This is a genomic window from Rhodococcus sp. 05-2254-5 (assembly GCF_002258575.1).
Lineage (GTDB): Bacteria > Actinomycetota > Actinomycetes > Mycobacteriales > Mycobacteriaceae > Rhodococcoides > Rhodococcoides fascians.
Map to the genome: position 1 here is coordinate 1 of NZ_NOZG01000029.1, position 113,984 is coordinate 113,984.

112 protein-coding genes and 1 pseudogene (1 of these 113 running past the window's edge) are annotated in these 113,984 nt (G+C 64.6%); 44 read left to right on the top strand and 69 right to left on the bottom strand.

Annotation, left to right across the window (positions count from 1 at the left end; all coding sequences use genetic code 11):
* The 5 genes from CH278_RS19375 to CH278_RS19395 all read right to left on the bottom strand — a co-directional run.
* Positions 1-492, bottom strand: a 492-nt coding sequence (locus tag CH278_RS19375) for a DUF222 domain-containing protein (protein WP_143536279.1), incomplete at its 3' end; no start/stop codon positions are given.
* A gap of 117 nt (positions 493-609) precedes the next feature.
* The gene (locus CH278_RS19380) at positions 610-978 is read right to left on the bottom strand and encodes a nuclear transport factor 2 family protein (RefSeq protein ID WP_230591920.1); all 369 of its coding nucleotides are present in this window, start codon (positions 976-978) and stop codon (positions 610-612) included.
* 28 nt (positions 979-1,006) lie between these two features.
* On the bottom strand, positions 1,007-1,462 hold the full coding sequence (locus tag CH278_RS19385) for a 6,7-dimethyl-8-ribityllumazine synthase (protein ID WP_094622649.1): 456 nt from the start codon (positions 1,460-1,462) through the stop codon (positions 1,007-1,009).
* 10 nt (positions 1,463-1,472) lie between these two features.
* A complete protein-coding gene (locus CH278_RS19390) occupies positions 1,473-1,904 on the bottom strand; it encodes a DUF1810 domain-containing protein (RefSeq protein WP_032369640.1) in 432 nt (143 codons plus the stop codon).
* Positions 1,905-1,981: 77 nt separating this feature from the next.
* Positions 1,982-2,566, bottom strand: coding sequence for a TetR/AcrR family transcriptional regulator (locus CH278_RS19395; protein WP_094622650.1), 585 nt, complete (start codon positions 2,564-2,566; stop codon positions 1,982-1,984).
* A gap of 16 nt (positions 2,567-2,582) precedes the next feature.
* On the opposite strand from CH278_RS19395, the gene CH278_RS19400 reads away from it, so the two are divergent.
* Complete coding sequence (locus tag CH278_RS19400) at positions 2,583-3,389, top strand: SDR family NAD(P)-dependent oxidoreductase (protein WP_094622651.1); 807 nt, start codon at positions 2,583-2,585, stop codon at positions 3,387-3,389.
* A 3-nt stretch (positions 3,390-3,392) separates the two neighbouring features.
* Here the strand turns inward: CH278_RS19400 and CH278_RS19405 are convergent, their stop codons facing one another.
* The 5 genes from CH278_RS19405 to CH278_RS19430 form a co-directional block, all read right to left on the bottom strand.
* A complete protein-coding gene (locus CH278_RS19405; RefSeq protein WP_094622652.1) occupies positions 3,393-3,878 on the bottom strand; it encodes a CoA-binding protein in 486 nt (161 codons plus the stop codon).
* Positions 3,875-5,173 carry an O-acetylhomoserine aminocarboxypropyltransferase/cysteine synthase family protein gene (locus CH278_RS19410; protein WP_027498073.1) on the bottom strand — a complete coding sequence of 433 codons (1,299 nt, stop codon included), beginning with the start codon at positions 5,171-5,173 and terminating at the stop codon, positions 3,875-3,877. The genes CH278_RS19405 and CH278_RS19410 overlap by 4 nt, the downstream gene beginning before the upstream one ends.
* Before the next feature lie 4 nt (positions 5,174-5,177).
* On the bottom strand, positions 5,178-5,690 hold the full coding sequence (locus CH278_RS19415; protein WP_032365366.1) for an OsmC family protein: 513 nt from the start codon (positions 5,688-5,690) through the stop codon (positions 5,178-5,180).
* Between the two features lie 190 nt (positions 5,691-5,880).
* On the bottom strand, positions 5,881-6,540 hold the full coding sequence (locus CH278_RS19425; protein WP_032365364.1) for an SDR family NAD(P)-dependent oxidoreductase: 660 nt from the start codon (positions 6,538-6,540) through the stop codon (positions 5,881-5,883).
* Between the two features lie 47 nt (positions 6,541-6,587).
* Positions 6,588-7,988 carry an acyl-CoA synthetase gene (locus CH278_RS19430; protein WP_179274087.1) on the bottom strand — a complete coding sequence of 467 codons (1,401 nt, stop codon included), beginning with the start codon at positions 7,986-7,988 and terminating at the stop codon, positions 6,588-6,590.
* Positions 7,989-8,005: 17 nt separating this feature from the next.
* Between CH278_RS19430 and CH278_RS19435 the strand changes: the two genes are divergently transcribed.
* A complete protein-coding gene (locus tag CH278_RS19435) occupies positions 8,006-8,428 on the top strand; it encodes a hypothetical protein (RefSeq protein WP_032375457.1) in 423 nt (140 codons plus the stop codon).
* A 13-nt stretch (positions 8,429-8,441) separates the two neighbouring features.
* Here the strand turns inward: CH278_RS19435 and CH278_RS19440 are convergent, their stop codons facing one another.
* The 5 genes from CH278_RS19440 to CH278_RS19460 all read right to left on the bottom strand — a co-directional run bounded on the left by CH278_RS19440 (position 8,442) and on the right by CH278_RS19460 (position 14,207).
* Positions 8,442-9,059 (bottom strand): LysE family translocator, encoded by a 618-nt coding sequence (locus CH278_RS19440; RefSeq protein WP_032390332.1) that lies wholly within the window; start codon positions 9,057-9,059, stop codon positions 8,442-8,444.
* A gap of 269 nt (positions 9,060-9,328) precedes the next feature.
* The gene (dapC, locus tag CH278_RS19445; RefSeq protein WP_094622654.1) at positions 9,329-10,432 is read right to left on the bottom strand and encodes a succinyldiaminopimelate transaminase; all 1,104 of its coding nucleotides are present in this window, start codon (positions 10,430-10,432) and stop codon (positions 9,329-9,331) included.
* 4 nt (positions 10,433-10,436) lie between these two features.
* On the bottom strand, positions 10,437-10,760 hold the full coding sequence (gene fdxA, locus CH278_RS19450; protein ID WP_027498080.1) for a ferredoxin: 324 nt from the start codon (positions 10,758-10,760) through the stop codon (positions 10,437-10,439).
* Between the two features lie 114 nt (positions 10,761-10,874).
* A complete protein-coding gene (locus CH278_RS19455) occupies positions 10,875-11,630 on the bottom strand; it encodes a hypothetical protein (RefSeq protein WP_094622655.1) in 756 nt (251 codons plus the stop codon).
* Between the two features lie 36 nt (positions 11,631-11,666).
* Complete coding sequence (locus tag CH278_RS19460; RefSeq protein ID WP_256991900.1) at positions 11,667-14,207, bottom strand: bifunctional FO biosynthesis protein CofGH; 2,541 nt, start codon at positions 14,205-14,207, stop codon at positions 11,667-11,669.
* 134 nt (positions 14,208-14,341) lie between these two features.
* Here CH278_RS19460 and CH278_RS19465 point away from each other — a divergent pair, with 134 nt between their 5' ends.
* From CH278_RS19465 to CH278_RS19475, 3 genes are read left to right on the top strand one after another with little or no spacing between them, the layout of a single operon-like run.
* A complete protein-coding gene (locus tag CH278_RS19465) occupies positions 14,342-14,821 on the top strand; it encodes a PH domain-containing protein (protein WP_045840735.1) in 480 nt (159 codons plus the stop codon).
* Entirely contained in the window at positions 14,818-16,335 is a 1,518-nt protein-coding gene (locus tag CH278_RS19470; RefSeq protein ID WP_094622657.1) for a PH domain-containing protein, read from the top strand. The genes CH278_RS19465 and CH278_RS19470 overlap by 4 nt, the downstream gene beginning before the upstream one ends.
* A gap of 56 nt (positions 16,336-16,391) precedes the next feature.
* Entirely contained in the window at positions 16,392-17,093 is a 702-nt protein-coding gene (locus CH278_RS19475) for a uracil-DNA glycosylase (protein WP_094622658.1), read from the top strand.
* Here CH278_RS19475 and CH278_RS19480 read toward each other — a convergent pair.
* The 7 genes from CH278_RS19480 to CH278_RS19510 all read right to left on the bottom strand — a co-directional run bounded on the left by CH278_RS19480 (position 17,020) and on the right by CH278_RS19510 (position 23,989).
* Positions 17,020-17,472 carry a hypothetical protein gene (locus CH278_RS19480; RefSeq protein WP_094622659.1) on the bottom strand — a complete coding sequence of 151 codons (453 nt, stop codon included), beginning with the start codon at positions 17,470-17,472 and terminating at the stop codon, positions 17,020-17,022. The two genes, CH278_RS19475 and CH278_RS19480, sit on opposite strands and share 74 nt — an antisense overlap.
* Before the next feature lie 86 nt (positions 17,473-17,558).
* Complete coding sequence (locus CH278_RS27665) at positions 17,559-17,717, bottom strand: hypothetical protein (RefSeq protein WP_008714214.1); 159 nt, start codon at positions 17,715-17,717, stop codon at positions 17,559-17,561.
* Between the two features lie 27 nt (positions 17,718-17,744).
* Positions 17,745-18,638: an N-acetyl-1-D-myo-inositol-2-amino-2-deoxy-alpha-D-glucopyranoside deacetylase gene (mshB, locus tag CH278_RS19485; protein ID WP_032386704.1), complete on the bottom strand. Its 894-nt coding sequence runs from the start codon at positions 18,636-18,638 to the stop codon at positions 17,745-17,747.
* 105 nt (positions 18,639-18,743) lie between these two features.
* The gene (locus CH278_RS19490) at positions 18,744-19,427 is read right to left on the bottom strand and encodes a haloacid dehalogenase type II (protein WP_256991899.1); all 684 of its coding nucleotides are present in this window, start codon (positions 19,425-19,427) and stop codon (positions 18,744-18,746) included.
* The gene (locus CH278_RS19495) at positions 19,424-21,205 is read right to left on the bottom strand and encodes an ABC transporter family substrate-binding protein (RefSeq protein ID WP_094622660.1); all 1,782 of its coding nucleotides are present in this window, start codon (positions 21,203-21,205) and stop codon (positions 19,424-19,426) included. The genes CH278_RS19490 and CH278_RS19495 overlap by 4 nt, the downstream gene beginning before the upstream one ends.
* A 103-nt stretch (positions 21,206-21,308) precedes the next feature.
* Entirely contained in the window at positions 21,309-23,246 is a 1,938-nt protein-coding gene (gene typA / locus CH278_RS19500; protein WP_032365354.1) for a translational GTPase TypA, read from the bottom strand.
* A 317-nt stretch (positions 23,247-23,563) separates the two neighbouring features.
* Positions 23,564-23,989, bottom strand: coding sequence for a (deoxy)nucleoside triphosphate pyrophosphohydrolase (locus tag CH278_RS19510; RefSeq protein ID WP_094622661.1), 426 nt, complete (start codon positions 23,987-23,989; stop codon positions 23,564-23,566).
* A gap of 14 nt (positions 23,990-24,003) precedes the next feature.
* On the opposite strand from CH278_RS19510, the gene CH278_RS19515 reads away from it, so the two are divergent.
* Entirely contained in the window at positions 24,004-24,288 is a 285-nt protein-coding gene (locus CH278_RS19515; RefSeq protein ID WP_094622662.1) for a 4a-hydroxytetrahydrobiopterin dehydratase, read from the top strand.
* Here CH278_RS19515 and CH278_RS19520 read toward each other — a convergent pair.
* Complete coding sequence (locus CH278_RS19520) at positions 24,230-25,450, bottom strand: mannosyltransferase (protein WP_032400259.1); 1,221 nt, start codon at positions 25,448-25,450, stop codon at positions 24,230-24,232. The two genes, CH278_RS19515 and CH278_RS19520, sit on opposite strands and share 59 nt — an antisense overlap.
* Before the next feature lie 301 nt (positions 25,451-25,751).
* On the opposite strand from CH278_RS19520, the gene CH278_RS19525 reads away from it, so the two are divergent.
* On the top strand, positions 25,752-26,612 hold the full coding sequence (locus CH278_RS19525; RefSeq protein ID WP_045840775.1) for an Rv1157c family protein: 861 nt from the start codon (positions 25,752-25,754) through the stop codon (positions 26,610-26,612).
* 105 nt (positions 26,613-26,717) lie between these two features.
* Here CH278_RS19525 and CH278_RS19530 read toward each other — a convergent pair whose 3' ends face one another.
* A complete protein-coding gene (locus tag CH278_RS19530) occupies positions 26,718-27,467 on the bottom strand; it encodes a DUF1906 domain-containing protein (protein ID WP_094622663.1) in 750 nt (249 codons plus the stop codon).
* Positions 27,468-27,692: 225 nt separating this feature from the next.
* Here CH278_RS19530 and CH278_RS19535 point away from each other — a divergent pair, with 225 nt between their 5' ends.
* Positions 27,693-28,271: a TerD family protein gene (locus CH278_RS19535; RefSeq protein WP_032390340.1), complete on the top strand. Its 579-nt coding sequence runs from the start codon at positions 27,693-27,695 to the stop codon at positions 28,269-28,271.
* Positions 28,272-28,394: 123 nt separating this feature from the next.
* Positions 28,395-29,216 (top strand): hypothetical protein, encoded by an 822-nt coding sequence (locus tag CH278_RS19540; protein WP_032390527.1) that lies wholly within the window; start codon positions 28,395-28,397, stop codon positions 29,214-29,216.
* Between the two features lie 62 nt (positions 29,217-29,278).
* On the opposite strand, the gene CH278_RS19545 is transcribed toward CH278_RS19540, so the two are convergent.
* Positions 29,279-30,652 (bottom strand): sialidase family protein, encoded by a 1,374-nt coding sequence (locus tag CH278_RS19545; RefSeq protein ID WP_052067154.1) that lies wholly within the window; start codon positions 30,650-30,652, stop codon positions 29,279-29,281.
* A gap of 193 nt (positions 30,653-30,845) precedes the next feature.
* Between CH278_RS19545 and CH278_RS19550 the strand changes: the two genes are divergently transcribed.
* Complete coding sequence (locus CH278_RS19550; RefSeq protein ID WP_094622664.1) at positions 30,846-32,225, top strand: WS/DGAT domain-containing protein; 1,380 nt, start codon at positions 30,846-30,848, stop codon at positions 32,223-32,225.
* 73 nt (positions 32,226-32,298) lie between these two features.
* Entirely contained in the window at positions 32,299-33,171 is an 873-nt protein-coding gene (locus tag CH278_RS19555; RefSeq protein ID WP_094622665.1) for a PE-PPE domain-containing protein, read from the top strand.
* Positions 33,172-33,177: 6 nt separating this feature from the next.
* Here CH278_RS19555 and CH278_RS19560 read toward each other — a convergent pair whose 3' ends face one another.
* From CH278_RS19560 to CH278_RS19570, 3 genes are all read right to left on the bottom strand, one after another.
* Positions 33,178-33,537 (bottom strand): VOC family protein, encoded by a 360-nt coding sequence (locus CH278_RS19560; protein WP_032375443.1) that lies wholly within the window; start codon positions 33,535-33,537, stop codon positions 33,178-33,180.
* Between the two features lie 54 nt (positions 33,538-33,591).
* Positions 33,592-34,545 carry an alpha/beta hydrolase gene (locus tag CH278_RS19565; RefSeq protein ID WP_032369664.1) on the bottom strand — a complete coding sequence of 318 codons (954 nt, stop codon included), beginning with the start codon at positions 34,543-34,545 and terminating at the stop codon, positions 33,592-33,594.
* A 75-nt stretch (positions 34,546-34,620) separates the two neighbouring features.
* Positions 34,621-36,534 carry an alpha-amylase family protein gene (locus CH278_RS19570; protein ID WP_057472825.1) on the bottom strand — a complete coding sequence of 638 codons (1,914 nt, stop codon included), beginning with the start codon at positions 36,532-36,534 and terminating at the stop codon, positions 34,621-34,623.
* Positions 36,535-36,605: 71 nt separating this feature from the next.
* Between CH278_RS19570 and CH278_RS19575 the strand changes: the two genes are divergently transcribed.
* The gene (locus CH278_RS19575) at positions 36,606-37,565 is read left to right on the top strand and encodes an SDR family NAD(P)-dependent oxidoreductase (protein ID WP_094622666.1); all 960 of its coding nucleotides are present in this window, start codon (positions 36,606-36,608) and stop codon (positions 37,563-37,565) included.
* A 6-nt stretch (positions 37,566-37,571) separates the two neighbouring features.
* Here the strand turns inward: CH278_RS19575 and CH278_RS19580 are convergent, their stop codons facing one another.
* Both CH278_RS19580 and CH278_RS19585 read right to left on the bottom strand, forming a co-directional pair.
* Positions 37,572-38,111: a hypothetical protein gene (locus CH278_RS19580; RefSeq protein ID WP_057472823.1), complete on the bottom strand. Its 540-nt coding sequence runs from the start codon at positions 38,109-38,111 to the stop codon at positions 37,572-37,574.
* A 59-nt stretch (positions 38,112-38,170) separates the two neighbouring features.
* Positions 38,171-39,910, bottom strand: a complete 1,740-nt coding sequence (locus tag CH278_RS19585; RefSeq protein WP_094622903.1) for a helix-turn-helix domain-containing protein — start codon at positions 39,908-39,910, stop codon at positions 38,171-38,173.
* A 71-nt stretch (positions 39,911-39,981) separates the two neighbouring features.
* On the opposite strand from CH278_RS19585, the gene CH278_RS19590 reads away from it, so the two are divergent.
* Together CH278_RS19590 and CH278_RS19595 are read left to right on the top strand one after the other, a co-directional pair.
* Positions 39,982-41,355: an FAD-binding oxidoreductase gene (locus CH278_RS19590; RefSeq protein ID WP_094622667.1), complete on the top strand. Its 1,374-nt coding sequence runs from the start codon at positions 39,982-39,984 to the stop codon at positions 41,353-41,355.
* Between the two features lie 35 nt (positions 41,356-41,390).
* Positions 41,391-41,951, top strand: a complete 561-nt coding sequence (locus CH278_RS19595; protein ID WP_094622668.1) for a DUF2716 domain-containing protein — start codon at positions 41,391-41,393, stop codon at positions 41,949-41,951.
* Between the two features lie 50 nt (positions 41,952-42,001).
* Here the strand turns inward: CH278_RS19595 and CH278_RS19600 are convergent, their stop codons facing one another.
* Positions 42,002-43,348, bottom strand: a complete 1,347-nt coding sequence (locus tag CH278_RS19600) for an MFS transporter (protein WP_027498110.1) — start codon at positions 43,346-43,348, stop codon at positions 42,002-42,004.
* Between the two features lie 170 nt (positions 43,349-43,518).
* Here CH278_RS19600 and CH278_RS19605 point away from each other — a divergent pair, with 170 nt between their 5' ends.
* The 4 genes from CH278_RS19605 (at position 43,519) to CH278_RS19620 (ending at position 47,504) form a co-directional block, all read left to right on the top strand.
* Positions 43,519-44,286 carry a metallophosphoesterase family protein gene (locus tag CH278_RS19605; protein WP_094622669.1) on the top strand — a complete coding sequence of 256 codons (768 nt, stop codon included), beginning with the start codon at positions 43,519-43,521 and terminating at the stop codon, positions 44,284-44,286.
* A gap of 4 nt (positions 44,287-44,290) precedes the next feature.
* Positions 44,291-45,460, top strand: a complete 1,170-nt coding sequence (locus CH278_RS19610) for a winged helix DNA-binding domain-containing protein (RefSeq protein WP_094622670.1) — start codon at positions 44,291-44,293, stop codon at positions 45,458-45,460.
* 137 nt (positions 45,461-45,597) lie between these two features.
* The gene (locus CH278_RS19615; protein WP_094622671.1) at positions 45,598-46,500 is read left to right on the top strand and encodes a glycosyltransferase family 2 protein; all 903 of its coding nucleotides are present in this window, start codon (positions 45,598-45,600) and stop codon (positions 46,498-46,500) included.
* A complete protein-coding gene (locus CH278_RS19620; RefSeq protein WP_094622672.1) occupies positions 46,497-47,504 on the top strand; it encodes a polysaccharide pyruvyl transferase family protein in 1,008 nt (335 codons plus the stop codon). The genes CH278_RS19615 and CH278_RS19620 overlap by 4 nt, the downstream gene beginning before the upstream one ends.
* A gap of 151 nt (positions 47,505-47,655) precedes the next feature.
* On the opposite strand, the gene CH278_RS19625 is transcribed toward CH278_RS19620, so the two are convergent.
* On the bottom strand, positions 47,656-48,147 hold the full coding sequence (locus CH278_RS19625; protein WP_256991898.1) for an O-methyltransferase: 492 nt from the start codon (positions 48,145-48,147) through the stop codon (positions 47,656-47,658).
* Positions 48,148-48,301: 154 nt separating this feature from the next.
* Here CH278_RS19625 and CH278_RS19630 point away from each other — a divergent pair, with 154 nt between their 5' ends.
* Together CH278_RS19630 and CH278_RS19635 are read left to right on the top strand one after the other, a co-directional pair.
* Positions 48,302-48,481 (top strand): hypothetical protein, encoded by a 180-nt coding sequence (locus CH278_RS19630; RefSeq protein WP_094622673.1) that lies wholly within the window; start codon positions 48,302-48,304, stop codon positions 48,479-48,481.
* Entirely contained in the window at positions 48,466-48,930 is a 465-nt protein-coding gene (locus CH278_RS19635; protein ID WP_143536280.1) for a hypothetical protein, read from the top strand. Before CH278_RS19630 ends, CH278_RS19635 begins: the two co-directional genes overlap by 16 nt.
* 60 nt (positions 48,931-48,990) lie before the next feature.
* Here CH278_RS19635 and CH278_RS19640 read toward each other — a convergent pair whose 3' ends face one another.
* The 6 genes and pseudogenes from CH278_RS19640 to CH278_RS19665 all read right to left on the bottom strand — a co-directional run bounded on the left by CH278_RS19640 (position 48,991) and on the right by CH278_RS19665 (position 54,150).
* Positions 48,991-49,998: a hypothetical protein gene (locus tag CH278_RS19640; protein WP_256991897.1), complete on the bottom strand. Its 1,008-nt coding sequence runs from the start codon at positions 49,996-49,998 to the stop codon at positions 48,991-48,993.
* Between the two features lie 355 nt (positions 49,999-50,353).
* Positions 50,354-50,770 (bottom strand): annotated as a pseudogene (locus CH278_RS28255) (tyrosine-type recombinase/integrase); the annotation flags it as partial.
* Between the two features lie 545 nt (positions 50,771-51,315).
* Positions 51,316-51,627, bottom strand: coding sequence for a hypothetical protein (locus CH278_RS27670; protein WP_094622676.1), 312 nt, complete (start codon positions 51,625-51,627; stop codon positions 51,316-51,318).
* Between the two features lie 12 nt (positions 51,628-51,639).
* Positions 51,640-52,053, bottom strand: coding sequence for a hypothetical protein (locus tag CH278_RS19655; protein ID WP_143536281.1), 414 nt, complete (start codon positions 52,051-52,053; stop codon positions 51,640-51,642).
* The gene (locus CH278_RS19660) at positions 52,050-52,679 is read right to left on the bottom strand and encodes a hypothetical protein (protein WP_094622678.1); all 630 of its coding nucleotides are present in this window, start codon (positions 52,677-52,679) and stop codon (positions 52,050-52,052) included. The genes CH278_RS19655 and CH278_RS19660 overlap by 4 nt, the downstream gene beginning before the upstream one ends.
* A gap of 625 nt (positions 52,680-53,304) precedes the next feature.
* Positions 53,305-54,150, bottom strand: coding sequence for a tyrosine-type recombinase/integrase (locus CH278_RS19665; protein WP_094622679.1), 846 nt, complete (start codon positions 54,148-54,150; stop codon positions 53,305-53,307).
* Positions 54,151-54,405: 255 nt separating this feature from the next.
* Between CH278_RS19665 and CH278_RS19670 the strand changes: the two genes are divergently transcribed.
* On the top strand, positions 54,406-54,612 hold the full coding sequence (locus CH278_RS19670) for a hypothetical protein (protein ID WP_094622680.1): 207 nt from the start codon (positions 54,406-54,408) through the stop codon (positions 54,610-54,612).
* A 266-nt stretch (positions 54,613-54,878) separates the two neighbouring features.
* Positions 54,879-55,274 (top strand): tyrosine-type recombinase/integrase, encoded by a 396-nt coding sequence (locus tag CH278_RS28260; protein WP_373557344.1) that lies wholly within the window; start codon positions 54,879-54,881, stop codon positions 55,272-55,274.
* Between the two features lie 9 nt (positions 55,275-55,283).
* On the opposite strand, the gene ychF is transcribed toward CH278_RS28260, so the two are convergent.
* From ychF to CH278_RS19690, 3 genes are read right to left on the bottom strand one after another with little or no spacing between them, the layout of a single operon-like run.
* Positions 55,284-56,363: a redox-regulated ATPase YchF gene (gene ychF / locus CH278_RS19680; protein WP_027498119.1), complete on the bottom strand. Its 1,080-nt coding sequence runs from the start codon at positions 56,361-56,363 to the stop codon at positions 55,284-55,286.
* A 12-nt stretch (positions 56,364-56,375) separates the two neighbouring features.
* Positions 56,376-57,170: a TIGR03620 family F420-dependent LLM class oxidoreductase gene (locus CH278_RS19685; RefSeq protein ID WP_094622681.1), complete on the bottom strand. Its 795-nt coding sequence runs from the start codon at positions 57,168-57,170 to the stop codon at positions 56,376-56,378.
* Between the two features lie 34 nt (positions 57,171-57,204).
* A complete protein-coding gene (locus CH278_RS19690) occupies positions 57,205-58,041 on the bottom strand; it encodes a helix-turn-helix transcriptional regulator (RefSeq protein WP_094622905.1) in 837 nt (278 codons plus the stop codon).
* 102 nt (positions 58,042-58,143) lie between these two features.
* Between CH278_RS19690 and CH278_RS19695 the strand changes: the two genes are divergently transcribed.
* Positions 58,144-58,914, top strand: a complete 771-nt coding sequence (locus tag CH278_RS19695; protein ID WP_094622682.1) for an SDR family NAD(P)-dependent oxidoreductase — start codon at positions 58,144-58,146, stop codon at positions 58,912-58,914.
* 22 nt (positions 58,915-58,936) lie between these two features.
* On the opposite strand, the gene CH278_RS19700 is transcribed toward CH278_RS19695, so the two are convergent.
* Positions 58,937-59,239, bottom strand: a complete 303-nt coding sequence (locus CH278_RS19700) for a CD225/dispanin family protein (RefSeq protein ID WP_158514267.1) — start codon at positions 59,237-59,239, stop codon at positions 58,937-58,939.
* Positions 59,240-59,433: 194 nt separating this feature from the next.
* Here CH278_RS19700 and CH278_RS19705 point away from each other — a divergent pair, with 194 nt between their 5' ends.
* The 5 genes from CH278_RS19705 to CH278_RS19725 all read left to right on the top strand — a co-directional run bounded on the left by CH278_RS19705 (position 59,434) and on the right by CH278_RS19725 (position 65,248).
* Positions 59,434-61,707 (top strand): carbon starvation CstA family protein, encoded by a 2,274-nt coding sequence (locus CH278_RS19705; RefSeq protein WP_094622906.1) that lies wholly within the window; start codon positions 59,434-59,436, stop codon positions 61,705-61,707.
* Entirely contained in the window at positions 61,708-61,878 is a 171-nt protein-coding gene (locus CH278_RS19710; protein WP_072692145.1) for a YbdD/YjiX family protein, read from the top strand. It abuts the gene before it with no gap.
* Positions 61,879-61,990: 112 nt separating this feature from the next.
* The gene (locus CH278_RS19715) at positions 61,991-63,457 is read left to right on the top strand and encodes an AlkA N-terminal domain-containing protein (RefSeq protein ID WP_057472813.1); all 1,467 of its coding nucleotides are present in this window, start codon (positions 61,991-61,993) and stop codon (positions 63,455-63,457) included.
* A complete protein-coding gene (locus CH278_RS19720; protein ID WP_176457053.1) occupies positions 63,457-63,951 on the top strand; it encodes a methylated-DNA--[protein]-cysteine S-methyltransferase in 495 nt (164 codons plus the stop codon). The genes CH278_RS19715 and CH278_RS19720 overlap by 1 nt, the downstream gene beginning before the upstream one ends.
* A gap of 70 nt (positions 63,952-64,021) precedes the next feature.
* Positions 64,022-65,248: an AI-2E family transporter gene (locus CH278_RS19725; RefSeq protein ID WP_032386274.1), complete on the top strand. Its 1,227-nt coding sequence runs from the start codon at positions 64,022-64,024 to the stop codon at positions 65,246-65,248.
* 6 nt (positions 65,249-65,254) lie between these two features.
* Here CH278_RS19725 and CH278_RS19730 read toward each other — a convergent pair whose 3' ends face one another.
* Positions 65,255-68,275: an AAA family ATPase gene (locus tag CH278_RS19730; RefSeq protein WP_094622684.1), complete on the bottom strand. Its 3,021-nt coding sequence runs from the start codon at positions 68,273-68,275 to the stop codon at positions 65,255-65,257.
* Entirely contained in the window at positions 68,272-69,462 is a 1,191-nt protein-coding gene (locus CH278_RS19735; RefSeq protein ID WP_094622907.1) for an exonuclease SbcCD subunit D, read from the bottom strand. Before CH278_RS19735 ends, CH278_RS19730 begins: the two co-directional genes overlap by 4 nt.
* Positions 69,463-69,585: 123 nt before the next feature.
* On the opposite strand from CH278_RS19735, the gene CH278_RS19740 reads away from it, so the two are divergent.
* Both CH278_RS19740 and CH278_RS19745 read left to right on the top strand, forming a co-directional pair.
* Entirely contained in the window at positions 69,586-70,752 is a 1,167-nt protein-coding gene (locus CH278_RS19740) for a DNA recombination protein RmuC (RefSeq protein WP_094622908.1), read from the top strand.
* A 20-nt stretch (positions 70,753-70,772) separates the two neighbouring features.
* Positions 70,773-71,879 carry a DUF6542 domain-containing protein gene (locus CH278_RS19745; protein WP_027498129.1) on the top strand — a complete coding sequence of 369 codons (1,107 nt, stop codon included), beginning with the start codon at positions 70,773-70,775 and terminating at the stop codon, positions 71,877-71,879.
* 30 nt (positions 71,880-71,909) lie between these two features.
* On the opposite strand, the gene CH278_RS19750 is transcribed toward CH278_RS19745, so the two are convergent.
* Positions 71,910-72,917 (bottom strand): 4-hydroxy-3-methylbut-2-enyl diphosphate reductase, encoded by a 1,008-nt coding sequence (locus CH278_RS19750; protein ID WP_027498130.1) that lies wholly within the window; start codon positions 72,915-72,917, stop codon positions 71,910-71,912.
* Positions 72,918-73,013: 96 nt separating this feature from the next.
* On the opposite strand from CH278_RS19750, the gene CH278_RS19755 reads away from it, so the two are divergent.
* Genes CH278_RS19755 through CH278_RS19765 form a run of 3 tightly spaced genes read left to right on the top strand, consistent with a single transcriptional unit; the run spans position 73,014 to position 75,126 of the window.
* Complete coding sequence (locus CH278_RS19755; RefSeq protein WP_032369677.1) at positions 73,014-73,628, top strand: lipid droplet-associated protein; 615 nt, start codon at positions 73,014-73,016, stop codon at positions 73,626-73,628.
* Positions 73,625-74,887, top strand: a complete 1,263-nt coding sequence (gene xseA / locus CH278_RS19760; protein ID WP_027498132.1) for an exodeoxyribonuclease VII large subunit — start codon at positions 73,625-73,627, stop codon at positions 74,885-74,887. The genes CH278_RS19755 and xseA overlap by 4 nt, the downstream gene beginning before the upstream one ends.
* Positions 74,888-74,901: 14 nt before the next feature.
* Complete coding sequence (locus CH278_RS19765; protein ID WP_094622909.1) at positions 74,902-75,126, top strand: exodeoxyribonuclease VII small subunit; 225 nt, start codon at positions 74,902-74,904, stop codon at positions 75,124-75,126.
* On the opposite strand, the gene CH278_RS19770 is transcribed toward CH278_RS19765, so the two are convergent.
* Entirely contained in the window at positions 75,123-75,692 is a 570-nt protein-coding gene (locus tag CH278_RS19770) for a DUF4245 domain-containing protein (protein ID WP_027498134.1), read from the bottom strand. The two genes, CH278_RS19765 and CH278_RS19770, sit on opposite strands and share 4 nt — an antisense overlap.
* A gap of 135 nt (positions 75,693-75,827) precedes the next feature.
* Between CH278_RS19770 and glpX the strand changes: the two genes are divergently transcribed.
* Positions 75,828-76,868: a class II fructose-bisphosphatase gene (glpX, locus tag CH278_RS19775; protein WP_027498135.1), complete on the top strand. Its 1,041-nt coding sequence runs from the start codon at positions 75,828-75,830 to the stop codon at positions 76,866-76,868.
* Positions 76,869-76,900: 32 nt separating this feature from the next.
* Entirely contained in the window at positions 76,901-78,304 is a 1,404-nt protein-coding gene (locus CH278_RS19780) for a class II fumarate hydratase (RefSeq protein WP_027498136.1), read from the top strand.
* Between the two features lie 153 nt (positions 78,305-78,457).
* Here the strand turns inward: CH278_RS19780 and CH278_RS19785 are convergent, their stop codons facing one another.
* On the bottom strand, positions 78,458-79,315 hold the full coding sequence (locus tag CH278_RS19785) for an acyl-ACP desaturase (RefSeq protein WP_032365327.1): 858 nt from the start codon (positions 79,313-79,315) through the stop codon (positions 78,458-78,460).
* Between the two features lie 165 nt (positions 79,316-79,480).
* Between CH278_RS19785 and CH278_RS19790 the strand changes: the two genes are divergently transcribed.
* Both CH278_RS19790 and CH278_RS19795 read left to right on the top strand, forming a co-directional pair.
* On the top strand, positions 79,481-81,037 hold the full coding sequence (locus tag CH278_RS19790; protein WP_094622685.1) for a serine hydrolase: 1,557 nt from the start codon (positions 79,481-79,483) through the stop codon (positions 81,035-81,037).
* Positions 81,034-81,441: a limonene-1,2-epoxide hydrolase family protein gene (locus CH278_RS19795; RefSeq protein WP_032407307.1), complete on the top strand. Its 408-nt coding sequence runs from the start codon at positions 81,034-81,036 to the stop codon at positions 81,439-81,441. The genes CH278_RS19790 and CH278_RS19795 overlap by 4 nt, the downstream gene beginning before the upstream one ends.
* 53 nt (positions 81,442-81,494) lie before the next feature.
* Here the strand turns inward: CH278_RS19795 and CH278_RS19800 are convergent, their stop codons facing one another.
* The 3 genes from CH278_RS19800 to CH278_RS19810 form a co-directional block, all read right to left on the bottom strand.
* Positions 81,495-82,820 (bottom strand): PhoH family protein, encoded by a 1,326-nt coding sequence (locus tag CH278_RS19800; protein ID WP_027498140.1) that lies wholly within the window; start codon positions 82,818-82,820, stop codon positions 81,495-81,497.
* Between the two features lie 429 nt (positions 82,821-83,249).
* Positions 83,250-84,533 (bottom strand): serine hydroxymethyltransferase, encoded by a 1,284-nt coding sequence (gene glyA / locus CH278_RS19805; protein WP_027498141.1) that lies wholly within the window; start codon positions 84,531-84,533, stop codon positions 83,250-83,252.
* Positions 84,534-84,596: 63 nt separating this feature from the next.
* On the bottom strand, positions 84,597-85,793 hold the full coding sequence (locus CH278_RS19810; RefSeq protein WP_032365323.1) for a hypothetical protein: 1,197 nt from the start codon (positions 85,791-85,793) through the stop codon (positions 84,597-84,599).
* Between the two features lie 126 nt (positions 85,794-85,919).
* Here CH278_RS19810 and coaA point away from each other — a divergent pair, with 126 nt between their 5' ends.
* A complete protein-coding gene (coaA, locus tag CH278_RS19815; protein WP_027498143.1) occupies positions 85,920-86,852 on the top strand; it encodes a type I pantothenate kinase in 933 nt (310 codons plus the stop codon).
* Positions 86,853-86,935: 83 nt separating this feature from the next.
* On the opposite strand, the gene CH278_RS19820 is transcribed toward coaA, so the two are convergent.
* Positions 86,936-87,718 (bottom strand): isoprenyl transferase, encoded by a 783-nt coding sequence (locus CH278_RS19820; protein WP_027498144.1) that lies wholly within the window; start codon positions 87,716-87,718, stop codon positions 86,936-86,938.
* A gap of 133 nt (positions 87,719-87,851) precedes the next feature.
* On the opposite strand from CH278_RS19820, the gene trhA reads away from it, so the two are divergent.
* On the top strand, positions 87,852-88,517 hold the full coding sequence (gene trhA / locus CH278_RS19825) for a PAQR family membrane homeostasis protein TrhA (protein ID WP_032369683.1): 666 nt from the start codon (positions 87,852-87,854) through the stop codon (positions 88,515-88,517).
* Between the two features lie 36 nt (positions 88,518-88,553).
* Here the strand turns inward: trhA and CH278_RS19830 are convergent, their stop codons facing one another.
* From CH278_RS19830 to mca, 3 genes are read right to left on the bottom strand one after another with little or no spacing between them, the layout of a single operon-like run.
* Positions 88,554-90,563 carry a thioredoxin domain-containing protein gene (locus CH278_RS19830; protein WP_094622686.1) on the bottom strand — a complete coding sequence of 670 codons (2,010 nt, stop codon included), beginning with the start codon at positions 90,561-90,563 and terminating at the stop codon, positions 88,554-88,556.
* Complete coding sequence (locus CH278_RS19835) at positions 90,563-90,835, bottom strand: hypothetical protein (protein ID WP_032381331.1); 273 nt, start codon at positions 90,833-90,835, stop codon at positions 90,563-90,565. Before CH278_RS19835 ends, CH278_RS19830 begins: the two co-directional genes overlap by 1 nt.
* A complete protein-coding gene (gene mca / locus CH278_RS19840; protein ID WP_027498148.1) occupies positions 90,832-91,707 on the bottom strand; it encodes a mycothiol conjugate amidase Mca in 876 nt (291 codons plus the stop codon). Before mca ends, CH278_RS19835 begins: the two co-directional genes overlap by 4 nt.
* Before the next feature lie 103 nt (positions 91,708-91,810).
* Between mca and CH278_RS19845 the strand changes: the two genes are divergently transcribed.
* Both CH278_RS19845 and greA read left to right on the top strand, forming a co-directional pair.
* Positions 91,811-92,251 carry a DUF4307 domain-containing protein gene (locus tag CH278_RS19845; RefSeq protein WP_027498149.1) on the top strand — a complete coding sequence of 147 codons (441 nt, stop codon included), beginning with the start codon at positions 91,811-91,813 and terminating at the stop codon, positions 92,249-92,251.
* 223 nt (positions 92,252-92,474) lie between these two features.
* A complete protein-coding gene (gene greA, locus CH278_RS19850) occupies positions 92,475-92,969 on the top strand; it encodes a transcription elongation factor GreA (RefSeq protein WP_027498150.1) in 495 nt (164 codons plus the stop codon).
* Positions 92,970-93,037: 68 nt separating this feature from the next.
* Here greA and CH278_RS19855 read toward each other — a convergent pair whose 3' ends face one another.
* The 4 genes from CH278_RS19855 to ilvA form a co-directional block, all read right to left on the bottom strand.
* Positions 93,038-93,832: an ABC transporter permease gene (locus CH278_RS19855; RefSeq protein ID WP_027498151.1), complete on the bottom strand. Its 795-nt coding sequence runs from the start codon at positions 93,830-93,832 to the stop codon at positions 93,038-93,040.
* Positions 93,829-94,797, bottom strand: a complete 969-nt coding sequence (locus CH278_RS19860; RefSeq protein WP_027498152.1) for a daunorubicin resistance protein DrrA family ABC transporter ATP-binding protein — start codon at positions 94,795-94,797, stop codon at positions 93,829-93,831. Before CH278_RS19860 ends, CH278_RS19855 begins: the two co-directional genes overlap by 4 nt.
* 55 nt (positions 94,798-94,852) lie before the next feature.
* A complete protein-coding gene (locus CH278_RS19865; protein WP_094622687.1) occupies positions 94,853-97,984 on the bottom strand; it encodes an arabinosyltransferase domain-containing protein in 3,132 nt (1,043 codons plus the stop codon).
* 74 nt (positions 97,985-98,058) lie between these two features.
* On the bottom strand, positions 98,059-99,222 hold the full coding sequence (ilvA, locus tag CH278_RS19870) for a threonine ammonia-lyase (RefSeq protein WP_218828725.1): 1,164 nt from the start codon (positions 99,220-99,222) through the stop codon (positions 98,059-98,061).
* A 136-nt stretch (positions 99,223-99,358) separates the two neighbouring features.
* On the opposite strand from ilvA, the gene CH278_RS19875 reads away from it, so the two are divergent.
* From CH278_RS19875 to CH278_RS19885, 3 genes are read left to right on the top strand one after another with little or no spacing between them, the layout of a single operon-like run.
* Positions 99,359-100,291, top strand: a complete 933-nt coding sequence (locus tag CH278_RS19875; protein ID WP_179274515.1) for a DUF6286 domain-containing Asp23/Gls24 family envelope stress response protein — start codon at positions 99,359-99,361, stop codon at positions 100,289-100,291.
* Positions 100,291-100,842 (top strand): hypothetical protein, encoded by a 552-nt coding sequence (locus CH278_RS19880; RefSeq protein WP_094622689.1) that lies wholly within the window; start codon positions 100,291-100,293, stop codon positions 100,840-100,842. Before CH278_RS19875 ends, CH278_RS19880 begins: the two co-directional genes overlap by 1 nt.
* Positions 100,843-100,862: 20 nt before the next feature.
* Positions 100,863-101,252: a hypothetical protein gene (locus tag CH278_RS19885; protein ID WP_094622690.1), complete on the top strand. Its 390-nt coding sequence runs from the start codon at positions 100,863-100,865 to the stop codon at positions 101,250-101,252.
* Between the two features lie 70 nt (positions 101,253-101,322).
* Here CH278_RS19885 and CH278_RS19890 read toward each other — a convergent pair whose 3' ends face one another.
* The 11 genes from CH278_RS19890 to CH278_RS19940 form a co-directional block, all read right to left on the bottom strand.
* Positions 101,323-103,848 (bottom strand): polynucleotide kinase-phosphatase, encoded by a 2,526-nt coding sequence (locus CH278_RS19890; protein ID WP_094622691.1) that lies wholly within the window; start codon positions 103,846-103,848, stop codon positions 101,323-101,325.
* The gene (locus CH278_RS19895; RefSeq protein WP_256991896.1) at positions 103,845-105,155 is read right to left on the bottom strand and encodes a 3' terminal RNA ribose 2'-O-methyltransferase Hen1; all 1,311 of its coding nucleotides are present in this window, start codon (positions 105,153-105,155) and stop codon (positions 103,845-103,847) included. Before CH278_RS19895 ends, CH278_RS19890 begins: the two co-directional genes overlap by 4 nt.
* A 262-nt stretch (positions 105,156-105,417) precedes the next feature.
* Positions 105,418-106,608 carry an elongation factor Tu gene (tuf, locus tag CH278_RS19900; protein WP_032365471.1) on the bottom strand — a complete coding sequence of 397 codons (1,191 nt, stop codon included), beginning with the start codon at positions 106,606-106,608 and terminating at the stop codon, positions 105,418-105,420.
* 102 nt (positions 106,609-106,710) lie between these two features.
* Entirely contained in the window at positions 106,711-108,813 is a 2,103-nt protein-coding gene (gene fusA / locus CH278_RS19905; RefSeq protein WP_027498159.1) for an elongation factor G, read from the bottom strand.
* 95 nt (positions 108,814-108,908) lie between these two features.
* The gene (rpsG, locus tag CH278_RS19910) at positions 108,909-109,379 is read right to left on the bottom strand and encodes a 30S ribosomal protein S7 (protein ID WP_003941856.1); all 471 of its coding nucleotides are present in this window, start codon (positions 109,377-109,379) and stop codon (positions 108,909-108,911) included.
* 1 nt (position 109,380) lies between these two features.
* Entirely contained in the window at positions 109,381-109,755 is a 375-nt protein-coding gene (gene rpsL / locus CH278_RS19915; protein WP_027498160.1) for a 30S ribosomal protein S12, read from the bottom strand.
* 276 nt (positions 109,756-110,031) lie between these two features.
* On the bottom strand, positions 110,032-110,574 hold the full coding sequence (locus tag CH278_RS19920; RefSeq protein ID WP_032390554.1) for a DUF3558 domain-containing protein: 543 nt from the start codon (positions 110,572-110,574) through the stop codon (positions 110,032-110,034).
* On the bottom strand, positions 110,571-111,089 hold the full coding sequence (locus CH278_RS19925) for a DUF3558 domain-containing protein (RefSeq protein ID WP_032390555.1): 519 nt from the start codon (positions 111,087-111,089) through the stop codon (positions 110,571-110,573). The genes CH278_RS19920 and CH278_RS19925 overlap by 4 nt, the downstream gene beginning before the upstream one ends.
* Positions 111,090-111,161: 72 nt before the next feature.
* Positions 111,162-112,577 carry a guanine deaminase gene (locus tag CH278_RS19930; protein ID WP_094622693.1) on the bottom strand — a complete coding sequence of 472 codons (1,416 nt, stop codon included), beginning with the start codon at positions 112,575-112,577 and terminating at the stop codon, positions 111,162-111,164.
* A 46-nt stretch (positions 112,578-112,623) separates the two neighbouring features.
* Positions 112,624-113,247, bottom strand: coding sequence for a TetR/AcrR family transcriptional regulator (locus CH278_RS19935; RefSeq protein WP_032390459.1), 624 nt, complete (start codon positions 113,245-113,247; stop codon positions 112,624-112,626).
* Positions 113,248-113,272: 25 nt separating this feature from the next.
* Positions 113,273-113,984 carry the 3' portion of an enoyl-CoA hydratase family protein gene (locus CH278_RS19940; RefSeq protein WP_027498165.1) on the bottom strand. The gene runs 41 nt beyond the window's last position, so 712 of the gene's 753 nt are visible here — the last part of the coding sequence; its start codon lies off the right edge, out of view; the stop codon is at positions 113,273-113,275.

Here is a 113,984-nt window from a genome sequence, read left to right on the forward strand (position 1 = left end):
GAACAGTTCGTTGCGGTCGGTGTCCTCAGGGGGCGGCTTGTCGCTGCCGTAGGTGTCTTCGAGTTTGGTGATCGCTTCACGGATCTTGTCGGTGCGTGCCCCAGGCCCGGTGGCGGCGGTGATCATCGCGGTGCGGGCGATATCGCGACCCTCTTGGGGGAGGTTCTTCGGTGGTGCTTCGGCGAAGGTGAGAATCAGGGCGGCGTGGTCGACGGTCATGCTGCCGGTGTTCACTGCGTCGGCGATGTCGGGGAAGTTCTTCAACCCGCGAGCGAGGGCCACGATCTTGTTGGCTTTGCTCGGGGTGAGGAGGGTGGTGGAGGTCAGCCACCCTGCGGGTCCGGGGAAGCCGAGCTTCTCCCTGCTCACGCGGGTGTCGATGTCGGCGACGAGGGCGATGCGGCGTGCTTCGAGCAGTTGGATCTTGTGGGAGACCGCAGCGGCGTCGGCGAGAAGTTCACTCTCGCTCAGTTGCCAGATCTCCGTGGTCATAGGAAGAAGTGTATCGAACGTGCGTTCGATAGGCAATGATGGTGCAATCGAAAACTATTGCTGTGCATAAGGATTCGCGAACCGGAACCTGTCGGTAGCCCATGGTAAGAGAAATGCCTAGAGCACGACGGTCCCCTGGTGATACAGAATCGTCCACTCCCCTGCCCGTCGCTGCCAGAGTGTCGCTCGCCGGGTGCGTCTGTCCATCTGCAGCAGCGAGTACGTCAACAGATACGTGTCCGAGGCGATCTCACGGACCTCGAATTCACTGGCTTCCCAGTCGATATCGCGGTCGCCGAACGGGTCCTCCCGATAGCGCTTTTCGAGAACGGCCCACACCTCGTCACGGTCGTATCGGGTACCGGACGCACCGACCTCCCAGAAATCGACATCGGTCAGACGATCGAAATCTTCACGCGTGATGCCGTACTCACGGCGGTGGAAAATGGGTTCACGCCGTTCGAGCTCCGCGAGCACGGATCGCACGTCGACCACCGGTCTGCCTGCGGCAGCGTCAGCCGATGGTTCCGAGCGAAGCCAGTGTCTTGACCACGGCGCGCGCGGCCTCGGCACCCTTGGTTTCGAGGTGCGCGGTGAAGAAGGCGTTGTGATCGGCGTGTTCGTGGAAGTGATGAGGAGTCAGAACCACCGAGAACACGGGGACGTCGGTGTCGAGCTGCACCCGCATCAGCCCGTCGATCACCGCCGTTTCGACGAAGTCGTGTCGGTAGATTCCGCCGTCCACGACGAGCGCTGCGGCGACGATCGCCGCATACTTTCCGGTTCTGGCGAGCCGCTGCGCGTGCAGCGGGATCTCGAATGCTCCGGGCACCTCGAAGACGTCGACCGCGGTGTCGGCATGGCCCAACTGCTCGAGTTCGGCGGAGAAACCCACCCGCGCACGATCGACGATGTCCAGGTGCCAGGCGGCATGGACGAAGGCAATGGATCCGGCCAGTGGAGTGGTCATGGATGCGATGCTAGCGGTATCGCTCGTCGAGCAAGTCGAGTGTTGCGCCATCGAATTCGCCGGAGAAATACTTCTGCAACACTTCGACGAAAACGGACTGTCCCTTGGTAGCTTCGGCGAAAAGCGTCATGGACGAGTGCAGCTTCAGATTGTCCGGGTAACCGAAGATCTCGTCGACCGTGCTGCCCTCGACCGCAAGAGTGAGCTGCGCGGCTTTCTTCAGGCGTGGCCCGAGAACTTCGTGGGACAGGTACAGCTCGGCCTCGGTCAGGTCTGCGATGCCGAAGTGCTGAGCGGTGGCACTGCGGCCCAGGCCGGCCAACTGCGGAAACACGAACCACATCCAGTGAGTCTGTTTCCGGCCTGCCTTCAACTCCTTGACCACGACGTTCCAGACGGGATCCTGGGCGTCGACGAAGCGTTGCAGGTCGTATTCGGTCATACCGACAACTTAGCGACACAGGAGTGGAGCCTGCGGAACGACCCGATGGCAAGAGTGGAGCCTGCGGAACGACCCGGTCAGGTGAATCCGCGGAGCAGGGTGTCGACCGTGGCGTCGAGCAGGTCATCGGCAGGCATGCCGTCGAGGAGGTCGCCGGCGGCGAGCACGGCGAGTCCGTGGACGCTCGCGAACGCGACGCGGGCGAGGACGGCAGGCGATGCTTCGGTGATGACTCCCGCGTCCATCGCAGCGTGCAGCAAGGATTCCGTCGCCGCCATGCTTTCGTGCGCAACGTCTTTGAGTTGTTCGCTGGCCTCGGGGTGATGCTTGGTGCTGTACATGACGTCCAAGAGCTGCGGGTGTTCGACTGCAAAACCCAGGTAGGCGCGGGCGACACCACGAAACTTGGCCAGCAGCTCTCCCGGCCCGGTGGCCGCGTCGACCATTCGGCGATTCATTTCCTGAAAGCCGTGCAGCGCCAACGCATCCAGCAGTGCTTGCTTGTCGCGGAAGTGGCGCGCGGGGGCTGCGTGACTGACACCCACGTCTCGGGCCAACTGCCGCAGCGACAGCGCATCTACGCCGTCGCTGGCGATGCTCCGCTCGGCCTCCTCCAGGAGCACCGCGCGCAGATCACCGTGGTGGTAGCGCTCCGTTGCCATGGACTCACCCTAGGCGATGTTGGCGTTGACAACAATGATGACAGTGCCTACATTTGCTCGCGTGACATCCACAGCACTCATCACCGGGGCGAGCTCCGGCCTCGGCGAGGAATTCGCCCATCGCTTTGCCGCACGCGGCGAAAACGTCGTCCTCGTGGCACGACGGGCGGACCGACTCGAGACACTTGCCCGCCGCATCGAAGCAGACCACGGCGTCACTGCGACCGCCGTCGCCATGGACCTGGGCGTACCGGGCATCGGCGAGTCACTACGAAAGAACTTGGCCGACAAAGGGATAACACCCACGACGCTGATCAACAATGCAGGATTCGGGACCCACGGGCGCTTTCGCGACGAGGATCCGGCGCGGGTGGCGTCGGAAATCGCATTGAACGTCAGCGCGCTGGTGGATCTGACACATGCGTTTCTGCCGAATCTGACCGGAGCGTTGATCAACATCGCGAGTACCGCTGCGTACCAGCCCACTCCGAACATGGCGGTATACGGGGCGACGAAGGCGTTCGTACTGAACTTCACCGAGGCGCTCGCCTACGAGTACCGCACGTCACCACTGAAGATCCTCGCTCTCTCCCCCGGCCCGACGCGCACCGAGTTCTTCGACGTCGTCGGATCCGAGGATGCCGCAGTGGGCAACTTCCAGACCTCCGAGCAGGTGGTCTCGACGGCCATGCGCGCCTTGGACTCTCGCCGTACCCCTGCCAGCGTCGTGTCCGGTCTGTCCAACAAGATCAGCGCCGGCAGTGTGCGTCTCGCGCCACGATCGTTGGCCGCGATAATCAGCGGTCGCCTACTGAAGGCCTGACCCCTAACCCCGCGGTCGACGCGAATCGATCACTCCCGTGTCGAATCCGGCCAAGTGCAGTCCGCCGTGGAAGCGGGCGTGTTCGATCTTGAGGCACCGGTCCATGACGACGTTCAGTCCCGCCGCCTCGGCGTCGTGGGCCACCTGCTCGTGCCACAACCCGAGCTGCAACCAGATCGTCTTCGCCTGCGCAGCAATGGTTTCGCTCAACACCTCCGGGAGATCGTCGTACTTGCGAAAGACGTCGACCAGGTCCGGACTCTTCGGTAGATCCGAGAGAGTCGGATAGACGGTCGTTCCTTCGATGTCCGAGACCGTCGGATTGACGAGAAATATTTCGTAGTTGCTTGTCGAGGACAGATACCGATTGACGAAATAGCTTGCTCGCGACGGGTTCTTGGACGCACCGACGATCGCGACGGTTTTCGTCTCACGCAAGATCCGCTGACGGTCCTGAGCGGAGGGTCCCTGCCAGGTTCGTTCGCTCATGACCGCGCCTTCCCGGTTGCCAGCGTCAAGGCCTGATCGAGATCCCACAGCAGGTCCTCACCGTCTTCGAGGCCGACACTGATCCGAATGAGTTCGGGCCCCACCCCCGCGCCGGCCAGTTGATCATCGCTGAGCTGTCGGTGGGTGGTGCTGGCCGGGTGGATGACCAGGGTGCGTACGTCGCCGATGTTCGCGACGTGACTGGCCACCTGGACGCTCTCGACGAACGTTCGGCCGGCGTCGCGACCACCTTCGATGCCGAATGCGAACACCGCGCCCGGACCCGAGGGCAGATATTTCGCGGCGCGGTCGTGGTGCGAATGACTCTGCAATCCAGCCCATCTCACGTACTCGATGCGTGGGTCCGACTCGAGCCACTCGGCGACGACGCGCGCATTGGCCACGTGCGCGTCCATGCGCTGCGGCAACGTCTCGACGCCCTGGATCAGCGTGAAGGCAGAGTGCGGAGCCAGTGCTGCACCGATGTCGCGCAGTTGCTCACTGCGCAATTTGGTGAGAAATCCGTACTCCCCGAAGTTGCCCCACCACGACAGGCCCCCGTACGAGGCCACCGGCTCGGTCATCTGCGGGAACTTGCCTCGGCCCCAATCGAATCGACCGGACTCCACCACGACGCCGCCGAGCGTGGAGCCGTGACCGCCGAGAAACTTCGTTGCCGAGTGAATGACGATGTCGGCTCCGAACTCGATCGGCCGGCTCAACCACGGTGTCGCCATCGTCGCGTCGACCACCAGCGGGATCCCATGATCGTGCGCGACCGCGGCGAGACCCTCGAGATCGGCGATCTCACCGGAGGGGTTACCGATGACCTCCGCGTAAATCAACTTGGTCGAATCTGTTACCGCCGCCGCATAATCGGCCGGGTCCGTGCCGGGAACGAAGGTGGTCTCGACGCCGAAGCGCCGCAGTGTGACGTCGAGTTGCGTCACGGTTCCGCCGTAGAGTCCGGCTGCCGCGACGATGTGATCACCGGTGCCGGCCAGCGCGGCGAACACCGCGAACTCGGCCGCGAGCCCGCTGGCGAACGCGACCGCCCCGATGCCGCCTTCGAGGCTCGCGATGCGCTCCTCGAAGGCGGCGACCGTCGGGTTACCGATGCGGCTGTAGACGTTGCCGTACTTCTGCAGAGCGAACAGATCCCCTGCGTCAGCAGAATCCTCGAACACGTAGCTCGCCGTTTGATAGATCGGCACCGCACGCGAACCGGTTGCCGAGTCGGGCCGCGCGCCGGCGTGAATTGCTCTGGTACGCAGGCCGAATGTTCGCTCGCTCATGACGTCAGGCCGTTTCGAGGACGGTGTGGATCGGCGTGGGGTTACGCGTGAGATCCAGTACCGGGCAGTGATCGTCCACGGCCTGCTGCAATTCCTCGTACCGCTCACGGGTCTCGGGCCCGGTGACCGTCACGACGACGCGCACCTCACCGAATCCCGGCCGCACGTCGTCGTCGAAACCGAAGAAGCCACGTACGTCGAGGTCGCCCTCGGCCTTCGCCTTGATGTCGTCGACGACGATACCGAGCTTCTCGGCCCAGACGCGGTACGTGACCACCTGGCAGGACAGCAGCGACGCGAGGTAGTACTCCACGGGATTGGCGGCCGTGTTCTCTCCGCCGAGGGCCGGCGGCTCGTCGACCTCGACGCTGAACTTGCCGAGTGTGACGGTGCTGGCGACGGCATCGTGCGCGGTGACGGAGGCACGGAATACAGCGTGAGCGTTCTTCGCGTCCGCGCGTACTGCGTCGTCGGTGGCAGCGATGACGCCACCGAGATGGGAGACAGATGTGGTCATGAGTGATCCTGTTCGTCGAAAAAGGTTGCCGGAACGACCCGAGGAGCGTGCGGAGCTCGTCGGGGCTGGGTTCGATCGACAGTTACGAACAGGAAGAAGTGCAGACCAGGCACAGATCGATGGTGCGACGACGCACGAGCCTTCTGCCCGCGTCGGTCACATGTGTCTCGGTCACGGTGCCGACAATAGCCTAAGAGAACTGGTCTGCGCCGACGTCGGTTTCGTCGTCGGTGATCGCGGCGACGATCCGTGCTGCCACTGCCTCCGGCGTCAGGCCCTGCGGCAGTTTCGGTGCCTGCCCTGCGATCGGCCGCGTTGCCAGCCCCGTCTCGGTGTGCGGAGGCCGTACGTCGACGATACGGATCTTCGACTTCCGCGCTTCTGTGCGAACACTTTTCACCAGAGCACTCGCCGCGGCCTTGCTCGCCGAGTAAGCACCCATGTTGGGCATCGGCTTGTCTGCGACCACCGCACTGATGTTCAGTACGAATCCACCCTGATCCAGAGTGGTCAGCGCTTCACGCATGATGCGCAGCGGTGCCAGGTAGTTGAGCAACAGCAGCTCGTCGACGGTGTCGTCGTCCACCTCGGCGACCGAACCGAAGGCCACCACACCCGCCGCGATCACGATCCCGTCGAGACCGCCGTGGTGTTCGACGGCCTCCGCGACTACCGATCGAGCCGAATCCGGCAGCGTCAGATCGGCATTCACCGTGTGATGCTCCGCGGACTCGAGGCTGCGTCCGCTGATGGTAAGCCGCGCGCCGGCCTGGGCGAGTTGCTCGACGATCGGACCGCCGAGCCCGCCACTGGCACCGAATACGAGAATGCGTGCGCCGTCGAGGTTCATGACTCGAAGCTAGCGCGTTGCACCCGACCCGCGCTCACAACGCGGAGTCAGCCGAGGAGCTTCTTCTGCACCTTGCCCATGGCATTGCGCGGCAGCGAGTCGACGACGCGAATCTCCCGGGGGCGCTTGTGGATCGACAATTCGGTGGCCACCAGGTCGATGAGCACTCGGTCCTCGACCTCGGTACCGACGACGAACGCCACGATGCGTTGACCCAGATCGTCGTCGGGCAGGCCGACGACAGCTACTTCGTCCACGCTCGGGTGGCCCAGCAACACCGTCTCGATCTCCCCCGCGCCGACGCGATAGCCGCCGGACTTGATCAGGTCGGTCGAGGCTCGCCCGACGATGCGGTGGAACCCGTCTGGCTCGATGAGCGCGACGTCCCCGGTGTCGAACCACCCGTCCTCGGTGTAGGTCTTCGCCGTCGCCTCGGGGTTGTTCAGGTAGCCGTCGAACAACATAGGGCAGCGGATCTGCAAGGCACCGATGGATTCGCCGTCGTGCGGCAGGATGTCGCCCTGCTCGCCCAGCAGTCGGGTTTCGACGCCTGCGACGGGCAGTCCCACCGATCCTGGTCGACGTTCACCGTCGGCGCGGGTGCTGATGGTGATGAGGGTTTCGCTCATGCCGTACCGCTCGATCGGAGCCTGACCGGTGAACTCACGCAGCTTCTCGAACACCGGAACCGGGAGCGGCGCACTGCCGGACACCAATAGTCGGGCGTGGGCCAGGGCGCGGGCGGACGTCTCATCCGCGGCGACGCGCGACCATACGGTCGGCACCCCGAAATACAGAGAACCCCGCGCTGCCGCATAGAGCTCGGGAGTCGGTTTGCCGGTGTGGATCAGCGGGCTGCCGACTCGCAGTGGGCCGAGCAACCCGAGAATCAGTCCGTGCACGTGAAACAGCGGAAGACCGTGCACCAGAGTGTCTTTCCACGTCCAGCTCCAGGCCTGCGCCAACGCGTCGAGCCCGGCCGCGATGGCGCTGCGAGAAATCAACACACCTTTCGGTGAGCCGGTGGTGCCGGAGGTGTAGAGCACGAACGCGATCGACGACGGCTGCGGCTCGGGGTAGCTGTGCCACGACCGTGCGTGCTGACGCACCGGCAGAACCGTCAGACCCGCGGTGTCCGGCGGCGCTTCGCCGAGCCACGCCTGCGCACCCGAATCGCGGAGGATGTGCTCACGTTCGGCCGAGCCTGCATCCGGTGGGACGGGAACAACGGTGACGCCGGCAATCAACGCACCGACGACGGCGAGCACCGTTTTCACCGATGGCGTCGCGTGGATGGCGAGCCGATCTGCCCGGCCGATGCGCTCGGCTACGGAAGTCGCCGCTCCCAGGATGTCGGCACGAGAGAGCGAGATGCCGTCGATGGTGACGGCGTCGGGAATATCGTCTCCCCGCGCAACGGCGAGTGGGTTCAGTGAACGAAGCAGCACATGGCTACCGTACAGACATGGACGTGGACGGAATCGACACCGGCGACTACGCCGAGTACATGACGGTCGCCGCCGGTGACCTGCAGGCGGGTGTCTATCTGATCGGAACCGACGCCGAACAGGACGTCGATTCCGAGGACGACCTCGACCTGGACCTCGAGGACGAGGACTCCGACGACGAGGACATCGACCTCGCGCACGTCAGTGACGGAGCGCCGCGACTGGTCTACTCGGTGCAGTCCGACGATTTCTGGACGCGAGTGGAGTTGGCCGACCTCCGAGCGACTCAGCTCTACGAGGAGGCGCACGCGCGCAACCCCGAGGTCAACGCCGAACCGAAGCGGTTCACCACCGTCGAAGCCTTCGGCAGCAACGAATTGGTCTACATCCTGCGCATCAGGCGCGGCGGATGGGACGTCGGCGAGCCGGGTCTCGACTGACGGTCCACCGCAACTAGGCCGAGGACGCCACCGTTCCGATTCCGAGGGCGACGAGGAATCCAGCGCTGATGCGGTCCAGCCAGTCGGTCACGGCCGGTTTACGCAGCAGCGTCACAGCGCGTGAGGCGAGAACGGAGAACACTCCCATCACCACGGCAGCGACAACCACCTCGACCAGACCGAGCGTCATGGCACCGGTGAACGTGACGACGGTGAGGAACTGCGGTACCACCGCGAGGTAGAACAGTCCGACCTTCGGGTTGAGCGCGCACGAGAGAACTCCGGCACCGAACGCCGACCACGCGGACGCAGCGACAGGCAGGAGCGGCTCGCCGTCCACCTTGTTCTTACGTCGCGCCCGGAAAGCCTTCACGCCCAGATACAGCAGGTACAACCCACCGAGAACTTTGACGACGCGGTATGCCGTCGCGGATTGCTCGACGATCGCCGCCAACCCGACGGCCACCAGCACGGCCCAGAACAGTCCGCCGATCGCGACACCCATCGCCGCAGCGACGCCTGGCTTGAGGCCGCCGATGCTGTAGCGGAGCACCAGAAACGAATCCGGCCCGGGCAGAATCGCCAGCAGAAAGCACACACCGGCGAAGCTGAGCAGCAGGCTGAGGGTCATGGGTACATGAGAACACCCGATCCGAGCAGGGGCCAACTGAGCTCAGTGTCCACTATTCGTATCGAGAACCGGGATCCCGTCGATCGGGCCGAATAGTGGACACTCAGCGCACCTCGAGCTCACACACGTCAGCGGGGCCGAAGCCAACTGAGGTGAGTGTCCACAATTCGCATCGAGAAGCGGGATCCCGTCAGCGGAGGGAAATAGCGGACGCTCAGCGCACTACAACACTCAGCGCACTGAAACACTCAGCGCACCACGAAGCTCGGCTAACCGCGCAGGCGAGCCGCCGCAGCCTCGATGCGTTCGTCCGTCGCAGTCAGTGCGATGCGGACGTGTTTGCCACCGTTCGGTCCGTAGAACTCTCCCGGTGCGGCGAGGATGCCGCGTTCGGCGAGCCAGTCGACGGTGTCGCGGCACGGCTCGTCGCGGGTGGCCCACAGGTAGAGCCCGGCCTCCGAGTGGTCGACGCGGAAGCCGGCTGCCTCGACGGCAGACTTCAAAGTCGTTCGCCGGGCGCGGTATCGCTCTCGCTGGATGTTCTCGTGCTCGTCGTCGGCCAGAGCCGCGGTCATGGCGGCCTGAATGGGGAGCGGCACCATCATCCCTGCGTGCTTGCGAACCTCGAGCAATTCGGCGATCAGGGAAGCGTCGCCGGTGACGAAACCGGCGCGGTAGCTGGCCAGATTCGAGGTCTTCGAAAGTGAGTGCACAGCAAGCAGATTGGTGTGATCGCCGTCGCAGACGCGCGGGTCGAGAACCGAGACGGCGTCGGCTTCCCAGGTCAGCCCCAGGTAGCACTCGTCGGAGACGACGATGGCGTCGCGCTCGCGGGCCCACTCGACGACCTTGCGCAGGTGCTCGACTCCGAGCACCTTGCCGGTCGGGTTCGACGGCGAGTTGACGAAGATCAGCGAGGCGCGTTCGGGGCCGAGACGATTCAGTCCGTCTGCACGAAGAATTCGTGCACCGGCGAACAGCGCACCCACTTCGTATGTGGGATACGCCAATTCGGGGATGACGACAAGATCATCGGCACCCAGACCCAGCAGACTCGGCAACCAGGCGATCATTTCCTTGGTACCGATGGCCGGAAGCACTGCGTCGGTCGAGATACCGGTGATCGAGTAGCGACGTTCGAGCGACGCCACCGCGGCCTCCCGCAGCGCGGCGGTACCGACGGTCGTCGGGTAACCGGGCTCGTCGGCCACCGAGTTCAACGCGACCCGAATCACCTCGGCGACCGGGTCGACGGGCGTGCCGACCGACAGATTCACGATGCCGTCCGGGTGCGCCGACGCCTTCTCCTTGGCAGCGGTCAGCGAGTCCCACGGAAAGTCGGGCAGCGTCGCTGCCACCGCTCTGCGTGCCAAGGCGTCAGTTCTCGCCCATGGGAGGCAGAGCCTTGATGAACGGTGGGTCGTAGTCGGTCTTGCCGAGTTTCGCTGCGCCACCCGGAGATCCGAGATCGTCGAAGAAATCGACGTTGGCGCTGACGTATGCACTCCACTGCTCGGGCACGTCGTCTTCGTAGAAGATGGCCTCGACGGGGCACACGGGTTCGCAGGCTCCGCAGTCGACGCATTCGTCGGGGTGGATGTACAGCATTCGGTTACCCTCGTAGATGCAATCCACCGGGCACTCTTCGATGCACGCTTTGTCCAGTACATCTACGCACGGTTCTGCAATCGAGTAGGTCACTGCTGCTCTCCCCTCCTTGTATAGATCGTGGGCGCTCTCGCGCCCTCAGCATCCTAGTATCGCGGTCCGAACCTGGGGCAATCCGACCAGGGTGACCTCACCTGCTCCGGCCTGCTATCGCCGGAGCTGCTTCGCGGGCTGGGCCACCGAAGCCGACGCCGTCTTGTGGTCGGCGAGCCACTTGCGTCCCTGCTTGGCAGCGCGCGACAGTGCGCCCCGCTCACCGAGATATCCGGCGACGCCACCGACGAGCGGGATGGCTCCGAGTACCCGATAGAACCCGCGTGGATGCGGGCGCTTCTCCAACTCGCCTGCCACGTCACGCAGCACGTTGGCGATCTGCCACATTCCGCGCAGCAGTGCGAACGGGCCGGATTTCGGCGATTCTTCCTTCTTCGCAGGAGCACTGTCGGCCAAGGATGTCAGGTCACGCTTGCACAGCACCGACCCGAGCAGCGCCACGTGCGTCTCGCGGTCGGTCACTCCGGATTCGCGAGCCACGGCGACGAGCACCATCGCCTGGTTGGCGAACCCGAGCAGATCCTGGATCGGCAAACGGTTGACCAGGATGCCGAAGACGCCGGGGAAGGCGACGGCGACAGTGTTGAGAGCTCCGATGCGATTGACCCACCACTGCGAACGAGCATCACTGTCGAGCTTCTCCCAGCCGGCGGTACCCGGGAAGTCGGTGGTGTCGAACGCCTTGGCCAGGAAGTCGATGACGTTGTCGAGGGTCGAATCGTCCGCGGAGGACTCGCGGAACGTCCGTCCTTTCAGTCCGATCGGGTCACGCGTGGCCAGGATGTCGAGCACGGGATGAATGATGGCGACGGCACTGCTCAGTACCGCGGCGACTCGACGGTCGTCCATGTCGGGCAAACTCCGTTTCGGGTAAAGACCTGTAGGTCAGATCAGGCCGGCGACCGACACCGCCGGTGCCGGGCCGTACGTGGTGGTGCGCTGACGAACCGGTCGTCCGATGCCGTCGGCGATCTCGTGCAGTTCCGCGACGGTCTTCTCCGAACCGTTCTGCGAACCCGCCATGCGCGAGATCGTCTCTTCCATCAGGGTCCCGCCCAGATCGTTCGCGCCTCCGTTCAGCATCGCCTGTGTACCCGTGATTCCCAATTTCACCCATGAGGTCTGAATGTTGTCGATACGGCCGTGCAGCATGATCCTGGCCAGAGCATGCACCGCGCGGTTGTCCCGATTGGTCGGGCCGGGCCGCGAGGCACCCGCCAGATACAGCGGCGACGACTGGTGCACGAACGGCAGCGGCACGAACTCGGTAAACCCGCCCGTCTTGTCCTGGATCTTCTTGAGCACGTTCAGATGCCCGACCCAGTGCGAGGGATTGTCGACGTGGCCGTACATCATCGTCGAGCTCGATCGCAGGCCCACCTCGTGCGCGGTGGTGATCACTTCGATCCATTCGGCTGCGGGCAGCTTGCCCTTGGTGAGCACCCACCGCACCTCGTCGTCGAGAATCTCTGCGGCGGTACCCGGAATCGAGTCCAGGCCGGCGGCCCGCAGCTCGGTGAGCCACTCGCGGATCGACTGGCCGCCGCGGGAGGCCCCGTTGACGATCTCCATCGGCGAGAACGCGTGCACGTGCATCGACGGCACTTTCGCCTTGACCGCACGGACCAGATCGGCGTAGCCCGTCACCGGCAGCTCCGGGTCGATGCCGCCCTGCATGCACACCTCGGTGGCACCGACCACGTGCGCTTCCCACGCACGGTCGGCCACTTCGGCAGTGGACAGCGTGAACGCGTCCGCGTCACCCTTGCGCTGGGCGAACGCGCAGAAACGGCATCCGGTGTAGCAGATGTTGGTGAAGTTGATGTTCCGGTTCACCACGTAGGTGACGGTGTCCCCGTTGACCTGCTTGCGCAGATCGTCGGCCAGCGCAGCGACGGCGTCCATGCCGGGGCCCTCGGCCGTCGCCAGTGCGAGGTACTGCTCGTCCGACAGACCGGCCGGGTCCTTCTCCGCTGCTGTCAATGCCGACACCAGGTCGCGGTCGACTCGTTCGAGACCGGCCAGGTCGCGCACCTGCTCACGAATGGAATCCCAGTCGCCGAACGCATTCGCCAGATCCGAGCGGGTCTCGGTGTTGCGGCCCTCGGTGTCGATCTCGGTGTTCAGATCCACCCGTCCCGAGGACTCCCATTCCTCGTCCGGCTCCTGCCACGGCAGACCCGTCGGGTTCACGCCCTCGCGTGCCATCCCGGTCTCCGGGTCGGCCAACGCCCGCACGTGTGCCGAGATCCGCGGGTCGATCCACGGTGCACCGGCCAACACGTACTGCGGCTGCGCGGCAGTGCGCTCCACGAGCGTGTAACCGGCGGCCGCCGACAACTCGGCAAGAGTGTCGAGGTTCGGCCACGGCCGCTCGGGATTGACGTGGTCGGGAGTCAGCGGCGAGACACCGCCCCAATCGTCGACGCCTGCGCCGAGCAACGCGGCGGTCTCCTCCGCTGCGACGAGGTTCGGCGGGGCCTGAATTCGCATCGACGGACCGACCACCATGCGCGTCACCGCGATGGTCGCCAGGAATTCTTCGAGACCGGCGTCGGGCACGGAACGCATCGCGGTATCGGACTTGGCCAGGAAGTTCTGCACGATGATCTCTTGGACATGGCCGAAAGACTTGTGCACCTTACGAATTGCCATGATGGACTCGGCCCTGTCCCGCAACGTCTCACCGATGCCGACGAGGATGCCCGTCGTGAAGGGAATGTTGAGCCGGCCCGCGTCGGTCAGTGTGCGCAGCCGAACCTCGGGATCCTTGTCGGGACTGCCGTAATGCGCCTGCCCCTTCTCCTCGAACAGCCGACGCGAGGTGGTCTCGAGCATCATGCCCATTGAGGGGGCCACCGGCTTGAGGCGCGAGAGTTCCTGCCACGACATCACTCCGGGATTGAGGTGCGGCAGCAGGCCGGTCTCTTCGAGCACCCTGATCGACATCGCGCGCACGTAGTCCAGAGTCGAGTCGTAGCCGCGCGAGTCCAGCCACGCCTTGGCCTCGGGCCACCGCTCCTCCGGCCTGTCGCCGAGCGTGAACAGCGCCTCCTTGCAGCCCAACTCGGCGCCCTTCCGGGCGACGTCGATGATCTCGTCGGGATCCATGAACATCCCGTGCCCGGCCGCATTGAGCTTGCCCGGCACCGTGACGAACGTGCAATAGTGGCACTTGTCGCGGCACAACCGAGTGATGGGCACGAACACCTTGCGCGAATACGACACGGTCTTCGGCCGGCCCGCCGACTCCAACCCGGCATCGCGAACCCGGGACGCCGACGTCATCAGATCGGTCAGATCGTCACCGCGAGCGTGCAGCAAGACCGTTGCTTCGTCGACGTTCAGTGACACCCCGTCGCGGGCGCGACGCAGAACGCGGCGCATGGCGGAGGCGGCTGGAGCGGTATCAGGCTGCGAAGTCACCAGTCGATCATGCGCCTTCTTGGTACGCACGTGCCACCCGCGGGTGGGCCTGCGGCCCTTGTGCGCGTTTTGCGTACCTGGAAGGGCACAAAACGCGCACGACGGGGCAGCGCTAGGTTTGTACTGTGACAACGATGACAGACCCACAGTGGCAGCCTTCTCCCCGTGCGCGTCTGCTCTGGACACTTAGCGCCGGACTGCTGTGGCTACCGGTGTTCATCGCTCAGATCGTCTGGTTTTTCGTCGACTCGAACCGGACGTCGTGGCTGCACGTCACCGTCCTCGTCGCATCGGTCGTGCTGACCGCACTGCACCTCGCGATCGTGCCGCAGTGGCGCTACCGCGTGCACCGCTGGGAGATCAGCGACACCGCCGTGTACACCCGCACCGGTTGGCTCAGCCAAGAACGACGCATCGCCCCCATCTCGCGGGTGCAGACCGTCGACACCGAGCGTGGACCACTCGATCGTCTGCTCGGGTTGGCGACGGTCACCGTGACGACGGCATCGTCGGCGGGCGCGGTGAAGATCACCGCACTCGATCAGGCCGTTGCGGACGAGACCGTCACGCGACTGACCGATATCGCCGGCCGCACCGTCGGAGATGCCACATGACCGATCAGGCGGAGTTGCTGGCAGTCGAAGAGGAGCAGCCGTGGTTGCGCCTGGACAAGCGAATGTTGTTGGTGCATCCGGTGAACGAGGGCATCAAGATCCTGCCGGTACTGCTGATCTCGTTCTTCGTCGGCAGTCAGAGCGGTAATCACTACTGGAGTCTGGGCATCCTCGCGGTCGTCGTCGTGTTCGCGATTGCGCGCTGGTTCACCACCAGCTACCGGATCGGGCCGGTGCACGTACAACTGCGCACCGGCGTACTGCAGAAGAAAGTACTGTCTATCCCGCGCAACAGGATTCGGTCGGTCGACGTGGAAGCGAACGTACTGCACCGAGTGCTCGGCCTGTCCATTCTCCGCATCGGGACCGGCCAGCAGGCGGGCAAAGGCGAGGCTTTCGAGCTCAACGCCCTCGACACGTCACTGGTGCCGGAGCTTCGCGGCGAACTGCTGCAGCGGGTGTCGGGCCGAACAACGCCGAGCGACGGAATGCCCGTTGCCGCAAACGACCCCGGCGTCGAGATTGCGCACTGGCAGTTCTCGTGGGTGCGGTTCGCGCCGTTCTCCATCACCGGCATCGTCACCATCGCCGCGGCAGTGGGCGTGCTGTTCCAATACGGCATCGGACAGACGTTGGCGGAGACGTCGGTGGTCTCGAACAGCGTCGAATCGGCGCAGCGGTTCGGCATCGCCCTGTTCGTCGTCCTCGCACTGATTGTGCTCCTCGTGGTGTCCAGCATCTTCGCCTGCGTTCGATACCTGATCACCTACGGCAACCTGACCGTCACCGACCAGGGTCGCACCCTGCACGTCAGCCACGGGCTGCTCCGCACCCGTCAGTCGACCCTCGACCGCAAGAGACTGCGCGGCACTTCTCTGTCGCTACCACTACTACTGAGGTCGGTCGGCGGGGCTCGACTCGACGCCATCATGACCGGAGTGAGCGCCGAGAAGAAGGAATCGTCGCTGCTGCTCCCCCAAGCTCCGCGGGCCGAGGCGCTGCGCATGATGACCACGGTGCTCGGCGACGCAGGCATGCACGGCAATGCCGACCGCCCGCTTCTGCAGCACGGGCCTGCCGCGCGGCGACGCCGCTACACCCGGGCCGTTCTACCGCTGCTCGTCGTCGCGGCCGGACTGGGAATTGCGCAGTCTCTCGGCGCACCGATCCCGATCCTCGCGTGGATCGCCGTGGCCGTGCTGTTCGTGGCCGCCGTCGGACTTGCTCACGACCGCTACCGCGGCCTCGGGCACGCCGTCCTGCCCGGCTGGCTGATCACCCAGCACGGATCGCTCGACCGCACCCGGCACAGCCTCGAAGCCGGCGGCATCATCGGTTGGACGGTGCGCCAGACGTTCTTCCAACGTCGCGCCGGCGTGGCCACCGTCGTGGCAGCGACACCGGCGGGCGTCGGACGCTACGAGGTGGTCGACATACCCATCGAGAACGCGTGGGCCATGATCGACGCCGTCACACCGGGTGCCGGGGACGTCTGGCTTCGACGCAGCACGTAAAGACGCAGCACGTGAAGACGCAGCACGTGAAAACGTAGCCGATAAAGAAGGAGCCGATGAAGAAGGAGCGCCCGCAGACCATCGCGCAACTCGACCTGGCGGTGTCCCAGTGTCGCGCCTGTCCACGGCTGGTGCAGTGGCGCGAACAGGTCGCTGCCGAGAAGCGCGCCGCGTTCGCAAACGAAACGTATTGGGGGCGAGCCGTTCCCAGTTTCGGCCCGGCCGATGCGTCGATGTTGATCGTCGGGCTCGCCCCGGCCGCCCACGGCGGCAATCGCACCGGACGGATGTTCACCGGGGACCGCAGCGGAGACGTGCTCTACCGAGCCATGCATGCCGTCGGGCTCGCCAGCCAACCGACCGCGACGCACATCGGCGACGGGCTGACGCTCAACGGAGTTCGTATTGCAGCCCCCGTGCACTGCGCTCCGCCGCAGAACAAGCCGACTCCCGCCGAGCGCGATCGGTGTCGCCCCTGGCTCGACGACGAATTGCGCTTGCTGCGTCCGCGACTGAGATCGATTCTCGTGCTCGGGGCGTTCGGTTGGCAGTCGCTGCTACCGATTCTCGCCGCGAACGGGTGGGAAATACCCAGGCCCGCACCGAAATTCGGGCACGGCACGCAGCTCGATCTGGGCTCGATCACCGTGTTCGCCAGCTACCACGTCAGTCAGCGAAACACATTCACCGGACTGCTGACTCCGACGATGATCGAGGACGTGCTCCGGAATGCGGGTCGGCACGCACGCTTGCTGTGATGGCTTTCATTCTGAACATGAACAGCAGCACACCCGCCGGCCCGGCACCGGCCACGATGAGCAGCATCGTGCGCCAGTCGGCCAGCAGCAGAACATCGTTGCCGGGGCCGCCGAACATGCACAGCACTACTGCGACGAACCATCCGAGCAGCGGCGACGCCACCCAGATCGGCCGTTCGGCGACCTTACGCGCGGCCAGAACCAGAGCGACGTTCGCGATGCCCCCGAGCAACGCGCTGATGGGAAACTGCACCGACCCCACGTAGGTCGGGAGAAAGAAGACCGACAGGATTCCGGACAGGAAGCCGTCGAACACCAGTACTACGACCGTCGCCCACGACACCAGGGCGACAGTATTGGATGCGGCCTTCGAGATCATGCGCCCAATACTGCCTTGGCCCGGGTCGTTTCAGTGCACCGCATTCGAAAACCGGGCATCGCATTCGAAAAACCGGGCACCGGCACTCAGGACACCGGCGGATAGCCCAGCGAGGTGAGCAAGTTGCTCGCACCCATGGCGATCTGGCCCAGAACGTACTGGTACAGATCTGCCTGTGCGCCGAACTGCGGCTTGAGAGAATCGACGAACGCGACGATTGCGTCCTGCACTACCCAGTTGTACATGTGTGTTCCGCCCCTGTTGTCATGAGATCAGTGATTCGGAACACAGCCTAGTACGCCCGCGAACAAGTCGTTCTCCCTGCCCGCCCCGTCGGAGCCGAGCACGCCCCGCACGAGTACGTACTGCTCGTCGAGCAGGATCGGCTGAACGATGTCGTTGGAGAGTGCGTACTCGGCACCCGAGGGCGCAACCGTCACCTGAGTTGCGTGCGCACGCAACGCGTCGGTCTTCGCGTCGAGCACACCGCGGACATCGATGCTGGTGGTGATCATGTCCTCGGCCACACTCGGCAACTCACCGTCGAGGGGCATGCGCCACCCCTCGGGGATATCGGCGATCGCCCGTAGTCCCGCGTCCAGCTGATCGCGGCCGGTGACGGTCCAGTAGAACTTCGCTACCTCCCACGGACCTCCGGCCGCGGGATGGGCGTCCGTTCCACAGACCTCGACCGCCTCGGTCACCAGGGAGTGGACCTGCTGATGATCGGGGTGTCCGTAGCCACCCTCGGGGTCGTAACCGACGACGACCTGAGGCCTGAGTTCGCGGATCACCGACACGAGCGCCCCGAGCGCCTCCTGCCGGTCTGCGTTGACGAATGCGCGCGGTTTGAGAGCAGCCGGGGTTCCGGCCATTCCAGAATCTCGCCAGCGGCCGGCACCACCGAGAAAGCGGGGAGGGTTGCAGCCCAACGCCGCGAGTGCGCGATGCAGTTCCAGAATTCGGTAGCCACCGAGCTGATCGGCTCGGTCGACCACGAGATCGGCCCACGTATCGCCGATCACCTCACCCTCTTCACCGAGCGAGCACGTCAGCACGGTGACGTCGACGCCCGCGCGCACGTAATGGGCGATGGTCCCGCCGGTGGTGATGCTCTCGTCGTCCGGGTGCGCATGGACCAGCAGCAACCGCTGCGGCTGCGTCATCGCTTGTTCTGTCACAACCTGCTCTGTCACAACCTGTTCCGTCATGCCTCGTCGCTCGCTACTCGCTGTGTCATCGTTGTCTCGGTCTCTGGGTCGGGCAGCCGTTCATCGCTCGCCGAGCATTCGCGCCACATCCGGTAACGACTGCGCTGTCACATCGGCAGGGACGAAATGGTCGGGATAAGGACGGTTCTCGCGATCGAGCCACGCCGTCGACAGGCCTGCCCGGTGCGCACCGTCGATATCCCAGGGGTGCACGGCCACCAGCATCGCGTCGCCGGGTTCGACACCGCACTGCTCCAACGCGTAGCGGTAGGCATCGGCGTGCGGCTTCCACCGTCCGGCGTCCTCGACCGACAGCAGCAACTCGAAAGCACTCCGCACGCCGGCTCGTTCGAGCAGAGACTGCGCGAGCGACGCGGACCCGTTACTGAGGGTGATCATCCGAATGCCAAGCGCTGCAAGCGCATTCACTCCGGCCACCACATCGGGATGCACCTCGAGCTCGGCGAAACCGGCCATGATGTGGTCCACTGCATCGTCCAACCGGCGATCGATCGCGGCACCGGACAGCAACGCCTCGAGCACACCGGCACCGACCTCGGCGAACGGCCGAGCGGTACCTGCGACCGCGAGCGCGAACCCGTCCCGCAGCACTCCTGCGAACCACGTCGGGAACAGGTGTTCCGGCGCTCCGACGTCGGCGAATCGCGCCGCCATGGGAGCCATGTCGGACAGGGTCTCGTTCACGTCGAAGATGATCACCCGAGGCAAGCGCACGGTGTTCACCGGACCGTCCGGATCCACTTCGCGGCATCGGCGAAGATGCCGACCTCCACCGGCCCGGTCAACGAGACGCCGGTGATACCCGGCACCGCAGCCACCACGGACTGGTCCTGCATGATCGGCAGCGTCGACGCCAGAGACCACAGCTTGGGCTCGATCTCCTCGGCAACGACCGTCGCATCGACGCCGGTTACCAGGGCGCGGTCGATCGTCGGCTGTAATTCCGGAACACACAGACCGGACAGATTGCGCGGGGCCTCCACGCTGCCGCTGCTCCCCGGAGCCGGCTCCACAACACAGCCGAAGCGCGAGGCCAGGGCCGTTGCCGGGTCCACGCCCGCACTGGTCCACCCGACCACGGCGTCGACGCCGCCGTCGGTCAGCGCCGTCGAGTACAACTCGTCCGCGGGCAGCGGAGTGACGGTCGCGTCGATACCCGCACTGACGAGCTCGTCCGCGGCGGTGCCGGCCACGGCCAGTGCGATGTCGTCGTTCTCGACGGCACCGATGACGAATCGCAGCGCGGTACCGCCGGCGTCTGCGAGTCGGGGTACTCCGGGAGCCGGCGCGCTCGTGGTCGGCGCGCTGGTGGTCGGCGGCGCAGCAGAGGTCGTGGATGCGCCCGCGCTCGGCGTCGAGGTCACGATCGCGTCGGGTGTCGGAACGAAGCCGGCGCGGCGAAGCAGGTCGAGGGCCGCGGTTCTGCCGATCGGGGCGGGTGCGGTCGCGGTGTAGCCGGGGTCCGACGGCGACGACAACTGGGCCGCGGCTCGGCGATCCGTCGCCCCTCCGCCGGCCCCGACCGTCGCCAGCAGGTTCGGGTCCAGCAGACCCATGATCCCCTGCCGCACAAGCGACTCCGACATGTTCGGTGCCCGGCCGTTCACGGTCATCGACAACACACGTGATTGGTGGATCGTGTCGGTGCGGACCCCGGGAATTGCCGAGAGTTGCGCGCGCGTCGCAGACCCACCCCGAACCTGTGCGATCTGAGCGTCACTCGACCGCAACGAATCGGCCAACTGTGCGGGGGTGCCTCCGCGCCGAATGAGGATCTGGTCGGGCGAGGCGGGTTGGTCCCAGAAGCGATCGTTGCGTTCCAGCAGAATCTCGTCCCGGCCCTGGTCGACGGTCTTGATGTTGAACCGCGAACCGGAGACCGGCACGTTGTCGGTGAGGCCACCCTCGAAGCCGCCGGGCGAATCCTTGAGCAGGTGCGAGGGCACGAGGTCGGCGAACAATCGCTGCCACGCTGGATACGGCGACTCGAGGGTGACGTCGACGGTCTTGCCGCCGCCCGAAGAGGCAACATCGCTGATGAGAGCGTAGCCGGCCGGATCGACGACGCCCGGCTGCGTGATCATCTGCTGCCAGAGGTACCGGAAGTCCTCGGCCGCGATCGGTGCGCTGTCGGACCACTGGGCCTCGTTGCGTAGCTGGTACCGGATGGTGAACGGAGACTGAGAGGTCACTTCGGCGGAGATCAACAGCGACAGGTCCGGCTCCCACGTGGTCACGCCGGTGTCGGGGTTCAGGGTGGGACGGAACGGGCTGGGCAGCACGAGCGAACTGACCGCGGCGGTGGCGGGCGACTGGTCGGCCAGCAGGTGTGGGTTGAACCCGATGCCCACGTCGTCGATCGCCACGACAACGGGGTCGCCGGTCTTCGACGGCACGGTCGTCGTGGTGACCGGAGTTTCGAAGCTCTCGATCGGAGGCGGTGGATCCGCGGTGCATGCGGTGAGTACCAGGGCAGTGGCGGAGGCCAGAACCACCGGCATCAGTACGTTACGCAACGAGGATCTCCTTCGTGATCGGCTACAGGTACGGCAGAAGCGACGTCCCACGATGGTGACACGTCGCTTCTGCCGTACAGGATCTGTCTTACAGAGCAGCCTTGTCGCGCGTCTTGCTGCGCGAACGCTCACGGGCGCGCTCGTTGGAATCGAGGTGCACCTTGCGGACGCGCACGACCTCGGGGGTCACCTCGACGCACTCGTCGCCTGCACAGAACTCCATGGCCATTTCCAGGTCCAGCTTCTTCGGCTTGGCCAGGGTCTCCATGACGTCGGCGGAGGACTGACGCATGTTGGTCAGCTTCTTCTCGCGAGTGACGTTGATGTCGAGGTCTTCCTGACGCGGGTTGATGCCCACGACCATGCCCTCGTACGTGTCTGCGCCCGGCTCGACGAAGAACGTGCCGCGGTCGGCCAGCTGGATCATCGCGAACGGGGTCACGGTGCCGTGACGGTCCGAGACGAGCGAGCCGGTGTGGCGGGCGCGGATCTCGCCGGCCCACGGCGCGTAACCATGGAAGACGGCGTTCGCGATGCCGGTGCCGCGAGTGTCCGTGAGGAACTCGGTGCGGAAACCGATCAGGCCACGCGAGGGAACGATGAATTCCATGCGAACCCAGCCTGCGCCGTGGTTCGTCATCTGGACCATCTTGCCCTTGCGTGCGGCGAGCAACTGCGTCACTGCACCGAGGTATTCCTCCGGTGTGTCGACCATCAGCTCTTCGAAGGGCTCGTGCAGCTTGCCGTCGACCTGCTGGGTGACCACCTGGGGCTTGCCGACGGTGAGCTCGAAGCCTTCACGACGCATCTGCTCGACGAGGATGGCGAGCGCGAGCTCTCCACGACCCTGGACCTCCCAGGCATCGGGGCGACCGATGTCGAGGACCTTGAGCGAGACGTTACCGATGAGCTCCTGGTCGAGGCGGCTCTTGACCATGCGCGAGGTGAGCTTGTGGCCGCTGACGCGTCCGACGAGCGGGCTCGTGTTGGTGCCGATGGTGACCGAGATGGCCGGCTGGTCGACGGTGATGCGAGGCAGAGCGACCGGGTTCTCCAGATCGGCGAGGGTGTCGCCGATCATGATGTCCGGGAAGCCCGCGACGGCGACGATGTCTCCTGCGACACCCTTCTCGCCGGGAACGCGCTCGACGCCGATGGTGTTGAGCAGCTCGGTGATCTTGGCCTTCTGGACGACGGGCTCGCCGTCTACCTCACGCATCCAGCTGACGGTCTGGCCCTTGGAGAGCTGGCCGTTGTGGATACGAACCAGGGCGAGGCGGCCGAGGAAGGCCGACGCGTCGAGGTTGGTGACGTGTGCCTGCAGCGGCGCGTCGACGTTGCCCTTGGGCGCGGGGACGTAGCTGAGCAGCACCTCGAACAGCTCGTCGAGGTTCTCGGCGTCGGGAGCGTGTCCGTTCTGGGGCTGGACCTTCGAGGCCTTGCCCTCACGGCCGGAGGCGTAGAGAACGGGGAGGTCGAGGGCGAGCTCGGCTGCCTCGGACGCTTCGTCGTCGAGATCGGACGCGAGGTCGAGCAGCAGATCGTGGCTCTCCGAGACGACCTCTTCGATACGCGCGTCGGGACGGTCGGTCTTGTTGACGACCAGGATCACCGGCAACGACGCGGCGAGCGCCTTGCGCAGCACGAAACGGGTCTGCGGCAGCGGGCCCTCGGAAGCGTCGACGAGGAGCACGACGCCGTCGACCATGGACAGGCCGCGCTCGACCTCTCCGCCGAAGTCGGCGTGGCCGGGGGTGTCGATCACGTTGATGACGGTGATGGTGCCGTCGGCATTGCGCTTGTGAACGGCCGTGTTCTTGGCCAGGATCGTGATGCCTTTTTCTTTTTCGAGGTCACCCGAGTCCATGACGCGGTCGATCGCTTCGGCACGTTCCTCGAACGCGCCGGACTGCCGAAGCATGGCGTCGACCAGGGTGGTCTTGCCATGGTCGACGTGTGCAACGATGGCGACGTTGCGAAAAGTAGTGGTGCTGTCGATGTTGTCTGCACTGCTTGGGGCGCTCACGCGAAAAATTCTCCTGGAGTCGAATGCGGGCTCTTGTTCGCTAGCGGGCTTATGTCGCTAGAGAAGCGCGCTGCACCGCGAGGTTCTCGCGACTGATCGAGTTTACCCGTAGTCCGGCAGTGCCCCGCGCCACCCTCAGGTCTGTGACCTGCGCCACCCATTAGTCTTGGTGCTCATGGGCAAGATAAAGGCCGCAGATGTCTCGGGGATGAAGCCCAAGAAAAAATGCTGCCGCAAGAAAGTTCGTTGCATCAAATGCCCCGTCGTGATCATGCGAATGAAGAAGTTGGAATCCGCGGGCGCGACCAAGAAAGACCTCAAGAAAGGTCTGAAGACCGCTCGGGCGAAGTGAGCAGAATTTCCTGTAGGTCCGGCAGCCAGAGTCGGTCTGCATCGACCAGATCCACCGTCGGCAGCGTCGCGGCATCGACCCACCGTAGAGCCGAATGCTCTAGCGGCGCAGGGGTTCCCGAGACAATCGAGGCTCGGTAGGCCCGCAACACCATGCCACCGGAAAGCTCGACGTCTCCGCTGAGCGCGGCACCGATCGAACACTCGACCCCCAGTTCCTCGCGCAGTTCGCGAGCCAGTGCGGCGTCCTCGGACTCCCCCGGCTCGACCTTGCCGCCGGGCAGCTCCCACCGACCGGCCAACTCCGGCGGTCGAGTTCGTTGCGCGAGCAGCAGACGACCGTCGTCGACCAACGCGGCCGCGACAACCACAGCGGTAGGGGTACCGGACATGCCACCATCTTTCTATGACCGAATTGCTGACCGACCGCGATATCGAGGACGCACAGCTCACCCACTGGACGGTGGCGGAGAAATCTCTCACTCGCACCGTCGAGCTGACGTCGTTTCCCGCCGCGATCGAGGTGGTGAACCGCGTGGCCGACGCCGCGGAGGAGGCGGACCATCACCCCGACATCGACATCCGGTGGCGGACGCTCACGTTCACGCTGTCCACGCACAGCGCCGGCGGTCTCACGCAGAAGGACGTGGATCTGGCGCGTCGGATCGATGCACTGATCGCGCCTTCCTGACACGTCCTGCGTAGACGACCCAGCCGAGGAACAGAGCCGATCCGATCACGTCGACGGCACCGGCCCAGGCCTCGAGGCCGGGACGGGGAATGGTCCAGATCGATTCCTGGAAGAAGCTCAGCAACCAGGGCACCCCCACCGTGACCGTCACCAGCCAGTAGCCGGCAACGATCTTGGCTCCGGCGATATCGCGCAACGGCCCGTGCAGCAGCCAGATCACCATCGGAATCACCCAGATCCAGTGATGCGACCACGAAATCGGCGACACCAACAGGCCCAGGAGTTGGACGATGACCAGGGTTCCCAGGTGGTCGCGGCGATCGAGCGCTCGCCATGCCAGCACAGCGAGAACCACGGCGATCACTGCGGCGGCGATCCACAGCGGTCCCTGGCCGACGTCCTCGCCCACGATCCGGCTCAGAGCTCCGCGCAGAGACTGATTCCAGACCGAGCCGACGGGTCCGATGCGGTCGGCATCGCCGAGCAACGTGGTGAAGTACGTGGCCGCCTGACGCCCCAGCACCGCGTAGCTGACCGCGACACTGAGCGCGAATGCCACCGCCGAGAATGCTGCAGCTTTCCACCGCCGAGTGGCGAGGAAGTACAGGCCCGTGATGGCCGGGGTCAGCTTGATGCCCGCGGCGAACCCCACGAGTCCGCCCGCCACCCACCAGCGCGAGCTGCGTACCGCGAGTAGCGCCAGCAGCACCAGGAACACGTTGACCTGGCCGTAATCGAGGGTGGTGCGCACGGGCTCGGACCACAGCCCCAGCGCGGTCCACAACATGGCGATTCTCACCCAGCGGTTCTCGGCGGCCCGGTCGTCGCCGAGAACCATCGACAGGGCGAGCCGGACCACTGCGAACAACGCGATCATCGTCGCGGCCTGCCAGACGATGCCGACCACCGTGAACGGCAGATAATGGAGCGGGAAGAACACCAGGGCGGCGAACGGTGGGTACGTGAACGGCAGCGGGAAGTCCGGGGTCTGCACCGAGTACGTGTAGTCGTACAGGTTGTCGCCGAGCAGCGCAGCGGAGCCTTCGACGTAGACGTGCAGGTCGACGAGGTTCATACCGTTGGGGGTGACGAACGCCCAGACGAATCGGCTGATCACCGAAACTGCCAGCAGAACGGGGGCCAGCCGAACAAGTCGGTTCACGGTGCGTGTGGTTCCGTTCGGTATCGATGCCGTTTATCGACAGCCGAGCTTATAGGGCGATCGATACCCACCCTAACCGTGCCGATCCGCTCGTAACATTTACATCACCTTTCACACTGGTCACTCGTGTAACACGCTATTGTTCGATTCTGCGGAGAATTCGCAGCGCGTGGCCCATAGAATCCTCGATAGAGTTCAGCCGGGGAGGACTGGACCTACTACGGCTGTACATCCGGGATCGCTCTACATAGAGTGACCCCTCGGGCACCGGCTGTCGCCGTGGACCTGCGTCATGATCAGAATGGGGAATATCACCGTGCTTCGTACTCGCGGAACGCGTCGCGTTGTCACAGCTCTGGCTGTGGCCGCAGCCGCCGCACTCGTTGTGCCGACCAGCGCATCCGCTCAGCCTCTGGTGCCCATGGCTCCGGCAGATCTGCCGGCTGCTCCGGCCGATCCCGCAGCGCTGATCGCCCAGTTCCTGCCCGCTCCCGGTGAACCCCTACCCAACCTCTCCGACATCGAGGCACTCGCGTCCTTCGCGCCTGCAATCGTCGGTGCAGCTGCAGGACCGGCCGATGTGGGTGCCGCTCCCGCAGCAGATCTCCTCGGCCAGGCTCGCGCACTTCTCGAAACCGCGCAGCTTCCGGACCAGGTCAAGTCGCTGCTGGAATCGGTCATCACCTTCCTGGACGGATCCGGCGGCGGCGGGCCCGAGCTGCCCTCCGACGGCCCCGTCATCGCACAGTTCCTGTACCCGACCCTGGGCAAGGGCTGCATCTCCGACACCGCAGATTCCGTCGGAACCGCCTTGGCCGTTCCCGGACCGGCCACGTTGCCGCCCCCCGGACCGGCTGCAGGCCAGGCCGGTTTCGTGTTCACCGCCCTCGGTACCGCGCCTCTCGCCGCGCAGCAGTCCGCTCCGCTCACCGTGACGTGGCTCAACATCGACAACCGCCGATCGGGAACCCAGGACCTGACCGGCGCAGCCAAGATCAACGCCGACGGCCCCGCGACGTTGTCGGCCATCGCCGACACCGGCCCCGGTCGCGTGCTGTCCGTGGTGTCCGGATCGATCACCACTCAGTCCAAGGAAGACGCCGCAGCGCCGCCGCGCAGCTGCAACTTCCTGCCGACGATCGGCACGGTCTACGTGCCGTAGCTCACGAGACCACAGCAATTCGCCCCCGGCTTCCTCGAAGCCGGGGGCGAATTGTTTTCGTGCTTATCGGCCGGAGAAAAGACCGCCGAATTACACGGATGGTATTCAGACGATGTCGGCACCGGATTTCGACCACTGGCCGTAATCGGACTTCAAGACATTGTTGATATCCACTTTCACTCCACCCACCGTGTCCTTGTCGATACGAATCTGGTGAATGTGCGCTTCGGGATGTACGAACCCCTTCGGGGTCCCCCAATTGTGCTGCCAATACCACTGGCCCAGTCCTGCGACGGACGCCAATTCGATGGTCGGAGAATTCGCGTAGATACCGGTGTTCTCCGCTCCGATCACCGACTGCCAGCCCAAGATGTACGGCGCGATGAGGGTGGCGAACTCGACGGCTGTCGGGTTGTCGTCGATCGATGCGTAGATCGGCCGATCGGACGGGCCACCGGCCGCCAGATGTAGCTCGAGTCCACGTTTCGCATGCTTGACGCCCGCAACGTACCCGCCTCGCCAATCCGCGGTGGCACCCTTACCGAACTGGTAGTTGGAGACCACCTCCAGGCCGGCCTCGGTGAGGGACTGCGCCTCCAACGCGGTCATCGGCTTGCCGACCATCCAGGTCGCGTCGGGACGCCGATCCGACACGTAGCGGACAGCTCCGAGATGGCCTGCGCTCTTGATGGCCGACGCCGACGGCACCCCTCCCGCGTAGTCGACGAGCGTTCCCAGCCCCGCGTCTGCATGAGCGGTGGCCGAACCCAACGCGGCCAGGCCGACGGCGGCTGCGGAGCCGGCCGCGGCGTACTTGAACAGTTCACGTCGCGAAACCTGCACAAAATCTCCCATGCCGTTCGATTGCCACGGCGCGCCTACGTAACGAAACGCGCCGTCACTGCTATTTTCCGATGTTTTGTCGTATCCCATCACAAACACATGTGCACCGCCAGCCCCACTGCTCACACCCCACCCGCGTGGCTCGTCGTTCACACATGCAACTCGAGCACCGCACCCGCAGTCATGAATAGGGTGGGGAGGACGAAGCACGAACGACGCGTGAAGGAGTGGTTGGACATGGGCGTAACACTCGCCAAGGGCGGAAATGTCTCGCTGACGAAGGAAGCACCGAACTTGACCGCGGTCACCGTCGGTCTGGGCTGGGACGTTCGCTCCACCACCGGCGGGGACTTCGACCTCGACGCGAGCGCGATCGGCCTCGGTACCGACAAGAAGGCGCTGAGCGACAACTACTTCGTCTTCTACAACAACCTGCGCTCCCCCGACGGCGCAATCGAGCACACCGGAGACAACCGCACCGGCGAGGGCGAAGGAGACGACGAGAGCATCGACGTGGACCTTGCAGCGCTGACACCCGAGGTGGATTCCATTGCATTCCCGGTGTCAATTCACAACGCGGACGCGCTGGGGCAGAACTTCGGTCAGGTCGTCAACGCCTTCATCCGCGTGGTCGACAAGTCCGACGGCCGCGAACTCGCGCGCTTCGATCTGAGCGAGGACGCGTCGACCGAGACTGCGATGGTCTTCGGCGAGTTGTACCGCCGCGGTGCCGAATGGAAGTTTCGCGCAATCGGTCAGGGCTACGCGTCCGGCCTGGAGGGCATCGTGCGCGATTTCGGCATCGACGTCGGCTGACGCAGGGTGCGCGAGTCCGTCTCGATTGCACAACGGTCTACAGCTGAGCTTGTGACGCCAAGATGATGTGTGGTGATATCAGCGCACACACAACATCAGCCACATAAGTCACAGGAGTCACACATGTCTCGTCGCCTCAGCCGTCTGGCGGGCGCGCTCGCGCTCTCCTGCGCGGCATTGCTCGCCGTTCCTGCCACTGCGGCAGCGGACCCGGCTCCCGCTGATCCGCTCGCCCGGGCGATCGCCGCATTGCAGGGGCAAGACGGTGCTTCGCTCGCCGCAGCGAATGCCATCGCCGACTCGCGCACCCCGGTCGCCGAGAACACCTCCGCAGACCCCTTCGCTGCCCTCGACGCGGCCAACAAGGCTCTCACCGACTTCGGCATCACGCCGTTCTTCTACCCGACCGCTGCGATCAACTGCGCCGCCACACCGGGCGCGCCGCTCGGAATCGTGCCGGGCGTCGCCGGTGGTGCCGGCGGACCGTGGCCGCAACTGAAGGCACCCGCCATCCCCACAATCCCAGGTGTGCCGTCCTTGCAGATTCCCGATCTCAATGCCGTCGACAAGGGCGAGACGATGTTCGCGTTCGTTCCGGCCGGCATCGTCAACGATTCGGCCGACAAGTCCGGCATGCAGGTGGCATGGTTCAACGTCAACACCCTGCAGGGCGGCTTCGCAGACTTCGGCGGCCTGGTCACCACCATGGCCCAGTCGATCCTCGACAACTCGGGAATCCCGGCGGAGTTGAAGGACATGGCCCGGCCCCTCGTGGTCAACGCACTCAATGCGTTGCCCGCTGCCGGTGCACGCGCTGTCCCCGTGCAAACCGGATCGGGAACCGTTCTGGCCGCGGTGTTCGGCACCGTCAACCACAAGGCAATCGACGGCTCGGACAAGAGTTGCTTCTTCTTCCCGACGGTCGGCCTGGTGAACGTCGCCTGATTCAGGTCCAATCGAACGATCGAAAAGCCGTGTAGCTCTGCGCTGCACGGCTTTTCGCTGCATCAGGAACGATCGATGCGGCCGAGCCGACCGAGAACCGCCTGCATCTCGGTGCGCCGCGCGCGTGCGGCCCAGGGACGCAAGCGGTTCCGCCCGCGCATCTGCATGACCGCTCCGGTCACGAGATCTCCGTTGGGCGCGAACCGGACCCGCACCATCTCGTCGAGAGATCGCCCGAAAACGGAGCCGGGGAAACCTCGACGGAACCCGTACGGAAACAGCGGAGCATCGGGTTCGTTGTACTTACCACCGACGAAAACCGGTCCTGCAGTGCGGAAGTCGCGACTCTGTGCAATGAAGCCGTGGAATGCGCGGCCGACCTCACGCCCGTAATACGAAATTCCGACGCGCCCCGATCCGGTGGCGGTGATCGCACCGAACCGCGCCCCTCGCACTCCCGGAGCGGACACCACGACGGGTCTCGACCAGCTGTTCGCGCCGTCGGAAGACCACGAAGCGTGCAGCAATCCGTCCCGGTCCGGCCACAGGGCGTACAGGGTGCCGTCGCAGTCGACAGCGACCGACTCCGGCAGTAGGTATCGGGAAGCGAGCAGCAGAAGGTGCAACGGGTTGTGATATTTGGCGAGCGCCGATCCGGGGACTATGCGGACATCCCAGGTCAAACCCTCGTCGCGGCTGACCGCGACCGCGAAACGACGGCCGTATCGGCCGCCGATGTAGACCGTGCCGTCCGGGCCGACGACACCGGTGCCGAATGCGACGTAGTCCGTACCGGGAAGTCCCGGAATGTTTTTCGGGTCGATGTCGAACCCGCCGGCTACCTCCCATTTGGTCCCGCCGTCGTACGAACGCCAGATCACCTGGCGGGTGGCGTTGATCAGAGGTCGCACGCGGAGGGCGAACGGTGTGGGAGCGGACAGGTACGTCACGCGAGCAGATGACGGAGACGACGCGTCCGGTGCGGACACCCGAGGTCCGGCGAATACCTTGGCACCTGTCCTGGCCTTGGATGCCACTCTCCGGAAGCGCCACGTTCGGCCTCGGTCGTCGCTGATTCCGAGGTCGAAGCCCGATCGAAACATGCGCGTCGGTGTCGAGTCGACGCGACCGGCGGTGAGAAACAGCCGGTCGTCGGCATCGTCGAAGTACATGTGCGCTCGGCGGCCGGTGTTCACCGTGCCGTCCGGCACCGATGCTCGCCAGGATTGTCCGAAATCGGAGGACTGCAGAACTCCGACGCCGTCGACGGTGTATGCCGGGGCGAGAAATACGGTGTTGTCCGCGGCTGTTCCGAGGGTGCACGCGGACGACCCGTATTCGGTGTAGGAGATATCGGTGGCGTAGTCGGCCGATGCTGCCGCGTTGGTCGAAAAGCGAAGCCCTGCTCGATATCCCGACGCGACCCGCGGTGTCACGACACCCGCCCGCGGCGGCGCGGGCGTCGTGATATCGGGGCGCGGTGGTGCATTGGATCAGGCTAGCGTCGATTCACGCCGAAAACGCCGAGGCCGATGCAGAAGTCCTGGGCCGAACGTCGTGACAGCTCACAGAACGAAACCGGTCTGTTTCGAGACCGTCGATCGCCGATGCACGCCTTAAGCTTCTGGTGTGCCCTGTGCGTTCGCCGAACCTCTGTTGTCGGGCTCTGCGCGCCTTCATCCGGTCGATGCGCAGGCGTACTGGATGGCGTCGAAGGTCCCCAGTGACCAGTTTCTGCTGTATTGCTTCGAGGGAGCGCGCGAACCACTGGAGTCCACGGTGCGACGGCTGCGCATTCGCAGCGCGGGTATCGAGGTGCTCGGTCTTCGAATTGCAGAGGTTCCGTTCGGTCTCGAGCGTCCGCACTGGACTGCGATGGACCCCGGCACGGACACGATCAGCGTTCACCCCGAACCCCGGACGTGGCAGGAATGTCTCGACGCCGTCGCGTCGTCGTTCGAGCGTCAGGTCGACCCGCGACACACGGTCTGGCATCTGCACCTGTATCCGAACGTATCGGGTGCTCCTGCGTGTGACGGACCGAGTCTTGTTGCTGTTCTGCAACTATCGCACGCAGCCGCGGACGGAACACTGGCCGCCCGAACTGCTCGCGAGCTGTTCGGTACACATTCCGTGCCCTCTCGGCCCGTTACACCGACTGCGCCACCCGCACCCCTGACCGCCGCCGTAGCCGCCCTGACTCTGCCTGTGCGAGTAGTGCGCATGGCTCGCGCCGGCATTCGGGCGCGACGCGACGCACTGCGATTGGAGGAAGATACCGCGTCGGGTTCGGTCCCTCCTCCTGCACGTTCTCGCGCGTTGACGACTCTCGACGTTGCGCCTACGGACCGGACGGATCTGCGAACGATCGTGCTGCCCAAGCCGGCTCTCCAGTTCGCCGACACCTCGATCACCGTCACTGCTCTGACCGCCATTTCCGTTGCACTCCAACGGTTCCTCGGCGATTCGGACGATGCTTCGGCCGATCTCGCCGCCGAGGTCACCGTCGCACGGACGGCTGCAGTGGGCGCACGCAACAACTTCGGCAACGTCGGCGTCGGCTTGTTTTCGGCCGAACCGGACCTGCGGACTCGCAGCCGACTCGTGGCCGCAGACCTGGCCGAGCGCAGAGCGCGAGCAGGTCACCCGGTGACGTTGACAGCCCGCGCATCTCAGAACGAGACAGAACGCCATGTCCCGGCATTCCTGGCGGCGTGGGGAGTCGCACAGTTCGATCCGACTGCGGTGCCGCCGACCGTCACGGGCAACACGGTCGTATCCAGTGTCTCGCGCGGTGCAGCGGACCTCACGCTCGGCGGCGGGCCCGTTCGATTCACGGCAGGGTTCCCTGCCCTCTCCCCTGCCATGAGCCTCACGCACGGCGTGCACGGTATCGGCGACACCGTCGCGATCAGCGTGACGTCCAACCGAGCGGCCGTACCGGATCCGGATCGCTACGAGACACTTCTGCGCGATGGCCTCTACGACGTACGTGCCGCGCTGAGTTGAACGCGTCAATGCCAGACAGTTCTCAGCATTTGTCGGGCGTTCGGCTCAGGTTCGTCGGCCACACTCGGTAACCATGAACCAGGAGCAGGTAACCGTACTCTCGGTCGGCGGCACCGGCGAATCGCGTCCGGCCGACCATCGGACCCGCGTCACCGGTCTCCTGTCGTGTGTCGTCGGCGCACTCGACGATCGCTTCGTCGGCCGCTGGGTGGGCTACCCGGCGTCGTACGGGCCCGTTGCGTTCGGGGGACTGAGCTACCGGCACAGCACCGAACTCGGAGTTCGTCGCCTGCGCCGCGCGATCGAGAACACCACTGGGCCTCTCGCTCTGATCGGATATTCGCAGGGAGCCACGGTCGTTCGCGAAGTACTGGGCCTCGTTCACGACGGAATCGTCGACGGCAGCCGCATCGTCGCGGCCGGTCTGGTCTCGGATCCACAGCAGCCGGCCGGGGCGGTGCCCGGCTGCACCGGCCGCGGGGTCGCTGGAACCGGGCCGGCTCTGCCGGAGTCGATTCCGACCCACTGGATAGCTCTCGCGTCGGACATGATCTGCAACGCCAGCGACGACAGCCTCGTTCGCGACATCGCCGACCTGACGCGCTGGATGTCGTTCCGCACGCCCAAGACCTGGTTGCGCGAGCTCTGGCTACTCGTGCGCAGCAACAGCTTTCAGAACGCGACTCGTACTCGCCTACGACCGGCCCAGTGGGCGAAGGATGTTCGACGCCTCCGCACCGCGGCCACCGAGGTGTCCGGGTACCTACCCACGTCGCTCGGCTGGAGACGATGGGTGTGGACCAACTCGGGTGGCGGTCGGCACATCGCCTACGCGTCGGAGCCGTACGCAGACGGCCTCACCGGATGCCAGGTTCTCGCCCGCTGGCTCGGTGAGCAAGAGGATGAGCGGCTCGGCCGAGCTGTACCGGCCGCGCAGGTCGCGTAACGCAGATCAGTCTCGCTTGCAGAGACAGAAGATGTGGCCGACCGGGTCTCGGTACACCCAGAACGACTCGTGCGCGTCGTCGATCAACGTCGCTCCGGCCTCGACGACGAAGTCGCGGGCCCGTTCCATCTCGTCGACGACGAAATCGAGGTGAATCTTGATGCCGTCGTTCGGCCAGTCGACCGGGGTGAAGTCGGGGGCCTTCTGGAAGGCCAACCGGAGTTCGCCCGGACCGTGGACGACCACCCAATCTCCGTCGTCGCGCACCGGTTCCCAGCCGAGGATCGTGCTGTAGAACCGGGCGAGCGCTGCCGGATCGGGACAGTCGAGAACCGTGTAGTCCACGGCGATGACGGGTGCATTCATGTCGGAATCGTAGCGAGAATCACCCGGGTCGGACTATCGATTACTCGCTGTCGATCAACCGCCGACTGCCGGGGCAATGGTCTCGAACCACGCCTCGTGCAGATGCTGCTGCCAGTGGTTCCACCAGTGCACGCCGGTGCCGGTGATCTTGACGTTGGGTCGACCGCCTGCAGCCTGCAACAACGGAACGAATGCCCGACTGCTCATGCCTGCGGCGGTTTCGAGCGGCACCATCTGCGCGAACTTGACGGGGTCGAAGCGGCTGCTGGCCGGGTTGAACACCGGGTCCGTCGCCGGTGAGCCGCTACCCGAAGAGACGAAGACTGCCGTGTTGCGCAACGCGCCGACATTGAGCGACGGATCGTTGCGGATCCAGTCTGCCGACGGCCAGGTGCCCCACATGTTGCGCGCGTTGCCGCCCATCTCGCCGACGGCGACCGAGATGCCCTGAGCGAATCCGGGGCTGCTGGCCGTCGGGTAGCCACTGAACGACGCCACCGCCTTGTAGAAGTCCGGCCGGTGAGCCGCCAGGTTCAGTGCCGAGGTGCCGCTCATCGACAGGCCGGCCACGGCGTTGTTGACGTTGTCGCTACCGAAACGATCGGCCATGAAGGGCGGCAATTCCTGGGTCAGGAACGTTTCCCACTTCACCCGTCCGAGCTTGGGGTCGTCGCGCTGCCAGTCCGAGTAGAAGGTTCCGCCGCCGCCGAACGGAATGACCACGTTGACGTGCTTGTCGGCGAAGAAGCTCTCGACGTCTGTTTCGATGAGCCAACCGCTGTTGTCCTCGGGCGCACGCAGCCCGTCGAGCAGATACAGCGTGGGTGCAGGGCCGCCACCGGCAGCTCGGAGCACCTTGATCGGGATGTTCTTGTCCATCGACGGCGAGTAGACGTAGACCAGCTCGGAGTCGGCTTTCGCCACACCGGTCCCCATCAGCACCGTTGCCATCGTGGCGACCATGACCGCTACCAGAGCGAGCACCGTACTTCGTAACCGACCGCGCATCGAGATTGTCCCCTTGTTCGTATCCAGCCCCACCGTCCCGGGGAGGGTAACAGCTCGGTCACGGTAATGCGTCCTCTAGCGCGACGGGCTGTCGACGATCCACCAGGCCGCGTACGGCGGCAGCCATAACGATCCGTTCCCGTCGACCGCCAGGTCGTGCTGCGAGAGCACCTCGGTGGGGGCCGGGATGCCGAGCTCGATCAACTGCGCATGGGCGAACGGGCGGTGCTGAGAAGTGACGTTGTAGAGCCCCACCAGGGTGCCGCTGGGATGACGTCTGCGCACCACGAGCAGGCCGTCGTCGGATTCGGTCTGGACGTCGACCGGCGCCTCGGCGTGCAACATCGGTAGACCGGAGCGCACCTTCGCGATGCGAGCGATGCCGTCGAACACTCGTTGGGCGTCGCTCCCCTGCTGAAATCGGCCGGCGCGGTCGGCGTCGGTGACGCGGGGTCGATGCACCCATCTGTTGTCCTCGGCATGAGCTGGTTCGTCTGCCCAGTTCGGGTCTCCCGGGGAGCCGAGCTCGTCACCGCTCCACACGACGGGAATGCCGCCCCATCCGGCAATGATGGCGTGCGACAGAAAGATTCGCCCGAACGCGCCGTCGGGATCCAGGCGGGCCGGGCCCAGACCGGTGAGCGCGGCTGCGGTTCCACTGATCCGGCGATCCCCGGTGTCCGGATTGTACTGGAACACAAGCCCTTCGGCCCAGGAACCATCGAACTCGCCGGAGTACCAGTCGGCCAGAAAATGCCGATGGCCTGCACCCGACAGTCCGAGCGACGCTGCGTCACCGTCGTCGATGGCCCAGCCGATGTCGTCGTGGCATCGCACGTAGGTCACCCAGGTGCCACTCGGTGGCGTGGGCGGTAACGACGCCAGGGCATGACGCGCCAAAGCCGTACTGCCCGTGGCCAACATCGACCAGACCTGCACCATCAGCGAGTTGTGGTAGGCGATGTCCGATACTCGCCCGGTGTGTCTGCCCTGCCCCAGATACGGCAACAGATCGCGTGGGCCGACGATTGCTTCGGCCTTGAAGAGCGTTGCCGGAGCGGCAAGGCGAGCGGTCGCTCGGAGAGCCTGGGTGACCGCATGCACTTCGGGCTGGTTCTGGCAATTGGTGCCGAGCCGCTTCCACAGAAATGCGATCGCATCGAGGCGGAGCACTTCCACCCCGAGATTGGCCAGGTGCAGCACGATGCTCGCGAACTCCTCCAGCACAGCCGGATTGGCCCAGTTCAGATCCCACTGCCACTCGTTGAACGTGGTCCACACCCACTCGCCGAGTTCGTCGTCGAACGTGAAGCTGCCCGGCGCGAAGTCCGGAAATACCTCGGGGAGGGTGCGCTCGTAGGAATTCGGGGTCGTCCGATCGGGGTAGATCAAGAAATAGTCGCGGTACACGGGATCGCCGGCTCGCGCCTTGACAGCCCATTCATGTTCGCGAGCAACGTGATTGAGGACCAGGTCGACCACCATGCTGATACCACGTCCGCGCAAAGTCTCGGCGAGAGTACGCAGATCCTCGTTGGTGCCCAGATCTTCTCGCACCGCGCGATAGTCCATCACTGCGTAGCCGCCGTCGTTGTCGCCCGGCCGCGGTCGAAGCAACGGCATCAGATGCAGGTAGGTGACACCCAGATCGGTCAGATGATCCAGTCGTTCACCGACTCCGCGCAGCGTCTCGCCGTAACGGTCCACATAGCAGGCGTAGCCGAACATGTCCGGCTGCTGAAACCAATCGGGTTCGAGCAGTCGACGCTGATCGAGTCTGTGCAGATCCTCGGACCGTTCCGCGTACGCACGGGTGGCGATCTCCACGAGCGTGGCAGCCACTGCATCAGGGTCGGGGTAGACAGCCGTGACGGCGTCGTGCAGATCGGGAAACCACTGTTCGAGGCGGAGCTCGAACGTCTCGCGTCGATGGGCGGGCAGTTCGGCGAGGATGTCGCGGGTGACGTCTGAGACCGTGGTGTGCGCCATGGACTCATCATGGCATCGAGCAGTCGCTGCCGACGCGCATACATCCCGACTCCCTGGGGTACTGCCGCAGCATGTCATTGCTGAGCCGCACGGTGGACACGATTCTCGACAGAGCCGTCGTTCCCGGCTACTCCCGAATCGGTGCCAGGGTGCGTCGGCGATTCTGGGCCGCCGATCCGTTACCGTTCGCCTCCCCCATCGACATGGTGGTGACCGGCGCATCCTCGGGGTTGGGAGCAGCTACCGCGAAGCAGCTCGCCCGCCTCGGAGCGCGGGTGCACCTGGTCGGACGATCGGCCGACCGACTCGACGCCGCCGCTGCTGCCATCCGAACCGAAGTGCCCGACGCCTCTCTCGTGGTGCGTGAGTGCGATATCAGCGATCTCGATTCGGTGGCGGCCCTGATCGCGGCATTGGCGTCCGAACTGACATCGGTGCATGCACTCGTGCACTGCGCCGGGGTGATGCCGGACGAGCGGCGGTTGTCGGCACAGGGACACGAATCCGCTTTCGCCACCCATGTTCTCGGACCGGTAGCACTGACGGTGGGACTGAGAGAATTGTTCGACGCCGGATCGCGGGTGGTGTTCGTATCGAGCGGCGGCATGTATGCGGTGCCGCTGCAGAACCCGGACTTCGAGTACGAGAACGGCAAGTACTCCGGCATGACGGCGTACGCCAGAACGAAACGAATGCAGGTGGTGGTGGCCGAGCAACTGGCCGAACGCTTTTCACTCGAGGACGATCCGGTGGTGCACAGCATGCACCCGGGCTGGGCGTCCACGCCGGGCGTCACCGGCTCCATGCCACTGTTCGATTCGGTGATGAAGCCCATTCTGCGCAGCGCCGACGACGGTGCCGACACCATCGTCTGGCTCGTGGCCGCCGATCCCGCGTTGACCAGCACCGGCACATTCTGGCACGACCGAGCGCCGCGGCCGACGCACTATCCCTCCTGGCGCGGAGATTCCGCGCGGGTGCGAGATGCATTGTGGGCGAATGTGGTCGAGGCAACGGGAATCGAGATCTGACGTCAGTTACGGCTCGACTGCCGGCCGCTTTCGCCCACCGACCACGTTCCGAACGAGTATCAGCAGTGTCAAGCTGGTACCCCAGCCCAGCATGCACAGGATGACGCCCACACCTGACTGCCCGGTGACGTCGGTGCTCGCGTCGATGCAGAACGCCGTCGAGAACCCAGCGGTCGTACCCAGCGCAGCGACGTGTCCGCCGGTATTCGCCCATCGCGACAGATGCGCGGCAAGCAGGCACAGCAACACCACCGTCGCCCCGCACGCGGCCACTTGCCAGGACGGGAACGCGTTCGGGGCCGGGAGACCCGGTCCACGGAACTCGCCCCGGTAGTCGGCAGACCAGCTCAGCCACCCTGCACACGCGACGAAACCCGCTGCGACAGCAATCGATCCGGTGGCCCACAGCCCCATAGATCCCTTCCCCGGCCCCTCTCTCAGTCTCGAGAACAGAGCCCACAGAAGGAGCGCCCAGAAGGTCGACGGCACGCCGACGAAAACGAAGACTATCCACAGAAACTGAGACCACGAAAAGTCGACTGCCATGACCCGACGCTATCCGACTCACCGCGAGCCTGGCCCCGATCCGAAGAGCCCGATCGACGTCACAGACCCAGCAGGTCGGCCGATCTGCGCAGCCGCATCAGGACCTGAAGATCGAGAGCATTGTCCGGGTCGCGCCAGTGCGTTCCGATCAGACGGTCGATCGCGTCGAGTCGTTGATAGAGCGTGTTGACATGCACCCCGAGAGCCGACGCGGTTGCCGAATGATGGCGTCCACGCGCCAGATAGGTCGAGAGTGTCTCCATCAGCGGAACCCCGCGCTTGTTCTGCTCGGCCAACAGCGGACCCAACTTTTCCTTCGTGAGTTCGTCGAGATGTTCACGCGCCAAGTGGCTGAGCAGAATTCGATAGATTCCCAGCCCCCGCGCCGAGCATGCTTCCCCCTCGCGGCCGAGCGTGACCAACACGTCGACGGTCTGCCGAGCTTCCCGATAGCCCTTTGCCAGCGCCTCGGGTCCGGTGCTCGGCTCAGAGATTCCGACGGTGGCGCCGGCGAGGAACATCGGTGTGACCGTCGCCGAATCGCGCGCGGGCACCACCACGATCAGGCTCGAACCTTGCTCCGCAACAACAGATCCTGTCGGGAATCGGCCGAGCTTGGTTCTCGACGCACCCTGCGCGACGGCTACACAGTAAGCCGTGTCGGGGGCAAGTCCGGCCAAATGGAGTTGTCGCCGTTCGGCATCCGGAGTGGACGCCGGGTGCGAGAGCAGGTCCACCAGGAACGCATCCTGGGCGCGCCGCGCGGAATCGGCGGCAGCTCGCTCCTCGGCGAGTGACAGGGCCACTGCAGGCGCGGCTCGATCGAGCAGCAGACGCGTCCTGGCATCGTCCGGTCCGATCGAGATCAGCGCGCCGAGGAATTGACCGGCTGCGGCCACCCGATGAGCCGTCATCGACGTCGTCGACACGGTGTCCTTGCCGTCGCCACACATGCGTAGCAGTTCGTCGACCTCCACCGAGTGGACCGCCAGTGCCGCGGGAACCGCAGCGGCATCCGGAACGAAGTACGCCGGACGCTCGGTCAATACAGCAATCTCGCGCACCAGTGTCCGTACGCCGCCGCCGCGCAGGACCACCTGGGTCAACGTTCGGTCCCACTGCAGTGTCTGTTCGAGTTCGGCTGTGCGTTCGGATAATTCGGCATTCAGCGTCTCGAGCCGATCGATGGTCCGTACGTTCTCGATGGCGATGGCCGCGTGCGCGGCCAGCGCCGAGAGCAGGGCGATCTCACTGTCTGCGAAGTCGCGTTCCTGGCGCTTGCATGCAAACAATGCGCCGATCACTCGATCGCCCACCCGCAACGGCACGCCGAGCAGACCGCGCATGTTCTCCGAGCGGGCCGCGCTGTCCGCACCGGTGATGTGCTGGAACGCCGGCTCGCTCTGGTAGTCGGGGGTCCACGACGGCGACGCACTGCGCACGATGAGTCCGACGAGCCCTGCGTCCTGTTCGAGCCGAAGACCGACGAGCCTAGGAGTCAGGGCTCCGCTGGTGACGTCGATGACGAACTCGTTTCCCTGTACGGACCCCATGTAGGCGAGGTCGACGCCGAGAAGCCTGCGTGCCTGATCGACGACCTCTTGGAGAAGAGCACGGTTGTCTCGCACCGTCGTCAGTCGCACGGCGATGTCGTTGAGTGCCGCCAACTCCGTGCTGCGTTGACGTCGCTGATCCAACAGGGCGCGTAGCCGCAGAGCTGCGTGCGCCTCGGCACCTGGAAAAGCCTTCCGGTGCTCCTCGAGACGATCGATCGACGCGTCGTCGAGCAGAAGTTCCATCCATGACTTCTCCGCGGACATAGAGAGAACCTACATTGGCCGAGACCCAGCTCACAGCTAGAGTCGAGAACATGACGCTCGTCGAACAACTGTCCGAGGCCTTGCCCACCGATCGCATCGTGGTCGACCCGGACGTCATCGCCTCCTACCAGCACGACGAGGCGGAGTGGGCCCCGTATTCGCTGCCCGTTGCCGTCGTGCGGCCCCGGACCGCCGAGGAGGTGCAGACCGTGGTTCGAGCCTGTCTCGCCCACGGAACGCCGATCGTCACTCGCGGGGCGGGAACCGGTTTGTCCGGCGGAGCCAACGCCACCGAAGGCTGCGTCGTGCTCGCGCTCGACGGGATGGACACCATCAAGGAGATCGACGTACTCGAGCGTTATGCCGTCGTCGAACCCGGAGTCGTCAACGATCACCTCAGAGCAGCCGTCGCAGTGGAGGGCCTGTGGTATCCGCCGGATCCGGCCAGTGCGCCGTGGTCGACGATCGGCGGCAACGTGGCCACCAACGCCGGTGGGCTGTGCTGCGTCAAATACGGCGTCACCCGCGACTACGTCATGGGGATGCAGATCGTCACCGGTACCGGAGAATTGGTACGACTCGGGCGTAAGACCGCGAAAGGCGTTGCCGGATACGATCTTGCGGGCCTGATGGTCGGATCGGAGGGCACCCTCGGCATCATCACCGAGGTGACCCTGAAACTGCGTCCGCTCCAGGATCCGCAACGGACCGTTGCCGGGTGCTTCGATTCGATCGTCGACGCCGGACGTGCCGTGGCCGCAGTGGCCGCCGCCGGATTGACGCCGTCCGCGCTCGAGCTGATCGACAAGCAATGCCTCATCGCCGTCGACGCCTGGAAGAACATGGGGTTGTCCGTCGAGGCAAATGTGGTGTTGCTCGGGCGGATCGACGATCCGGGGCTCGTCGGAGACCAGCAGGCCGAGAAGATGCTGACGTGCTTCGACGAGGCCGGAGCCACGTGGTCTGCGGTATCGACCGATCAGGAGGAGGCCGACGCCCTGTTCTCTGCTCGGCGGTTGGCGTATCCCGCGATGGAGCGACTCGGACCGGTATTGACCGAGGACGTCTGTGTGCCGAAGAAGCATGTGCCCGAGATGCTGTCGCGTATCGAACAGATCGGCCTGCGCTACGAGACGACGATCGCCAACATCGCCCATGCGGGCGACGGAAACCTGCATCCGTTGCTCATCACCCCGCACGACGACATCCCGGCCCGCGAGCGCGCTCAGGCCGCCTTCGCCGAGATCATCGACGCTGCACTGGAACTCGGAGGCACTGTCACCGGCGAACACGGCGTGGGGTTGCTCAAGATGGACGGATTGGCACAGGAGCTGGACCCAGTTGTGCTGGACATGCACCGCGCGGTGAAAAAGGCACTGGATCCGCACGGAATCCTGAACCCGGGCAAGGTATTCGCGTCCTGAAAGCGCAGCCTCTCAAGCCCTGGGACGATGGACCTATGACTAGCAAGCTGACCATGGACTTCGGTTCTGCGTTGCCCATCGGGTGGACCGAACTCGACCGAAGCGTGACATCGGAGCATTGGTCGCGGTTCGACAACAAGTTCGGGTTTCGGCCCGGGACCACACCTGACTCATGGCCGGCCATTGCCGAGCCTGCCCCGTCGATGACATTCGACCTCGACGCAGACACCGTACGCACGATGGCCTCATGGTCCGCGAGAGTCGACGCAGTCAATGCGGAAGCCCTGCGCTGCTTCGTCACCGAATTTGCGGATGCCCCCACGTTTGTGGTCCTGGACTGGCAACACCCCGGCTACAGCTTCGATGCCCAAGCGCACGCCGATGCGGCCGAGAACGCCGAGTGGCGGGTACCCGTCTATCCGGACGGCGACTACTACATCTTCACCCGCGACGGATTCACCGAAGGGACCTTCGGTCACCCGTGGGAACGCACCTTGTGTGTCTTCGGACCGCGCATGGTCGCCACCCTCGGGCGCACCTTGGCGACGTGGCTCCCCACGATCCGGGTCGACGGGCGACGGGTCGCGGATCGATAGCCGATCCGCTCGGCGTCGAGACGACTTGCCGCTCCGGATCCACTCGGTCGTCAGTGCGAGACCGGCGCTCCCGCATCACTGCTCGTGCTGTCACCCACCGTGCGACGGTGCAGCGCGAGCACCAGCCCGACGGCCACCATCATGACGCCGCCGACGACCCACAGTCCGGCGCGGGCGTTCCCTGTCGCGTCGAGTAGCCAGCCCGTCACGTACGGCGCGCCGAAGCCGGACAGGTTGCCCACCGAGTTGATGATCGCAATGCCCGCGGCCGCGCCTGCCCCGGTGAGGAATGCACTGGGCAGGTACCAGAACACCGGCAGCGCGCAGAACACTCCGACTGCGTTGACCGTCACGGCGATCATCGTGGTGAACGGCGAATCCATGTACAGCGCAAATGGTATGGAGACCGCGCCGATCAACGTGGGGATCGCGACATGCCAGGTGCGCTCACCCGTCCGGTCCGAATGCCTGCTCCACAACACCATGGCGAGGGCACCCACCGCGAACGGAACCGCGACGATCAGCCCAGTTGTCACGAGGGAGAAGTTGGTATCGAACGTCTTCTTGAAACCGGCGACGATGCTGGGTAGGAAGAAGCTCAGCGAATACAGGCCGTAGGTGATCCCGAAGTACACCAGTCCGAGCATCCATACCCGTGCGTCGGTGAGAGCCCGCTTGACCGAGCCGGTGACGTGCGCGCTCTTCGACGACCCCTCGGACTCCAATTCCGCTGTCAGCCAATTCTTCTCGTCGTCGTCCAGCCATGTGGCCTGTGACGGCCGATCGGTCAGGTAGAACCAGGTGATCACACCGAGAACGATTGCGGGCAGGCCCTCGAACAAGAACATCACGCGCCAACCGGAGAGTCCGAACAGTCCGTCCCAGTACTGAATGATGGCACTCGACAGAGGCGCACCCAGTGCCGAGGAGACCGGCAGTGCCAGCATGAACAGGCCCATCAGTCGAACTCGGTACGCGCGAGGGAACCACATCGTCATGTACAGCAGAACACCGGGGAAGAAGCCCGCTTCGGCGATGCCGAGAACGATGCGGAGTCCGTACAGCCAGCCCGCTGTGGGTACGAATGCCATGGCGGCGGCCACGATTCCCCACGAGACCATGATGCGTGCAATCCAGCGGCGTGCGCCGAACTTGTGCAGGGCCAGGTTGCTCGGCACCTCGAACAGCAGGTAGCCGATGAAGAACAGCCCGGACGCCAATCCGAACATCGTCTCGGTGAGCCCCAGCTCGTCGCTCATCGTGAGCTTGGCCAGCCCGATGTTGGTGCGATCGAGATAGTTGACGAAGTAGGCCACCCCGAGGAACGGAATGATGCGTCGAGCGACCTTCTTGACCACCCTCGTTTCGATCTCGGGCTTCGTCGTGACTGCAGGCATGGGCTCGGCTTTCCTTCGAACGGAAGTGACTTGGACCACACTAGGGACCCATCAAGCAAGGGTCTATGGAGAAATCACCCATCGAAGACGGAGATCCGAGGGCGAAGTCTCCAACGCTCGACGAGGGTTGCCGTGTTGCAGTCGAATGCCCACGCTGCGATCCTGTGCTTGTGCGAGTAGCTCTCATTGCCGATATTCACGGCAACATCGCGGCGCTCGACGCCGTCCTCGAAGACATCGAACGGCAATGCGTCGACTCTGTGGTGAACCTCGGCGATCTGCTCTCCGGCGGACTGCATCCGCGCCGAACTGCGGATCGATTGATGGCACTGGGTTTCCCCACCATCGCCGGCAATCATGATCGCTACCTCCTCGAGCAGGAGCCCGATTCCATGGGCAGTTGGGATCGGCATGCCCACGATCGACTCGACGACGAGCATCGACGTTGGCTGGGTTCGCTCCCGTTCTCGCTGGAGCTGGGCAACGGAATCCTCGCAGTACACGGAACACCCACCGATGATCAGCAGTACTTCCTGCACTCGGTGTACCCTCACGGCTCTCGCGAGGCAACCGAGGTCGAAATCAACGAAAGGGCAGCAGGTTTCACGGACCGATCTGTCATCGCCTGCGGCCACACCCACCTGCAACGCCACTGGACTCTCCCCAGCGGCACGCTCGTAGTCAATCCGGGCAGCGTCGGCGCGCCCGCATACGACGACGATCAGCCCTACCCCCACGTCATGGAATCGGGGTCTCCACACGCCCGATACGCAGTGCTCGACGATCACGGCACAGGCAGCTGGACGGTGTCGTTCGAGCGCGTCGAGTACGACCACGTCGGAGCCGCCGACGATGCCCGCGCGCACGGAATGGCCGATATCGCCGACGCGCTTCTCACCGGTTTCGTCGGTCCTGCTCCCCGCGAGCAGTCACACTGAGCCCGTGAAGATCACCGACGCCCAGCGGCGACAGCGGCTCGTCGCGCAGCACTTGTCCGACGCCCCGAGCGCCGAATCCGTGGTGTCGTCGTTGCTCGCGCTGCATGCCACCGATCCGGCTACGGTGTATCTTTCCGTGCTGGCACGCGCCCGCTCGCTGGGATTGTCGGACGTTCGTGACGCGATGTACGAACGCCGTAGCTTGGTTCGCTTGATGGCGATGCGTCGCACGATGTTCGTCGTCGCGCACGACGACGTTCCGATGATCCACGCTGCCGCCAGCCTCGGAGTTGCCCGCACGATGCGAACCCGGTTGATCAAGCAGGTGTCGACGCTGCCGACCGAACCGGTGATCGACGACGTCGAATCCTGGCTGGCGGCAACCGAAGCCGAGACCGATGCCGTTTTACGCTCGATGGGCACGGCGACCGGGGCGGAGCTGTCCGCAGCAGTTCCCGGACTCAAGACCGCTCTGCTGCCGACCACGGACAAGGTGTACGACGTCAAACGCTATGTGACCTCCGAAGTGTTGGTGATGATGGCCGCGGAGGGAAAGCTGGTACGGGTCGAGCCGCGCGGCGCGTGGACGTCGCGCCGACATGCCTGGGCACCGATCGATCAGTGGTGGCCCAACGGGATTCCCGAGTTGGACGAGACTTCCGCCCGAGCCGATATGGCCCGGCGCTGGCTCGACGTGTTCGGACCGGCGACCTTGGACGACCTGCAATGGTGGACGGGATGGAACAAGACGCAGACCCGTGGGGCGGTCGCCGAACTCGACACCGTGGCCGTCGAACTGGCCGAGGGTGACGGAATCATGTTGACCGACACAGTGTTCCAGGATTCCCCACCTCGGGCGATACTGCTTCCAGCCCTGGACCCCACTCCGATGGGGTGGAAGCACAGACACTGGTATCTCGGCGAACACAAGGCCCCACTGTTCGATACCTTCGGAAATATCGGACCGACCATCTGGTGGGAGGGACGCATCGTCGGCGGATGGGCCGTGGATTCCACCGGTTCGGTGGTCACGGAATTACTCGAGGACGTCGGGTCTGCGGTATCGAAAGAGGTTGCAGCAGAGGCCGGTCGGATCACTGCCCTGCTCGACGGTACCGCGGTGGTCCCGTCGTTTCCGACGCCGTTGGAGAAGAGACTGCGCGGAAAGTCGTAATCACATCGGTCCGAGGTGACAGTCGAACTATGTGTGTAAATGGCGGTGCCACACAACCCTTCGAGTTGTGTGATCCCCACTCCTACGGTTGGGATGCCTAACCAAACAGCACCCGGATTTCGTTGTAGGGTCACAACGTGCCTATCAGTCTGGTTTCCATCGTCCTCCCCGTGTACAACGGTTTGCCCGAACTGAACGAGCAGCTCCACGCGCTTGCTGCTCAGGACTACACAGGCGATGTCGAGCTCATCGTCAGCGACAACGGCTCGACCGACGGCCTCCGCTCACATCTCGAAGAATTGTCTCTAACTCTGTCGATGCGCATCGTCGACGCCTCCGCCAAGCGTGGCGTCTCCTACGCCCGCAACGTCGGCGTGGAAGCCGCGCGGGGCGACATCATCGCCTTCGTCGACCACGACGACGTCGCTTCTCCGACGTGGCTGACTGCCATGGTGCGCGCACTCGACAGCTATGACGCCGTGGGCGGCGCAATCGAACACGATTCCCTCAATCCGCCCGAGGTGACGGCGTGGCGAGACAACCCGCCGAACGGCACCCTGTTTCCCACCGCCTACCTGCCGTATGCCCCGGGAAGCAATTTCGCGCTGTGGAGGCGCGTCTTCGACGAGGTCGGAGGCTTCGACGAAGACCTCGTGGGCGGTGCCGAAGACGTCGACTACTCGTGGAGGCTTCAGCAAGCAGGATTCACTCTCGGACATGCCGCGGATGCGTCGGTCGCCTACCGCATCAGAACTACGGTTCGTCGATCGTTCTTGCAAGGCCGCGCTTACGGACGCACGTCGTACCAACTGTCGACCAAGCACCGTGCTGCGGGCTGCCCTCATCCGTCGTCCCTTGCCCGGATTCCCGCGCACACTGCGGCGATCTTGTATCTCGCGACAATTCGCAATCCGTGGTTGCCGAAGGTACTACGACCTATGCCCAGCGGTCTGTGGGCCCACTACATCGGAATCCACTACGGCGCACTGCGGATTCGAGTGGCCGCGCTCGGCCGCGGCCTGCGACGGAGTCCCCGATGACATACGAGATAGTCGACGCGATACGCGAAGAGACCATGGCCGTCCTGCGGCAACATGCCAAACCCGGAGATCGGGTGGCTCACTTGGACTTTCCGAATCACTTCAATGCCGGTGACTCGCTCATCTACGCCGGTGAGGTCGAGTATCTGAAGCAGTTGAACGTGCACGTCGACTACGTGTCCGATCCGTTCACCCACAACAACGATCTGCTCGAACAACGAGTCGGTGATGGGACCCTGTTTCTGCAGGGCGGAGGGAACTTCGGCGACCGCTGGCCGATGGACCAGAAATTTCGTGAAGCAATCGTTGCGCGGTTTCCTCGCAACAAGATCGTGTGCCTTCCCCAAAGCATCGACTACTCCGACGCCGACGCCATGCACAGGACCGCGGCCCTCTACGCACAGCACCCGGATCTCACCCTGATGCTGCGTGAACAGCGTTCGTACGAGCTGGCGCTCGCCCATTTCCCGAACAACCGCGTCGAATACTGCCCGGACATGGCGTTCGGTGCCGAGATCGCACACAGCGCCGAAGGCTCTGCAGTGGACGTCGTGAAACTCGTGCGCGACGATTCCGAAAGCCTCGGTCATGCTTCGGTGAACGTCGACGCGTCGTCCGTCCAGTACGACTGGGGTCTGCACGGAAGGGATCTGGCGATCTCGACGGTGGTGACGCTGCCGACCCGAATCGCATACAACTTCCCCAAAGCGAATCGCCTGCTGTACCCCGCTCTCGTTCGCTCGTACGAGCAGACAGCGAAGCTCAACCTCCGTGTGGCGCAGCGCATTCTGAATCTCGCACCCGTCGTGCTCACCGATCGACTGCATGCGGCCGTATTGGCCGCGATGATGGGCAAGCGCGTCGTGGCGATGGACAACGCGAACAGGAAAGTATCCGGCATCTACGACGCCTACCTACACCGGTTCGACAACGTTCAGTTCGCAGCGACACCCGACGCCGCCGCCGACATGGTTCGGCAGGCCGTGTCCGACAGTCGACGATGAACGCTGGTCGACACCCCGTCCGTTTTCAGAAGGGGTAACGGCCCTCGGCCCAGGCACGCGCGGCGGGAGGAGTCACCGCGTCGACGGGTTCGCCGTCGCGAAAGTAGTTGGTGTGCAGGATCCGACCCGCGTCGACGGCCTCTTGCCAGGCCTACGTCGGGCCTTCGCCGAACCAGAGCCACGGCGTGATGTCGTCCATGATGACGACCGATTCCGGGGTGGCGAGCGCACGAAGATCGTCGAGGTCTGCACGGGCACCTTCCACAGAATGGTCACCGTCGATGAAGATGACATCGAAGCGCGCGTCCGGGTGTTGCTCGGCATAAGCCTTGATGGTGGTGTGCGAATCTCCCTGGATCAGGGTGTGTCGGCCCGGGAAGTGTTCGTCGACATGGGCTTTCGCGGCATCGCTGTACGCGTATGCGGCCAGATCGAAGGATACGACGGTCACGTCGGGAGAAGCCTCGAGGAACGCCCAACTCGAGAAGCCCGCATTGAACCCGACCTCGCAGATCGACTTCGTGCCTGGCCTTGCGGCCAGTGCCGATAGGTATCCGAGTTCCGATTCGTCGGCTCCACGCTCGAAAGGCTCCCCCGCTGTGGCGGTTCGATGCACCAACGACTCGAGGTATTCCAGGCCCATCCATGTCCTCCTGTTCGACTGCTTCGGAGCGTAGCCGACGGTCGATCGTGCGCGCAGACGACAACTGCCACCTGGCCGACACCGATGCCTGTAGCGTTCGCACCGAATGACCTTCCGCACCTAGTTTTTCACACCGTGAACGGGGAACGAGTCGATGACCGAAGATCTCACCAAAGGTGACAACCGCGAAACCGAACCGGTCAACCCGTACGCTGTGATCTCACTGGTTGCAGCTCTCCTGGGACTGTTTCCCGTCGCGATAGTGTTCGGAACCTGGCTTTCTGGCGACCTGCCGGTCGTGGAATTGCCGTCGCGGGCTTGGCAATCGGAGTGATCGAACTGCTCGTGGTCGCAACTGTCGTCTACGGTTTCGGTTCTCTCACGCCGAGAACGTCGGCATCCGTCGAAACACTTGTTCCGTACTCCTTACCGGCTACCGCACTCTTCACAGTTCCTGCTGCTACGGAACCACCGACTCCGGTCGAGACCACCGTCGACGCGACCGAGGCCCCCTCGGCCGCACTGCCCGAGGTGGACGGACCATGCGATCCGGGCGTCGACAATCACGGAACCTCCGCCGATGGCACGTTCCTGAAGTGCACCTATGCAGGGTCGACTCGCGCGCATTGGGTGCAGTCGCCACCGATCATCGACGGCAATGCGGAGGCGGGGTCGGAATGCGACCCCTCAGTGAGAGGAATTGCGGTGTCGCCGGACGGATTCGACATGTTCTGTGTCTCCGACGGCGCGAACGGTGGCGGCTATTGGTCACCCGGACCGTAGGCGGTTGATCGGTTCGCGTCGTCCCGCGAACCGAAGTCTCATCGATCGAGGACCAAACGGTCAGAAGCGGCTACGAAGAGACAAAGCGGCCGAATGGAAGTAGCTGCGGCGAATGGCTTTCCTCAAAGCCTTGCGCACGCCGGCGTCGAGAGTTCCCGACTTCTGCATAGCCGCAAGACCGTCCCGCAGTTGGCGTCGGTCCCAGACCATCAATTTCATCCGACGTGCAGCGTCCTTGTCGATCGAGCCCGGGAGCGTCGCGCTCTCGGCACCTGCAAGTGCCAAACCGACTTTCGTGCGAGTGCATTTGCCACAACGCCCGCAATTGAAGCTGCCGTTGGGGTTCTCCCAGCAGACCCGCAGGTGGTTCATCGCGGTCTCGTTCCCGCCGATGCGACGGATCTTTCCGTAGCGGTCTTGTTCGAGCTCATGATGCTCGAATGCGACGGCACCACTGGACCACAGGGGGTCGAGATCCGGATGGGATCCCCATGGATGTAACTGCCGGTAGCTGTAGGACGACGGGATGATGACCGTGCTCAGGTGCTCCGACAATGCCAGACCGACATGCGCCAGCGCGGGTCCGTGGAAGACCCCGCCCCATTCGAGCTGCAGGGGATCGCCCAGCGCCGACCTGACCGTGGTCTTGATTTCGATCAACGGTTTGCCCAGATCCGCAGCCGCTTCTCGGGCCCCTGCCAAGGCTTTCGACGCCAACTCCTCGTCGTCGATGTGGATGTCGAATCCATGCACGAAGATCAGGTGGGTGATGCGTTCGGACTGGGTGATCGCCGAATAATAGCTGTCGACGCCTCCGCTGAAGAAGCAACCGACGCCCTTCGCCTCGGAGACACTGAGTACGGGTTCTGCCGCAATCGATATCTTGTGAAACCGCCTCGGGTACCAGCTGCGAAGAACACTCTGAGCCGTCGACGCATTGCAAAGTGCCACCGAGTCCACGGGAGCGTCGAAGTCGACGTCCCACCTGTGCCGCATACCTGCTGCCAACAGCGGAGGAAGCCAGGGATTCACGGAATGGTCCAGGCTGTAGTTCGACTCGGTAGTCACGCGAATCTCAGCGCCGGATGGTGTCCCTATCCGCGATGAGATGCAGTTGGCACCTGTGGCTTCGGCGTGGAGCGTCAGCGACCTGTTCACCGCCGAGAGTGTGCCACAGTCCGGGTTTGTCCCGATACGAATCGAGCCACCACACGAAGCAGCCTTGGGGGCTCGACCTGGCTCGAGAAATGACGGTGGGTGTCCCCGTCCGCACCTGACCAGCAGAGCTACACATTAAAACGGATTTCATCGCTGGCGTTTGTTGATGTTGATTGACGATTTGTCCCCGACCTGAACCGGGAGTTCGAGTGTTTGTTGCGTTAAAAAGATACGGCAAGAATTGGACCTTCTGCGGACTGGAGACTTATGGGAGTTCGACACCCAGGACCTCTGCGGCCTTCCGCATCTGCCCACTATCCACGTGGCCATATAGATTCAGCGTCGTAACTATGCCCTCGTGCCCCAGATGATCTCTGACAACCAGCATCGGCGTTCCACCCTTGAACATCATCGATGCGCACGTATGGCGGAGGTCATGGATCAGCGGTCTCCGAGGTGGTCGAACTTCTGAGCCGTCCGCCATCGCAGCTTTGACAGCAGGTACCCAACCGGTGTTGTTGGAAGACTGCGACTGAACAGGGTTGCCGACCGAGTTCATGAATACGAACTGGCTGCGTGGCCGTTTCAAGTCTCCACATGCTGCGATCACCCTGATGTGGCGCGTCGATTGCCGCTTCAATCGGCACGACTTCGGTGGACCCAGCTTGCGAGTCCTGTCGCCTGTGTATTTCCATGCTCGCGTGACCCTAAGGTCATCGCCTCGACGTCGACGTCTCCGACTTGGAGTGCCGTTGCCTCCTAGAAGCGCAGACCCGTGGCTGCAAGGCCCACGATCGGAGCGATCCCTTGCAGGGTAACGTCACCCTGAACAGTCGAAATAGATGCGTCGTGGGTCGGCGTTGCCAGCGAACTGACCCGGTCCCGGTCGCCAGGATTCGACGAACCCGCCTCTGTCGAGCAGGCCGCACAGCAGATCGCAGAGACAAGTAGCACTATGGCGGGGGATGGACAAGCTTCGCATGTTCGAATCTTGTGCGATCAGAACGCAATTAGCCCGAATTGCGGCGATCTGACGATGACATCAATCGCCTCCGATAGATCGATCGCAAGTTCAACGGATAGCCTTGACATACTCTGCCTCGATCAAGGGTGAGGAGAGGTCTTGGATCACGACTTGCGCCCCGGCCGGAGGTCTATGAGTGGTTGCTTAGTGTCGGCGTTGCTCTGCGGCTGAACTGGATCCGGTGGTGCACTAGAGCGATCGCATTAAGCTACCGAACCGACATCGCCTTCTTCCTCTTTGGGCGTAGTCCGACTGAGCGCCGCTATCACGGCCGGCGCGGTAGCCCCCAATTGAACAGCCGCCAGAGGAGCGATGTCCGGTATGTGCGCAGGCAACTGTATAACTGCGAGGATGCCACCGGCAGCAATCATCGCGGCTCCAATGATCCAGTAGAAATAGCTGGTCACCCAGTCTGGCCGGTCGGCCTTTGGCGTCTGGCGATGAACATAGATAAGCGCCAATTCTGCAAAGAGGCCACCAAGTATCCCGAGACCGAAGAGGACTAAAACTGACATTTTCCGATTAGCTCACAGAGGCATTCGCGTCAGACTGGAACGGACTATACGTATCCATTCTTTCCGTGTCTTGCCCAGCCTGGAGAGGCGTAGGTAGCCCAATTCCTTGCCCCTAGCGCCTACTGGCCGCCGGACCTCCGAACCAAGCTCGATGAGAGCGAGTTCGATGTCCCGCACGCTCACGTCAAGTTCGGAAGCAAGCGAATCGATTGTCCGCCAATCATGCTGACTCTCCGCCAGTGCGCCACGTAATAATGTTGCGACGTATGCGGTCGGCCTATAGACCACAAACTGGATTTCTTTGGCGCGCAGTGCAGGCAGAAGCTGCACGATCTTGATTTCGGTGCCGGGTATCTTGACGGCCTTTGGCTGGCGACTTTCGATCCATTCATTCGCCGAGGCTCGACCACCAATCTGCATTGTCATTCGGTTGGCTCCGTCTGCTTTAGCACTGACGCGCCAGCAGCAGCAATGAACCGCTGTGCGTTTTCATCCTTTTCTAATGCCCGGTCGATCTGACTCCGAAGTTTGCGGAGATCCCCTGCGTCAAGAGTGACAAAATGGTCGAAATCCTGACCATTCGACTGATAGACGATTTCGAGAGTGTGGTTGATTGAAGCCAGACTTACTTGCTCTCGAGCATCATCCTCGAACATTGGCCGAATGTCGGTGAAAATCCTGGTACGCCCCAGCAGTCTTTCGTAGGAGCTGTCGAGATCCACAGCCTTGGCGGAACGAATCACAGGCCTAGATTCCAAGACCGTTGAGATAGACGTTTCGTTTTCAGATGCGTTCAAAGAATCACGAAATGAATCCATGAGTTCGGCAGTCGTCAAGCCCAATTTAAACTTCGCGACCGCAAGACTGATCAGCGCTTCGTAAGCGGCCTTACCGTCGCCCACCTGCGAATCCAGCAGTGCAACCACAGCGTCGAACGAACCGTCCGACGCGTCTATGTCTTTGCGTAAATTGCCAGCCTCTACACTCGTTAGTGAAGCTAAGATGTTGATCGGTTCCTGATGCCTAGGCGGAATCATCAACCTCGTGGCCACAGCCAGCTCCTGTTCACGTCCGGATCATACCTAACCAAGCCTTACGGTCAATCTTGTATCACCGAATACATTGCTGATGTTACGTCCGGCACCTGAGTGGGCGTGAGGACGCGTTCTGCAGCCGTGATGCGAGCTGTTCGTGCCGACAAGGTTGCCAATAGCGGAAGTTTTGAACCCGTGCACCGAAACGGCACTCGACCAGGGCTCCGACGGTTAGCCATACGCCGGCGGGAGCGCCTTCGATTGCTTCCGGGGTTGACCACGCATCAAAGACTGCCTTGCCGGCGTCACCATCGGCCAGAGGAGAGACTGCATGACGCACCCGTCGGTGAACGGTCCGCGTCACCGGATTCCACGGCGATATCCGTGACATTTACCCGTGAGAAGTCACGAGCCTGTCATGCCGTCCTTGTGTTCTGGTACGTATGGGTCGTGGCCGGTGTAGCCGTGGCCGTATAGGTCAGCCACACCACGCTTAGGGAGAACGCCGCTGAGCTGCGCAGAGAAGCATGAGATGAGGGTCATCAGCATCGAACCAGAGCGCCTCTCAACTACGACCCCTGAACCCAGGGGCGCGTGCGATGATCACCGAAGGGCAGGCGTTGCGTCTACCAGACCCAGCCAGCTACATTCCGTCATTTGTAAGGCGGAATCGCTTCACGTGATTTCGTACCGTGCCTTCGTGGATACGCGCCTCCGACGCGATAGTCCACACAGGCACCCCATCTTCAACGCGCAGCGCGATAAAGCTCTGGCGAACCGACTCAGCTGCAAGCTTCGGGTCGAGACCAGCCTTACGCGAAAGACGCTGAACAACACGAGTAACCGACGTTCGGACCATCCGCGTGCCGTCTCGTCGCAGCAACAGCGGCCCCGATGCCCGGTCCCCTGCTGCACGTTCGATAGAAGGACGTAAGTTGCTTGGAACGATTGACTTCACCAAGTCGCCGCTGCGGTTCATGAGCAGCAAAGTCATCTCGTTCAATGCAGTCAGCTCGAACTCCTCAATCAACACCTCGACCGCCTGAGTAGTTGTTAGACCCATCAGGGCGAGTAGACCAACGGTGGCTTCATCGCTGGGTGTGGACTTTTTGGACTCCGCGACCAACCTGCCCAGTTCGGCTCGCGAGAGTGTCGGCATGATTGGCAACGGCCGAGCATTGATGTTGTCCATTTCCGCGAACGGTGTGGCGTCGACGGCACTCGACTTCATCAGATAGCGGAATAGCGCTTCCAGACCCCAGTACCTGGTGGCGAGGGTACCGCGAGGGGCACCCTTGCCCTCTAAGTCCTCAATCCAGGCCTCCACATGCTGAGCCGTCACCTGACTGGGCTCGGTAGAGTCGTCCAAAAATTCACACCACGAGAGGAAGGACCGCACTGAATCTTCGTAGGACTCAGCTGTTCTTTTCTTCGCATGGCTAGCGACAAAGTCTGGCAGATAATCGCCGATGGTCTGAACTGTTTTCATAGTCGCCCCTTGCCAGCCGTTGCTGATACTTGGAGGACACTAGCGGCCCGGTCCGACACTTTCTTTCCGCAACCACTATCGATATGCCGATTTAGGTTGCTTAACTCATCACCGTCGCCGTAATCCAAAGCTGGCAATCTCCAGGACGCGCCCGCACACAGTCGCAATCGAAACGAACGTGGGCGGATCGTAGCGACCTCGTCGTATTACGGTTTTCGGGGACGCCAGGTGGGTGCGCCACGTAGCGTCTCGACAATGACCACACCCTTTGCCTACCGCAATCTCAAGTTCGGCGACGAAACCTCTAATACGATCGTCGTAACCGACGATGACGTCACGGCATATATCAACAAGGACAGGGCAATCCGCGCGGAGGCCCTCGCGCGAATCGAAGCGTCACCGCTCCACCGGCAAGAGGAGCAACTTCGGCGCTTCGTTGAGATATATAACGAGATCGACTAGGACGCGCCGGATCGGGCGGCGTGGCATGGCTTGGTGTCATGGACGGGTAACCGTAGGCAGTACTCGGACCCATCCATACCGTGATCGGTAACGGATGTCGGCCGTGAAAGCGCTGCGGTGTCACATCGATCGCCGGCAAGTGCAGCGTGTCAACGGCGGAGAGGGCGAGATTCGGGCACCCAAGTACGACAGCGAGCGAACGGTCCCAGCCGCAGACCGCCTGCTGAATCTCGTTGCAGAGCACATCCGGCTCTGGCTACCGGAGATTGCTGCGCCTGACGGGTGGCTGTTTCCTGGCGAGAACGGGCATCCCATGCATCAAAAACTCGGTCGACTATCGGTGGCTTAAAGCAAAGAAGAAAGTCGTGCAACCTGACTGGCATCTGCACGACCTTCGAGACTTCTTTGCTTCCGGACTCATCTACACAGAACGCGACGTGGTTACTGTTCAAAAGGCACTTGGACACAGTTCGCCAAACGTCACCCTGTTTACGTCGCCCACCTCTGGCCGAATGCAGATGGCCGGACGCGTAAGGCCGCGGAGTCGATGTTCAACGAGGCCGTTCAGCCGACTACGACAGGTTGAGCGGAACTGTCTCACGACTGATCGGGAGATCTACTGCGGACGCACTGCGGACCATGAGGCAAAACACCACTCCTGACCTGGGGTCTTACACGTTGAAGCGGAACTCCACCACGTCGCCGTCGGACATGACGTAGTCCTTGCCCTCGATGCGCACCTTGCCAGCAGCCTTGGCCGAGGCCATCGAACCTGCGGCGACGAGGTCGTCGAAGGACACGATTTCGGCCTTGATGAAGCCGCGCTCGAAGTCGGTGTGAATGACGCCTGCGGCCTGGGGTGCGGTGTCACCCTGGTGAATTGTCCACGCGCGGGCCTCTTTCGGGCCTGCGGTGAGGTAGGTCTGCAAGCCCAGGGTGTGGAAGCCGGCGCGCGCCAACGCGTCGAGACCGGGCTCGGTCTGACCGACGGATTCGAGCAACTCGGCTGCCGATTCCTTGTCGAGTTCGAGCAATTCCGACTCGATCTTCGCGTCGAGGAACACCGCGTCGGCGGGCGCGACGAGGCGGGCGAGCTCGCCGATCTTCGCGTCGTCGGTCAGCACCGACTCGTCAGCGTTGAACACGTACAAGAACGGCTTGGTTGTGAGCAGCTGGAATTCACCCAACAACTCGAAGTCCAGCTTGGCCTTCGCCGAGAACAGCGTCTTGCCGTCGTTCAGAACGGCCTGCGCGGCCAGAGCCGCATCGAGCGCCGGCTTGCGGTCCTTCTTGATCCGCACCTCTTTCTCGAGGCGCGGGATCGCCTTCTCGAGGGTCTGCAGATCGGCGATCGCGAGTTCGGTCTCGATGACCTCGATATCCGCGGTGGGGTCGACGCGACCGTCGACGTGCACCACGTCGTCGTCGGCGAACACGCGCACGACCTGACAGATGGCGTCGGCCTCACGGATGTTGGCGAGGAACTTGTTGCCCAGGCCTGCGCCCTCGGACGCACCCTTGACGATGCCGGCGATGTCGACGAACGACACCAGCGCGGGCACGAGCTTCTCCGAACCGAACACCTCAGCCAGCTTCTCGAGCCGGGGATCCGGCAGCGCGACCACGCCGACGTTGGGCTCGATGGTCGCGAACGGATAGTTCGCGGCCAGCACATCGTTGTTGGTCAGTGCATTGAAGAGGGTGGACTTGCCGACGTTGGGCAGTCCGACGATTCCGAGGGTGAGGCTCACGGTCTATGGAGTCTACTTTGACGACACGGCCAGCTCGGACAGTGCCCGGCCAGCCTCGATACTCGATGCGCCGAGTGGCGCCAGAACTACGTGATCCGCGCCGGCAGCGTGGTGAGCGGCCACCCGCTCGGCGATGTCCTCGACACTCCCCCACACCACCAGGTCGTCGACCAGACGGTCGCTGAGATCCTCGACATCCGCGTCGGTGAACCCCATGCGGAGGAAGTTCTGCCGATAGCCGGGAACGGTTGCGAGGAAGCTCAGCGGCTCCCGAGCTGCAGCGCGTGCTCGATCCGGATCGGACTCGACCACGACGAACTGGTCGACCACCAACGTCGACACACCGAGCGCACCGCGCGCCTGCGACGTCCACTCGGGCGTCACGAGCAACCCGATCGCGCCGGCCGCGCGGTCGCGAGCCATCTCCAACTTCTTCGGCCCGAGCGCCGCGAGCAGCGTCTGATCCGCTGGTACCGCGAGTTCGTCGAGGTACCTATGCAACTCAGCGAGAGGTCGAGCACTCTGCGGCCCACCGAGACCGAGGACGAATCGACCGGTGTCCGAGAGCTCGTCGAACAGTGTTCCGGTCTGTGCAGGTGAGTACACATCGACCGGCACGATCCCCGGAACGACGGTGGCGGTCTCGGTCACGTGAACCAGATCGGCCAGCCTGCCGAGCCGATCGATCTGCCCGCCCGGCAGCCAGAACGAGGTGAATCCGAGTGATTCCAACGCGCGTGCCTCATCGAGATACGACGATGACACGTCGATGGAAATGCCGATTGAGCCGAGCCCCAATGTGTCCATGGCTGCGACGCTAGAACCTGAAGCGTTGTTCAGGTCAAGAGGTGATCGCCGAATTTGCGTCCCAGCTCGCCAGGATCGGCATGACTTTCGCGGTGCTCGATTCTTCCTCGACGGTATAGACGATCAGACTCTGGTTCGGCGCGCTCGGTGATATCAGGAACTCGATCCCGAACTGCAGGGTGCCCGCCGCCGGGTGCTGGATGATCTTGGTTGCACCTGCGAATTCGGCGACCTCGTGATCGCTCCACCATTGCTCGAAACACGGCTCGGACGAACGCAATTCGTCGATCAGCGCGGTCAACTCCGAATCCCCTGGCCTTCGAGCAAGATCGCGGCGCAGCGCTGCAACCGAGGCCGCCGCGAACTGCGACCAATTGACGATTCGCTCCCGCGCGATGGGATTGCGAAACAGATAGTGGAACAGCGAATCCTCTGCGGACGACTGCAGACTCAACACCGCACGAACCAGCGCATTGCTGGCCAGGATGGTTCCCGAGCGCCCGAGCAGTAACACCGGCACGTGATCGAGCGCCCGCATCACCTGGAGTAATCCCGGATCCGGTCGCTCCGGGGCGCTGCCGACCGGCACACCCGGAGATGCGAGATCGAGCAGATGCGCGGACTCCACCCGGTCGAGTTTCAACGCCCGAGCAATTGCCCGCAGCACCTCGGGTGAGACGTTGGCCTGGCGACCCTGTTCGAGCTTGCTGTAGTAATCCGGGCTCACTCCGGCCAGCGCTGCGAGCTCTTCGCGCCGCAGGCCCGGTACCCGTCGCGCACCGGGATAGATCGGCACTCCCGCCTCGGCTGGAGTGATGCGGTCGCGTCGATCACGCAGAAATGCGCTCAGCGCCGACCTGTCGTTGTTCACGAAATCCACAGTAGCCACGCGAACGATCGCCAACCTGGTCATGACAGACCTAGGTCGAACGACGCCTGGTCCGCTCGATTCCGCGACCGTAGACATGGCGTCATGACATCTTCTAATTCCACACAGCTGCAGGGACGCACCGCCGTCGTCACCGGATCGACCAGTGGGATCGGTGCTGCCATCGCGCTCACCCTCGCCGCCCACGGGGCAAAGGTGGTCGTCAGCGGCCGCGACCCCGAGCGCGGCAAAGCCCTGGCGGCCCGCATCTCGGAAACCGGCGGCACAGCGGCATTCGTCGACGTCGATCTCGCCGGCAGCTACGACGAGCTTCGTGAGTTCGCCGCCCGCACTACCGACGCCCTCGGCGGCCGCGTCGATATTCTCGTCAACAACGCCGGTATCTATCCGGCCACCGCGACAGCCGATCTTCCCGACGACCAGCTCGACGCCATGCTCGCCGTCAACGTCCGAGCACCGCACGTGCTCGTCGGTGAGCTCGCACCGGCCATGGCCGAGCGCGGCAGCGGAGTCATCGTGAACATCGGGTCGTGGATGGCCACGATGGGCAGTCCGTTCGCTGCGATGTACTCCGCCACCAAAGCCGCTGACGAGCAGCTCACTCGTAGCTGGGCCGCCGAGTTCGGCCCCCGCGGCGTGCGAGTGAACGCGCTCGCGCCCGGAGCCACTCTGACTCCGGGCAACGAGGATGCACGCCAGGTACTCGACGCCATGACGGCCGGAACCCCGGCAGGCACAGTGCTGTCGCCGCAGAACATCGCCGACGGTGTGCTGTTCCTGGTCTCGGACGATGCCGCGATGGTGCACGGAACCACGCTCTACGTCGACGGCGGTATTTCGGTCACCCGCGGGTGATCAGCACACCGCCGTCGACCCGTCACATGTTCGAGACGACCAAGCCGATGAACGCCAGGTAGAGAACGATGAAGACGCCGAAGATGATGAGGGACAGCTTGCCGAAGAACGCCGCGCGCTGCGACGAGTACTGCGCGCCTTGGACATCGCCCATCGACCACAGTGGATGGACTTTCAACGCATGATTGAACGCGGGGATGGCCAGTGGCCAGAAGAAGATGACTGCCACCACTGCCCACCCTGCGTTCGACGCCGGCAGCACCGGCGCGAAGGGCTGCGCCGCGGGAAAGTTCTGCTGATGAGTTTGCTCGTACGGTCCCGACATGTGGTGTTCCCCCCGAATGAATGAAGTGATGACACCCGCTACGACGCAGCCCAGCACCATCCGGTTCCAGGCCGCCGCCACTCGGCGCACACGAGTGACCGCCGGGCGCATCGCGAAGTGTCGATTCGAGGACGTGCAAGTGCGTCACGCATAGGGTGATCGCAGTCACACCTGCGACCATGGAGACCCCACACATGTCACTGAAAGCGGCCGACGATCCACACGTCGAATTGCTGAAGACAGACCCCGACCTACCACCTGTCGGAGTCGTCGATTCCCATCCCATGACGCCGATCAAGCGTCTGATGCTCGTCGTTATCGGCCTGCTCGGCGGCGTCGCCTGGACGATCATCGCCATCGTCCGCGGCGAGAATCCCAACGCAGTCTGGTTCGTCATCGCCGCGGTGTGTACCTACATCTTCGCGTTTCGCTTCTACGCCAGACTGATCGAACGCAAGATCGTCTTTCCTCGCGACGACCGAGCCACGCCCGCCGAGATCTTGGAGAACGGCAAGGACTACATGCCGACGGACCGTCGGGTGCTGTTCGGCCATCACTTCGCCGCAATCGCGGGAGCGGGCCCCCTCGTCGGACCGGTTCTGGCTGCCCAGATGGGCTACCTGCCCGGCACCATGTGGATCATCATCGGCGTCGTGTTCGCCGGGGCCGTCCAGGATTTCCTGGTGCTGTGGATCTCGACGCGCCGCAACGGCCGCAGCCTTGGCCAGATGGCCCGTGACGAACTCGGAGTAGTCGGCGGAACCGCCGCGCTGATCGCGGTGTTCGTCATCATGATCATCCTGATCGCGGTTCTTGCTCTCGTCGTCGTCAACGCGCTCGCCGAAAGTCCGTGGGGCGTGTTCTCCATCGCGCTGACCATCCCCATCGCCCTGTTCATGGGTGTGTACCTGCGCTACCTGCGGCCGGGCAACGTCACCGAGGTCTCGCTCATCGGTGTCGTCCTACTTCTGCTCGCCATCGTCGCCGGCGGCTGGGTCGCCGAAACCGAATGGGGCACAGACTGGTTCACCCTCTCCAAGGTGACGGTCGCCTGGCTGCTCATCGGCTACGGTCTGCTCGCCTGCATCCTGCCGGTGTGGCTGCTGCTCGCCCCGCGCGACTACCTGTCGACATTCATGAAGGTCGGCACCATCGCGCTGCTGGCCGTCGGCATTCTGATCGCGCGCCCCGAGATTCAGATGCCCGCCATGACGAGCTTCGCCACCGAGGGCAATGGACCGGCATTCGCTGGATCGCTGTTCCCGTTCTTGTTCATCACCATCGCCTGCGGCGCGCTTTCGGGTTTCCACGCTCTGATCTCCTCCGGCACCACGCCGAAGTTGCTCGAGAAGGAAAAGCAGATGCGCATGATCGGCTACGGCGGCATGCTCACCGAGTCGTTCGTCGCCATAATGGCGCTCATCACCGCCTGCGTTCTCGATCAGCACATCTACTTCGCGCTGAACGCACCGGCGACGCTGACCGGCGGTACTCCCGAGACCGCGGCGGAGTACGTCAACGGATTACCGCTGAGCGGCGGCGACATCACCCCGGCCGAATTGAGCCAGGCCGCAGCCGATGTGGGCGAGGAGTCGATCATCTCCCGTACCGGCGGCGCTCCGACGCTGGCGTTCGGTATGTCCGAGGTTCTGCACCAGGTGTTCGGCGGAGAATCGCTCAAGTCGTTCTGGTACCACTTCGCGATCATGTTCGAGGCACTGTTCATCCTCACCACGGTCGATGCAGGCACCCGCGTCGCCCGCTTCATGCTCTCCGACAGCATCGGCAACCTGCCCGGAGCCTCGGCCAAGAAGTTCAAGGACCCGTCGTGGCGTCCCGGTGCATGGATCTGCTCGCTCATCGTCGTCGCAGCCTGGGGCGCAATCCTTCTCATGGGAGTCACCGACCCGCTCGGCGGCATCAATACCCTGTTCCCGCTGTTCGGTATCGCCAATCAGTTGCTCGCCGCCATCGCGCTGACGGTGGTCATGGTGATCGTCGTCAAACGAGGGCTCTACAAATGGGCGTGGATCCCCGGCATTCCGCTCGCCTGGGACCTCATCGTCACGATGACGGCCTCGTACCAGAAGATCTTCTCCTCCACCCCGGCCATCGGTTACTGGACGCAGCATTCTCAGTTCCGTGACGCGAAGGAGCAGGGCCTGAGCAGCTTCGGCAGCGCGAAGACCCCCGAGGCCATCGATGCCGTCATCCGCAACACGTTCATCCAGGGCACCCTCTCGATCATCTTCGCGGTGCTCGTCCTGGTCGTCGTCATCGCCGGAGTCATCGTGTGCGTCAGGGCCGTTCGCGGAGCAGACCTCCCGGACAACGAGGAGCCGGAGGTGCCGTCGAAGATCTTCGGTCCCGCCGGATTCGTCCTCACCCCCGCCGAGAAGCAGATTCAGGCCGAGTGGGACGAACTGATCGATGCGGGCACCGTTCGACGCCCCGGGTCGGCGCACTAGATGCGCGGGCTGTGGTGGTGGATCACCTCGGTGATGGGTGATCACGATTACGACCGCTACGTCGCGCACCTCGCCCGGCACCACCCGGGCCAGGAGCCACCGACCGTGCGGCAGTACTGGAAAGACCGGCACGCGGAGGCGGACCGAAACCCAGGGGCTCGATGCTGTTAGGGCCTCGCCCTCGTGCGCGTTTTGCGCCCCTCCCGGTACGCAAAACGCGCACGACCGCAGCCGCGTCCGATTTCCGCTAGCACTGGCGGGATCGCGCTGACACAGTAGGAGCATGAGCAGCGAACGGCAGGTGCAAGAACTGGACTTCGATCGGTGTTATCGCGCGGTCTCCTCGCGTGACGCGCGGTTCGACGGCCAGTTCTTCACCGCCGTCTCCACCACCGGCATCTACTGTCGACCTTCCTGCCCGGCGCGCACCCCCAAGCCCGGCAACGTCTCGTTTTTGGCCACGGCAGCAGCGGCCCAACAATCCGGCTACCGCGCCTGCCGCCGTTGCCAGCCCGACGCCACCCCCGGTTCCCCACGATGGAACATCCACTCGGATCTCAGTTCTCGTGCGATGCGGCTGATCTCCGACGGAGCCGTCGAGCGCGGGGGCGTCGACGGCCTCGCCAGCACCCTCGGCTACTCGAGCCGCCAACTGACTCGCGTTCTGACGGCAGAAGTGGGTGCCGGGCCGCTCGCGTTGGCTCGCGCCCATCGCGCGCATACCGCCCGCACGTTGATCCAGACCACCGACATGTCGATGGCCGACATTGCCTTCGCCGCCGGCTTCTCGAGCGTCCGCCAGTTCAACGACACCGTCAAAGAGGTCTTCGCCGTCGATCCGACGACCCTGCGGCGAGAAGCGCACCGCTCGGCCGTACCTACTGCGGGTGGCACCGTCACGTTGCGACTGCCCTACCGCCCGCCGCTGGACCGCGGCTGGGTCGAGTGGTTCCTGCGAGGCCATGTGGTCGAGGGCATCGAATCGTTTTCCGACGACGGCGAATACGTGCGTTCCCTGCAGCTCCCGCACGCTGCCGGACTGGTGGCACTGCGCATCCTGGACGGATTCGTCAGCGCCGCACTGACTCTGCAGGACATGCGCGATCTCGCTCCGGCCGTGGCCAGGATTCGACACCTGCTCGATCTCGACGCCGATCCGCTTGCCGTCGACGAAGCCCTACGCGCCGACCCCCAGCTCGCGCCGAGCGTCGAGGCCCATCCGGGCATCAGGGCCCTTGGGGTCGTCGACGGGGCGGAGATGTTGCTGCGCACCGTCATCGGGCAACAGATCTCGCTGAAGGCAGCGGCCACCCACACCGCCAGGCTCGTCGACGCGCTCGGGGCACCACTGGATTTCGGCGACGGACGAGTCGGACGGCTGTTCCCCGACGCTGCCGTCATCGCCGAACGCGGCCACGAGGTCCTCACCGGCCCGGCGGCTCGGGTCCAGACCGTCATCCGCGTCGCCGACGCCATCGCGTCGGGAACGGTGACATTGCACCCCGCGCGGGAGGGTCCCGATCTGGAACGAGAACTGCTCGCGCTCAAAGGAATCGGGCCGTGGACGGCCCGCTATGTCGTCATGCGACTGCTGGGCGACCCAGACGTTCTGCTCGACACCGATCTCGTTGTCCGCCAAGGCGCGCAGGCGCTGGACATTTCGTTGAAGAACTCCCAACGCTGGGCACCGTGGCGTTCGTACGTCTCGATGCACCTGTGGATCACCGCACTGGAAAGAAGGCAGGCATGATGGCCACCTCCGCAACGCAGGACACCCCTATCGGTCCGTTCACCACCATCGTCGACGCCGATCAGCGTGTGCTGGCGTCGGGCTGGACCGCCGACGTCGAGGAACTCCGAGTGTTGATCCATCCGACGTTGCGACCTACCGATGTCCGCTCGGCGGCCGACCTCGGTGCCGTCACCGCAGCTGTCGACTCCTACCACCGCGGCGACGTCGACCGCATCGACGACATCGACGTCGCACAACGATCGGGCGAATTCCTGATGCACGCCTGGGACGTGCTGCGCACTGTCGAACCTGGAGCGCCGGTGACGTACTCCGCGTTCGCGGAATTGTCCGGACGGCCGACGGCGATTCGCGGTGCCGCATCGGCGTGCGCGCGCAATGCCGCCGCCCTGTTCGTACCGTGCCACCGAGTGGTTCGGATCGGCGGTGCGCTCGGTGGATTTCGTTGGGGACTGCCGACGAAGAAGTGGCTGTTGGCCCACGAGGCGCTCTGACCGACACCGCGTCGGAGTGGGACGTTAAGGTTCTTCACGAACCGCCACCCGCCGAATGTGAGGACCCACCGTGACCGAATCGGCAGTTCCCGGCAGTACTGCGAAGCCCGCGAAGTCCGGACGAGATCGCGGGGACCTCATCGGAACCGGTGGCCTCTGGCTGGCGAAATGGTCGCTCATCCTGATCTCCATCGCGGCCGGCGCGTGGGTGTTCGGTTGGCTGATCGGTCATCTCTGGGTGATTCTGCTACCGGTTCTACTCGCGGTGATCGTGGCCACGGTTCTGTGGCCACCTGCGAAATTGATGATGCGCCTTGGTTTTCCGCCTGCGTTGGCATCGTCCGTGTCGCTCGTGGTGTTCTTCGTCGTGATCGGCGGGGTCATCACTCTGATCATTCCGTCGGTGGCCGAGCAGGCTCCCGAGTTGGTCGATCAGGCGTCGGGTGGCATCGGTCAGGTGCAGGACTGGCTCAAGGGACCTCCGCTCAACATCGGCGACGACCAGATCGACAATGCGGTATCGGCAATCGTCTCGCGGCTGCAAGACAGCGGCGACGTCATCGCGACCGGCGTGTTCAGCGGCGTCTCGGCAGCCGGTTCCATCCTCGTGACCCTTGCCCTGGTGCTCGTGCTGTCGTTCTTCTTCGTCAAGGACGGCCCGAAGTTCCTGCCGTGGCTGCACGGATTCTCCGGCGGCCGCGCGGGACGCCATCTCGGCGAAGTCCTCTCCCGCATGTGGGTGACGCTGGGCGGTTTCATCCGGACCCAGGCCATCGTCAGCTTCATCGACGCGTTCTTCATCGGGCTCGGATTGGTGATCCTCGGTGTCCCGCTGGCATTGGTGCTCGCCACCCTGACGTTCCTCGGTGGCTTCATCCCCATCGTCGGTGCGTTCGTCGCGGGCGCTCTCGCTGTGCTAGTCGCATTGGTAGCCAACGGTCTGACGACCGCGTTGATCGTGCTCGCGATCATCCTCGCGGTGCAGCAGCTCGAAGGCAACGTGCTGCAGCCGATCCTGCAGAGCCGCAGCATGAATCTGCATCCAGCGATCGTGCTGCTCGCCGTCACCGGAGGTAGCTCGCTGTTCGGGATCATCGGCGCGTTCCTCGCAGTGCCCGCCGCGGCGGTGGCTGCTGTGCTGATTCGCTACGTCTCCGAACAGATCGACGAGCGATCGAACGAGCCCGATCAGGACGAGCTCGAGGATCAGATCCCCGCACCCGAGGGACTGACCGACGAACAGGCCGGCCTCGAAGATGAGGACGAGGACGAGAAGGCTACGACGGAGAAGAAGTAGCTCCGATCAGGACGCGACGACCTGCAGTGTCGAGCCCGCGCGTCCACGCTTGACGTAGAGGCGGCTCGGAATGCGCTGACGCATTTCGTCGACGTGACTGACGACTCCGACGACGCGGCCGCCCGCACGTAATTCGTCGAGCACGGCCATCACCGATTCCAGCGTGTCCGCATCCAGCGTGCCGAACCCCTCGTCGATGAACATGGTGTCGAGAACGACCCCGCCGGATTCGGCGGCCACGACATCGGCGAGACCCAGCGCGAGCGAGAGCGACGCCAGAAACGCCTCGCCGCCGGACAACGTCTTGGCCGACCGCACCACACCGGTGTAGTCGTCGCGGATGTCGAGACCGAGTCCACCCCGCTTTCCGCGAACGCCGGCCTCGTCGGAGTGCACGAATTCGTAACGACCGGAGGACATCCGACGCAAGCGTGCCGATGCCGACTCGGCGACGTCCTCGAGACGGGACGCAAGCACGTAGGACCGCAGCGACATCTTGCGTGCATTCTGCCCACGCCCGGCGACCACATCCGCCAGGTTGGCGAGCTCGTCGAACTCGGCGCGTTGCGGCGCGATGGCCGCAGCCGCGACGAACAGTTCGGCGACCAACCGCTCGAGATCGTCCGCGCGTCGGCGACACTCGGCCACCTCCCCCGCGGCGACCTTCGCCTCGCCGTCCAATTCGGCGAACCGGGCACGCAGCGGATCCAGGTCGATCGGCGGTTGCCCGCTCTGGGCGACGACGCCGGGTTCGAGCAGCACGTGTTCGGCGTGTGCCCGACGCTCCTCTGCCAGACGAAGCTCGGTCTCGATCTGCTCGACGCGGTCTTCGGTGAGAACGGCATCTGCTGCTGCATCGGCGGAATCGAAGTTCGATGCCGATACCCGTCGATCCAGTTCGCCGCGCAGCGCGGCGTGCTGCTCGCTGGCATCGAGCCAGGCGATTCGCGCTTCCTGCAGTCGGCGGGCACCGTCGATCAGCTTCTCGCACTCGGCAATTCGCTCGGTCAACGATGTGCCTTCGGCAATTTCCTCGGCTACCGACGCTCGCATCTGCGCCACCGATCGCTCGGTGGCTGCGATGCGTTCGTCGAGCGCGCTGCGCCTGGCGACAAGATCCTGCAGCGTGACCGCCAGCGCATCCGACTCGGCGCGCAGCCGACGCAGCTCGGTCGTCGCCGGGTCGAGGTCGGCGGCCCTCGCTCGGGCGTCTCGGACGGCAGTCGTCGCCGCATCGAGGGTGTGAGCAAGCTCCGCGGCGGAGGCTCCGCCCGTCCGGTCGTGCAGCAGATCGACCGCACGACTGGCGTCGGCGACGGCCGCGATCGACCGTTCCAGCTCGGCAGCGCATTTTCGCTCCGCGGCAGCGGCCTTGTCCTCCTGCGCTTTCGTGACCGTCGACGTGGCGGCAGCTGCCGGATTCGGATGCTCGGCCGACCCGCAGACGACACACGGCGCACCGGGCTCGAGGCGAGCAGCCAGCTCTGCGGCCATGCCGTCGATGCGGCGTTCGCGCAGCTCGAGCAAATGCTCCCAGGCGCTGTTGCGCGCGGTTGCAGCACGGTCCCTGACGCGTTCTGCCTCGACGAGAACAGCTCGGGTCCGCACCAATTCGAGGGCCGACTCGGCGGCCGCCTGAGCGCGGGCGCACCGCTCGTCCAGTCCCGGAAGCTCGGCAGCGGCCGCAGCTGCGCGCGCCACCCGCGCTTCCACAGCGGAGAGGGTCTCGGGAAGTGTCGCCTGTTTCGTCGTCGTGCGTTCGATGGCAGCAACGGTCTCGGCACGCTGTCTGCGCTGTTCTGCGAGCTCGGCGTCCAGCCGGTCGGCCTCACGGGCTGTTCCGAGCAGCGACTGCAGCCGTGCGACATCGGTGGTCCATGCTCGTACGAACTCGGCAACCACTGCTCGCTCGTCGGCCGGATCGGTTCGTAGCGGCGGCCACTGCAGTGCGTCGTGGAAGCGCCTGCCCTCTGCGGACGTCGGCAGTGCCTGTTCCGCGGCGGTCAGCGCTGTGGTGGCCGCATCTGCGGTGGTGGCGGCAAGGCGCAGATCGGCGACAGCGTCGGCGATGGGACCCGCAGCAGCAGAGTCGGCCAGTTCCGCGCGTCGCGCTGCTCGGGCGGCTTCGCCGTCCCGGTACTGCGCGAGTTGCTCTTCGGCGATGGCGCGTCGGCGCTGCAGGTCCAGGGCGCTGGTGGCCTCGGCCAGCGCGGCGGACGCACGCCCGGCCGCCGCGTCGACCAGCACCGCACGACCCTGGGCGAGAGTTCTGTTCTGCCGTGCACCGTCCAGAACCCGTGCCGCCCATTCGAGGGGATCCTGGGCCTGCTCACCGGGCGCGGCGTCGTCGGTGGACGGCTCGGGTACGCCCGCGGCCTGGGACACTCTGCCCAGCATGATGTCGATGGCCTGGTCGGCGTCGGCAAGACCGGCGGCCAATTCTCGACGCCGCTCGGCAAACCACTCCTCCACGTCGCCGAATCTGCCTGTGTCGAAGAGTCTTTCGAGTAGGTTTCCGCGCTCGTCGCTGTCTGCTCGCAGAAACTTCGCGAACTCGCCCTGCGGCAACAACACCACTTGAAAGAACTGATCGGCACTCATTCCGAGCAACCCGTTGACCGCGTCGCCGATCTCGTTGAGCCGCGTCAGGTTCTGCCCACGCCCATCGAGCCACGTGAGACTCGCCTTGGCATGCTGCTTGGTGGTGCCGGCAGTCCTGAGCTTGGGGCGCAGAAACTCCGGACTGCGCACGATCCTGATTCGTCGCCCACCGAGCGTTGCTTCGAGGGTCACCTGCGGGACGGCACCTCTCGCGGCGTGGTCGGACAGCAGCCTCTTGCCCTCCCGCCGCGCTCCGGGAACGGTGCCGTAGAGCGCAAAGGCAACGGCGTCGAGCACTGTCGTCTTCCCGGCTCCGGTCTGACCGTGCAACAGAAACAACCCGTCGGCCCCCAGCGCGTCGAAATCGACCGTCTCCGTTCCCGCGAAGGGACCGAAGGCGGTGATCTCGAGTAAGTGCAGCCTCATGCAGCGCCGCGGTCGACGGTGCTCGCCGGTGTGCGCGTGGATTCGGCCTCGCGCTGCACGGAAGCAAGTGCGCGCTCGAAGAGTGCGGACTCGGCTGCGGTGGGCGCGCTACGCATGTCCGTCAGGAACGACGTCGCGATCTCGAGGTCGCTGCGGCCGCGGACACGATCGCGATACCGAAGCCCCCCGTCGTCTTCGGGTCGACGCCACTCGAGATGGATCGCGTGCCGAAAACGCTGTTGCAGCAACCGCATTGCATCGACGGGACGTACCTCGTCGGTCAGCACCGCCGAGACGTAGTGGTCCTCGTATTCGGAAAAGGCTGCGTGAGTGGTCAATTCCTCGACCGTGCCCTCGATGCGGGCGAGACCGCGAACCACCGGTAAGTCCACTCGATCGACGCTGCCGAGCCCGTCGGCGTCGAGTTCGAGAATCCACACGGCCTTACGGTGCGAGCGTTCGCCGAACGAGTAGGGCAACGGGGAGCCGGAGTAGCGGACCCGCTCGGTGAGTGTCTGCGGAGAATGCAGATGACCCAGGGCCACGTAGTCGACGCCGTCGAATGCCGATGCCGGTGCGGTTTCGATTCCCCCGGACGAAATCGATCGCTCCGAACCGGTCGCTTCGCCGCCGACAATGAACGCATGCGCGAGGACGACGGACCGAACATGTTGCCCTGCTTCGTCTCTCGCCGCGAGGTCGGCGCGCACCAGGTCCATGGCAGCATCGAGCACCTCGGCGTGCGTCCGTGCCGCCGGAACGTCGAGTTCGACTCGGGTGGTCTCGGGCTCGAGGTACGGAATGCCGTAGAACGCAACCGATCCGTGCTCGTCGTCGACGACCACCGGGGTCGCGACGCTGCCGACCGTGGTCATCAGATGCAGTCCACCGGCCGAGGCGAACGCAGCTCCGGCACCCAACCGAGCGGGTGAATCGTGGTTACCCGACGTCGCGACGATGACGGCTCCGGCGGCTCTGATCGCTTCGAGTCCGCGATTGCACACCACTACGGCATCCGCGCTCGGCACGGCGCGGTCGTAGATGTCACCCGGGACGACGACCACGTCGATCGACTGTGCGGCAACCAGTTCCGCGATGGACTCGAGCACTGCGCCCTGATCGGCCAACAGGTCGACACCGTGAAAGGTGCGACCTATGTGCCAGTCCGAGGTGTGCAGGATTCTCATGTCCACGACGCTATCGGCAACCACCGACAAACTATTCGAGGCTCGTCGGCCTGTCGGGCGTGAGCATCGACCCACAGCTCGTCTCGCCCGAACTTGTCGGTGGCGTGCTGCATCATCGGCACCATGAACATTCTCACCGCGCTCGGCCTGCTCGTCGCCCTCGCTCTCGGCGGCGTGGTGGGGTGGCTGTTGCATGCCTCTCGGATGGGTGATCGGGCCGTACGAGCTGAGGCCCAGCTGGCGGCTCTACGCCAGAACGAGGCGCTGCTTCGCCAGTCGCTGAGCGCGGTGAACGAGGATTCCGCGCGGCGCAATTCGACGGTCATCGGCCAACAGGTGTCCCATCTGGTGGAGCCACTGCACGACGCCGTCGATGCTCTGGCCGAGCACGTGCGAGAAGTCGAGCACCACCGCATCAGGGCGTACGCGGGCCTGTCGGAACAGGTCACCGGAATGCATCGCGCGTCGATGCAGCTCTCCATGCAGACCGGACAACTGGTCACCGCACTGCGCGCGCCGCAGATCCGAGGTCGGTGGGGCGAGATCCAGCTCGAACGGGTCGTCGAACTCGCCGGAATGGTCAAGCACTGCGACTTCGACACTCAGGTGAGCAAGGACGGCTTTCGACCCGACATGATCGTTCGCCTCGCCGGCGATCGGCAGATCGTCGTCGACGCCAAGGTGCCGTTCGCTGCCTACCTCGACGCCGCGCAGGACGAAGAACCGGGTGCTCGCGACAAGCATCTGCGCCGCCACGCCAAGCAGTTGCGCACCCACATCGATCAACTGGCCGACAAGGCCTACTGGGAGGCGTTCGAGCCGACGCCGGAGTTCGTCGTCCTGTTCGTTCCCGGCGACCCGTTTCTCGACGCTGCGTTGACGTCGGATACGAGCCTGCTGGAGTACGCCTTCGGCCGGAACGTGATTCTTGCCACCCCGACCACTCTGGTCGCTCTGCTGCGCACCGTCGCGTACACCTGGAAGCAGGAGTCGATCGCCGAGGACGCGGCGCGGATCCACCAACTGGGCCGCGAACTGTACGGCCGCATCGGAATCGTCTCGACACATCTCGACAAGCTCGGGGCCCACCTCGGCAAGGCCGTGGAGTCCTTCAACTCCACCGTCGGGTCGGTCGACAGCAGGGTGGGTGTCACCGCACGCAAGCTGCACGAGCTCGAGCTGTTCGACGCCGAACCGGTGGAGATCGCACGCGTGGACGAGCGTCCCAAGCTGTCCGATTCGTCCCGCTACCGGCACGACTTCGGTCATGTCAGCGATGCAGTGGGCTGAACTACGGCTAACCTCGAGGGGTGTCTACCTCCCAACGTGCCCGATCCGGGGTACCGCTGGATCACCGATCCATCCTCGCGACCCTGCCCGGCGTACCAGCGTGGGGTGCCGTTGCGATCGCCGCAGGGCTGACCTTTCTCGGATTTCTCATCGACGCCGCGCGTGGAACCGAGCTGACCGGTGCGTTCGCGTTCCTCTACATCCTCGGCTGCATCGCGGCGGTATTGCTGGTCCGCTACCGCGGACTGTTCACCGCGATGGTCCAAGCCCCGTTGATTCTGTTCGTGGCAGTGCCGCTGTCGTACCAGTACTTCACCGACAACGCGGGCACCAGCCTCAAGGACATCATCCTGAACGTGGCGATTCCGCTGGTCAACCGATTTCCATTGATGCTGCTCGGCACCCTCGTGGCCGTCGGCCTCGGTGCCGTACGCATCGTGCTGAAGCGGCAGAACACGCACGCGCCCGCAGTTCGACGCAGCACGAAGACCGCCGACACCGCTCGGCGTCGCACGAAATCGGAAGACGCCCCTCGTCGAAGCACCAAGGCCGGAGACTCCGCTCGCCGGAGCCCGACCTCCGAGGACGACACACTCACCCGGGCACAGCGGCGAGCGCAGGAAGACCGTCCGTCACGCGCTCGTAGCCGTCGAGCTGCGGCGGACCGTGACGACGTGTCCGCGGTCGAGGCCACCGACATCGTGCCCGAGCCGTACGTGGGCCGTCGAGGAACCTCTCGCGCCGCAACCGACTCCGGTGCCGCGCCACGACGGTCGGCAACAACCCCCGGGGCGACGCCCGGATACGCACGCCAGGCGAGTCCGCAGCCCGAGTACCAGCGGCCCTCCCGCTCCCACGCCCAGTACCCGCAGGACCGCACGCCCCCACCCGGCGTAGCACGCCCATCGCGGCCGCAGCCGTCCGAGGCACCGTATTCGACGGAACCTCGCCGGGAGCGTTCACCTCGGGTTCAGCCGCCGCGGGACGCCGTCGATCCGTACTCCAGCAGCGCTCGGCACACAGTCGAACCGGTTGTGAACGACGCGCCGCCGAACGTGCGCCGTGACGACATTCCTCCCCATCCGGTGCCGCAGGTTCGGTACCGCGACCGCCACGCCGACGACTGACCCCACCGACACCGGCCGGTCATGGACCGGTCAGCGTGCGGGGCGCAGCTCGCGGGGCAAGGAAAAGACCAGGGTCTCGTTCGCGGTGGTGACGGGCTGCACGTCCGCGTATCCGTGCTCGGCGAACAGGTCGATGACGCCCTGAACCAAGATCTCCGGCACGGACGCTCCCGACGTGATGCCGATGGTCTCGACACCGTCGAGCCACGCCAGATCGATCTCTTTTGCGTAGTCCACCAGGTAGCTGGCCCGTGCGCCGGCACCGAGGGCGACCTCGACCAGACGCACCGAGTTCGACGAGTTCTTCGAGCCGACGACGATCACCAGATCGCACTCCGGTGCCATCGCCTTCACCGCGACCTGACGGTTCTGCGTGGCGTAGCAGATGTCGTCGCTCGGCGGATCCTGCAAGGTCGGAAAGCGCTCCCGCAGCTTCGCGACCGTCATCATGGTCTCGTCGACGCTCAACGTCGTCTGCGAAAGCCAGATGACTTTGTTCTCGTCGCGCACCGTGACGCTGTCCACCGACTCCGGGCCGTCCACGAGCTGGATGTGCTCGGGTGCCTCACCCGCGGTGCCCTCGACCTCCTCGTGGCCCTCGTGGCCGATGAGCAGAATGTCGTAGTCGTCTCGGGCGAACCGCTTGGCTTCCTGGTGCACCTTGGTCACCAGCGGGCAGGTCGCGTCGATCGTCCGCAGGTTCCGCTCAGCGGCAGAAGTGTGCACCGCAGGCGAGACACCGTGCGCCGAGAACACCAGCAGCGAACCCTCGGGCACCTCGTCGGTCTCCTCGACGAACACCGCACCGCGATCGGACAGCGTCTCGACCACGTGCTTGTTGTGCACGATCTCCTTGCGCACGTACACCGGCGCACCGTGCTGTTCGAGTGCCTTCTCGACGGTCTCGACGGCGCGATCCACGCCCGCGCAGTAGCCGCGCGGCTCGGCGAGAAGCACTCGCTTACCCCCGGCATGCGCGGTCGTGTGCGAGCCGGCGGAGTGTGCGATACCAAGATTCAAAGGAACAGCCGAAGACATACCTCCCAGGATACGTGTATCGCAGCAACCGGGTCATTCCGCAGGCCCTGGCCTGTCGGCTACCCAAAGGCGACGACTTCGGGCAGTCTGGTGTGCATGACTCGACTCCCCTTTGCGGCGCGGGTGGCTGCAGGCGTCGCCGTGACCGTCGTGGAAGAGGCCCGCAAGCTTCCCGGTTCCGCGTTGATGTTGCCGATGACCGTCGTCAGCGAGGCGTTGGCGCGCGGCATGCGGCTGCAGCAGCAGGTGACAGCCCTCGCCATCAAGGGCGATCTGGTCATTTCGGCTCTGCCGGTGATCGGAACTCCGCGCGAGGAGCAGCCGTCGTGGGCGAGTTTCGACGAGGACGAGGACGACGCGTTCCCGGCCACGTCGAGGTTCGACTCCGCAGCAGTCACCGATGACGTCGATGTTCCCGACGCACCGGTGGCCGAGCCCATCGCCGCGAACGGACGATTTGCTCTGTACTCGACGCCTCCGCTGGACGAACCGGTGCAGGACACGTCGGCGAAGCCCGCAGCAGCTGCGAAGCCCGAGATCGTCGAGATGATCGACTTCGACACCCTTGCCCTGGCTCAGTTGCGCGCACGGCTGCGCACGCTGTCCATCGAGGATCTGGAAACCCTGCTCGAGTACGAGAACGCGACGTCGGCTCGCGCACCGTTCCAGACCATGCTCGCCAACCGAATCACCACCGCCAAGGCGAAGTGAGCACTCCCCCCACTCAGTCCGGCCCCGCCCCATCCGGTGCGAGCACCGCCGAACAACCATGGCCGGTGCGCACCGTCGCGATGAAGGTCGCCGGGTGGATCGACAAACTCGGCAGCATCTGGGTCGAGGGGCAGCTGACGCAGATCAACGCCCGCCCCGGCACGCGCACGGCATTTCTGACTCTGCGTGATCCGTCGGCGGACATGTCGTTGTCGGTGACCTGCTCGCCGCAGCTGCTGGATCGTTCGCCCGTTCCGCTGACCGAAGGCGCGCGCGTCATCCTCTACGGCAAGCTGTCGTTCTTCACCGGCCGCGGCACCATTTCGCTGCGCGCCACCGATATTCGCGCTGTGGGTGTCGGCGAACTACTGGCCCGCATCGAACGGCTCCGGGCTCTGCTGGCCGCCGAAGGACTGTTCGACCCGCGACTCAAGCGTCCGCTGCCGTTCCTGCCCGGCACCATCGGGCTCATCACCGCTCGCGCCAGCGCAGCCGAGAAGGACGTCCTCACCGTCGCGCAGAGGCGTTGGCCTGCAGTGCGATTCGAGGTACGGAACACTCCGGTCCAGGGTCCACAAGCGGTGCCGGCAATCCTGGACGCGTTGAAGGATCTGAACGACGACCCGCGCGTCGACGTCATCGTCCTCGCCCGCGGCGGCGGTAGCGTCGAGGATCTGTTGCCGTTCTCCGACGAGGCACTGTGCCGAGCCATCTCACGGGCGACGACGCCGATCGTCAGCGCCATCGGACACGAACCCGACAGTCCCCTCAGCGATCACGTCGCCGACCTGCGCGCCGCCACCCCCACCGATGCCGCCAAGCTCGTGGTGCCCGACGCCGTCGCCGAACAAGCGTTGGTCGCCGAATTGAAGGCCAGAAGCGCTGCAGCGCTGCGCAATTGGGTGGAACGGGAGGCGCGTGGGCTGGAGATGCTGCGGCATCGACCCGTGTTGGCCGATCCGTTGGCGGCCCTCGAACAGCGTCGCGAGGAAGTTCGGCGACTCGCCGATGCAGCTCGACGCGACGTGCAGCGCGAGCTGACCACCCAGGACACGCTCGTCGAACATCTGCGGGCGAGGCTGTCGACGCTGGGGCCTGCTGCCACACTTGCGCGGGGCTATGCCGTCGTACAGCGGGTGGTGCCGGGTGCCGATCCCGAGGTACTACGTTCGGTCGAGGACGCTCCGCCGGGTACACAGATCAGGGTGCGGGTGGCCGACGGTGCCGTCACCGCAGCAGTAATGGGCCGAGTGAAATGACAGAGGGAGATTCGATGAGCGAGAACGAAGACAAGCCGGTGTCCGCACTGGGCTACGAGGAAGCCCGCGACGAGCTGGTCGGCGTGGTGAAGATCCTCGAGCAGGGCGGGCTCGACCTCGACGCTTCCCTGGCCCTGTGGGAGCGCGGCGAACAACTGGCGACGCGCTGCGAAGAACAACTGGCGGGCGCACGCAAGCGCATCGAGACCGCGCTGGCGAGCACCGAGAACGACAGCTAGGGCGCGAGCGGTTCGGTGGCCTCGACCGCAGCCGCGAGAGTGGTGAATTCCTCGGTGTTCGCCGTGCCGCCCAACAGGATTCGCACGTCGCCGAAGTCCGAGACCCAGTAGGTGCGCGAGCCTTCCTCGCCGTACACGACCCAGTCTCGACCCGAGACGTTCTGCGCGCCCGACGCGTACACCGTCTCCCCGGCCACGAACGGCACCACCAGTTCCTCGGACGCGGCCGTCTGAGTCAACTGCAGGTACGCACCCGATCCGGTGATGTATCCGACAGTCGACGCCGCTCCACCACTGTCACCGGAAATGGTCGCGCGGCTGCCCGAATTGGGCGTCCATTCCTCGGGAACGACCGGATTGCGCACCGGGAACCCTATTTCGGCCGCGTCGTACTGCAGTGCCGAGTTCACGTCGAAGTTGGGAATGGGTCCCTGCTTGGGTCCACCCGGGCTCAACGAGCACTGACTGGCCACGCCTGCGATCAACAAACACGCAATGACCAGCGGAATCAGCGACCAGACCATGTCGCGGTTGTTGTTGAGAATCCGAGGTTTGCTGTTTGCCACATCTCCAGTATCCCCTCTGTGCGGCAGTGCTCGGTCGGCGCGTACCTCACAGTCGACCCGACCCCACCGCGGGCATCACAGAAGTGAGATAATCCTGCCTGGGTAACACCCCACCAACCAGGAGGCTACAAACCGATGACGGCCAGCACCGAGTCCACTCGCGCCATGGCGCCAGATCGCAACCTCGCACTCGAACTCGTCCGCGTCACCGAGGCCGGTGCGCTCGCCTCGGGTCGCTGGGTCGGTCGGGGCGACAAGGAAGGTGGCGACGGAGCAGCCGTCGACGCGATGCGTCAGTTGGTCAGCTCGGTCTCCATGCGCGGCGTCGTCGTCATCGGCGAAGGCGAGAAGGACGAAGCGCCGATGCTCTACAACGGCGAGCAGGTCGGTAACGGAAACGGACCCGAGGTGGACTTCGCCGTCGACCCCGTCGACGGAACCACCCTGATGGCCAAGGGCATGCCCAACGCCATCTCGGTACTCGCCGTTGCCGAACGCGGCGCGATGTTCGACCCCTCGGCCGTGTTCTACATGGAGAAGATCGCCGTCGGACCCGATTACGCCGACGTCATCGACATCACCGTCCCCGTCGCCGAGAACATCGCCCGTATCGCCAAGATCAAGAAGGGTTCCGCCTCCGACGTGACGGTGTGCATCCTCGATCGCCCCCGGCATGCCGAACTGATCCAGCAGGTGCGCGACGCCGGATCACGCATCCGGTTGATCTCCGACGGTGACGTCGCCGGTGCCATCGCCGCCGCTCGTCCCGACTCCGGCACCGACATGCTCATCGGCACCGGCGGAACGCCCGAGGGCATCATCGCGGCCGCCGCGATGCGCTGCATGGACGGCGCGATCCTGGGCCGTCTGGCACCGACGGACGACACCGAGAAGCAGAAGGCCATCGACGCCGGCCACGACCTCGATCGCGTCCTCGACACCAAGGACCTCGTCTCGGGCGAGAACGTCTTCTTCACCGCCACCGGCGTCACCGACGGCGACCTGCTGCGCGGCGTCCGCTACGCGGGCGGCGGAGCCCACACCCAGTCCATCGTCATGCGCTCCAAGTCCGGCACCGTGCGCATGATCGACGCCTACCATCGCCTCGAGAAGCTGCGCGAGTACTCCTCGGTGGACTTCGACGCCGACGAATCCGGCCAGGCACCGTCCTTCTGATCCCCGAACCCACGACTGGCAAAGTAAGGCTCATGACGCAGACAGACGAACAGCAGTTCCGGATCGAACACGACACCATGGGAGAGGTTCGCGTCCCCATCGACGCGCTCTGGCGCGCCCAGACGCAGCGTGCGGTGGAGAATTTCCCCATCTCGGGCCGCCCGCTCGAGCGCACCCAGATCCGCGCGATGGGCCTGCTCAAGGCAGCCTGCGCGCAGGTCAACAAGGATCTCGGTCTGCTCGACGGCGCATTGGCCGACGCGATCATCGCGGCAGCCAACGAGATCGCCGAGGGCAAGCACGACGATCAGTTCCCGATCGACGTCTTCCAGACCGGCTCGGGCACCAGCTCCAACATGAACGCCAACGAGGTCATCGCTTCGATCGCCAAGGCCAACGGCGTCGAGGTGCACCCCAACGACCACGTGAACATGTCGCAGTCCTCCAACGACACGTTCCCGACGGCAACGCACGTCGCCGCCACCGAAGCAGCCGTCACCTCACTGGTGCCCGCGCTGCGGCACCTGCACGAGGCTCTGGTGACCAAGGCCACCGAGTGGAAGCACGTCGTCAAGTCCGGACGCACCCACCTGATGGATGCCGTCCCCGTCACTCTCGGTCAGGAATTCGGCGGCTACGCCCGGCAGATCGAGGCCGGCATCGAGCGCGTCGAAGCCACCCTGCCGCGTCTGGGTGAACTGCCCATCGGCGGCACCGCCGTCGGCACCGGCCTCAATGCACCCGACGGCTTCGGCCCGAAAGTTGTTGCTGCTCTGGTGAAGTCGACGGGCATCGACGCCCTCACCGCTGCCAAGGATTCGTTCGAGGCGCAGGCCGCTCGCGACGGACTGGTCGAGGCATCCGGCGCACTGCGCACCATCGCAGTGTCACTGACCAAGATCGCCAACGACATTCGCTGGATGGGATCGGGACCGCTCACCGGACTCGGCGAGATCGCACTCCCCGACCTGCAGCCCGGCAGCTCGATCATGCCCGGCAAGGTCAATCCCGTTCTCCCCGAGGCTGTTACCCAGGTCGCCGCACAGGTCATCGGTAACGACGCGGCAGTGGCCTTCGGCGGCGCATCGGGTGCCTTCGAGCTCAACGTGTACATCCCGATGATGGCCCGCAACGTACTCGAATCCTTCAAGTTGCTCGCCAACGTCTCGGTGCTCTTCGCCGACAAGTGCGTCGTCGGTCTCGAAGCCAACGTCGAGCACCTCAAGACCCTCGCCGAGTCCTCGCCGTCCATCGTGACGCCGCTGAACTCCGCAATCGGCTACGAGGAAGCGGCCGCAGTCGCCAAGCAGGCACTGAAAGAAAAGAAGACCATCCGCCAGACCGTCATCGACCGCGGACTGATCGGCGACAAGCTCAGCGAAGCAGAACTGGACAAGCGCCTCGACGTCCTCGCCATGGCGAAGGTCAAGGACTAGTTTCGCTGCTCTACCCGCCGGACCCGCAGGACCCGCTGCACCCTTGAACGCGCCCGCCCCCGGTTGGATCAATGTGGGTTTCAGTCACTCTGACTGCAACAAAGTCGCATTGATCCGACCGGGGGCGGGTCGCTTTCGAAAGGGGCCGAAACCTCAGGCCAGGTGCGCGAGTTCTTCGCGTGCCTTCAGGCCGTCCTCACCCAGATCGGTGCGGTCGAAGATCTTCCAGCCTGCGAGCAACGGCTTGAACACCTTGTCGCGTTCCTGGTCGGCGTCGTAGATGCCGGCTTCGGCGAGGGCGGCGATGCTGCTGCCGCGGTCCGGAAGCTCGATCTCGGGGATCTTGAAGCCGTTGATACGGTCGGCCACTGCGCGCGCAGCCTGATCGGGTACGACAGCGAATGCCTCGTCGAGGATGCTGGCGAAGAATGCCGACTGCAGCTCGTCGTCGTCGGCAATTTTGCCGAGGATGGTGGCCAGCACCGGATCCTTGCCCAAAGCGATGGTGTTGCGGTTACGCAGGGCGGCGGCAGCTTCTTCGATGGCGAAGTGCGCCAGGATGTCGAGCAGCCGCTGGCTGGGCGCGTCGAATCCGAGTGTCATGTGTTCCATCCGGACTCGCTCGAGGGCGACCGGATCGACAGCGCGGGTGAGCACCAGGAAGTTGCGCAGCACGATCGACTGTCGGTTCTCTTCCGACGTCCAGCGGCCCGTCCACTTCCACCAGGCACCGAGGCCGGTGAGGGCGTGGGCCAGTTCCCGGTGGTAGGCGGGGAGGTTGTCGGCCACCAACACGCCCACCGTGGCGGACAGAATTTCGACGTCGCTCAGGTGCGACTGCTCGGGCGACCAATCCTCGCCGCCGAGGAACGCGAAGTTCTTGCCGTCGTCGAACGGCGCGAGCTCATGGGGGTGCCAATCACTCGCTGCCTCGATATGGCGTCGTAGATTCTCTTCGACCGCGGGCTCCAAACGGACCAGCAGATCACCGTCGGACAGGTTCGTAGACATGCGGTAACCGTAGCGCCTGCCGCCGAGCGTCCGACGTCGCGCCCCTGACCTCTGTGAATTCTCCTAACGCCAGGTCGTTGCGGGTCTATCCTCAGGTGCATCCAATCATCGACGTGAGGACTCCTCATGATGCGGTCGGGTCGAAATTTTCTGTGACTTTCTGTCGTGTGCTCTCTGGTTCTGTTGGCCGGGTGCTCCGAAGACGCACCCACCGCAGACAGTCCACCGGCGTCCGAGCCGGTGCCGACCGAGGATCTGTCGCCCGGCCAGGTTGCCGGCGTCGACGTTCCGGCCGGTCGCGTCGACGATGCGGTCGGCAAGCTCGACGGTATCGCCGACGAGCTGATGGCGTCGTCGAACATTCCGGGTATGGCCATTGCCGTCGTGCACGGTTCGGACGTCGTCTACTCGAAAGGCTTCGGCGTTCGCGAAATGGGCAAGGACGACCCGATCGACGGCGACACCGTGTTCCAGCTGGCCTCGCTGTCCAAGTCGGTGGGTGCGACGGTGGTCGCGTCACAGGTGGGAGCGGGTGTCATCGACTGGTCGACGCCGGTGGTCTCCGAGCTGCCGTGGTTCGCGCTGGACGACCCGTGGGTGACCCAGAACATCACGGTCGGCGACTTCTACGCGCATCGAAGCGGACTCCCCGAGCACGAAGGCGATCTACTCAAAGACCTCGGCTACGACCGCAGACAGATCCTCGAGCGCCTTCGGGAGGTGCCCCTCGATCCGTTCCGTTCCACGTATCACTACACCAACTTCGGGATCACAGCCGCGGCCGAGGCCGTCGCTGCCGCCTCGGGCAAGGACTGGGACACCCTCAGCCAGGACACGATCTACGGTCCACTCGGCATGACCTCGACCAGCTCGTCGTTCTCCGACTACATCGGCCGCGCCGACCGAGCGGTACCTCACGTCCTCGTGGACGGCGAGTATCGGGCCCGATACCAACGCGAACCCGATCCGCAGACGCCGGCCGGTGGCGTCAGCTCCTCGGTGAACGATCTCGCCAGGTGGCTGACGATGCTCATCGCCGACGGCACCCACGACGGGAAGCAGATCGTCGATCCCGACGCCCTCCTTCCTGCCATCAGCGCGCAGATCGTCTCGAGCCCGTCGACCACGGCGGATTCGCGCGCGGGCTACTACGGATACGGATTCAACGTCTCCACCAGTGCAGCCGGCCGCACGACCGTCAGCCATTCCGGAGCGTTCGCACTCGGGGCGGGCACGAACTTTCTCTGGATCCCGTCGCTCGACGTCGCCATCGTCGTACTGACCAACGCCGCGCCACTCGGCATCGCAGAAACGGTCACGGCCGAGTTCGCCGACCTCGTGCAGTTCGGCGAGGTACGCGAGGACTGGCGAACGCTGTACAAGAATGCCTTCGCCGGTATGAGCGAGCCGGGGGGCGAGCTCGCGGGGAAGACCGCTCCGACGAATGCCGCTGCGCCACAACCGCTCACGTCGTACACCGGGGTGTACCAGAACGCCTACTGGGGGCCGGCGACCGTCGCGGAGGTCGACGGGAGGCTGGTGTTGACCCTCGGACCGAACTCGACTTCCTACGAGTTGTCGCACTGGGACGGTGATACCTTCGCGTTCGAGCCGACCGGTGAGAACGCACCGGACGGAACGATTTCTCAGGCGACATTCGAGGGGAACACGGTCACACTCGAGTTCTTCGACGGCGATGGATTAGGACGGTTCACCAAGTGACTGATACCCGACAAGCAACCGATATCGTGCAAAACCTGTTCGACGCGTTGAGGCTTCGCGAGACCGATCGCGCGCTGACGCTTCTCGACGAGAAAATCGTGTGGCACAACGTCGGGCTTCCGAAGGTACGCGGAATCTCGAACGTCGGCAGATTTCTGACGCTGCTGGCCAAGCCGGGTTACGGCTTCGACGTCGTCGTGCACAACATCGCGGCCGACGGAGATGTCGTGCTCACCGAGCGCACCGACGTCCTGATCTGGCGTCGGCTCCGCGTCGAGTTCTGGGTGTGCGGAACATTCGAGCTGCGCGACGGCAAAGTAGCTGTGTGGCGCGACTATTTCGACAACGTCGATTTCCTCAAAGGCGTTGCGCGAGGAGTGCTCAGGGCTGCACTCGGCCGGTGACCCATGTGAGTGGAACTTCGTAGCAGGCTACGAAGTTCCACTCACGAGGGGCGTCAGGCCCCTGACGGACCGAATTCCTCGAGCATTTCGGTCACCAGTGCAGCGATCGGTGAACGCTCACTGCGAGTGAGGGTGATGTGCGCGAAAAGCGGGTGCCCCTTGAGCTTTTCGATGACGGCAGCGACGCCGTCGTGTCGTCCGACCCGCAGGTTGTCTCGTTGCGCGACGTCGTGGGTGAGCACGACGCGTGAGCCCGACCCCAGTCGTGACAGGACCGTGAGCAGCACATTGCGCTCGAGTGACTGCGCCTCGTCGACGATCACGAACGAATCGTGGAGCGAGCGACCGCGAATGTGCGTCAGCGGCAACACTTCCAGCATGCCGCGGGCGATGACCTCCTCCATGACCTCCGGGCTGGCCAGCCCTTCGAGGGTGTCGAAGACAGCCTGGCCCCACGGGCCCATCTTCTCACTCTCACTGCCGGGGAGGTAGCCGAGTTCCTGACCACCGACGGCGTAAAGAGGCCGGAAGACAACAACTTTCCGATGCGAGCGACGTTCGAGGACGGCCTCGAGTCCGGCAGTGAGAGCCAGTGCGGACTTACCGGTGCCGGCCTTGCCGCCGAGCGAGACGATGCCGATGCTCTCGTCGAGCAGAAGATCGAGCGCCACACGTTGTTCCGCCGAACGACCGTGCAGGCCGAACGCCTCACGCTCGCCGCGCACGAGCTGAAGCTGCTTGTCGGGCGTGACGCGCCCCAGTGCACTCTGCCGTCCGGCAAGCAGTCGAACTCCGGTGTGACACGGCAGGTCTCGCGCCTCCACCAGGTCGATGACACCGTCGTTGAACAGGGTGTCCACGGCGTCGGAGGGCACCTCGAGCTCCGTCATACCGGTCCATCCGGACGGCACGACGTCGTGAGCGTGGTACTCGTCGGCGGGGAGCCCGACAGCACCGGCCTTGACGCGCAGCGGAATATCCTTGCTGACCAGCACCACATCTTTGCCCTCAGCCGCCAAATTCAGGGCACAGGCGAGGATTCGAGAATCGTTGGAGTCGGTACGGAATCCGACGGGAAGCACCGACGGATCGGTGTGATTGAGCTCGACTTGCAGTGTGCCGCCGGACGTTCCGATGGGGACCGGCTGATCGAGTCGGCCGAATTCTACGCGAAGGTCGTCGAGCATGCGCAAGGATTCCCGCGCGAACCATCCCAGTTCGTGATGGTGGCGTTTGCCCTCCAACTCGCTGATCACGATCAACGGAAGTACCACATTGTGCTCGGCGAACCGGATGACTGCCCACGGATCCGACAGCAGGACCGAGGTATCGAGCACGAATGTCCGAAGAGGGGCGGAAACGGAGCGTGAAGTGGTCACGTGGGGCTCCTACGTTTGCGCGGCACCGCGCAAACTCTGTCGCTCGGCCGGTCGGGTCCGATGTGTCAGGTGACACGAGGACCGGGTACCGGCCCTCTCGCGCTCACTAGCTCAGTCACGTATCAGAACCTCCCGCACAGGCAGCTTCCCCGCTGCCTGTTACTGCCGACGGTACCGCCGAAATCCGGTATCGGCTCGCTGGAAGTCTGGCGTGTCGGTGAACAACGCGTTACGGCCGATTCGCCCCAGGTCGGCGGGACGTTCGGTGCCGAGACCGCCCTCCCCCGTCGGATCAATGTGGCTTTGTTGCACTCAGATCGACTGATAGCCACATTGATCCGACCGGGGGCCAGCGTGAATGAACCACTGCAGACGTCTGAACGCTGCAATGGTCCATTGACGCGACCGGGGTGGGCAGGAAAGCCAGGGTCAGCCCAGCAATCCCCAGTCTTCGAGGCCCTCGTACAACGGCTTGCTCTGTGCCAGTTTCACGACGCGTTCTTTCAGGGCGTCGGTGGCCTGCCCGGTGGCCAGGGCGGTTGCGATGATGTCGGCGACCTCGGTGAACTCGGCTTCGCCGAATCCGCGGGTGGCGAGTGCGCCGGTGCCGATGCGCAGGCCGGAGGTGACCATGGGCGGGCGTGGGTCGAAGGGCACGGCATTGCGGTTGACGGTGATGCCGACCTCGTGCAGGAGGTCTTCTGCCTGCTGGCCGTCGAGCTCGGAGTTGCGGAGGTCGACGAGGACGAGGTGCACGTCGGTGCCGCCGGTGAGGACGGAGACGCCCTTGTCGGCGACGTCGGCGCCGGTGAGCCGCTCGGCGAGCAGCGACGCGCCGAGGAGGGTGCGTTCCTGACGTTCCTTGAACTCGGGCGTCGCAGCGATCTTGAAGGCGACGGCCTTCGCGGCGATGGCGTGCATCAGCGGCCCACCCTGCTGGCCGGGGAACACGGCGGAGTTGAGCTTCTTGGCCCATTCCTTCTTGGCGAGGATGATGCCGGAGCGCGGTCCGCCGAGGGTCTTGTGCACCGTCGAGGACACGACGTCTGCGTAAGGCACGGGTGAGGGGTGCACGCCTGCGGCGACGAGTCCGGCGAAGTGCGCCATGTCGACCCAGAGCAGTGCGCCCACTTCGTCGGCGATGGAACGGAACGCAGCGAAGTCCTGGTGGCGCGGGTAGGCCGACCAGCCGGCGATCAGCACCTGGGGCTTGGCGGCGATGGCCTGCTTGCGCACCTCGTCCATGTCGATGCGGTGATCTTCTTTCGACACCCCGTAGGACTCGACCTCGTAGAGCTTGCCCGAGAAGTTGAGCTTCATGCCGTGGGTGAGGTGGCCGCCGTGGGCCAGGTCGAGGCCCATGATCTTGTCGCCCGGGTTGATCAGTGCCATCAGTACCGCGGCGTTGGCCTGCGCACCGGCGTGCGGCTGCACGTTGGCGAACTCTGCACCGAAGAGTTCCTTGGCGCGATTGCGGGCGAGGTCCTCGACGATGTCGACGTGCTCGCAGCCGCCGTAGTAGCGGCGTCCGGGGTAGCCCTCGGCGTACTTGTTGGTCAGGACGCTGCCCTGGGCCTGCAGAACCGCGCGGGGCACGAAGTTCTCCGAGGCGATCATCTCGAGGGTGTCGCGCTGACGTCCCAGTTCACCTGCCATCGCCGCGGCGACCTCGGGATCGAGCTCGGCCAGTGACAGGTTGTTGACGTCAGTCATAACAGGAGTCTCCAAGGGACAGCAGAGTAAGGGGGCATCAATAAACAACGGACCTGGGCCAGTTTACGAGACGCGTACTGCGCCCGGTGTCAGTGGCTCGTCGAGCAGTCTGCCGAACAGCTGTGCCCGCTCACTGGCGGTCTCACCCTGGTCCAACCAGCCGGCGAGAAGCTTGTAGCCCTCGACGTAGGTGCTGATGTACGCCCGCCACAGCGGCGAGGACAGAAAGCGCAGACTGTGCCGTGCGCGCTGCGGCGAGGCAAGCGACCATCGCTCCAGGTAGGCGGCCACATCGTCCTCGCTCTTGTGCTGATCGTGCAGCAACAGCGCGGCATCCTGGCGAACCCCCAGCAGCTGGCTCGACGCCGCCGAGAGTCGCTCGGCCTTGTCGCCGTCGAATCGCAGTCCGAGGTCGGCGTAGATTTCTTGCGCCCACGCGCCCCAGCCTTCGCCGACGATCGCCCCGAGAGCGTGGTCGGCGAGCCCCTCGGCCATCAGGCACTGCGGAGTGTTGACCACGAACAACGTCTGCTCGAGTTGTCCTGCGCCGACGAGCCCCGTCTCCTTGCGGCAGTGCTCGGTGTGGTGGCCGGGGTAGGACTCGTGCGCGATCAGGTGGGGCAGGTTGGCCATCTGCTGTTCGATGTCGGAGTTGATCGCGACGGTGGACTGGAAGTTGCCGAGGTAGTAGTTGAAGCCGGACCACGGCTTGTCGCCGACTACCTCGTACGTCACCTTCTCGTTCTCGGGCAACGAGTATTCGGCGCGGACGCGGTCGCGCAATGCGGACGAGAACGCTTCGACGCAGTCCTGCAGTCGATCCGCTGGGATGACGTCGGCGCGGCGGTGGGCGATCAACCGTTCGCTCAGCGAGCCGGGTCCGGGGAGCACCTCGTCCATCTTGCGATGCGCCTGCAGGTACTGGTCCTGATCCCCCGGTGCGATTCGAACGTCGAAGTAGGCGTGGACCTCGTCGACGAAGCCGATGTTCTCGCCTGCGAACTTGCGCGCGGAGCATTCCAACGCCCGCAGGTGGACGTCGAGAAATGTCCGGCGTTCCGCTGTCAGTTCGACGTTGCCGAGCTCGGCGCGCAGTGTCTGCGCTCGACGGACGAGCTCACGCGGCTCCGGCGCCGGGGCGTTCTCGGTGATTCGACGCAGTTCGGGATCACCGGTGTACGCGTCGACGAAACCGTCTTCGAGGCGGTCGAAACTCAGGCCCAGCAACAGGTATTCGCGAACCAGGGAAGCAGCATCCATATCCGAACCCTAGTACGGCGAACGACCCCGCCCGTGCGCGGTGGACAGGCACCGAGCACAATCTGGAACCATGCGACTCGCGCCCGACAGGAGCACCGCCGAATCCTCAGCAGCTCCGATGCTCAGGTGGCGTGCGTGAGCGAGTCCAGTCCGTACGTCGAGTTCGACCGTGTGCAGTGGCGCACGCTGCGTCAATCCACACCGCTGGTACTCACCGAGGAAGAACTGGTCGGCCTGCGCGGTCTCGGTGAGCAGATCGATCTGGACGAGGTGGCCGAGGTCTATCTGCCGCTGGCCCGACTGATTCATCTCCAGGTGGCCGCGCGCCAGCGGTTGTTCGCGGCGACGGCCACGTTCCTCGGTGAGAAACATCCCGATCGACAGGTTCCGTTCGTCATCGGCGTAGCGGGCAGCGTCGCGGTCGGTAAATCCACCACTGCCCGTGTGCTGCAAGCACTCCTGGCCCGGTGGGATCACCATCCCCGCGTGGACCTCGTCACCACGGACGGTTTCCTGTATCCGACGGCCGAGCTCATGCGCCGAGGGATCTTGCACCGCAAAGGTTTTCCCGAAAGTTACGACCGACGCAAGCTGCTCAGGTTCGTCACCGAGGTCAAGTCCGGAACCGAAGAGGTGGGCGCGCCGGTCTATTCGCACGTGTCGTACGACATCGTCAAAGGCCAGTACCACATGGTTCGCCAGCCCGACATCCTGATCGTGGAGGGGCTCAACGTACTCCAGACCGGACCTCGGCTGATGGTCTCGGATCTGTTCGACTTCTCGATCTACGTCGACGCTCGGATCGAGGACATCGAGAGCTGGTACGTCAAACGATTCCTGGCGCTACGCAAGACCTCGTTCACCGACCCGTCCTCGCATTTCCATCACTATGCAGGTCTGTCCGACGATCACGCGCAGATCGCGGCCGAGGACCTGTGGCATTCGATCAACCTGCCGAACCTGGTGGAGAACATTCTGCCGACGCGTCCGCGAGCAACGATGGTGCTGCGCAAGGACAACGACCATGCGATCAACCGGCTGCGCCTGCGAAAGTTGTAGGTCCAGGTCGTGAGTGGAAGTTCGTAGCAGGCTACGAGCTGGAGTGGAGCCTGCGGAATGACCAGACGGTCCAGCCGCGCACGTCAGATACCGAACCGGCGGTGCCGTGCGGCGAAGTCGCGGAGTGCGCGCAGGAAGTCGACGCGGCGAAATTCCGGCCAATAGGCCTCGGTGAACCAGATCTCCGAATATGCGCTCTGCCAGAGCAGGAAACCGGACAGGCGTTGCTCTCCCGAGGTGCGGATGACGAGATCGGGATCGGGTTGGCCCGAGGTGTACAGGTGACTGTCGATACCGTCGACGTTGATGGAGGCCACCAACTCGTCCCCGGTGATGCCCTCGGCGATCTTCTCGGTGACCAGTGACTGCACGGCGTCGGCGATTTCCTGACGCCCGCCGTATCCGACGGCGACATTGACGTGCGTTCCGGTTCGGCCCTCAGTGCGCGCAGCCGCCTCCTTGAGCCGGCGTGAGGTCGATGCAGGCAGCAGATCGAGAGTGCCGACGAGTTTGACACCCCAGTTCATCTCGGGTCCGCAGATCTCCTCGACGACGTCGGTGATGATGTCGAGCAGCGAATCGAGTTCGTCGGCATCCCGTCGGAGGTTCTCGGTCGAGAGCAGATAGATGGTGGCCATCTCGATTCCGGCAGCGTCGCACCAGCCGAGCATCTCGGCGATCTTGAGCGCCCCCATGCGGTGGCCGTGCGCGACGTCGGTGAACCCGTTCTCCCGTGCCCACCGCCGGTTGCCGTCACACATCACCGCGACGTGCCGCGGGTGCTGCACACCCTCGAGCTGACTCAACAAACGCCGCTCGTACACGTTGTAGAGAACGCCGCGCACCTTCTGCGGAATGATCACCACTACTTCGTCACCGCTGCTCTCATCACCACGGAGGATCACCTTACGCCGACGTCTTCGAGCGGGCGGCCGGTACAGTAGCGTCCGAACCTACGGTTGCGTAGGTTCACTAGGGCGGAACGGGAGGTCATCTTTCATGACGATGTTCGGACTGGACGAGATACCCGTCAAACCACGCATGCGTGGCTGGATTCACCTGTACGCCTTCGGCGTCGCGGTAGTGTGCGCGATCACCCTCGTCACGATGGCGTTCAGCCTGGTGTCGGTCAGCGCAGGCCTCGCGACGGGCATCTATTCGATCACCGTGTGCGGGGTGTTCGGCGTCAGCGCCACCTATCACCGCGTGCACTGGAAGACCACCGCGTCGCAGATCTGGATGAAACGCGCCGACCACTCCATGATCTTTCTGTTCATCGCCGGTAGCTACACCCCGTTCGCCGTACTGGGCCTACCTGCCGCGACAGGACGAACTCTGTTGATCGTCGTGTGGATCGGAGCGATCTGCGGGGTGGCTCTGAAGATGCTGTGGCCCACCGCTCCCCGCTGGGTCGGGGTACCGCTGTATCTCGTGCTCGGCTGGGCGATCGTGCCGGTCGCTCCCACCCTGATCGAGCACGTCGGCTTCGCACCGTTCCTGCTGCTGTTGGTCGGCGGCATCTTCTACAGCGTCGGGGCGATCCTCTACGCCACCAAGTGGCCGAATCCGTGGCCCACGACATTCGGCCATCACGAATTCTTCCACGCAGCAACGGTGTTGGCGGCAATCTGCCACCTCGTGGCAGTGTGGCTCGTCCTGTTCTGACGACGCGTCGGAAGGCGGAACACCGCGTCGGCGACGTCACTTCCGCAGGGCGACCGCCAGATCCTCGACCGACGTCACAGGCCGGTCGCAGACGAATCCGCGACACACGTACGCCGTTTCCTGCCCCTCGACGGGCGGTCGGCCCGTCAGCAGCGCAGACGAGTCGGCCGAGCCTGCGACCACCACGGAACCTCCGGGTGCCAGCGACCGCGCGGCGGCGAGCAACTCACCACCCGGTGCGAGCGACACGGCGATCTGAATCGGGCCGCGCACCGACGCCTCGGCCACGGCCAGCCAGTGACCACCCGACCTCGGGGCGCGTTCGAGGATGGCCGCCGCTCGTGCGAGCGAAGCAGCGGCCAATTCGGCGTACCGTGCGGACGATTCGTGATCGACGAGGGCGGCCGCGGTGAGCAGCGCCTCGGCCATCGTCGACGCTCCCGACGGAGTCGCACCGTCGATCGGATCCCGCGGCCGGGTCACCAGGGTCTCGGCATCGTCGGCCGTGTCGAACCAGCTGCCGGCGTCGTCGGGATCGGCGAAGTGCTCGATCGCAGCGTCGAGGATCGTCGTCATCCGCCGGGTCCAGACCGCGTCGCCGGTGGCCTGGAACAGCGTGGCCGCGGCCACGGCGAGGCAGGCGTAGTCCTCGAGCACTCCGGTGGCCTCACCCACTGCGCTACCGAGGGACGCCCGCCGGACACGTCCCGATTCGACGTGAGTGGCGAACAATTGCTCGCCGCATTCGACGGCCGCGTCGACCCAGATCGGTTCGTTCGCGCCGGTTCCGGCCTCGGCCAACGCGGTGATGGCCAGTGCGTTCCACGCGGTGACCACCTTGTCGTCTCGACCGGGTTGCGGCCGCGACGCTCGAGCCGCCGACAACGCGTTCCGGATGCGGGCGAACCGGTCGTAGTCCTCGGGCTCGGCGGGCAGTTGCAGCACCGACATACCGGCCTCGAACGTGCCGGCGGAATTCACCGCGAACAGACCCGCAGCCCATACACCGTCTTCGAAACCGAGGGTGTCGACCAGTTGCTCCGGCGTCCACACGTAGGTCAGACCTTCGACTCCTTCGGTGTCGGCATCGAGCGCCGACGCGAAACAGCCGTTGGCCGTCCGCAATTCACCGAGCATGAATCCTGCTGTATCCGACGCCACCCGACGCACCAGCGGATCGTCGTCGACCCGGGCGGCGTGCGCGTAGAACCGCAGCAGCAGCGCATTGTCGTAGAGCATCTTCTCGAAGTGCGGAACGATCCATTCGGCGTCGACCGAATACCGCGCGAAGCCGCCGGCGAGTTGGTCGTACATGCCTCCGCGCGCCATTGCCGACGCGGTACGCCGAACCACGTCGAGTACCTCACCGTTGCCGGTGCGCTCGTAGTGCCGGAGCAGACCCTCCAGCAGTGCACCCGGTGGAAACTTCGGTGCCCGGCCGAAGCCGCCGTAGGTGGTGTCCTCGTCGGCGCAGACCGCCGCGACGGACGCGGCCAGAAAATCGGCGTCCAGCGATCGTCCGCCGGCCGGAATACCGGAACTCTGTTTGCGCAGTTCGGTGACGATGGCCGCGGACGCGTCGAACACCTCCTGTCGCCGGGTGGACCAGGTATCGGCGATTGCGGTCAGTAATTGTTCGAAGGAGGGCATCCCCTGGCGCGGGGCCGGTGGGTAGTACGTCCCGCAGTAGAAAGGTTCGGTCTCGGGTGTGAGGAAACAGGTCATGGGCCAACCGCCCTGACCGGTCATCGCGACAGTGGCGTTCATGTACACCGCATCGAGGTCGGGGCGCTCTTCCCGATCGACCTTGATGCACACGAAATGCTCGTTCATCAAGGCCGCGGTGGCCTCGTCCTCGAACGATTCGTGTGCCATGACATGACACCAGTGGCACGCCGAGTACCCGATGGACAACAGGATCGGGACGTCGCGATCACGCGCGGACTGCAGTGCCTGCGGTCCCCACTGCTGCCAGTGCACCGGATTGTCGGCGTGCTGACGCAGATACGGACTGGTGGATTCGCCCAGCGTGTTCGCGTCGAGCATCAGGGTTCGTCGGGAACAGCGGGTTTCGGACGGCTGGTGTCCGGTTGTGGGCTCGGCGTGATGCCCCCACGATCGGTTCCCTCGTCGAGCGCCTGATCCAGCGTGGGATCTTCTTTCTCGAACGTCGCGGGCAGACGCTTGATCTTCTTGTTCATGGACCAGATCAGCAGCGCCGTTCCGACCAGCAACGCCACGAGGATCACCAGACCGATCGGCGACGACTTGCCAAATTCGGGCCCCGTGGGCTGCTGGGCGAGGATCGACACGATCATTGTTCGGTCTCTTCTATTCCCGCGAACAGATCGGTCTCGGGCAGTGACGTGGTCACGCGGGTGCGGGCGAGCTCGAACTCCTCGGTGGGCCACAACTTGCGTTGGACGTCCACCGGCACCGCGAAGAACGCTCCGTTGGGATCGATCTGCGTCGCATGGGCTCGCAGTGCGTCGTCGCGCTGCTCGAACCAGGTGCCCACGTCGACCTGCGTGGTGATGCGCTCCATGATCTCGTCGCGCTGACCGTCCCACCGCTTCAGCCAGTCGACGAACGGGCTCTCCTCGCCGCGGTCGATGAACCAGTCGTGGAAGAGCTGCATGCGCTTACGCAGGAAACCGTGCGAGTAGTAGAGCTTGAGCGGAGTCCACGGCTCACCCGCATCGGGGAAACGCTCGGGATCGCCCGCGGCTTCCCACGCGGCCATCGAGACCTCGTGGCAGCGGATGTGATCGGGATGCGGGTAGCCGCCGCGTTCGTCGTAGGTGGTGATGACGTGGGGCTTGAAGTCTCGAACCACCTTCACCAACGCCTCGGTGGACACCTCCAACGGCACCAGCGCGAAACAGCCCTCGGGCAGCGGCGGCAACGGATCGCCCTCGGGGAGTCCCGAGTCCTCGAATCCGAGCCACGTCTGCTGTACCCCGAGGATGCGCGCCGCCTCGGCCATCTCCTCGCGTCGAACCTCCCTGATCCGTTGGTGGACGCCCGGAATGTCCATCGCCGGATTGAGGATGTCCCCTCGCTCGCCACCCGTGAGCGTGACGACCAGAACGTCGTGCCCTTCGGCCGCATAGCGGGCCGTGGTCGCAGCACCTTTGCTGGACTCGTCGTCGGGATGGGCATGCACTGCCATGAGCCGCAGTCCGGACACGTTCTTCCTCACCTCGGATTCGCCTTGTTCTTGCCTGCCCTATAGTTCCACCTGACGCCGACATGCCCCCAGCGGCACCCCCGATTTCACTCCGAGAGCTGACATGACCAACGCACTTCCCGCAGGTAGATACCCGTCGGGTTCCGGTCCGAGCGGCATTCGGAGAGCTCCGAAACGTGCGACGAAGATCGCACTGGTGGCACTGGTCCTGCTGGTCGGGCTCGGCGTGGCCTACTACGCGTACACGAAATTCTCGGTCAAGCCCGTCGAAGGCAGCCAGCTTTCGTTCGACATCGTCGACGAGAGCACGATGTCGATCCGATTCAGCGTCACCCGGGAGAACCCGGAGCAGCCGGCGGTGTGCATCGTCCGCGCTCGTTCTCGCGACGGTTCCGAGACGGGACGGCGCGAGGTGTACATCCCACCGGAGTCCTCCTCGACCACGGTGGAGCTCACCACCGACGTGACGACGTCGTCCCCACCCGCTGTCGGAGACGTGTACGGCTGCAGCCTCGATGTTCCCGAGTATTTACGAGCCCGATAGGCGAAGAGCCTGTTCGTGGTAAGCTCGGGTCGTACACGGCTGCCGCACAGGTGCCGTGTATTGCTGCATTGCGGGCAGGGTTACCTGCGTCAACGATGTCGACGGCTCCAGGATGCGGGCCGACCAAGGGGATCCATCCATTGGAGTCCCCTCTTCGTTGCGTGCCCTACCGCCTAGAAACCGGAATCGAACTCGAGATTCCGACTACGAGGGAGTGATCGAGATGACCGAGACCCAGGTGACCTGGCTTACCCAGGAATCACACGACAGGCTCAAGAGCGAACTCGACCAGCTCATTTCCAATCGCCCCGTCATCGCCGCCGAGATCAACGAGCGTCGCGAAGAGGGCGATCTGAAGGAGAACGGCGGCTACCACGCTGCGCGCGAGGAGCAGGGCCAGCAGGAAGCACGCATTCGTCAGCTGCAGGAACTGCTCAACAATGCGAAGGTCGGCGAGGCGCCCACCCAGTCGGGCGTGGCTCTGCCCGGATCCGTCGTCAAGGTCTACTACGACGGCGACGAGTCCGACACCGAGACCTTCCTGATCGCCACCCGCGAAGAGGGTGCCCGCGACAGCAAGCTCGAGGTGTACTCCCCCGCGTCCCCGCTGGGTGGATCGCTCATCGACGCGAAGGTCGGCGACACCCGCGAGTACACCCTGCCCAACGGCAAGACCATGAAGGTCACGCTGGTCAGCGCAGAGCCGTACCACACCTGATTCGAGCCTTTTCTCGAACAACACCCCCGGTCGCTCAGCGGCCGGGGGTGTCGTCGTTTCGGACGATCTCAGGCAGTCATCGTCTTCTGGTACTTACGGACCGACAGCGGCACGAACACCACGAGCATCACCACGACCCAGATCAACGTGTACAGGACCGGGTTCTGCAACGGCCACACCTCGGGCGGTGGGGCCATCGGATTGGTGTTGCCGAACTGCTCACGCACGGCCAGGGTCACCGACGAGATGGGGTTCCATTCCGCGATGGTCTTGAGCACGCTCGGGAAGTTGTCGATCGGCACGAAGGTGTTCGCGATGAACGTGAGCGGGAAGATCACGATGAACGACGCGTTGTTGAAGATCTCCGGGGAGCGCACGATCAGTCCCACCAGAGCCATCACCCACGAAATCGAGTACGCGAACAGCAGCAACAGCACGTAACCGAGCAGAGCGTCGAAGAACGACGACGTGATGCGCCAGCCCACGATGAGTCCGGTGATGGACATGATCGTGATGGTGACGACGTTGTTGCCGACGTCGGCGGCCGTCCGCCCGATGACGACGGCAGATCGCGCCATCGGCAGCGACCGGAAGCGATCCATGACGCCCTTCTGCAGATCCTCGGCCAGTGAGGATCCGGTGATGGACGCACCGAAGATCATCGTCTGGACGAAGATGCCGCCCATCAGGAAGCTCTTGTAGTCGATGCCGGGTACGTCGATGGCACTGCCGAAGACATAGGCGAACAACAGCACGAACATGATCGGTGACAGCGTTGCGAAGAACAGCAGATCGGGAACTCGCTTGAGCTTGATCAGGTTTCGCTTGGTGATGATCGCCGAATCCAGGAGAACGTTGCTCATTTCTCTTCCTCCGCAGCCTCGGGCTCGCCGGTGGTCTGACCGGTCAGAGACAGGAACACATCGTCGAGGTTCGGCCGTCGCAGACCGACGTCGACCACCCCGATTCCCGCAGCTTCCAGACGACTCAACGCCGTGGACAGATCCTTCGATCCACCGTTGACCGGCATGACGATCCGTCCCACCTGTTCGTCCAGGGTGGGCGGCTCGACGCCGATCGGGGTCAGGATCTCTTTGGCGCGATCGGCCTGAGATCGGTCCGTGAGCACGAATTCGATTCGCTCGCCTCCCGTTTGGGCCTTCAGCTCGTCGGCGGTGCCGCGCGCGATGATCTTGCCCTTGTTGAGGACGATGATCGAATCGGCGAGCCGGTCCGCCTCCTCGAGGTACTGCGTCGTCAACAGGATCGTCGTTCCGTCACGGACGAGATCTGCGATGAACTCCCACATCGTGATTCGGCTGCGCGGGTCGAGACCGGTGGTGGGTTCGTCGAGGAACACCACCCGTGGCCTGCCGATCAGACTGGCCGCGATGTCGAGTCGGCGACGCATACCTCCGGAGTACTGCTTGGCGGTGCGGTCGCGTGCATACTCGAGGTCGAATCTGCTCAGCAGCTCGTCGGCGCGTTTCCTGGCCTCGGCCTTGCGCAGCCCGAACAGTCTGCCGACCATCTCCAGATTCTCGTACCCGGTCAGATACTCGTCCACGGCTGCGAACTGGCCCGTCAGGCCGATCGTCCCCCGAACCTCGTTGGCCTGCTTCGCCACATCGAGCCCGAACACCCGCGCCGAACCGGACGTTGCCTGCAGCAGAGTGGCCAGGATCCGCACCGCCGTCGTCTTGCCCGCACCGTTGGGGCCGAGCACACCGAGCACCGTGCCCTCGGGAACCGTGAAATCGATCCCGTCGAGCGCGACGTTCTTCCCGTACCGAAGTACCAGGTTCTCTACTTCTATAGCGTTCGCCATGGCCCTCTCCCCGTTTCTTCCACTGTCGGTATAAGGACTTCCGAACGCGTAGAGATTAACCGGTTTTGATGGGACCGGGCGTCCACAGGCCGGAACGCTGGATCTCGGTGGCTGTGATCTTCGCCGGCTCAGCCGATCGGTCGTACGGTGTGTACTGCTCGATCGATCCCCAGTCGCGATCCCAGTCCCCGTCCAGGTACGACGGGATGGTGCGGGCCGAGGCAACGACATCGATCCATCCGAGCGGGCCGCCGCCGAAATGGTCCTGCCATGCGTTGGTGATGACGGCACCGCTGCGGTCCGGCAACACCCGGTACTGCGGAACTTCGGCAACCCCGAGTCGGTGATCGAACGGATGCTGACACGGAAAGTTGAAGCCCACCTCCCAGTCCAGCAGCACCGGATTCTCGCGCCCGACGACCTCGTTCAACGTCTGGGTACGCGGTACCCGCGGCGGGGTGACCGCGAGCCACTGGTCGGGGTCGCGGTCGGTGTCACTCAATACCAAACGAATCATGTTGCTGCCGGCGGGAATCAGGTCCATCGGCACCCGCAGGTTGCGCCACGACGGCGTCGGGCCGATGTCGATGGGCGTCACCCGCCCCTGCGCCCGGCCGTCCACTCCGTACTCGAGTTCGAGGTTCTGGCCGTAGGTGACGATGCCGTCGGAGTTCACCGAGCGGATGCGTCCGGCCGCGGCGACGGAGACGAGCTGACCGGGATCGGCGGGCAGCGCATACCAGCCGGTGGTCAGGGTGGCGGGAGTGTCCGATCCGAACGACCCCAGCACCGGCACGGTCGCAGGGTCGAGGCCGTACGGCAGTGCACTGCCCCCGGTTCCGGCTCCGGTGGTCGACGTCGGCTGTTGCTGATCCTCGGTGTCGACGGTGTTCGAGGTGCCCGACGCCGAGGATTCCTTGTCTGCGGTGAGGTCCCGCGCAACCCCGTCCGGGGTGAACCCGTCGTTCTCGGCCCCCAGAGCAGCGAAGGCGTCGCCGCTGACCGGTTGCAGCACATCGGCATTGGGGTTCGTCTCGAGCAGCACGTCGTTCGCAAGTCCACACGTGTTGCCGGCCAGCGCCGACAGGTTCGATTTCGCGACCGAGTACGACGGCCACTGAGCCACCGCGCCCTTGGCCATCGATGCCACGGCCAGCAGCACCATCAGACCTGCGGCCACGGCGATCGGTTGCACCGACCACCATCGCGCCATCGGCTTGTCGGCGCGGACGTACGGCGCACGCAGATGGAACCACACGGCGGCGAGCAACAGCAGTACCGTCAGGCCGAGGAACATCGTCGAGATGCCGAGACCGGCCACGAGAATCGGCTTGTCCCAGAACGGAACTCCCCACGCCGAGACGTACCAGTAGCCGTTGGTTCCGGTGAAGGCGACCGCCGTCAGGAACGACACGGCCGCCGCGAACAGCAACCGGTTGCGCCGCGAACGGAGCACCGCTGCGCCGGTTGCCACGGCCGCGAGCACCGCAACCGAGGCCGCGAGCCCGGCGAACACGCCGAAGTGATGCGTCCACTTGGTGGGGGTGATCATCATCAACGCCATGGCCCCGACGGTGATGCCGACGATGCGTCGAGCGGGCCCGGTGGCGGTGCCGGGAATCTTGCCGCCCTTGCGCAGCATCGCGATCACCACCGCGATCAGCGAGACGACCATGACGAACACCCCGAAGCGGCGCGCCAGCGAGCCGTCGATGTCCATGTTCATCAGCCACTGGTAGCGCAGGTACTCCTCGAACCACGCCTGGCTCGGCCCGGCCGCAGTGTGCACCCGCTGCATCTCGAGCATGCCGGCCACGGTCTGATTCCCGAACGCGAAGACGAGTACCACGGTGCCCGACGCCACCAGCGGGGCGAGCAGTGTTGCCGCGCCGAGTGTAGTGCTGCCGAACGCGCGGGCGCGGCCGACGACGATCTGAATCACCGGCCGGGCACCGGCAATCAGTGGCGCGAAACAGATGAAGCCCGACGGCGCGCACGTGACCGTCAACGCAGCGATCAGAATCGCCGCTGCCGCAGGCAGCAGCCGCCGTGTCGCGATGGACCGCTCCACCGAACACCACGTCAGCAACACGCCCAGAGCCACGAACGGCTCCGGGCGCAGACCGTTGTTGTACGGCAACCAGAACGCCAGCATCACCAGCCCGCCGGTCCACAGCGCAGTTTTCGACGCGCGGGCAGCGGCACCGAACCGCGGGATCACCTCACGACTGAGGACGAGCCAGACGACGACGCCGCAGATCAACGTCGGGATCCGCATCCACACACTGGCCGTCGAGACGTGCGAGAGGAGGGTGAACATGTCGTACAACGGTGTGCCGAACGGTGTTTCGGGCACCCCGAAGTAACGGAAGTAGTTGGCCATGTACCCGGCGTGATCGGCCGTGCGTGCCATGCCCAGTTGATAGCCGTCGTCGGAGGTGTTCGCGCCGATGACGTGCCACACCAGCAGAGTCCCGATCACCACCGCGTCGGCCGGCCCGAAGCTCCACCAGCGACGCGGCAGGAACCGGCGGGCGCGACGGCCGTCGGACAGATCGAGGCGGTGCAGTGCCACCAGCGAGATTCCCGTGGCGAGCACTCCGACGATCATCGCGAACCACTTGAGCGCACTCGGCGTGGACGAGAACCTACTGTCCAGCTCGGCCTGCAGCTGCAGACCGGGAACGTTGCCCTGCAGATCGCTGAACACTCCGACCAGCTGGGGCCGCACGTCGCCCTCGCGGGAGACGGTGTCGTCACCGGTCAGTCCGACCGTTGTCGCGGTGCCGTTCGAGGTGATCGTCAGCGAGCAGTCGCCCGCAGTCGATGGGCTCAGTTCCGAGACCGGCTTCTCGAGCAGGACCGAATCGCGCAGCGTCACTTTCAGTTGCGACGCCTCGCCGCCAGTCACCTCGGCGACGAGACCGTAGCGATAGGCGTCGGGCGATCCCTTGGGCGAGGTGGACAGCAACAGGCCGCCGTCGGAGAGATCAGCCGCGGCCGCACACGGGACGGTCGCGTCGACGCTGATCGGGGTGTAACCGACGAGCGGAGCCTCGACATTGCCGACGGTCTCGCTCTGCGGCCAGGTCAACGACGACTGTTGTTGTTCGATCGGCAACAGCGGTATCGAGATCGTCAGCAGGATTCCCACCAGTGCGGAAACGATCGCGACGAGCCGTGCCATGCAAACTTCTCCCACCGATGTCCTGGTCCAGGTCGCTGATCAAGGTACCAGTGCGACCTGTGTGAACCCGGCCGTCAGTTCTCGACCTGCACCGCATATCCCGCTGCGCCCAGGGCGTCGAGAACCGTGCCGCGGTGATCGGGTCCGCGTGTCTCGACGGTCAACATGACGTCGACTTCCTCGAGACCCAGACGTCCCCCGGTGCGGGAATGCACGACGTCGACGACACTCGCACCGGCGTCGCGCACGACCCCCAGGACGCCGGTGAGTCCGCCGGGCTTGTCCGAAATCGTCACCCGCACGGCCAGATAACGTCCACCGGCCCGAAGCCCGTGGGTGATGACATGAGTGAGTAGCAGTGGATCGATGTTTCCGCCCGACAGCACCGCGCACACCGACCCCGTCAGACCCAATTCCTCGGCCGAGTGCGTCATGAGCGCTGCCACCGCAGCGGCACCCGCCGGTTCGACGATGAGCTTCGCTCGCTCGATGCACAGCACCAAGGCGCGGGACAGCGCGTCCTCACTGACGGTGACGACGTCGTCGACCCAGCCCTGCACGTGATCGAACGGCACCGATCCGGGGAGACCGACAGCGATGCCGTCGGCCATCGTCGACATCGACGTCAGCGCGATCGGGTGGCCCGCCTCCAACGACGCCGGCCACGCGGCCGCGCCCTCGGCCTGCACGCCGATAACCCTGACGTCCGGTCTCGTCAGCTTCACCGCAGCGGCGACACCCGCCAACAGTCCCCCGCCGCCGGTGGGAATCACGATGGTGCCGACGTCCGGCATCTGCTGCAGCAGTTCGGTTCCGAGCGTCGCCTGCCCGGCCACGATATCGAGATGATCGAACGGGTGGATGAGCGTGGCACCGGTACGGTCGGCGAATTCCCGTGCCGACGTCAGAGCCTCGTCGACGGTATTACCCACCAGATGAACCGTCGCGCCGTACGCCTTGGTGGCGACGAGTTTGGGCAGCGACACTCCGACCGGCATGAACACCGTCGAGGTGATCCCCACCTGCGACGCGGCCCACGCGACACCTTGAGCGTGGTTGCCTGCGCTGGCCGCCACCACGCCTCGGGCTCGCTGGTCGGCGTCGAGCCTGGCGATCCGGTTGTACGCCCCGCGCGGCTTGAACGATCCGGTGCGCTGCAGGTTCTCGCATTTGAGGCGCACCTCGTGACCGGTCAGGTCGGACAGAATCCGTGACGCGACCACCGGCGTCCGGCGCATGACCGGCTCCAGCAACGCCTCGGCCGAGGCAATATCCGACGTGGTCACCCGAACGATTTCCGACACAACCGCAGTATGCCAGGAAGAATTGCGCCGCCGATCCGGCCGAGGTGCACCGCGTCACTACAGTTGTGGAGTGCAACACCACAGTGCCCACGACGAGTCGCGCGGAAGTCTGGAGATCAAACACCGTGCGCTGTCGAGAACGGCCATCGCGGCGGCATCGAAGGACCCTCGGGTCACCCGCACCACCGGCGGCATGTCGCGTTTGACCGGCCGCGAACTTCCCCGAGCCGACGTCACCCTCGGAGAAGACACCGTCTCGGTCAACCTCTACATCGGAGTGCGCTGGCCCTCGCAGATCACCGACGTGACCGAGTCGGTTCACCGCACCGTCGAGGCCGCACTGGCGACGATGACCGGTGTGCACGTGCATCGGGTGAACGTGCTGGTGTCGGATACCGCGCTGGACCGTTCGGCGCGCGGGCCCGACGTTGCCGCCGATGATGTTGCTGCTGCGGTGGTTTCACCTCGACCACCCACGGCCGGTCCCGCGGCGATGCCGGTGGCGCTGGTGTTCGGGTTCGCCCTCCTCGCCGTGGCGTTCGTAGCCGGCCGCGAATTCTTCATCGCTCAGGGACACATCGTCGGCAGCCCATGGATTGCCGATGCCGTGCACTGGGTTTCGCAACTGCACTGGCAGGGGTGGATGATCGCTCCCGCCATCGGATCGATCGTCGTCGGTGCACTCTTCGTCTTTGCGGGCGTCAAACCTCGGACGAGAACTCATTCGGGATTGGGCGGCCCGACACCCACCGTCTGGGCCACACCGACCGACATCGCTCGATTGTGCAGTGCTGCAGCACAGTCCACCCGCGGAGTCGTGGACGCGCATACCGTCGTCACACGCAGGAAGATCGAGGTCCGGGTGCAGCGAGATCGAGCTGTTTCTCCGGACAGTGCCGACGCTGCCGTGCGCGCTGCCCTCGGTCCGGTACTGTCCGTCGCCGCGGGTGGGCGGCGTCTGACGGTGCAGCACTCGGTGTCGCAACCGACACGGGTGTCGTAGTGAAAACCTTTGTCGCCGGAGTGGATCGAGTCGTTGCCGTGATCGCGGGAGCCACTCTCCTCGCCGGTGGAGGCTTCGCACTTGCGTGGCACTACGACGTTCCGTGGGCACGGGAGACGCTCTCTCGCTTCGAGCGTGCTCGTATTGCCGAACTGCCGCAGCAGGGTTGGTGGGTACCGACTCTGGCAATCGTCGTCGCGGTGGCCGTCGTCGCGGCGCTGGTGTTGTTGATCGGCAACTTCTCACCACGCACGACCGGAACGGCGAGCGTCATCGAGGAGCCACACTTCTCGGCGCATGTGGACCTGAGTGCGATCGCGTCGGGCGTGGCCGCGGAGTTGGCGCAGTTCCCTGGCGTCAGACGGGCCAGGGGAACTGCCATCGACGACCGAGGTATGCCAACCATCACCGTATCGGTCTATGTTGCAGCCGATTTCGACGTCGTCGGCTTCACCGCCGAAGCTGAGTCCCGCGCCGCGTTCGTGGCGCGGTCGCTGGGCGGCGCGGACGTGGCGACACGCGTCCAACTGCACATCGACAAACGGACCTGACGTCACGTTACGGTGGATCCATGACGGCATCGACGCGTAGCAGATTCGAGCGATGGTCCGGCGGAATGCCCCTCTCTGTCCCGGTGGCATTCGGAGCAGTACTGGTGATTGCCGCGTTCGCCTCGAAACTCGGTGACAGTTCCCTCTACTTCTACGTCCCCCTGGTGTTCGCGACGACCGGGACGACGATCTGGCTCAACGCCCGTCGCACCCCCGATCGAACCGGCCTGCTCCACGCCGCTGTCGGATCAGCACTGCTGATCGGATGCGGCATCGTGGTCGCGGTCTGCGGACTTGCCGGAGGCGTGATGCTGGACTCGACCACCTTCTGGGCATCGATAGCGGTGACCGCCGCAATTGCAGCACCGATCGGTGCCGGAATCACTCCGTTTTCGTCGCCGCGGGCCTGAGTGCGGCTTCGCCGCAGTGGTGTGGATATGTGCCCCAGATGGCGCATAGCCACACCACTGCCGCAGGCACCTACAACCGCGGGTCCACCGGCTCCGATTCCAGTGCGAGTACCGCGAACACGGCCTGGTGGATGCGATACAACGGTTCACCACGCACCGATCGGTCCAACGCCTCCATGCCGAGCGCGTATTCGCGTAGCGCCATCGACTGCTTGTGTCCCACGTTTCGGTTACGCAGTGCAGTGAGACGATTCGGGTCGGTGTAGTCCGCACCGTAGATCAGTCGCAGGTACTCCCGGCCCCGAACCTTCATGCCGGGCTGCATCTTTCCGCGCGGCATGTTGGCCGCCGGTTTGACGACCATGCCCTCACCGCCCTGTGCCGTCAACTCCTCCCACCATCTCTCCCCTGCCGCAACCGAATCCGACGACGACAGATCGACCTCGATTCGACGCGTCGTCGTGAACAGCTTCGGTGCAGTGGCCACCAGTCGATCGGCCAGTGCAAGGTGCCATTCGTGCGGGCGGTCCGCATACGTGCCGGCGTCGGAGGCCAGCAGCTGGAACGGGGCAAGACTGACGCCTGCCAGTCCATCCGTCGGCCAGCTGTACCGCCGATACGCAGCAGTGAACTCGGCGAGGTTGCGCTGCCGACTCACGTTCCGTTCCTGCAGTTCGGACACGGCCAGGCCGCGCGAGGCCGCCCGAGCGAGCACCGACTCCTCGGCCTCGAAGTTCGCCCGGGACACGGCAGCAGGTGCCGCATACTCGGACTTGATCAGGCCCTCCGCCTTGGCAGACCACGGCATCAGTTCGCAGTCGAGAACCAGCCAGTGCGAGGACAATTCGTCCCACACGCCGGCCCCCTCCAGAGCGTCGGCCACCCCGGCGATCAGCACCCCGGTCACGGTCTCGTCGAACACCGGCCGACCGGTCCGTGTGTACGCGGCGCCGAGGACACCGTCGGGAGCGTCGAACTTCGCCCGAGCGGTGTCGGCATCGCGGCACACCACGACGACCACCCGCGAGCCCATGTGCTTCTCCTCGCAGATCACCGTCGACGCACCGAGCGCCCGATACGCGTCGAATGCCTCCGTCGGGTACTCGAGATAGCCCTCTCGTTCCGAGGTACGACTCGGTGCCATGGTCGGCGGAAGGTAGTGCAGCCACTGCGGAGCCAAGGCGAACCGGCTCATCACTTCCAATGCGCCCGCGGCATTCTCCGGACGAACCGACACACGCCCACGCAGCGCAGTCTCCACTCCGGTCGGTCCGATGACGTCCGACAGATCCAGCGAGGACGACTCCCGCACGAACCCGCCCAGCGGCCGGGTCGGCTCGTACCAGACCTGCTCCGCCGGCACCGAGACGACCTCACGCTCCGGATACCGCAGCGCCGTCAACTTGCCGCCGAAGACGCACCCCGTGTCCAGACACGCAGTGTTGTTCTCCCACTGCACCTCCGGCACCGGCGTGTGCCCGTACAGCACAGTCGCCGACCCGCGATAGTCCTGAGCCCAGGGATACCGCACCGGCAACCCGAATTCGTCGGTCTCGCCGGTGGTGTCGCCGTACAGGGCAAAGCTACGTACCCGGCCCGACGCCCGGTTGTGGTACTTCTCGATCAACCCCGCGTGCGCAACGACGAGTTTTCCGCCGTCGAGCACCAGGTGTGCGACGAGGCCATCACAGAATTCGAGCACGTCGCGGCGGAACTCCTCGGTCTCGCCGTCGAGCTGCTCGAGTGTCTCGGCCAAACCGTGTGAGGCAGTGACCTTCCGACCGCGCAGCGCCTTGACGAGCTTGTTCTCGTGATTGCCCGGAACTGCCAGTGCTGCGCCGTTTGCCACCATCCCCATCACGAGCCGCAGCACGCCGACCGAATTCGGCCCACGATCGACGTAGTCTCCGACGAACACCGCAGTTCGACCCTCCGGCGGCGTTGCTCCGAATGCCTTACCGTCTGCGTCGCGCTCGAGCGTGTAACCCAATGTCGTGAGCAGGCTTTCGAGCTCCGACAGACATCCGTGAATGTCGCCGATCACATCGAACGGCCCGGAAAGCTCCCGTCGGTCGCTCCGCAGCGGGGTACGAACGAACGTCGCCGACGCCACCGCGTCGACGCCGTCGAGGACATGGACCGAGCGAAAGCCTTCTTTGGACAGCCCTCGCATCGAGCGCTGCAACTGGGACTGCTGACGGCGCAGCACATCTCGGCCGAACGTCCTGTCGGCGCGTTCGGCGTTGCGCTGTGCACAGACCGGTTCCGGCACGTCGAGCACCACGGCAACCGGCAGGACATCGTGCTCACGGGCCAATGCGATCAGGGCCTTGCGAGCCGCCGGCTGCACATTCGTGGCGTCGACGACGGTGAGCAGACCGGCCCGCAGCCTGGTTGCGACGAGAAATTCCAGGAGCGCGAACGCGTCCTTCGTGGCGCTCTGCAGGTTGGGGTCGTTGCTGACCATCCCTCGACAGGCATCACTCGACACGGTTTCGTACGGGCCGAACCGGTCTGCAGCGAAGGAGGACTTCCCCGATCCACTGATGCCGACGAGGACGACGAGGGACAGGTCCGGAATCTCGTAGGTACTCACTGGGACTGCTCCTCTCTGGTGAATAGCGCGATCTGGGTAGGGCTGCCGAGCACGTCGTCGACGGGTCCGATGCGGTCGAAGCGAACCGTGTAGGCGTGTGCGTCCGCCACCGACGTCGCCCACTGCTCGAATTGGGCACGGGTGAACTCGAATCGGTGATCGACGTGCCGAAAGGCCCCGGCGTCGAGGCCCGGGTACAGCACGTTGTATTCCGAGTTGGGCGTGGTGACGAGCACCGTCCTCGGACCGGCCTCCCGAAAGACCGAGCGCACCAACGCCGGAAGGCGTTCGAGGTCGATGTGCTCGATGACCTCCATGAGCACCATCGCGTCGAATCCCTGCAACCGCACGTCGCGATAGGTCGCCGACGACTGGACCAGTTCGATGCGTCCACGCTGCCGATCCGACATCTCGTCGAGCCGGAGCCTGCGCTGCGCCTTCGCCAGCGCACGATCACTCACGTCGGCACCGAGTATCCGCTCGATTGTGTTGTGCGCAAGCAACTCACGCAACAGGCGACCCTCGCCGCACCCCATGTCGACGACCGACTTCACACCGGCATCACCGAGTGCAGCCAGCACCGCATGTACTCGCTGCTCGGCCAACGTCGGATCCCGTGGGATGACAACCTCTTCGGGGGCAACCGGGACCAGACGATCCAGTGCGGACTCGACGAGCTCCCGACGGTGCGCCAGATATCGGGAGGCGATCAGCGCCGACTCCGGATGATCACCGAGCCAATCCCCTGCTGCCCGAACGAGTTTGTCCGCCTCGTCCTCACCGACCCAGTAGTGCTTGGTGTCGTCGAGCACTGGCAGCAGTACGTACAGGTGCCGCAGCGCAGCCGACAGAGTGAAGGTGCCGGTGAGTACCAGATCCACGTATTCGGAGTCGCCCCAGTTCGGCTGCGTCGAATCCAGTGGGATCGGGGTGGTCTCTACATTCCATCCGAGGGGTCCGAACAGCCGAGGCGCAAGATCAGTCGCACCGCGCGACGGCGCGGCCGGCATCGTGACGATCAAATCGATTGCTGCAGAGACCAATTCGGGTCTTGTGGTACAGACGCCTGCCAGCGTCTGCTTGAACAGGCGAGACAACGCCACAGCAAGCCCTGATGCAGCCGGACTCTTGCCGTCTGTGGCGTCGAGCAGTACTGCAAGGGTTGTCCGCTCTGCCGAGACCTCGGGATACAACACCGTGGTCTGGCCCATGGGCAGGTTGCGAGTCTGTACGCGATCGGGGTGCTTGTGCAACAAATACCCGATATCGGAGGCGTCCGGGAAATCGGTTGTGGCATTTGCAGTCACGGTCAGTAGCACCGCAGCGACGTTACGGGACAGCCGCGTCCGATGCGTCCCATTTTTCGGTCGTGTACTCCCCTCTACCCGCCGGATCAATGCGACTTTGTTGCAGTCTGAGCGACTGAAACCCACATTGATCCCGACGGGAGGGCCGTCCAACGGGAGGGCCACACAAGGGAGGCCGCACATTGAGGAGGTCGCGTGCACACGCAAAAGCGGCACCCACCAGAAGGTGGGTGCCGCTTTAGTAGAGCTGGGTGAAGCTAGATCACTTGATGATCTTCGTGACGCGACCGGCTCCGACGGTACGACCGCCCTCACGGATTGCGAAACGCAGGCCGACGTCCATGGCGACCGGCTGGATCAGCGTGACGGACATCTCGGTGTTGTCACCGGGCATGACCATCTCGGTGCCCTCGGGGAGGGTCACAACGCCCGTAACGTCCGTGGTACGGAAGTAGAACTGCGGGCGGTAGTTGTTGAAGAACGGCGTGTGGCGGCCGCCCTCGTCCTTCGACAGGATGTAAGCGTTGCCCTCGAACTCCGTGTGGGGAGTCGTGGTGCCGGGCTTGATGATGACCTGTCCACGCTCGACGTCTTCGCGCTTGATGCCACGAACGAGGAGGCCGACGTTGTCGCCTGCCTGACCCGAGTCGAGCAGCTTGCGGAACATTTCGATGCCGGTGACGGTGGTCTTGGTCGAGCCGGGGCGGATGCCGACGATCTCGACCTCTTCGTTGACGTTGACCGAGCCGCGCTCGATACGTCCGGTGACCACGGTGCCACGACCGGTGATGGTGAAGACGTCCTCGACGGGCATGAGGAACGGCTTGTCGGTCTCACGGACGGGGTCCGGAACCGAGTCGTCGACGGCCTGCATGAGCTCCAGAACCGACTCGCCCCACTTCTCGTCACCCTCGAGTGCCTTGAGTGCGGAGACCTTGATGACCGGTGCGTCCTCGTCGAACTCCTGCGAAGCGAGGAGCTCGCGGACCTCCATCTCGACGAGCTCGATGATCTCGTCGTCGTCGACCATGTCGGCCTTGTTCAGTGCGACCAGGATGTACGGCACGCCGACCTGGCGGGCCAGGAGCACGTGCTCGCGGGTCTGCGGCATCGGGCCATCGGTAGCTGCCACGACCAGGATTGCGCCGTCCATCTGTGCCGCGCCGGTGATCATGTTCTTGATGTAGTCGGCGTGACCCGGTGCATCGACGTGCGCGTAGTGGCGCTTGTCGGTCTGGTACTCGACGTGGGAGATGTTGATCGTGATACCACGAGCCTTCTCCTCCGGAGCCTTGTCGATCTGATCGAAAGCCGAGGCCTCGTTCAGGTCCGGGAACTTGTCGTGCAGAACCTTGGTGATTGCAGCCGTCAGCGTCGTCTTACCGTGGTCAACGTGACCGATGGTGCCGATGTTGACGTGCGGCTTCGTCCGATCGAACTTCGCCTTCGCCACTGTGTGTCCTCCTGGACTGATCTGTGCGGGCCCCGACGGGGCACGCACGCGTATGTGTTGTTACTTATTACAGGTCGAGCGTGGTCCAGCAAACGAAGAGAATTACTCTCCGTTGACCTTCGCGATGATTTCCTTCGCTACGTTCGCGGGAACTTCTGCGTACGAATCGAAGACCATGGAGTAGTTAGCGCGGCCCTGCGTCTTCGACCGAAGGTCTCCGATGTAGCCGAACATCTCCGACAGCGGAACCAGTGCCTTGACGATACGGGCACCGCTGCGTTCCTCCATGGCCTGGATCTGACCACGGCGGGAGTTCAGGTCGCCGATGACCTCACCCATGTAATCCTCGGGCGTGATGACCTCGACGGCCATGACAGGTTCGAGGATGACGGGGCTGGCCTTGCGGGCGGCTTCCTTGAACGCTTGTGAGCCGGCGACCTTGAAGGCCATTTCCGACGAGTCGACGTCGTGGTACGCACCGTCGAGCAGTGTGACCTTGACGTTGACCAGGGGGTATCCGGCGAGAACACCGTACTGCATGGCGTCCTGTGCACCGGCGTCGACCGAGGGGATGTACTCCCTGGGCACACGACCACCGCTGACCTTGTTCTCGAACTCGTACGTCGCGCCGTCTTCGCCCTCGAAAGGCTCGAGCTTGATGATGACCTTCGCGAACTGGCCGGAGCCACCGGTCTGCTTCTTGTGCGTGTAGTCGTGCTTCTCGACCGTCTTGCGGATGGTCTCGCGGTACGCAACCTGCGGCTTGCCGACGTTGGCCTCGACCTTGAACTCGCGACGCATACGGTCGACGAGGATGTCGAGGTGGAGCTCGCCCATGCCGCCGATGACGGTCTGGCCGGTGTCCTCGTCCAGCTTCACCGAGAACGTGGGGTCCTCTTCGGCGAGCTTCTGGATCGCTGTTCCCAGCTTCTCCTGGTCGGACTTGGTCTTGGGCTCGATCGAGACCTGGATGACCGGGTCCGGGAAGCTCATGGACTCGAGGATGATCTGGTTCTGCGGATCGCAGAGCGTGTCACCCGTCGTGGTGTCCTTGAGGCCGATGACGGCGTAGATGTGACCGGCAGACGCGGTCGCGATCGCGTTCTCCTTGTTGGAGTGCATCTGGAACAGCTTGCCCAGACGCTCCTTCTTGCCCTTGGTCGAGTTGATGACCTGAGCGCCGGAGTCGACCTTGCCCGAGTACACCCGGACGTAGGTCAGCTTGCCGAAGAAGGGGTGCGTCGCGATCTTGAACGCGAGAGCCGCGAACGGCTCGTCTGCGGACGGCTTGCGAGTGATCTCCTTCTCCTCGTCGCCGACGGCGTGTCCGATGGTCTCGGCAACGTCGAGGGGAGACGGGAGGTAGTCGATGACCGCGTCGAGCATGGGCTGAACGCCCTTGTTCTTGAACGCGGATCCACACAGGATCGGGTACAGCTCGCTGTTGACCGTCATCTTGCGGATGGCGCCCTTGATCTCGTCGATCGTGAGCTCTTCGCCGCCGAAGTGCTTCTCCAGAAGCGCTTCGTCGGACTCGGCCACGGTCTCGAGCAGCTGCGTGCGGTACTCGTCTGCGCGCTCCTTGAGGTTTTCCGGGATCTCCTGGATCTCGTACTTCTCACCGAGCTTGGTCTCGCCACTCCACACGAGAGCCTTCATCTGCACGAGGTCGATGACGCCCTCGAACTCGTTCTCTGCACCGATGGGCAGCTGGATGACCAGCGGCTTGGCACCGAGACGATCGATGATGGTCTGCACGGTGTAGTAGAAGTCCGCGCCGAGCTTGTCCATCTTGTTGACGAAGCAGATACGCGGCACGTCGTACTTGTCGGCCTGACGCCACACCTGCTCGGACTGCGGCTCGACACCTTCTTTGCCGTCGAACACTGCGACAGCGCCGTCGAGGACGCGGAGCGAGCGCTCCACCTCGACGGTGAAGTCGACGTGACCGGGCGTGTCGATGATGTTGATCTGGTTGTCGTTCCAGAAGCACGTCGTGGCAGCAGAGGTGATCGTGATGCCACGCTCCTGCTCCTGCTCCATCCAGTCCATGGTGGCTGCGCCATCGTGAACTTCACCGATCTTGTAGGAGATACCGGTGTAGAAGAGGATGCGTTCGGTAGTGGTGGTCTTGCCGGCATCGATGTGGGCCATGATGCCGATGTTGCGGACCTTGTTGAGGTCGGTCAGCACGTCCTGTGCCACGAGTTAACCCGCCTTGGTGTTGGAAGAGGTATTGCCTGAGCTGATCAACGCTCCGGCGGCATCGGAAAGTTCCGAATACCGCCCGAGCGAAGAGATCACCAGCGGTAGTGGGCGAACGCCTTGTTGGCTTCGGCCATCTTGTGAGTGTCTTCGCGGCGCTTCACAGCGGCACCGAGGCCGTTGCTGGCGTCGAGCAACTCGTTCGCCAGACGCTCGACCATGGTCTTCTCACGACGAGCGCGCGAGAACGTGACCAGCCAGCGCAGTGCCAGCGTGGTGGAGCGGCCGGGACGAACCTCGACGGGCACCTGGTAGGTGGCACCGCCGACGCGTCGGCTGCGAACCTCGAGGGCCGGCTTGACGTTGTCGAGTGCACGCTTGAGCGTGACGACGGGGTCGGTGCCGGTCTTCTCGCGAGCCTGCTCGAGCGCCTGGTAGACGATGCGCTCTGCGGTCGACTTCTTGCCGTCGAGAAGGATCTTGTTGACGAGCTGCGTGACCAACGGCGATCCGTAGACCGGGTCGTTGATCAGCGGCCGCTTGGGTGCTGGGCCCTTGCGTGGCATATCAGCTCTTCTCCTTCTTGGCTCCGTAGCGGCTGCGAGCCTGCTTGCGGTTCTTGACACCCTGGGTGTCGAGCGAGCCGCGGATGATCTTGTAACGCACACCCGGGAGGTCCTTCACACGACCGCCGCGAACGAGCACCATCGAGTGCTCCTGCAGGTTGTGGCCCTCACCGGGGATGTATGCGGTGACCTCTACCGAGGTGGTCAGGCGAACACGCGCGACCTTACGGAGAGCGGAGTTCGGCTTCTTGGGGGTGGTGGTGTACACGCGAGTGCACACACCACGGCGCTGGGGACTGCCCTTGAGGGCAGCGGTCTTCAGTTTCGCGACCTTGTCGGTGCGACCCTTACGGACCAGCTGGTTGATCGTTGGCATAAACCGGCTTTCTTCGTGTCGATAAACAGGGATCTAGCAGTTGGAGCAAGAGAACACTGCTCCTCACCCATGACGTCTCCGCGGGTCTCTTGCACCCCGCGGTCGGGTGTGTCGCATACCCCCACACGTCCAGCCGGTTGCGCGCTCTCGAGACGAACGTGCGCACGGCTGTACCTCGCATAGGCACACAAACGGTCCGGCCAGGCCGGACACGACCCATAACGATACCCGGCGGCGCGGCCTCGGGTCAAAACACCCTTCGCTCTGATACGCAACCTATCTGCTCAGGTTGAGTGTGAGGTCTGCCAGCTTCGCTGCCGCCTGGCAGGGATCGGGGTGTGCGACGCCCGGACGGTACTGCACCCACCACCCGAAGATGCCCGCCTGGTCCGCTCCGGCCGACACTCCGCACGAGTCCGGGTCGTTCGGGCGTTGAGCCTGTATTGCCTTGCGGCCCTGCACTGTTGTGTCGCTGACGGTGTACGCCATCTTCTCGTCGGCTGCCCGCTCGGCGGCCAGGGTGCCGGACTCGAACCAGTTGAACGTCACCTTCACGATGCCCGCGGAACCGATGAGATCCCATCGGCAGATCGCTCCGAAGAAGCCGCGAGCGATGTCGTCGGCTCCGGCGGCCTCTGCGATCTGGTCGTCGGAGACGGCATCGCACTCGGTCAACAACTTGGTGAATTCTTGGTTGCCCGATCCGGCGAAGCTCGCCGGCCGCGGCGTGCCCTCGACCGACTGAGAGCAACCGGCCGCGAGCAGCAGGGTCGCTGCGGCGGCGAAAACCCGTCTCGAAGTACTTGCTCGAGATCTCATTGCTTACGCTCCACGGTCAGCTTCGCCAGTTCGTTCCCGACGTCGCACGGCGGGCGCGCCGGGATCTGTTCGGAATAGGTGACCGACCAATGGAAGAAGTCGTCTCCGAATTGCACACCGATCTCGCACAACGGGCCCTGTTCGGCTTCGAATCCGGGGTTGCCGTCGATGGCGATGTCCTTGGCCGGACGGCCGATCAGTTCGGAACCGGCGCGTTCGCGGCCGATCGGACTGCCGCGGTACCAGGAGAAGCTGACACTCGGTCCGCTGATGGCCACGGTTTCCCACTGACAGCCGACGGAGTTGCGGGTGATCTGGGAGAACGGGCCGGCTCCGAATGCCGACTGCACCTCGGCGTCGGTGATCGATCCGCATTCACCGAAGAACGGACCGGGCTCGTACGCGGCCTTGCTCGTCGACGGCTCGGGCGCGGTATCGGCGGCGTCGGTATCCGAGCCACCGCAACCTGCGATCAGCGCGGCGACCGCGGTGATCACCAGTGTCACTCGCTTCATGCCGTCCTTCGCGTGCTGGTCCGATGCTGCAGTTCGCGTCGCACCGAACCTACCAACCGAACAGGGCAGCGGTCATGTGCCGTGCACAGCGCGTCCTTGGACGTACACACCCACGATGGCCGGCTCTCGCATGGCCATCAGCAGGGCGAACAGGGTCTGGTCGCGGGCCAGCTCGGGGTCCTCGGCGCGCACGCCGTGGTCGACGGCCGCGGCCAGCTGCGGCCACGCGTCGGGATCGACGACGACGAAGTCCGCCTCTTTCCCCACGTCGAAGTTGCCGATGCGCTCCTCCATGTCGAGAGCACGCGCCCCGGCGAGCGTTCCGGTGAACAACAGTTCGGCCGGATGCAACGACAGGCCCGCGTCCCCCGGTTCGGAGATGTGCACCTTGAACGCGTCGGCGAGTACCTGCGGTAGTAGCCACTCGTCACCGCCGCCGAAATCGGACCCGATGGCGATGGTGACCCCGGCGGCGACGGTTCTCTTCCACGGCATCGTGCCCGAGCCCAGGAACTGCTGCGAGGTGGGGCAGTGCGCGATGGACGTACCCGTCTCTGCCAACCTCGTCAGTTCCGCGTCGTCGCAGTGCACCGCGTGCGCCAGAATCGACCGTCGACCCAGCAGGCTCTTGCCACCTACTTGCGAGCCCGGCAGGAACTTGCCGTCGTAGGTGTCCAGGTAACTCTCGACCTGGTACGCACCCTTGGTGGCGTCGATCTCGCCCGTGCCCGGTCGGTTGTTCTCGTTGAGGTGTGTGTGGAAGTAGACGCCACGTGCCCGCACCGAGTCGTAGAGCTCGCCGAGGTTCCTCAGCGTGTCCGTGGTCACCGACAGCGAGAACCGCGGCACGACGGCGACGTGCAGCATGGCGGTGTCGACGTCGCCGGTGTCGGCGGCGTGCCATTTCTCGATTTCTTCCGACACCAGCCTGATGGCCTCGTCCTCGCCGGTGATCAGTGCGTGCGCCGACGCGGGGCCGGTGGTCTGGATCCCGCGACCACTGACGATGCGTAATCCACGTCTCGAGGTCTCCGAGAACAATGCGTCCTGGGCATGGGGGAAGGCCGACCCGAACACCATGGCCTGCGTCGTCCCGGCGCGAATGCGTGCTGCGCAGAAGTCGCGCGCGGCCGCCGCCGCGAATTCCGGATCGGCGAATCGTGCTTCGGACGGAAAGATGCACGTGTTCAGCCATTCGAGCAATTGCCCGCCGCCGTAGGAGTCACCGGCGTAGGTCTGTGGGAAATGAATGTGCGTGTCGACGAATCCCGGCAGCAGAAAGCCGGGCCGGTGATCCGACACATCCGAATGGGCGTAGTGCGTTGGCAGAGAATCGAACTCGCCGCAGAACTCGATCCTGCCCTCGCCTGAGACCACGAGGGCACCGTCGGGAATCGAGACCAACGACGCGGCGGCGTCCTGCACTGTGGGCGAGCCCGCGATGTGAAAGATGTGGCCACGGTGGACGCGTGCGGAATCGGAAGTCACGAGCAGACTCAAGCACAGGTGGATCGGAACTGCAGATCGTGCGCGTCTAGTGCGCTACCGCTCCTGCGGCGGACAGTCGTGCGTTCAGCGAGGCGTCGAGCACATCGGCCCAGGCTCGCACGATTTCGACGCGGCGACGCGCGTCGTCGGTCAGGACGTCCGCGAGACCGAGCCCACGCGCCAGGTCGAGCGTCGCCTGGACCAGACGGTGGGTGACGGGATCGTTGTCGTCGACTCCGAGGTTCTCGACGGCCATCGTGTGTGCTCGACGACCGAATCGCTCTTCGAGTGGGACGATCCGATCACGCAGTTCCGGATCGGCCGACGCCGCCGTCCAGACCTGCAGCGCCGCTTTGAACATCGGACCCGTGTAGTACTCGACGAGCCTCTCCACCACCAGTTTCGTTCGGCCGGGTCCGGGCGGAATCTCCTGTGCCTCGCGGCGAGCATGGTCCATCCGAGTGTCGAACATGTACTCGAGTGCCCCGGTGATGAGGTCCTCACGCGTCGGGAAATGGTGTTGGGTGGCACCGCGAGAGACGCCGGCGCGCTCGGCGACGACCCCGACCGTCGTTGCGCTCCAGCCCTGCTCGGCGAGCGAGTCGATCGTCGCCTCGAGCAGTCGCTGACGCGTCACCCTGCTGCGATCCTGCTTGGGTTCGCGCGCCATCACCATCTCCCTGCTCCTTCTCGACCTACTTTTCGGCAGCCCAGGACGGCGGCCTCTTCTCCAGAAAGGACATCATCCCCTCTCGGGCTTCCTCCGATGCAAACAACCTGGCCGATTGCTCGGCGACGGCCGTTCCGCGCTCGTCGATCTCGCGTCGGATCGCGGCGGTGGTGAGCTGTTTGGACTCGGCCAAGCCCTGCGGCGAGCACTTCCTGAACATGATCATGTAGTCGGCCACCGCGGCCGCGGGAACGGCGTCGGCCACGGTGACCAGACCGATCTCCTGGGCCGTGGCACCGTCGAATGTTTCCCCGGTGAGGAAGTATCGACTCGCCGCCCGGGAGGTCAATCGCGGCAGCACGGCGACGGAGATGACCGACGCCGCCAGTCCGAGGCGAACCTCGGTCAGCGCGAACGAGCTTTCCGGTCCGGCAATGGCGACGTCGCACGCCGCCACGAGCCCCATCCCGCCTGCCCGCACATGACCATCGATCTGTACGACGACGGGTTTCGGGGTGTCGATGATCAGCCGCATCAGATCCAGCATCTGCCGAGTCCGGAGCTCCGGCGACGCCCCGGCTTCCCGGAGATCTGCACCGGCGCAGAACGTCGTACCGGTGTGACCGAGCACGATCGTTCTGATGTCGTCGTCGTGCGCCGCAGCGATGAGGCCCGCTGTCAGCTCCTCGACCAACACCGACGACAGCGCGTTTCGGTTCTGCGGCGAATCCAACGTC

What these genes read in the sequence shown, in the direction of transcription:
- CH278_RS19780 (WP_027498136.1), top strand. Translation starts at nt 76,901, where the DNA reads ATGACGCAGACAGACGAACAGCAGTTCCGGATCGAACACGACACCATG.
- CH278_RS19860 (WP_027498152.1), bottom strand. Translation starts at nt 94,797, where the DNA reads ATGGCGAACGCTATAGAAGTAGAGAACCTGGTACTTCGGTACGGGAAG.
- CH278_RS19530 (WP_094622663.1), bottom strand. Translation starts at nt 27,467, where the DNA reads ATGGGAGATTTTGTGCAGGTTTCGCGACGTGAACTGTTCAAGTACGCC.
- CH278_RS19710 (WP_072692145.1), top strand. Translation starts at nt 61,708, where the DNA reads ATGCGCGGGCTGTGGTGGTGGATCACCTCGGTGATGGGTGATCACGAT.
- CH278_RS19735 (WP_094622907.1), bottom strand. Translation starts at nt 69,462, where the DNA reads ATGAGAATCCTGCACACCTCGGACTGGCACATAGGTCGCACCTTTCAC.
- CH278_RS19740 (WP_094622908.1), top strand. Translation starts at nt 69,586, where the DNA reads ATGAACATTCTCACCGCGCTCGGCCTGCTCGTCGCCCTCGCTCTCGGC.
- CH278_RS19720 (WP_176457053.1), top strand. Translation starts at nt 63,457, where the DNA reads ATGGCCACCTCCGCAACGCAGGACACCCCTATCGGTCCGTTCACCACC.
- CH278_RS19560 (WP_032375443.1), bottom strand. Translation starts at nt 33,537, where the DNA reads ATGAATGCACCCGTCATCGCCGTGGACTACACGGTTCTCGACTGTCCC.
- CH278_RS19855 (WP_027498151.1), bottom strand. Translation starts at nt 93,832, where the DNA reads ATGAGCAACGTTCTCCTGGATTCGGCGATCATCACCAAGCGAAACCTG.
- CH278_RS19535 (WP_032390340.1), top strand. Translation starts at nt 27,693, where the DNA reads ATGGGCGTAACACTCGCCAAGGGCGGAAATGTCTCGCTGACGAAGGAA.
- CH278_RS19670 (WP_094622680.1), top strand. Translation starts at nt 54,406, where the DNA reads ATGACCACACCCTTTGCCTACCGCAATCTCAAGTTCGGCGACGAAACC.
- CH278_RS19665 (WP_094622679.1), bottom strand. Translation starts at nt 54,150, where the DNA reads ATGAAAACAGTTCAGACCATCGGCGATTATCTGCCAGACTTTGTCGCT.
- rpsG (WP_003941856.1), bottom strand. Translation starts at nt 109,379, where the DNA reads ATGCCACGCAAGGGCCCAGCACCCAAGCGGCCGCTGATCAACGACCCG.
- CH278_RS27670 (WP_094622676.1), bottom strand. Translation starts at nt 51,627, where the DNA reads ATGTCAGTTTTAGTCCTCTTCGGTCTCGGGATACTTGGTGGCCTCTTT.
- CH278_RS19525 (WP_045840775.1), top strand. Translation starts at nt 25,752, where the DNA reads ATGGGGAATATCACCGTGCTTCGTACTCGCGGAACGCGTCGCGTTGTC.
- CH278_RS19580 (WP_057472823.1), bottom strand. Translation starts at nt 38,111, where the DNA reads ATGGCAGTCGACTTTTCGTGGTCTCAGTTTCTGTGGATAGTCTTCGTT.
- CH278_RS19435 (WP_032375457.1), top strand. Translation starts at nt 8,006, where the DNA reads ATGGACGTGGACGGAATCGACACCGGCGACTACGCCGAGTACATGACG.
- CH278_RS19480 (WP_094622659.1), bottom strand. Translation starts at nt 17,472, where the DNA reads ATGATCTCGAAGGCCGCATCCAATACTGTCGCCCTGGTGTCGTGGGCG.
- CH278_RS27665 (WP_008714214.1), bottom strand. Translation starts at nt 17,717, where the DNA reads ATGTACAACTGGGTAGTGCAGGACGCAATCGTCGCGTTCGTCGATTCT.
- CH278_RS19495 (WP_094622660.1), bottom strand. Translation starts at nt 21,205, where the DNA reads ATGCCGGTGGTTCTGGCCTCCGCCACTGCCCTGGTACTCACCGCATGC.
- CH278_RS19630 (WP_094622673.1), top strand. Translation starts at nt 48,302, where the DNA reads ATGACCGAAGATCTCACCAAAGGTGACAACCGCGAAACCGAACCGGTC.
- CH278_RS19400 (WP_094622651.1), top strand. Translation starts at nt 2,583, where the DNA reads ATGTTGGCGTTGACAACAATGATGACAGTGCCTACATTTGCTCGCGTG.
- CH278_RS19390 (WP_032369640.1), bottom strand. Translation starts at nt 1,904, where the DNA reads ATGACCGAATACGACCTGCAACGCTTCGTCGACGCCCAGGATCCCGTC.
- CH278_RS19575 (WP_094622666.1), top strand. Translation starts at nt 36,606, where the DNA reads ATGTCATTGCTGAGCCGCACGGTGGACACGATTCTCGACAGAGCCGTC.
- CH278_RS19565 (WP_032369664.1), bottom strand. Translation starts at nt 34,545, where the DNA reads ATGCGCGGTCGGTTACGAAGTACGGTGCTCGCTCTGGTAGCGGTCATG.
- CH278_RS19585 (WP_094622903.1), bottom strand. Translation starts at nt 39,910, where the DNA reads ATGGAACTTCTGCTCGACGACGCGTCGATCGATCGTCTCGAGGAGCAC.
- CH278_RS19655 (WP_143536281.1), bottom strand. Translation starts at nt 52,053, where the DNA reads ATGACAATGCAGATTGGTGGTCGAGCCTCGGCGAATGAATGGATCGAA.
- greA (WP_027498150.1), top strand. Translation starts at nt 92,475, where the DNA reads ATGACCGAGACCCAGGTGACCTGGCTTACCCAGGAATCACACGACAGG.
- CH278_RS19750 (WP_027498130.1), bottom strand. Translation starts at nt 72,917, where the DNA reads ATGTCTTCGGCTGTTCCTTTGAATCTTGGTATCGCACACTCCGCCGGC.
- CH278_RS19540 (WP_032390527.1), top strand. Translation starts at nt 28,395, where the DNA reads ATGTCTCGTCGCCTCAGCCGTCTGGCGGGCGCGCTCGCGCTCTCCTGC.
- CH278_RS19755 (WP_032369677.1), top strand. Translation starts at nt 73,014, where the DNA reads ATGACTCGACTCCCCTTTGCGGCGCGGGTGGCTGCAGGCGTCGCCGTG.
- trhA (WP_032369683.1), top strand. Translation starts at nt 87,852, where the DNA reads ATGACGATGTTCGGACTGGACGAGATACCCGTCAAACCACGCATGCGT.
- CH278_RS19475 (WP_094622658.1), top strand. Translation starts at nt 16,392, where the DNA reads ATGAAGAAGGAGCGCCCGCAGACCATCGCGCAACTCGACCTGGCGGTG.
- CH278_RS19470 (WP_094622657.1), top strand. Translation starts at nt 14,818, where the DNA reads ATGACCGATCAGGCGGAGTTGCTGGCAGTCGAAGAGGAGCAGCCGTGG.
- ilvA (WP_218828725.1), bottom strand. Translation starts at nt 99,222, where the DNA reads ATGCGCCGGACGCCGGTGGTCGCGTCACGGATTCTGTCCGACCTGACC.
- CH278_RS19465 (WP_045840735.1), top strand. Translation starts at nt 14,342, where the DNA reads ATGACAGACCCACAGTGGCAGCCTTCTCCCCGTGCGCGTCTGCTCTGG.
- CH278_RS19620 (WP_094622672.1), top strand. Translation starts at nt 46,497, where the DNA reads ATGACATACGAGATAGTCGACGCGATACGCGAAGAGACCATGGCCGTC.
- CH278_RS19600 (WP_027498110.1), bottom strand. Translation starts at nt 43,348, where the DNA reads ATGCCTGCAGTCACGACGAAGCCCGAGATCGAAACGAGGGTGGTCAAG.
- CH278_RS19715 (WP_057472813.1), top strand. Translation starts at nt 61,991, where the DNA reads ATGAGCAGCGAACGGCAGGTGCAAGAACTGGACTTCGATCGGTGTTAT.
- CH278_RS19920 (WP_032390554.1), bottom strand. Translation starts at nt 110,574, where the DNA reads ATGAGATCTCGAGCAAGTACTTCGAGACGGGTTTTCGCCGCCGCAGCG.
- CH278_RS19830 (WP_094622686.1), bottom strand. Translation starts at nt 90,563, where the DNA reads ATGCTCGACGCGAACACGCTGGGCGAATCCACCAGTCCGTATCTGCGT.
- CH278_RS19835 (WP_032381331.1), bottom strand. Translation starts at nt 90,835, where the DNA reads ATGATCGTGTCGATCCTCGCCCAGCAGCCCACGGGGCCCGAATTTGGC.
- CH278_RS19455 (WP_094622655.1), bottom strand. Translation starts at nt 11,630, where the DNA reads ATGGACGACCGTCGAGTCGCCGCGGTACTGAGCAGTGCCGTCGCCATC.
- CH278_RS19705 (WP_094622906.1), top strand. Translation starts at nt 59,434, where the DNA reads ATGTCACTGAAAGCGGCCGACGATCCACACGTCGAATTGCTGAAGACA.
- CH278_RS19785 (WP_032365327.1), bottom strand. Translation starts at nt 79,315, where the DNA reads ATGTCTACGAACCTGTCCGACGGTGATCTGCTGGTCCGTTTGGAGCCC.
- CH278_RS19385 (WP_094622649.1), bottom strand. Translation starts at nt 1,462, where the DNA reads ATGACCACTCCACTGGCCGGATCCATTGCCTTCGTCCATGCCGCCTGG.
- CH278_RS19590 (WP_094622667.1), top strand. Translation starts at nt 39,982, where the DNA reads ATGACGCTCGTCGAACAACTGTCCGAGGCCTTGCCCACCGATCGCATC.
- CH278_RS19925 (WP_032390555.1), bottom strand. Translation starts at nt 111,089, where the DNA reads ATGAAGCGAGTGACACTGGTGATCACCGCGGTCGCCGCGCTGATCGCA.
- CH278_RS19845 (WP_027498149.1), top strand. Translation starts at nt 91,811, where the DNA reads ATGACCAACGCACTTCCCGCAGGTAGATACCCGTCGGGTTCCGGTCCG.
- CH278_RS19765 (WP_094622909.1), top strand. Translation starts at nt 74,902, where the DNA reads ATGAGCGAGAACGAAGACAAGCCGGTGTCCGCACTGGGCTACGAGGAA.
- CH278_RS19700 (WP_158514267.1), bottom strand. Translation starts at nt 59,239, where the DNA reads ATGTCGGGACCGTACGAGCAAACTCATCAGCAGAACTTTCCCGCGGCG.
- CH278_RS19885 (WP_094622690.1), top strand. Translation starts at nt 100,863, where the DNA reads ATGACGGCATCGACGCGTAGCAGATTCGAGCGATGGTCCGGCGGAATG.
- CH278_RS19865 (WP_094622687.1), bottom strand. Translation starts at nt 97,984, where the DNA reads ATGGCACGGCTCGTCGCGATCGTTTCCGCACTGGTGGGAATCCTGCTG.
- CH278_RS19935 (WP_032390459.1), bottom strand. Translation starts at nt 113,247, where the DNA reads ATGGCGCGCGAACCCAAGCAGGATCGCAGCAGGGTGACGCGTCAGCGA.
- CH278_RS19555 (WP_094622665.1), top strand. Translation starts at nt 32,299, where the DNA reads ATGAACCAGGAGCAGGTAACCGTACTCTCGGTCGGCGGCACCGGCGAA.
- CH278_RS19510 (WP_094622661.1), bottom strand. Translation starts at nt 23,989, where the DNA reads ATGTCCGGTACCCCTACCGCTGTGGTTGTCGCGGCCGCGTTGGTCGAC.
- rpsL (WP_027498160.1), bottom strand. Translation starts at nt 109,755, where the DNA reads ATGCCAACGATCAACCAGCTGGTCCGTAAGGGTCGCACCGACAAGGTC.
- CH278_RS19425 (WP_032365364.1), bottom strand. Translation starts at nt 6,540, where the DNA reads ATGAACCTCGACGGCGCACGCATTCTCGTATTCGGTGCCAGTGGCGGG.
- glyA (WP_027498141.1), bottom strand. Translation starts at nt 84,533, where the DNA reads ATGACTGACGTCAACAACCTGTCACTGGCCGAGCTCGATCCCGAGGTC.
- CH278_RS19570 (WP_057472825.1), bottom strand. Translation starts at nt 36,534, where the DNA reads ATGGCGCACACCACGGTCTCAGACGTCACCCGCGACATCCTCGCCGAA.
- mshB (WP_032386704.1), bottom strand. Translation starts at nt 18,638, where the DNA reads ATGACGCAGCCGCAGCGGTTGCTGCTGGTCCATGCGCACCCGGACGAC.
- CH278_RS19410 (WP_027498073.1), bottom strand. Translation starts at nt 5,173, where the DNA reads ATGAGCGAGCGAACATTCGGCCTGCGTACCAGAGCAATTCACGCCGGC.
- CH278_RS19810 (WP_032365323.1), bottom strand. Translation starts at nt 85,793, where the DNA reads ATGGATGCTGCTTCCCTGGTTCGCGAATACCTGTTGCTGGGCCTGAGT.
- CH278_RS19515 (WP_094622662.1), top strand. Translation starts at nt 24,004, where the DNA reads ATGACCGAATTGCTGACCGACCGCGATATCGAGGACGCACAGCTCACC.
- CH278_RS19685 (WP_094622681.1), bottom strand. Translation starts at nt 57,170, where the DNA reads ATGGACACATTGGGGCTCGGCTCAATCGGCATTTCCATCGACGTGTCA.
- CH278_RS19440 (WP_032390332.1), bottom strand. Translation starts at nt 9,059, where the DNA reads ATGACCCTCAGCCTGCTGCTCAGCTTCGCCGGTGTGTGCTTTCTGCTG.
- CH278_RS19695 (WP_094622682.1), top strand. Translation starts at nt 58,144, where the DNA reads ATGACATCTTCTAATTCCACACAGCTGCAGGGACGCACCGCCGTCGTC.
- CH278_RS19595 (WP_094622668.1), top strand. Translation starts at nt 41,391, where the DNA reads ATGACTAGCAAGCTGACCATGGACTTCGGTTCTGCGTTGCCCATCGGG.
- CH278_RS19415 (WP_032365366.1), bottom strand. Translation starts at nt 5,690, where the DNA reads ATGACCACATCTGTCTCCCATCTCGGTGGCGTCATCGCTGCCACCGAC.
- CH278_RS19405 (WP_094622652.1), bottom strand. Translation starts at nt 3,878, where the DNA reads ATGAGCGAACGAACCTGGCAGGGACCCTCCGCTCAGGACCGTCAGCGG.
- glpX (WP_027498135.1), top strand. Translation starts at nt 75,828, where the DNA reads ATGACGGCCAGCACCGAGTCCACTCGCGCCATGGCGCCAGATCGCAAC.
- CH278_RS19730 (WP_094622684.1), bottom strand. Translation starts at nt 68,275, where the DNA reads ATGAGGCTGCACTTACTCGAGATCACCGCCTTCGGTCCCTTCGCGGGA.
- CH278_RS19625 (WP_256991898.1), bottom strand. Translation starts at nt 48,147, where the DNA reads ATGGGCCTGGAATACCTCGAGTCGTTGGTGCATCGAACCGCCACAGCG.
- CH278_RS19395 (WP_094622650.1), bottom strand. Translation starts at nt 2,566, where the DNA reads ATGGCAACGGAGCGCTACCACCACGGTGATCTGCGCGCGGTGCTCCTG.